This is a genomic window from Promicromonospora panici (assembly GCF_900608595.1).
GTDB lineage: Bacteria > Actinomycetota > Actinomycetes > Actinomycetales > Cellulomonadaceae > Promicromonospora > Promicromonospora panici.
Genome location: NZ_UWYY01000007.1, coordinates 113,450 through 224,986, shown reverse-complemented (window position 1 = coordinate 224,986; position 111,537 = coordinate 113,450). Strand labels below are relative to the sequence as shown.

The following is a 111,537-nucleotide window of genomic DNA, read 5'->3' as shown; positions in this document are numbered from 1 at the left end:
GCGCCAGCGGTGCAGCTTCTCGACCAGCGCGCTGTCGGGCGCCCTGCTGAGCACACCCGAGGCGAGCGCGGCATCGACGGCGGACAGCGCCAGGCGCGGGCTGACCGACAGGGCGCGTTCGCCCCCGGTCCGCAGCCCGGCGAGGCGCCGCTCGACGATCGCCCGGTTCTGCTGCAGCTCGAAGACCACGGAGGCGACGACCTCCGAGCGGCGCTCCGTCTCGGCGTTCTGCCGCTCCACCACGAGCCCGGTGACACCCGCGAGCAGCGTCAGAGAGTTGACCCACGGCTCCCACTCCGGGCCGATGTCGAGGATCCACAGCACGCCGAGCACGAACGCGATGCCGAGCAGCGCATAGGTGACGACGGCGACGGTCACGCGCCGTCGGCGGGCCCAGCGGCGGCTGGACCACGCCGCAGCGACCCGCCGCCGCAGCAGGCGCAGCCGCGCCCGCATCACTTCCACACGTCGAACGTCGGCAGCTTGGCGGGAGCGCTCTCATCGTGCGCCAGGAGGCGCAGCTCCAGCCCGAACGGGTTGTGCCGCTGCGTGTGCCGGAAGCGTTCCCGCTGCATGTGGGTGGTGCGCAGCCCGGAGCTGGCGACCAGGTGGTCGATGCGCTCGGTCGTGTACTTGCGGGTCGTGTACAGCCGGATCGTGTCCTCCGGCTTGAGATGGATCGGGCGACTGCCCGGGATGAGCATCCGGATGACGTCGTTCCCGACGTTCTGCCAGAACACCTTCAGGAGGATGCTGTCCGCCTCGACGGACCCGGTGAACCGGACCTGCTCGAGGTCGATCTTGAGGTCGGTGTTGTAGCGGACGGCGCTCGCGACGAACTCCACGAACCCGCGGGTCTGGCGGTACTCGGACTCGGCGTCGTGCACGGCCTCGTCGGACAGGTTCTCCGTGGTGGCGAACTCGACGAGCATCCGGTCCTGGGGCCGGAGCACTCGCGCGACGCCGTTCAGGAACGCCTCGTCGTCGTCGAAGTTGGCGACCGTGTTGCCGACCAGCGAGAAGAGGATCGGCTCCTCGCCGACGAGGCGGTCGAGGAACAGCTTGAGCTCCTCGAGGTTGCCGTCCAGCGAGAGATCGATCTGCAGCCCGAGGGAGCGGTCCAGGGGGAAGTGCGCGTCCCGGACCGCGGTCCGGGATCCCGTCCGGAGCATCTCGGCGCTCATGTCCACGGGGATGTAGAGCATCGACGGGTTGGCCCGCCGCATGGTCTCCAGGAACATCCCGTCCTTGGCGCCGGTGCCCACACCGAGGCTGACCAGGTGTACGCACTCGTCCGTGACGAGCGGGGAGATGGTGCGCCACTGCCTACGGAACATCTCGGTGCCGACCTTGATGACCATGTAGGTCGGGTCGTTCGAGGCGTTGGACCACGCGATGGTGGGACCGATGCCCCAGTAGGCGTACCCCGACGGGACGCTCTTGCCGTCGCCGCTGGTCGAGTGACCGTCGTCGAGGTACTGGGCGAGGGTGGCCAGCTTGTCCGACTGGTCCTCGCCGACCAGAGTCACGGACCACCCGAAATCGTCACCGGCCAAGGTGCTGTCGATCCTTGATATCGCTGAGTCGCCCACGCGGTCCCCTCACGCTCCAGTGCAAAGAAACCCCAGGCTAGCGGCATGCGGCGCGGTGCGAAATGGAACACACGACGGGGACGGCGGCCCCCTCACGGCATACCCTCATAGGGTGTTCCCTCAAGCCCGACCCACCACCTGGCAGCCGGAGGCCGTCGAGGTCGCCCGCACCACCGTGGACGACGCCGTCGAGGTGCTCACCGGTCTCCGCTTCACCGCACTCACGGGTGCCGGGATCTCGACCGACTCCGGCATCCCCGACTATCGCGGCCCCGACTCCCCGCCGCGCAACCCGATGACCTACCAGCAGTTCGTGGGCGACGAGGAGTTCCGCCGACACTACTGGGCCCGCAATCACGTGGGCTGGAAGCACGTGAACCGGTCGGTCCCGAACGCGGGGCACCGGGCGCTCGTCCGGCTCGAGGAGCGCGACATCCTCGCCGGGATCATCACGCAGAACGTGGACCTGCTGCACGAGGACGCGGGCTCCCGCAATGTCATCGACCTGCACGGACGCTATGACCGCGTGATCTGCCTGACCTGTGGCCGGGTCATCTCGCGCACGCACCTCGCCGAGCGGCTGGACGCGCTCAACCCGGGCTTCCTGGAGTCGGTCGGGGACGTCGCGGACATCGAGATCGCGCCCGACGCCGACGCCGTCATCGAGTCCACCGCGCACTTCAAGCCGGCGCCCTGCGAGTTCTGCGGGGGAGTGCTCAAGCCGGAGATCGTCTACTTCGGGGAGAACGTGCCGCGCGAGCGCGTGGAGCGGGCGTTCGCGCTGGTGGACTCCGCCGATGCGCTGCTCGTCGCCGGCTCCTCGCTGACCGTGATGAGCGGGCTGCGGTTCGTCCGGCACGCGGCCGAGGGCGGCAAGCCGGTGGTGATCGTGAACCGCGGGATCACCCGCGGCGACAAGTACGCGACGGTGAAGATCGAGGCGAGCGTGAGCGACGTCCTGAACAAGCTGGCCGAAACCCTCTGACCCGGTTCTTTGTTGTGGGCGGCGGCGAGGTCCGTGATGCCGACGTGGCCGGTGGGGGAGAGCGTCAGCACGCGTTCGCCGGGATGCAGCCGGACGTCCTCACGGTAGAGCTCGGCGAGCTGGTCAGCTGCCTCCTCGTCCCCGGCGTCGGCAGCCACCAGTAGGTACGCGAGCTCGTCGGCTATCGAGTCGAGCTCGGCTTCGGACACGTCGGCGCCCGGCAGGCCGGCCTCCTGGATCCGCGCCGCCACCGAGCCACCCGCGGCCTCGCCGACGACGGGGCTCTTGAGCCGCGGCCCCCACAGGTCCCAGAGGAGCAGCTCGTCGCGGTGCCGGTGCGCCACCTCGAGCAGCACGTAGTCCCGTACGAAGTTTCGTCCGCTCAGCCCCGGCAGGTCCGGATCCACGCCGAACTTCGTGGGGTCGGCCGTCCCGGCGCGGACCGCGAGCCACGCCTCGGCCGCCGTGACGAACGGCGCCCCAGCGCCGGTGGGCATGTCGTTGACGTCGAAGTCGAAGTCCTTCTGGTCGAGCTCCGGGTCGAACCGCACCCAGCGGTCGCCGTCCCAGCGCTCGCCCACCACGTGGTCGCTGCGCCAGTCGGGTACGAAGTAGCTGGCGAACCCGATCCGGGACCGCGCGGAGATGCCGTGCGTGCGCAGCACGCCGAGCGCCAGGAGCGTGTGGTCGCGGCAGCAGCCGGCCACCTGCTGCGCCTGCGTGCGGGGTCCGTCGAGCGGAGCGCGCATCTCCGCGGCGTCCAGGATCGAGGTCAGCCAGCGCCGGTCCGGGTCGAACTTCTGGGTCTCGGTGAGCTGCGGGCCACCGGCCCGGTAGTGCACGACGGCGGTGCAGACGAACCGGTGCAGCTCCTCCGGATCGGTGCTCAGCTCGGAGAAATATCCTGTGTGATTTCCGGGGTTCGAGTACGGACTGTGGTCCGAGTAGTCGAAGAGCGTGGGCGCGGGCATCGGTGTCCTCCCTCAGCGGTGACGGAACAGTACCTCGCGATGGGCAGCCTTTAACAGCCCTGCTGTCGGCCCCGGTGCGGAGGGCCGGCCTGGCCTCGCGCAACCCGGATCGGCCATGCCCTTGACGTGCGAATTCACCCGGCCCACACTGTTCTACAACCTTGTAGAAGCCGGAGCGACGACGGTCCGGCTCGATATGTGAGCGCTCACAATTCGGGCCCGTCGCGCCGCCGGCACGTACCGGACGGAGGCAAGGATGCACCAGTTCCGAGCACGATCCACGAGCAGTGCCCGACGCCGACAGGCAGCCGTGGCGCTGCTCGTCGTGGCAGGGCTCGCCATCAGCCCGGGGGCTACTGCGGCTCCCGACGCCGTAGCCGCCTACCCGAACCCAGGCGTGGTGACCGGAAGTACCGGTGTGCACGACCCTGAGGTCGCCAAGACGCCCAGCGGGACCTATCTGCTCGCCCACACGGGCGCCGGGATCCAGCTGAAGACCTCGCCGGACCGCACCCAGTGGAACAACGCGGGGGCGGCGTTCCCGAACGGCGTCCCGTGGGCGCACACGTACACGAACAACAGCAACGACGTATGGGCGCCGGACATCACCTACGTCAACGGCCGCTACTACATGTACTACTCGGCCTCGACGTTCGGCTCGAACCGCTCCGGCATCTTCCTCGCCACGAGCACCACGGGCGCGCAGGGGTCGTGGACGAACCAGGGCCTCGTCATCGAGTCGCGGACGTCGGACAACTGGAACGCGATCGACCCGAACCTCGTCATCGACCAGTCCGGCCGCTGGTACCTGAGCTTCGGCTCGTTCTGGTCGGGCCTCAAGATGATCCGGCTCGACTCCTCGACGGGCAAGCGGTCCGGGACCGAGTTCCACAGCATCGCCGGCCGGGGCGGCGGCGCCATCGAGGCGCCGACCATCCACTACCGGAACGGCTATTACTACCTGTTCGTCTCGTTCGACCGCTGCTGCCAGGGCGCGAACAGCACCTATCGCGTGATGGTGGGACGTTCGACGTCGGTCACCGGGCCGTACGTCGACCGGGCCGGGACCGCCATGACGTCGGGCGGGGGCACGGAGATCCTGGCCGGTCACGGGAGCATCCACGGCCCGGGCCACCAGGCCGTGCTCGCCGACAACGACGCCGACGCGCTCTTCTACCACTACTACACGGACAGCGGCGCGTCCCGCCTGGGCATCAACCTGCTCGCCTACGACGGCGCAGGCTGGCCCTACGTCTACTGACCCCGCCGAGAACCCTGGCGAGGTAGAACCCTGGCGAAGTAGAACCCTGGCGAAGTAGAAGCGCAGCTCGGCTGCAGTTCTACTTCGCCAGGGTTCTACCTCGCCAGGCCGAACCGCCGGGGCAAATTGTTGAACAACCTAGATACTTATGTCGGACGCCGCTAGCCTGGTTGTGCAGCGAGATCTGCCCGCCCGCGCCGGAGGAACCGACATGGCCGAACCGACAGTGCAGCAGCAGCCCGTGGGGCGCCGGCTCGGCGTGCTGGTCCGAGCGGTACCCAGGCTCCGGCGGAGGACGCGCAAGGCCGAAGGCGCGCACGAGCCCATCCCGGATCGGGTATCGGTCCGGCAGGGCGTCCTCTCCCTGCACCTGGACCTCGTGGTCCGGGACGCCGACGGCGCCGCGGCGACCCTCGAGCGCGTCCTCGGCGTCCTGCAGCCGGGTGACCGGGTCTATCTCGTGGGTCCGCCGGGAGGCGCCGAATCGCAGGTGGACGACCGGCCGTTCACCATCTGGGCCTGACCGTGCCCGGCCTGGGCTGGGTGGTGGAGCGGCACGTCACCGTCGCGCGGGCCACCGTCGCCACGGTCACCTACGCACTGCTGGCCACGGCGTTCGTGCTCGGCGTGCTGTGGTTCGTGCTTCCCGGGGAGCCGCGCTGGGAGCCGGCAGTCAACTCGCTCACGCTGGTGGCGGGCATGACCGGGCTGATCGTCGAGCGGCTCAGCAGCGAGGCCGAGCGGCACGCTCAGGTGCTCGCCGCGATCCGGCGCGAGCTGGAGCGGAACCAAGCGGTCCTGGCGGACAACGAGTTCGCGCGAGGCGCCGAGGACCGCCCCCGGGCCGTCTTCGCCCGCCTCGCGGTCTCCGCCGTCGACGCGGCGCTCGTCTCGGGCGCGCTCGACCGGCGTCGGGACACCACCCTCGTGACCGCGCTGCATCGCTGGCGGGACACGGTCCAGGGGTTCAACCGGCGGCTCGACCTCACGGAGAACATGAGCGTGCTGGAGCGGCAGTCATCGGGGGAGCGGGAGGTCTGGGACGCTGCGATGCGCCTGCGGGGCGGGTACGTCGCCATGACTCGTGCGCAGCTGGAGGATCTCCTGACCGTGCTACCGGTGCGGTGAGCGCTGCGGTCAGCGTCGTCCGACGTCGGACCCGGCTCGGTGCGTCAGGCAGGCTCGCCCGGCGTGCGCCGGGAGTACGCGGCCGCGACCGTCCGCTCCGACTGGACGAGGTACTCGTCGAGCTCCGCGGCGGCGGCCGCGCTGTCCCCGGCGAGGGTCATCTCCAGGATGCGCGCGTTGCGCGCCACGTAGGGCGCGTGCAGGTACTCCGGGTTGGCGAGCAGGCCGAACGCGAGGCGGAGCTCCGCCGATACGGTGGCGTAGAGCCGGTCGAGGTGCTCGCTGTCGCAGAGCGCGACGATCCCGCGGTGGAACTCCATGTTGGCAGTTCCCGCCGAGCGCCAGTCCTTCTCGTCGCGTGCCCGTTCCGCGGTCTCGACGGCCTGGCGCATGATGTCGGTCGCAGGGTGGCCGGGCAGCGCGCCCCGCAGGGCCTGTCCCTCGATCATGCGGCGCACGCGGTAGATGTCGAGGATCGACGCGAGCGTCGGGACGGCGACCATGACGCCGGCATGCGGACGCCGGACGAGCAGGTTCTCGTGCGTCAGCACCCGGAATGCCTCGCGGAGCGTGTTGCGGGAGACTGCGAGCGTCTCGGCCACGGCCTTCTCCGAGAGCCGCTCGCCGGGTCGCGCTTTGCCCGTGATGATCCACGAGCGGATCGACGCTGCAGTGCGCTCGACAAGGTCGCCGACCTTGGCCTCCGTAGGGTCGGCCGCAGTCTCGGAAACGGGTTCTGCGTCAGCGGTCGTCGCCATGTGCCCACTCTACGGTCGCGGGCAGGACGCCGGATGATGTGGTGCGGCCGGAGGATCTGGCGGGTTCGATCGTCGGACAAGGGAGACCTGCGTCACGGTGCGGCGGGTGCGCGTCAACCGATTCGTGGAACCGGGCTTCGACCGGGTATCCTGCTACGGCCCGCTGGTGTTGTGGCGGGCAGAGGTAGCGTGTCCGAGCGGCCTAAGGAGCACGCCTCGAAAGCGTGTGTGGGTGAAAGTCCACCGTGGGTTCAAATCCCACCGCTACCGCACACTGAAGGCCCCCAACCGCAGAAACATGCGGATCTGGGGGCCTTCGTCTTGCCCGGCACTCCGTTTTTCGTTGTACTCATCGGCGACTCCGAATCGGACAGCAGGCTCTCGGAGCCGGGCTGACCTGCGTTCAGCAGGCTTGAGCAGAGCCATAACCCACCTGATAACGGCCGCCTGGTGCCTGCTGAATCAGGGTCAGCCCGGACAACCAACCGGTCTCCGGTCTCAAGGTGAATGCCGGTAAATGACAGCCCCGCCCCCGCAGACCGGGTACCGTCCCGCGCATGCCGCGAACCCCTCAGCCCCGGTCTGATGTGGCACGTCTCCGCAGCCTCGAACCGGGCGACGCGATCGCGCTCGTCTCGCCGGCCAGCTGGAGCGACGACTCCTGGCTCACGGAGAGCATCGCGACCGTCGAATCCTGGGGGTTCAAAGCGCGCGTAGGACACCACGCCACCGACCGGCTGGGCTACATGGCCGGTGGCGATCGTGAGCGCACAGCGGATCTCAACGCCGCGATCCGAGACCCGGAGGTCAGGGCCATCCTCTGCCTGCGAGGCGGCTGCGGGAGCCTCCGGCTGCTCGCCGACGTCGACACCGATGCACTCCGGGCGGACCCGAAACCGATCATCGGGTTCAGCGACATCACCGCCCTGCACCAGGTGTGGCACCAGGCCGGCGTTCCGTCCATCCATGGCGCCGTCGCCGGTACCCGTGCGAGCACCGTTCGACAGCTCCTGGTCGGCGAGCGCGGCGAACCTGTGCGGAGCGACCGCGCCCGGTTCGGCGCGGATCTCACTACCACCGGCACCGCTTCCGGCCCGTTGTTCGGCGGCAACATCGAGATGCTGGCCCGCAGCGTCGGCGTCGTCGACAACGACCTCGAAGGCCACGTCCTACTGCTGGAGACTCACCGGGAGGTCGGCCTCGGGATGGTCGACCGCGCGCTCACCCAGCTGCTGCTGTCCGGGGCGCTCGCGGGTGTTCCGGGCATTGCGCTGGGCGCGCTGGAGGGGTTCGAGGACTACCAGGACCGCGAGTGGACGGTCCTGGACGTACTGCATGACCGACTGGACTCGCTCGGAGTACCCATCCTGGCCGGGCTGCCACTCGGGCACCTCGAGAACCCGGTATCCGTCCCGCTCGGGGTCGAATGCGTGCTCGACGCCGACGCAGGGACGTTGACCGTGGACCCGTTGACCGCCTGACCTGTGGTCGCGGCTGGGCGCCCAAGGCGCTTCACCGCAGAGGCAGCCCCCGATCGCTACCGAGGACATGAGCCCGGATGACGGCGGCCGTGTGGTCCTGCCAGTCGCGGGTCAGGTACCAGCCGCACGCGCACCGGTACAGGCCGGTGGCGGCGTCGTAGCTGTACTGGCTGTGTGCCGCGATGACCTCGGACAGCTCATCCGGGTCGAGGGCCGCCTGCAGGGCACGCCGTGCGGTGTAGGTCCAGTCCCTCTGCTGAGCCGGCGTGCGCCGCTCGAACGGGACAGCGCGATGCGGACGGGCGTACGCGGCCTCGGCAGCGCGTCGTAGCGGAGCACTCACGCCTCTCAGGCCTGCAGAGCGTGCGGGCTTGCCGGGCCGGACGGCGTCGGTCCGGGCATGGCGCGGCACGTTCCTCATCGCTCGGCCTTCCTTCCTGTCCTGCGGGGAGTTCCGATCAGTCTGATCCCGCGTGGCGGCGGAGGAAGGGAGCGCCGCGCGAGTGTTGTGACGCCGTCGCAACGGGCCGCGGCCATTCCTGTCGTAACCGGACCTCGTATGGTGTGGCCGTGCCGGAGGCCACCGAAGAACCGCCAGCCATTGCAGCAGCCGTCATCGTCCAGGACGGTCGCGTCCTGCTCGTCCAGCGCCGCATCGCAGAAGGCAGCCTGTCCTGGCAGTTCCCCGCAGGCGCCGTCGAACAAGGCGAGAACTACGCGCAAGCAGCGGTGCGTGAGACGGCCGAAGAGACAGCACTCGTCGTCGAGCCGATCGCGGTGCTCGGGGAGCGCGTCCACCCGAACACCGGGCGGCTCATGGGCTATGTCGCCTGCGAGGTCAAGGCCGGCACGGCCCACGTCGCCGACTCCGACGAGCTCGTGGACCTCGCATGGGTCAGCGCCGCGGAGCTCGGCGACTACGTGCCGCACGGCTTCGCGCCCGTGGTGCGACCTCCGTCGCAGGCGACCGCTCCCACGACCCCGGCTGGTATGCCGGAGCCGAACCGGAAGCCGCCGCCCAAGGGATCACGACCATCCAGGAACGGTCAGGCGTCGCCGCGCTCGTGCTCGCCAGCGACGGCGTCGACCCCGAACGGCATCCCGAGGCCACGACGTGGCGAGGCCTCTACGACGAGGCGAGAAGGATCGGCGCGGCGCGCGTGCTCCTGGACATCCATGACGCGGAGGCCACGGATCCGGACGGACGTCGTTGGCCTCGGTCCAAGCGTCACGACGACAAGACCCTTGTCGCCGTCACCCTCATGCGCTGATGCAACCTTGGGTCCGACGCCCCTCCGGCACGGATCTCACTCGGCCCGCCGTAGACGGGCCTGGACGTCCGCCAGCAGCAGGTCGCACCTGACCACCGTGGCCGGGCTGTCGCCGAGCGCGTTCCGGTCCAAGACTTCCCGAGCTGTCACGACCGATCCGGGCGGGAACTGCTGCCAGGTGAGATCGATCGCGATCGCGGCGTCCTCCACGATGAGTTCGTTCCAGAAGTGGACCTCATGTCGGATGCCGGTCCACACGCTTCCCTTGACGATCTCGCTCTCGGGCAGGAAGTGCTGCACGACGCGCGCCGTGGGGTAGCACTGGCCGAGCGCGGGATTGCCCTCCTTGCACACGCCGCCGTACGACGTCCTCGCGCTCCACGAAGCCTCGAGCGCTTCGCGCAGTGCGATGAGATCCACCGGACGCGTCGACGGCACATCAGGATCGGTCACGCCAGCAGGTTAGCGGTCGCGGGAGGTCGCACGTAGGTGGCCACGCGGCACGCGTAGGGTGCAGTCTGCGGAAATCGCCGGTGACCTGCATGTATATGGATGAAAGGATTGCGCTGTCACCCGGTCATCGGTTGAACTTGGTCCACGCCACTGGCGTACACGCCTGTGGCGACCGATCGAGCAGCACACCACCCTGTCGGCAGCTCAGAAGGAGAAGGCGATGACCGAGAACGACGCGTTGCGCGCGGAACGATTCGCATCCGGCAAGGAGATTCTCGATGCCGTTCACGACGATCCGGGCCACAACGTCATCGACTCCCTGGCCGACATCGCCCCCGAGCTCGGACACCAGATCGTGGCATGGGGATACGGAGACATCTACGCCCGGCCCGAGCTGGAACCCCGGCAGCGTCAGCTCGTGACTCTCGGGATCCTCACCGCTCTGGGCGGTAGCGAGGCGCAGCTCGAGGTGCACGTCGGCGCGTCGCTGAACGTCGGGCTGACCCCGCAGCAGATCATCGAGGTCTTCCTGCACAGCTCCGTCTACTGCGGGTTCCCGCGGGCGCTGAACGCCGTCGGCGTCGCGAAGAAGGTGTTCGCCGAGCGCGGCCTGCTGCCGCTGAACTGACCCGCCCCCACGAGACCACCGCCCTACAGGTACTCCACCCCCGTCGCTTCCTGCGCAACCTCCCACAGCCGTCGTCCGACGGCGGGATCAGCCGCCTCGGTGGAGGCGCGCACCTCGGTGACGCGCCCCCACCGTTCGCGGAACCCGTCGGGGCCGAAGAACTGCCCGCCGCGTACGTCCGGAGCTGTGGCCGCGAAGAGCGGCGGCAGCGCGCCCCGTTCGACGGGCTGGGCGCTCAGAAGGAACAGCCGCGTCGCCAGCTGTCCGATCGGGCCCGGGTACCCCCAGGCCCGCGGGGTGAGGTTGGTGCGGGAGACACCCGGGTGTGCGAGCGCGCTGCGGACGGGTGAGGCGGCGGCGCGCAGCCGCCGGTCGAGCTCGATCGCGAAGGCCGTCGTGGCGAGTTTTGACGCCCCGTAGGACGTGGGTGCCCAGTACCTGCGCTCGGACATGAGGTCCGCGAAGTCGAGGTGGGCGGTCTTGTGGGTGATCGAGCTGAGCGACACGACCCGCGGTTGGTCACCCCGGGCGACCAGCGGGAGCAGCAGGCCGGTGAGCGCGAACGGGCCGAGCATGTTCGTGCCCAGGTGGAGCTCGAAGCCGTCCGCGGTGGTCTGCCGGCCGCCCAGCACCACGAGCCCGGCGTTGTTGACCAGGAGGTCGATTTTCGGGTGCTCCTGGGCCAGCCCTTCCGCGAAGGCGTGCACGGACGCCAGCGACGCCAGGTCTAGCTCCCGGACCTGCAGCTTGGCGCCGGGCGCGGCGGCGGCGATGGTCCGGGCGGCGTCCTCACCGGCCGCCAGGTTCCGGACGGCGAGGACGACGTCGGCGCCGTGCCGGGCGAGCTCGGTCGCCATCACGCGTCCTACGCCGGAGTTCGCCCCGGTCACGACGGCGAGCCGGCCGGTCTGGTCAGGGATGTCTGCTGCGTTCCAGGAGGTCATGGCGGCGACGGTAGGCCGGTCCGGCCCGGGCGTGAGCGTTCTCGCCTCCCTCGGTCTGGCAGGACCACCCTGGCGGTCTCGTGAGGGCGCACACTGGTGGGCGTGGCGACGGACCAGTCCTACGCACGCGAGCTCGGCGACTTCCTCCGGTCGCGCCGGCAGCGCACGACGCCGGAGGATCTCGGGCTCGAGCCCGGCCCGAGGCGCAAGGTGGTCGCGCGCGCGGCCCGGCAGCCCGACGTGCGGGTCCAGCGGCGTCCGGACCGGGTACCGGCCAGCACCCAGCGACTGCTGCCGCTGATGGGCGTCCCCGCCGTCGTGCTGGGGCGGCATCTCGACGTCCTCGCGTGGAACGCCCTCGCCGCCGAGCTGCTCGGCGACCCGGCGAGCCTTCCGCCGGAGCGGCGCAACTTCCTCACCGCCCTGTTCGACGACGAGAGCGGCCGGCTGCACTGCGCGGACTGGGAGTCCACGGCCCTCGACTACATCGGCATGCTCCGCGCCGCCGTCGCGGCCGACCCGGGCCACCCGCGAGCCGTGGCCGTCGTCGGCGAGCTCAGCATCCGCAGCCCCGAGTTCCGCGGGCTGTGGGCGCGGCACGACGTGCGCGAGAGCGTGCACGGCGCCAAGGTGATCCACCACCCGCGCGTCGGCGACATCGCCATGGAGTGGGATGCCTACCCGCTGCCCGGCAGCCCGGGCCCGGTCATGGTCGTCTTCACCCCGCAGCCTGGCCCGGCCGACGACAAGCTGCGGCTGCTCGGTACCCTTGCCGAGACCTGGCCCGCCGACGCCGAAGCAAACCCCGCCGTCCGGCAGAGCTGCTGACGCCGCACCAGGTCACGGACGCGGCAGGACCGCGGCGTCGCGGTGCTCGACCAGGTCCGACCGCTCCCGCCGGATCCGGTCCACACCCCAGGCCCCCAGCGGCGCGAGCGCGGCGTTGAGCGTCCGGCCGTGCGCCGTGAGGGAGTACTCCACCCGCGGCGGCACCTCGGCGTGCACCTCGCGGCGCACGAGCCCGTCGGCCTCCATCTCGCGCAGGTGCTGGGTCAGCATCTTCTCGCTGACGCCGGGCAGCCCACGCCGCAGCTCGGCGAACCGGCGCACGCCGTGCTCGTCGAGCTCCCAGAGGATCAGGCCCTTCCACTTGCCGCTGACGACGTCGAGCGCCGCGTCGATGCCGCAGATGTACGGGCCGGTGCGGGGTGCCTTCGTCATCGTTCCGCTCCTCAACACTTACGAATTGGTAAGTACCCCAGTAATTAGTGGGTACTTCCATGATCGTACGTCGCGCGCCGAGCATGAGCAGGTACCCACCTACCGAGGAGATCCTTGATGACCGACCCCCGAGGCACCGGCGTCACGCTGCTGGGCCTGGGCGCGATGGGCAGCGCCCTCGCCGCCACCCTGCTCGGCACCGGCCACGCCGTGACCGTCTGGAACCGCACCCCCGCCCGCGCCGCCGAACTGAGCGCGCAGGGCGCCGAGGCGGCGTCGACGACCGGTGCCGCCGTGGCAGCTCACCCCCTGATCGTCACCTGCCTGCTCGACCACGCGTCCGTGCACGAGACCCTCGACCCGGTTGTCGCCGGGATGCGGGGGAGCACGCTGGTGAACCTCACGACCACCACGCCGAACGAGGCGCGCGAGCTCGCCACGTGGGCCGACGGCCACGGCGTCCGCTACCTCGACGGCGCGATCATGGCGACCCCGCCCATGATCGGCACCCCCGGGGCCTCGATCCTGTACAGCGGGTCCCGGGGGGTCTTCGACGACGTCCGGCCGGTCCTCGACCGCTGGGCGACCAGCACCTACGACGGCGCCGACAGCGGCCTGGCCTCGCTCTTCGACCTCGCGATGCTCTCGGGCATGTACACGATGTTCGCGGGGTTCCTGCACGGCGCCGCGATGGTCGGCTCCGTCGGCGTGACCGCCACCGAGTTCGCCGCGCGCGCCACGCCGTTCATCAGCGCGATGACGGCTGGCTTCGCCCACGACGCCAGTGTGATCGACGGCGGCGACTACACGGTGCCCGGCCAGCAGAGCCTGGACTTCTCCGATCTCAGCCACATCGTGCGCGCGAGCGAGGAGCAGGGCGTCGACCCGGCACCCGTCGCCGTCGTCCAGGAACTGATCAGCCGGCAGATCGCCGCCGGGCACGGGGCGGAAGGCTTCGCCCGCCTTTACGAGAGCCTGCGCGCCGTCCGCGGCGACAACACCGGCCGATCCGACCATACCGACCGAGCGGAGACCCTCCGATGAGCACACCCGTCACCCTGATCGGCCTCGGCCCGATGGGCCAGGCCATGGTCCGCTCCCTGCTGCGCGAGGGCCACCCGGTCACCGTCTGGAACCGGACGCCGAGCCGCGCCGCCGACGTCGTAGCCGCCGGCGCGAAGCTCGCCGACTCACCCGTCGACGCCGTAGCGGCGAGCGAGCTCGTCATCCTCAGCCTCACCGACTACCAGGCGATGTACGACATCCTCGGCACCGCGACGGAGGCGCTCGCGGGCCGCACCGTCGTCAACCTGAGCTCGGACACGCCTGACGTCACGCGCGAGGGCGCTGCGTGGGCGGCGGAGCACGGCGCGCGCTTCCTGACCGGCGGCGTCATGACGCCGGCCCCGATGGTGGGCACCGAGGCGGCGTACGTCTACTACAGCGGCCCGGCCGACGTGATGGAGGCCCACCGCGAGACGCTGGCCACGATCGGGGCGCCGCGCTACCTCGGGGAGGACCCGGGGATGGCGCAGCTCATGTATCTGGCCAACCTCGACGTGTTCCTGACGTCGCTTGCCTCGCTCCTGCACGCGACCGCTCTGCTCGAGTCCGGCGGGGTCAAGGCCAGTGTCGCGATGCCCGAGCTGATGCTGACCCTGGTCGGCGCCGGGGAGATGATGGAGGTGGGCGAGAACCCCGCCGCGCAGATCGAGGCCGGCGAACATCCCGGTCACCTGAGCACGGCGACGATGATGGGCGCGACGGCCGACCACATCGTCGCGGCGAGCGACGCCGCCGGCGTCGACCGCGGCCTGCCCGCCGCGGTCCAGGCGTACTACACGTGGGTCCGCGAGCACGGCCACGGGGGCGACAACTGGACCCGGATCATCGACGCCATGCGGCCTCGGGCCGGGGGCACCGCCCCAGCGTCATGAGCCTGAGCCAGCCGCCCGGGTCAGCCCCTGCGGATGCGACGGCGGGGGTCCAGGCCCGAGTCGGCGAGGCTCGTCATCATGCTGCCGGGCGCGAACGTCCGCTCGGCGCGCAGATCGTGCACGACGGCGCGGAGCAGGCCCGGCAGGAAGTCCCGGCCGCGGCGCACGCACCAGGGCAGCCCGGCCTTGACGAGCCAGGCCAGGCGTTGCCACACCGACGGCGGGTCGGGCGCCGCGGGCAGCCGTGCGGCGACCCCGTTCTCGTCCGCCGGAGCAGTGATCGGGGGCGGGGAGTAGACCGGGTCCAGGTCCGTCAGGGCCGTTGCCACCGCCAGCGCGAGCCGGCGGTGGCCCGCCGGGGACGGGTGCACCCGGTCGACGTGCCAGGCCTTCTCCCCTGCGGGCGCGATCGCCTGCACGGCATCCACGACGACCACCCGCCCACCCGGTCCCGGCGCCGAACCGTCGAGTGCGGTCCCCGCCACCTCCTCGACCGCCGCGTTGATGGACGCGACACGGCGCCGCATGACGCGCCGCACGAGGCGCGGGCTGAGCTCGAAGAGGCCGATGACCGGCAGCTTCACGAGCACCACGTCGGTCCCCGCCCGGCACAGCTCGCTGACGCACCGGTGCAGGTCCAGGAGGGTGAGCCGCGCGTCGAAGTCGCTGCGCAGCACGTCGTTGCCGCCCACGAGCACCGTCGCGAGCCGGGGCCGCAGCGCCAGGGCGGTATCGAGCTGCGTCTGCGCGACGTCGCTGGAGCGGGCGCCGTTGGTGGCGAGGTTCGCGAACGCCTCTGCGCCGAGCACGGCTGCGAGGTGCGCGGCCCAGCCGGGGCCGTGAACGGCGTCGGGGCCGACGGTGTCGCCCACTCCCACGGTGATCGAGTCACCCAGGGCGACGAGTCGGAAGCAGTCCTCGCGTCCCGCCGGCGACGTCATCTCACCGTCGTCCCAGGCTGCCCACATGAATGGGGCCGGACGGGTCGGTGACTTCCGGCCCCGGGTTCCCCGGCCCCGGCCCCACAGCGGGGCCGGCGACCGGGAGATCCGGCGTCAGGTCGAAGGCCTTGCGGGCGTGCAGCGCGAGCATCGCGTCGCCGGTCGCGCTCCACGGGAAGAGCTCGGCGCGCACCCGGGCGGCCTTGCGCCGCTCGTCCACGTCGCGGTCCAGCACGTCGTGCAGGGCGAGGGCGAGCGCCGCGGCGTCCGGCGGGGCGGCCGCGCCGGCGGTGCCGACCACCTCGGGCAGGGCGCTCGACGAACTGCACACCACCGGCGTCCCGGAGGCCAGCGCCTCGAGCGCCGCGAGCCCGAACGTCTCGATCGGCCCGGGCGCGATGACGGCGTCGGCGCAGGTGAGGAGGGTTGCGAGCCGGTCACGGTCCGGGATGAACGAGAGGAACCGGTGCGGCAGGCCGGCGGCCTCGGCCCGGAGCCGCATCTTCGGCAGGAGCGGGCCCGAGCCCGCGACGACGAGCCGCACGGGCCGCCCGTCCCGCACGAGCTGCGCCGCGGCGTCGATCGCGAGGTCCGGCCGCTTCTCCGCGGACTGGCGGCTCGCCAGCACGATGAGTGCGGTGTCGCGCGGCGCGTACTGGGCGCGCGCCTCGGCGGAGTACCGGTCGGGCCGGAACCGCTCCAGGTCCACACCGAGCGGCACCCGGTACAGCGGCGGGAGGGCGGCCCGGGTGCGCGCGGCGAGGCGCTCGACCTCACCGGCGGCGAACTGGGTGGTGGCGACCAGACGGTCGAACCGGGTGAGCGTGGCCAGGTTGTACCGGTCGGCGAGGGCCGGAGCCGCCGCCGCACCGAACGACGCCGCGTAGCCGCCCTCCGCCGCGCCGGGGATCCAGGACCGCAGCACGCCGTCGACCCGTTCGTGCAGCATCATCAGCGACGGGATGCCTGCTTCTCCGGCCCAGTCACCCAGGCCGGCCAGCGTGGTGCGGTCGCTCACCTCGAGCCGGTCGGGCGCGAGCGTCTCGAGCAGGCCCCGCATCTTGCCGGGCTGCACCACCGCGCGGTAACCGCCGGAGAACGGCACGCGCGGCGCAGCGAGACTGACGACCCGGACGCCGTCCACGTGCGCCACCCCGTCCCGCTTGCCCGGCACGACGAGCACGGGTTCGTGCCCCCGGGACAGGTACTGCCCGGCCATCGCGTGCATAGCGGTACGGATGCCCCCGGACCGGGGGCTGTAGAAGTTGGCGACGTGGACTATTCGCAAGTCATACCTCCGCTGAGCCGGCTCTCGCGTGCACCCGGACCGCGTCGTCGTAGTGGTCCATGAGCTCGGAGCAGATGTCGTGCCACGTGCGGCCCTCGGCCCGTTCGCGTGCCGCGGTCCCGAAGGCGCGCCGCTTGCGTTCGTCGCCCACCAGGTCGACGACGCGGGCGCGCAGCGCCTCGTGGTCACCCGGAGAGTACAGCCAGCCGTCGTGGGAGTGCCTGACGATGTCCAGCGGGCCGCCCGCGGCGGGCGCCACGACCGGGACCCCGCTGGCGTGCGCCTCCTGCAGCGTCTGGCCGAAGGTCTCGAGCTCGCCCGGGTGTACGAACACGTCGAGGCTCGCCATCGCCCGCGACAGCTCGGCCCCGCGCAGCAGCCCGGTGAAGTGGGCGGACGGCAGGATCTGCCGCAGGTCTTCCCGCTCGGGCCCGTCGCCGACGATGACGAGGCGCACGCCCGGCAGGTCCTGGACCACGCGCAGCGCCTCGACCTGCTTCTCGGCGGCCAGCCGGCCCACGTAGCCCACGAGGATCTCCCGGCCCGCGCCGACCTTGCGGCGCCACCCCTCGTCCCGGAACTGCGGGTGGAACGCCTGCGTGTCGACGCCCCTGCCCCATAGCCGCAGGTTGGGGATGCCGTGGTTCTCGAGCTGCCGGATGGTCGCGGTCGACGGCGCGAGCGTCATCGTCGCGCGCTCGTGGATGTCCTTGACCCGCTTCCACAGCAGCGGCTCGAAACCGCCCAGGCCGTAGCGCGCCGCGTAACCGGGCACCTCGGTCTGGTAGACGGCGACGCTCGGCAGGCCCAGCCGCTCGGCGGCCAGGATGCCGCGCCAGCCGAGGATGAACGGCGACGCGAGGTGGACGACGTCCGGGGCGAACGTCGCCAGCGTGCGCTCAGTGCGCCACTTCTTGCCGACGACGAGCCGCACGTCCGGATATCCGGGGAAGCCGATCGAGCCGAGCTCGACCACCGGGGCGCCGCTGACGAAGGGCGGGACATGTCCGATGGAGGCATCGGCGTCGGGCGCGAGGACCATGGCCTGGTCCCCCCGCTCCTGCAGATGCTCAAGGACCCGCAGGACGGAATTGGTGACCCCGTTGACCTGCGGGAGGAAACTCTCCGCAACGATGGCTACTCGCACGTTACGAACCTGCCGGTCGTCGATGTCCGGACGAAGTCTTTCGTGCGGCGAGCCGGGGAACGGGTGGCGTCGAGACGGTAACCGCTACACACGATGTCACAAACCTGACCGTAGCGGAGCCACCATCCACCTGGCATGGGGAACACCCCTGAAAGGACCCTTAGCCTGCCCTGGAGATCGCCTGACGGCTGCGGGCGACCTGGACGAGCCGGACCACCGCGCCGACCAGCAGCGCCACGAGCAGCGCGTTGCGCAGGGCGCCGACGCTCGTGGCGAACGGCCAGCCGCCCAGGAACTCGCCGTACCGGATCGGGTAGATCTCCATGGTCAGGCGGGCGACGAGCAGCGTGCCGAGCGCCGGCAGGAACCAGGTGCGGCGGGTGCCCTGACTGCGGCTGCCGAGCGCTATGGCCGCGGCCAGGGGCGGTCCGATCCACGCGATGAACTGCGGCGAGCCCACCTTGTTGAAGACGATCAGCGCCAGCAGCTCGGCGGCCGCGCAGAGCAGCAGGACGTCCCCGACGAGGTCGGGCCGGCGTCGGGCGGCCCACCAGGCGAGCAGCGCGATCAGGACCGCGGCCACGGGCAGCGCGATGTCGAGCGCCTCCGCGACGGCGTCCGGCCCGGCCCCGAGCACCTCGTAGGTGTAGATGACGTCGTCGTACTCGACCTGGATCGAGGAGTCCCACAGCCGGGCCACGGTGAACGGCGTGGCGGCGACGGACTCCACCTGCAGCTGGCGGTCGCCCTGCTCGCCGAAGACGTCGAGCACGTTGTCCTGCCCGCCGCCCGCGAAGGCGACGCCGACCACCACGGCGCACACGGCCGCGCCCGGCAGCACCACGTTCCGGAAGAAACCCTTGGCGCCCGACGCCGTCGCGGCCAGCGCGAGGGCCACCGCGCCCGGGGCGATCTTGATCCACGCGCCCACCGTGGCCAGCGTCATGGCCAGGGCCGGACGGCGGACGGCGACGAGGAGCGCGATGAGGATGATCGGCGCGAGCAGCCCGTCCAGCCGCCCGATCCAGATGGGACCGAGCGCCACGAGGAAGGCCAGCCAGAACCAGACGGCGGCCCGGCCGTGCGGTCGCGCCCGGCCGAGCAGCAGGACGGCGACGGCGTTGACGGCCGTCACGAGGCCCATCCATACCCAGTAGTAGCCGTTCGTCGAGTCGGCGAGCAGGGCCGGGACGGCCATGGGCGCGAGCGCACCGATCGGGTACACCCAGTCGTAGTTGAAGACGGGCCACCACCCGGCGTCCATGCCGTTGCGGACCCACCACTCGTACAGGTTCACGTCGCCGAGGATCTGCCCGCCGAACACCCAGGCCTGCAGGATGATCCAGGCATGAGCCAGGGCGAACCCGACCCACAGGGCCGGCCAGGAGGACAGGACATGGGTGGCGGACCGCAGGACGTCCTTGCCCACGGCCTTGGGCGTTGTCGAAATGTCTGACGCGCTCGGCACGGGCCACATCCTTGCACTGATCCGGGGCGGCGTCGGCTTCCGGGTGATTCCGGCCCGAGTCCGGACTCCTACAGGGGGGCGTCACTCGTCGAGGTAGGCGACGTCGCCGTTCGAGCTGCGCATCTCCACGGTGCGCTCGGCGTCCGGGTCGGTCGGGCCCTGGATCGTCTCGCTGCCGTTCGAGGTCTCCAGCGTCAGGGCCACGGGTTCGCCGTTGCCGATCACGGTGATCTCGCCGTTGCTTGTCTCGCTGTAGACGTTCCCGTCCACCGCCGAGACCTCCACCGACCCGTTGCTGGTCTTCGCCGAGGCGTCGCCGGTCACCGCGTCGATGGTGATCCGGCCGTTGCTCGTCTCGGCGGTCACGGTGCCGTCGACGCCCGTCACGGAGACCTCGCCGTTCGAGGTGGAGGTCTCGACGTCGGCCTGGGCGTCGGCCACGTCGATGTCGCCGTTGCTGGAGTCCACGAAGAGCGGGCCGCTGATGCCGTCGGCCTCGACCCGGCCGTTGCTCGTGTTCAGGGACACCTCGCCGGCCAGGCCCGTCGCGACGACGTCGCCGTTCTCCGTGCGGACGACCACCTCTGTGCCGGCGGGCAGGGTCACGTCGAGCTCGCCCGAGCAGCGGGGCAGGAGGAAGGACCACCCGCACCGGTGCGTGACCTCGAGCCTGCTGCCCGACACGTCCTCCGAGTAGGTCGGCTCCCGCATGCCGCTGTGCGCGATGGCGTCCACCTCGATGTCACCCTCGGCGGCGCTCACGGTCACGTCGCCGTCGGCCACGAGCTCGACCGTGCCCACGGCGTCGTAGGAACGGCTGGTCGTGGTGGTCTCGGACATCGACAGGTCGACGAGGAACAGCCCGCCGAACCCGACCACCGCGAGGGCGAGGAGCGCGCCGACCGTGCCGAGCACCCGGCCGGTGACGCCGCGCCGCGGCGGCCCGGGCGGGTAGGCGCCGTCCGGGGCATAGGGCCCGGGCTGGGCGTACGGCCCCGGCTGGGCATAGGGCGCGGGCTCGGCATACGGCCCGGGCTGCCCGACGGCGTCGGCGGGGACCGGGGGATTCTCAGGACTGGGCTGGTTCATCAGCGGGATCCGTTCTGGTCGAGCCAGCGCAGCACGGCGAGCACCCGGCGGTGGTCGTCGGCGGCCGGCGGGAGGCCGAGCTTGGTCAGGATGTTGGTGACGTGCTTCTCCACGGCGGCCAGCCCCACGACGAGGCGGTCCGCGATGGCGGCGTTGGAGCGGCCCTCGGCCATGAGCGCGAGCACGTCGCGCTCGCGGCGCGTCAGGACGTCGAGGTCGGAGCCGGGGTGCCGGGCGATGATCTGGGTGACCACCTCGGGGTCTACCACGGTCCCGCCCCCGGACACGCGGGCCACCGCGTCGAGGAACTCGTCGACGTCGGCCACGCGGTCCTTGAGCACGTAGCCCAGCCCGCGCGCGCCGCGTGCGAACAGCTCGCTCGCGTAGCTCTGCTCCACGTACTGCGACAGCACGAGGACCGGGAGGTCCGGGTGCACGCTGCGCAGGTGCACGGCGGCGCGCAGCCCCTCGTCGGTGTGCGACGGCGGCATCCGGACGTCCGTGACGAGCAGGTCGGGCAGCTCGGCGTCGGGCTTCGAGAGCGCCCGGACCAGGTCGTCCGCCGTGGTGTGCCCCGTCACGGTGTGGCCCTCGGCGGCGAGCAGGCGGGTGAGCCCGTCCAGGAGGAGGACGGAGTCCTCAGCGATCACGATGCGCACGGGACCTCCACGGTCAGGCGAGTGCCCTTACCGGGCGGGCTGTCGAGCTCGAACGTTCCGTCCAGCGCGGCGACTCGACCGCGCAGACCTTCCAGGCCGCTGCCGGGGGACGGCTCGGCGCCGCCCCGGCCGTCGTCGGACACCATGACGCGCAGGCGCCGCGGCTGCTCGTCGGGCACGAGGCGCGCCTGCACCCGGACCGAGTCGGCCCCGGCGTGCTTGGCGACGTTGGTCAGGGCCTCGGCGACGACGAAGTACGCGGCCGCCTGCGCGGCGGAGCCCGCAGGCGTCAGGTCGCCCGTGACCTCCACCCGGACCGGGACCGGGCTGCGCCCGGCGAGCGCGGAGAGGGCGGCGTCCAGCCCGCGGTCGGCGAGGACGGCGGGGTGGATGCCGCGCACCAGGTCGCGCAGCTCGGCGAGGGTCTCCTTGATCTCGCGGTGGGCGAGCTCCAGGGCGGCGACGGCGTGCTCGGGGTCCTTGTCGGCCAGCCGCCGGGCCACGCCCAGCTCCACGCCGAGGGCGACCAGGCGCTGCTGCGCGCCGTCGTGCAGGTCGCGTTCGATGCGGCGACGCTCGGTGTCGGCGGCGGAAACGGCCGCCGTCCGCGACTCGGTGAGGACGACGGCGCGCTCGCGGGCCGTGTGCGCCGCGGCCTCGGCGAGGCGCGTCTCGTGCTCGGCGACGGCGGCGCGGGCGCGGGCGACGTCGGCCGACGAAGGGCCCAGGAGGATGGTCGCGAGCCGCACCATGAGGTACGACCCGTACTGCGCGAGGGCGGCGGCCGCCCAGACGAGCACGACGGCGCCGGCCAGCGCGCCGACCACCGTGGCCGGCCAGGACAGGCCGGTCCACTCGGCGAGCGCGCTGCCCCGGCCGAGCGCCACGAACGCCGCCGCGGCGGCCGCTCCGGCGGCCAGGCCGGTGGTGACCGCGAAGAACACCGAGGTCAGGAGCATCGCGAGGAACGCGTAGAGCGTGGCGGCCCAGGCGCGGCCGTCGCGGATCGGCGCCCACAGCCTCGACCAGAAGCCACGCGGTGTGCGGCCGAGGGTCAGGGGAGCGGGGATGGCGACCCCTGTCTGGGCGGCGATGCGGGCGCGCTCGGCCGCGCCGAACCAGCGCGCCGCGACCAGGGAGGCTGCGAGGAGCGGGACCCCGATGCCGAGCGCCGGGACGATCCCGGCCGAGACCACCACCAGTATCCACAGGGTCAGGCCGCCTGTGAGGTGCCAGATCCAGCCGACCCCGAGGGCGGCGAAGGCGCGTCCGGTAGCGGCGTCGTACGGGGCCCGGAAGAAGGCCGGGCCGGAGACGAGCGCGGGTGCGACGACGTCCTCGAGGCTGACGGGCCGGTGCGCCGGTGCGGGGCCGTCATCGCTGGTCATGGATATGACATTAGGCCGACGCCCGCCCCCGCAACATGCTGCAACCCCACGGCGTGCGGGTGGGGTTACCCCCACCCTGGATCCGCCGAGGTAGGACCAGGGCGAGGTAGGACCAGGACGAGGTAGAACCGCAGCGCAGCCACAGTCCTACCTCGCCACAGTCCTACCTCGCCAAGGTTCTACCTCGGCGGGGTGGGTCAGGCGAAGGCGCTCGCGCCCGTGATCTCGCGGCCGATGATCAGGGCCTGCATGCTCTCGGTGCCCTCGTAGGTGTGCAGGGCCTCGATGTCGGCGAAGTGCCGCGCCACGCGGTTCTCCAGCAGGATCCCGTTGCCGCCCAGCAGGTCGCGGGCGATCGCCGCGATCTCGCGCGCACCCCGCGTGCACGTGTACTTGGCGAGCGACGCCTGCGGGCCGGTGAGCTGCTCGGCCTCGTCGAGCCGCGTCAGCTGCTTCACGAGGAGCTGCATCTGGGTGAGGATCGACAGCATCTTCGTCAGGCGCTCCTGCACCATCTGGCTCGCCGCGAGCGGCCGCCCGAACTGCGTGCGCTGCTTGGCGTAGGCCACCGCGGCCTCGTAGCACGCGACGGCCTGCCCGACGGCTTCCCAGGCCACGCCGAGCCGGGTCGCGAACAGCACACGACCGGTGTCCTTGAAGGTGCGGGCCTCCGGCAGCAGGTTCTCGGCCGGGACGAACACGTCGGTCAGCACGATGTGCGCCTGGTGGATGGCGCGCAGCGAGATCTTGCCCTCGATGGTCTTGGCGACGTACCCAGGGGTGTCCTGCGGCACGATGTAGCCGTGGACGTGGCCGTCCTCGCCGCGCGCCCACACCACGGAGATGTCGCCGATCGAGCCGAAGCCGATCCACTTCTTCTCGCCGTTGATGACATAGCCCTCGACGCCGTCCCGGGTCTCCTTGACCGCGGTGGTCTCCAGACCCACGGAGTCCGAGCCGTGCGTGGGCTCGGTCAGCGCGAACGCGCCGAGGACCTCGCCGCGCGCCATCGGCGCGGCGTACTTCGCGATCTGCTCGTCAGAGCCGAGCATCACGATCGAGCGCAGCGCCAGGCCGCCTTGCACGCCGCAGATGGTGGCCACGGAGCCGTCGCCGCGCGACATCTCCATCGCGGCCAGGCCCTCGGCCATCTTGGAGACCTTCGGGAAGCCGGGAACGTCCACGCCGTCGCGCAGGAAGTCCAGCTCGGCCATGCGCTTGACCAGGTCCATCGGGACCTCGTAGCGCTCCCAGTAGCCGTCGATGACGGGCAGGACCTCGTCCTGCACGAACCGGCGGACGGCGAGCTGGTGCGCCCGCTCCTCCTCCGTGACGTCAGCGAAAGTGCCGGCGAAGTCGATGTCGAGCGGTTGCGAGACGTCGTAGTCGGGCGCCGTCACGCCGGGAGTCTGAGTCATGCGTTCCATGGTGCGGGGAACCGGGTATCAGGTCAAGCGATACTAGGTCTCATCGGAGCGTCCGTGCGCGTGGCGCGTCCCAGGGCGCGGCCGACGGCGTTGCGCACCGCGAGCCCGCCGCGGGTGCGCGGAATCAGCAGCGTGGCGGCCAGGGGGGGTGCGCCGGTGTCGCGGGTCCACCGAGCGCCGCTGCTGCGCCTCGTAGACCTGGAACGCGCGGGCGTGGTCGCCGGGATGGTCCGCGAGGGCCTCCGGTCGCCAAGCAGACCCGGACCCACCACTTCCGGACGCTTGTCGACTCGGGGCTGCTCTGCGAGATCAACTACGGCAACGGGAAGGGCGTCAGGCTGCGCCGGGCACAGGTCGAACGCCGGTTCCCTGGCCTGCTCGACCTGCTCGCGGCGGAGTTCAACAGCTCGGCGGCGGCGTCCACCGGGCGTTAGCCGCGGCGGCGCCGGGCTAGGCGCGCTCCGCGCCGTGGCGGCAGGCGGGCCCGCCCGCCCATGCCTGCGGCCGGGTCCGCACCCGTTCGCCCGACGCCGCGGCGCGCCGCACCTCGAGCTGGAGGTACTGGTCCTGCGCCGCCTCGGCCACGGAGTACGGGGCGGGCGCGCCGTGCAGCACGTGGTCGGCCATGTCGGCGACGACGCGGGCTATCGACAGCTCGTCGTCGGGCAGGCGAGCCGGGCGGAAGGTGTTGCGGTACAGCCACTCGGCGTCGAGCGTGTAGCCGCGCAGGAACAGGCCCTCGTGGCTGCCGGCCCCGCCCGCCGCGATCCGCTCCAGCCTGGAACGCCGGGGGAGCCCGTCGGCACCGACGTGCCGCACGACGTCGTCCCGCAGCTCGCCGCGCTCCCCGCGGACCAGCAGCGCGGGAGAGCGCACCCAGGAGCGGTACTGGACGTCGTCGAACTCGTAGGTGCCGAGCCGGTCGCCGAAGTCGAGCCACGCGGTCGCGTGCACCGTGTCGACCGGGGCGAGGTCGTCGGGGTCGCCGGCCCGGCTGGGGCTGGGCAGCACCCGGCGGGTGTCGCGCCGCGCGGTGATCTCGGCGTCCTCGAACGTGATCCCCAGGGCGCGGCGCAGCACGCTGAGGCCGTGGTAGTCGTGCGCGATCGAGACGTGCGCGTCCGTGACCCGGCCGAGCAGGCCCGACGCCGCGACGGCGAGCTGCGCCCCGACCAGCGGCTCCAGGTGGTACTGCTCGGCGACGTGCACGCAGGCGCCGTCGTCCACGAGCCGTTGCAGTGCCGCCAGCTCCTCGACCGTGCCGGCCGCGGGCGTCTCCGTGAGCACGGGGACGCCCGCGGCGGCGAGGTCACGGATCACCGGCTGGGCGGGGCCCGCCGGCAGCGTCAGCAGGACGAGGTCGGGCCGGCCGCCGTCGAGCAGCTCGCGGACCGACGCATAGGCGGACGCCGGGAGCCCGGGCAGGCCCGCCGCGGGCAGGCCGCGGGTGGCGAGCTGATCCCGGTCGGCCGCGTTGCGCGTGGCCACGCCCGCGACCTCGAACCGGTCCGGCAGCGCGTGCAGGACCCGCAGCATGGTCCGGGCCCGGAAGCCCGAGCCGACGATCCCGATCCTGGCCGTGCGCTCCTGTGCCGTCACGGGCGCCGACGGTATCCGATCAGGCGGCCGCAGCCACCACCTCGTCCGGCTCGGCGCTCTCGCGCCGGCTGATGCGCCACCACGCGAAGAACCCGAACAGCGTGAACAGGCCGTAGACCAGGTACATCAGGGCGGTCGCCCAGTACCCCGCCGAGAACAGCAGCGGCACGCCGACGAGGTCGACGGCGACCCAGATCAGCCAGAACTCGACCCAGCCCTTGGCCATGCCGTAGGTGGCGAGCACGGAGCCCATGAAGATCCACGCGTCGGCCCAGACCGGCTCGTACGAGCCCAGGGTCCGGAAGAGCGGAGTGAGGAGCAGCGTGCCGGCGAACATCCCGGTGATCAGGCCGACGCGCGCCCGCCAGGAGGCCCAGCGCGGGTGCACCGCCACCGTGCCGACGCCGCCCAGCCGCCGGGTCTGGCGCCAGCGGTACCAGCCGTAGACCGAGACGGCGATGAACATGATCTGGCGGCCGGCCTGGCCCAGCATGTCGGCCCGCGTCGTCTCGCCGAACCACGAGCCCATGAAGACGGTGAAGAGCAGGATGTTCCCGACGATGCCCACCGGCCACGCCCACACCTTGCGCCGCAGCCCGCCCAGCGCGGACGCCAGCCCGAACAGGTTGCCGATCACCTCTCGCCAGTAGATCTGCTGGTCGCCGACCAGGAACATCGCGTCGTAGGCGGCGCGGAACCAGTCCATGTCTCTTCCCTCTCCGAAGTCCGCACAGGGACTCCGGGGTGAGGGCCGGCGCGCCACGAGGGCGCCGACGACGGCGTGTCGCCGTGGCCCCGAGGGGTCGACGGCGCGCGCCGCACGTGCTTCCTCCCATCCGGACTTTGACCGTCGGTCCTGGAGTCTCACCAGGTCAACCGGGTCCTTCCCGAAGGAACGACCCGGGTCGCGGACTATAACCGCCGGCTCGGAATTTCACCGACCCCGGAGCACGTGTGCATTCGATGCACGATGTCTAGCGGAACACAGGATGCCACGTGCCCATTCCCGCCGGGAATGTCTGGTCTGCCACATGTCAGACGAGGGCGTCCCGGACGGCCCGGGCCACCTCGTCGGGCCCGGCCCCACCCTCCACCACGGTGACGATCACGCGGCGGACGGGCGGGGCGCCGTCGTCGGCCGGCGGGTGGCCTGTCGTGCCGATGACGGCGGCGCGCCGCAGGTCGGCGAACGCCTCCTCCAGCTCGGGCCGCAGGTCGAGCGTCGGCGTCCGCAGCCAGCGCCGCAGGATCGCGTTGTGCACCGCGACGACGGAGGCCGCGAACGCGATGGACGTCGTGGACGCCGACCGCTCCGGCGGCAGTGTGTCCCGCAGGTAGTGCGTGAACGCCCGCTCGTAGCGGTGCGTGGTGATCAGCTCCCGGTCGCGCAGAGCGGGGACCTGCTGCAGCAGCGCGTACCGGGCCAGCGAGGTCTCGCGCTGGCCCACGTGGTGGTCGAACACCATGCGTGCGGCGCGGCACACCTCGAGGTACGGGTCGATGTCGGGGTCCCAGGCGCGCCCGAGGTCGTGCCCTGCTTCCTCGCTGGCGCGAGCGTCGGGACGGGTGGCGGCCAGCATGACCACGACCTCCTCGAGGAGCAGCTCGTGGTCGGCGAAGACCACGTCCTCCTTCGAGCGAAACCGGCGGAAGAACGTGGCGCGGCTGACCTTTGCGGCGTCGGCGATCTCTTCGACGGTGGTTCCCTCGTACCCCTGCCGGGTGAACAGATCCACCGCAACGTCGACTGCCTGTGCGTGCGTGTGCGTACGGACGGCGGTCATGCCTGGCAGGCTACCGCGTGGCCCCCGGCCGGCGTGAAGAGTCCTTGAACGAAACGTGACGTCCACGGTGCTAATTTTCCCGCGCCGAGATCTTGCCCGACCGCAGTCTGCGCAGGTAGCGCACCTCGCGAACCGCCATCAGGAGGCCGATCGCGCCCGGCACGGCCGACCACAGATGCCCGAGCACAACGCCCACCAGACACACCAGAAAGATCACCCCGCCGCCGACGACGGTGGCGAGACTTCCCCAACGGATCCCGGTCACGCAGTGAGCGTAGCCGCTGACCCCCTTGGCTGTGGGCGCGATCGTTGCGCCCGAATCGGGCACGAAGTCGCAACGATCACGCTCACAGCCAACGCTGGGCGTCGTGGCATCGTTGTGGCCATGACTCTCGACCTGCGTATCTTCACCGAGCCCCAGCAGGGTGCGACGTACGACGACCAGCTTGCTGTCGCCCAGGCGACCGAGCGGCTGGGGTTCAGCGCGTACTTCCGCTCGGACCACTACCTCGCCATGGGCGGCGACGGCCTGCCCGGCCCGACCGACTCCTGGGTCACGCTCGCCGGTCTCGCGCGCGAGACCTCGACGGTGCGGCTCGGCACGCTGGTGTCCTCGGCGACGTTCCGGCACCCCGGCGTCCTCGCGATCCAAGTGGCCCAGGTGGACCAGATGTCCGGCGGCCGCGTCGAGTTCGGCCTCGGCACGGGCTGGTTCGCGGCGGAGCACAGCGCGTACGGCATCCCGTTCCCGGACAAGCGGTTCGGCCTCCTCGAGGAGCAGCTCGCGATCATCACGGGCCTGTGGGAGACCCCGGTCGGGGAGACGTTCTCCTTCTCCGGCGAGCACTACCAGCTCGTCGACTCGCCCGCCCTGCCGAAGCCCACGCAGCCGAAGATCCCCGTGCTCGTCGGGGGCGGCGGCCCGCGCCGGACACCCGCGCTGGCGGCGAAGTACGGCGACGAGTACAACCAGTCGTTCCCGGAGCTCGACACGGTCGGCGAGCGGATCAAGGTAGTCGAGAAGGCGCTGTCCGACGCCGGGCGCGCGCCCGGGTCGCTGGTCCAGTCGGTGGCGCTGGTCACCGCCGTCGGGCAGGACGAGGCCGAGTTCGCCCGGCGCGCGGCGGCGATCGGCCGCGAGCCGGCCGAGCTGCGCGAGCACGGCATCGCGGGCACCGTCACCGAGGTGGTGGACCGCCTCAAGGCCCTCGAGGCGGAGGGGATCCAGCGCGTCTACCTCCAGATCCTCGACCTGGCGGACCTGGACCACCTGGACCTGATCGCGCGCGAGGTCCGCCCGCAACTGGGCTGACACCGGGGCTGGCGGCATGGAATGACAGCTAGCGCAGGCCGAGTGGAGAGATTCTTCTTATGGTCGTGTCGGCCGCTTCTCGCGACACACCACAGGAGAACTCCATGCAGAGCTTTTCTCGTGTCTTCCGTGCCGCCCTGGCGGCGACCGCCCTCACCGTAGGAACGTTCGGCGCGGTCCCCGCCGCGGTCGCCGACGACGGCTACCAGCGTGGCCCCGACCCGACCGAGGAGAGCATCGAGGCGCCCCGCGGCACCTTCGAGATCGGGATGGCGGTCGTCACCCGCGCCTCCGCCGACGGGTTCGGCGGCGGCACCGTCTACTACCCGACCGACACGTCCGAGGGGACGTTCGGCGCGGTCGCCGTCTCCCCGGGCTACAGCTCCTCGCAGGCGGCCATCGCCTGGCTCGGCCCGCGGCTGGCCTCCCAGGGCTTCGTGGTGTTCACCATCGACACCCTCAGCACCTCCGACTCGCCCACCCGGCGCGGCGACCAGGTGCTCGCCGCGCTGAGCTTCCTGGGACGCACCGAGCTGGCGGACCGGATCGACCCCGACCGGCTCGCCGTGATGGGTCACTCGATGGGCGGTGGCGGCAGCCTGGAGGCGGCCAAGGACTATCCGGCGCTGCAGGCGATCGTCCCGATGACGCCGTGGAGCGTGGACAAGACCTTCCCAGAGGTCACCGCACCGACCCTGGTCATCGGCGCCGAGGACGACGTCGTGGCGCGGCCGCGGTCGCATGCCGAGCCGATCTACGAGTCGCTGCCGGCGGACGGCGACAAGGCGTACCTGGAGCTCCGCGACGCCTCACACTCCGCACCCAGCGCGCCGAACACCTTGATCGCCCGGTACAGCCTCTCCTGGCTGAAGCGGTATGTGGACGACGACGAGCGCTACCAGCAGTTCCTGTGCCCGCCGCCGGCCGTGGACGACGAGATCAGCGAGTACCGCAGCACCTGCGCATAGGATCCGCGCGACACTCCCGTCGCGAGATCAAGGACAGGCGCATGCGACTCGGCTGGAAACTGCACGGTGATGGTGCCCGCATCACACCCGGGGAGGTGGTCGCCCCCGACGAGCGGCTGAGCTGGCCGCGCACGATCGGGATCGGCCTGCAGCACATCGTCGCGATGTTCGGCGCCACCTTCCTGGTGCCGGCCCTCACCGAGTTCGACCCGGCGACCACCCTGTTCTTCTCTGCGCTCGGCACCATCGCGTTCCTGCTGATCACCGGCAACAAGCTGCCGAGCTACCTGGGGTCGAGCTTCGCGTTCATCGCGCCGGTCACGGCGGCGACGGCGTCGGGCGGGCAGTCGGTGGCGCTCGGCGGCATCCTCGCCACCGGGCTGCTGCTGGCGATCGTCGGCGTGGTGGTGCACTTCGCAGGGCCGCGCTGGATCCAGGTCGCCATGCCGCCCGTCGTGACGGGCGTGATCGTGGCGCTGATCGGCCTCAACCTGGCGCCGGTGGCGTGGACCAACTTCCAGGTCGCTCCGCTGACCGCGGTGGTGACCCTCGCGTCGATCATCCTGATCCAGGTCCTGTTCAGGGGCCTCCTGGGCCGCCTGGCGATCCTGCTCGGCGTCGTCATCGGGTACGTGTTCGCCGCGGTGCGCGGCGAGGTCGACTTCTCGCAGGTCGAGCAGGCCGGCTGGCTCGGTCTGCCGCAGTTCGTCGCGCCGTCGTTCGACCCGGGAGTGCTCGGGCTGTTCCTCCCGGTGGTGCTGGTCCTCATCGCGGAGAACGTCGGGCACGTGAAGTCGGTCGCCGCGATGACCGGCCGCAACTACGACCCGCTCACCGGCCGTGCCCTCCTGGCCGACGGCGTCGCCACGACCCTGGCCGGCCTCGGCGGCGGCTCCGGCACCACGACGTACGCGGAGAACATCGGCGTCATGGCGGCGTCCCGCGTCTACTCGACGGCGGCGTACTGGGTGGCCGCGTTCGGTGCGCTGGCGCTCAGCCTCTCGCCGAAGGTCGGCGCCATGATCGCCAGCGTCCCCGCAGGCGTGCTCGGCGGCGCCACGACGATGCTCTACGGGATGATCGGCATCCTGGGCGCCCGCATCTTGGTGCAGGGGAGGGTGAACTTCTCCGATCCGGTGAACCTGACGACGGCCGCCGTGCCGCTCGTCATCGGCATCGCCGACTTCACCTGGACGGCCGGCGACCTGCAGTTCGGGGGCATCGCGCTGGGCACCGCCGCCGCCCTGGTGATCTACCACGTCATGGGCGCCATCGGCCGCTGGCGCGGCACCGCACGGCCCTGACCCTTGCAGCTGTCAGACGTACAGGTCACCCGCATGACCTATACGTCCGACACGGTCTGGACAGCGGGCTGAACGCGCGATTAGCATATTGAACGTGCGTTCAGCCGGTGGTGCAGAGGGGCGAGCGGGGACCACCCCGCCGTCGGGCGGTGGCGTGCGCGCCGACGCCGACCTCACCGCGCGCGCCCGGATCCGGGACGCGGCGGTGAACCGGTTCGCGGTGGAGGGTTTCGGTGCGCCACTGCGCTCGATCGCCAAGGACGCCGGGGTGAGCGCCGGTCTCGTGATGCACCACTTCGGCTCGAAGGACAAGCTCCGCGCCGAGTGCGACGAGCACCTGCTGGCCACCATCCGCCGGCTCAAGCGCGAGAACGTCGCCGAGGCCGCGGCCGGCCAGAGCTTCTTCCACAAGTTCGCGGCCGTCGAGGAGAACGCGCCCATCGTCGGGTACGTCCTGCGGTCCATGCAGGACGGCAGTCCGCTGGCCCGGGAGTTCATCGACCACATGGTCGACGACGCGGTGGGCTACACGCGGGACGGCGTGGCGGCGGGCGTGATCGTGCCCAGCCGGGACGAGGCCGCGCGCGCCCGCTACCTCACGCTCTCCTCGCTCGGCTCGCTGCTGCTCGAGGTGACGCTCAACCCGCCGTCGGACCCGCACGACCTCGGGGCGATCGTTCGCAGCTTCCTCAACAACAGCTACCTGCCCATGCTGGAGCTGTTCACCGAAGGCTTCCTCACGTCCCGTCGCATGCTCGACGAATACCTCATGTACGTGCCCGACCCGCCGTCGCAGGACGAGGCAGCGCCCGCGCCTACCCCAGGCTGACCGGTACCCGCCGGTCCGAAGTGCGCTGCCCAGCTACGTCCCCCACCGACGTCTGAGAGCGAGCGAGCCATGACCGTGACACCAGCAATCGAGATCCACGACCTGTCCAAGTCCTTCGGCAGGGTGCAGGCCCTCGACGGCCTGAACCTGGCCGTCCAGCCCGGCGAGATCCGCGGCTTCCTGGGCCCTAACGGGGCCGGCAAGTCCACCACCATCCGTGTCCTGCTCGGCCTGCTGCGGGCCGACGCGGGCTCCGCACGGCTGTTCGGCGGCGACGTGTGGCGCGACGCCGTCGAGCTGCACAAGCGCATCACCTACGTGCCCGGCGACGTGAGCCTGTGGCCCAACCTGACCGGCGGCGAGTGCATCGACTACCTGGCCCGCCTCAGCGGCCACGCCGAGAAGTCCCGGCTCAGGGCGCGCAAGGTCGAGCTGCTGGAGCGCTTCGAGCTGGACCCGCGCAAGAAGGCGCGCACCTACTCCAAGGGCAACCGGCAGAAGGTCGCCCTGGTCGCGGCCTTCCTGACCGACGCCGAGCTGTACGTGCTCGACGAGCCGACCTCCGGCCTGGACCCGCTCATGGAGGCCGTGTTCACCGAGTACATCCGTGAGGCCCGGTCCGCGGGCCGGTCCGTGCTGCTCAGCAGCCACATCCTGTCCGAGGTCGAGAAGGTGTGCGACACCGTCACGATCATCCGTAACGGGACCGACGTCGAGTCCGGCACGCTGGACGACCTGCGGCACCTCACGCGCACCAGCGTGACCGCGGTGGTCGGCGGCAACCCGGCGGCCGTCGCGCAGCTGCCCGGCGTGCACGACCTGGTCACCACCGCCTCGGACGGCGGCACCCGCGTCACGTTCGACACCGACAACGCGCAGATCGGCACCGTGCTCACCGCCATGAGCGCACTCGAGGTGCGCAGCTTCACCGCGACCCCGCCGTCGCTCGAGGACCTGTTCATGCGCCACTACGGCGACGTCATCGACGCCGACGAGGCAGCCGCCGAGGCGGCCGCGAACGGTGCCGCCGCCGGCCGGAAGGCTGGTGCGCGATGAGCGCCGCCGTCGTGTCGCCGCCGGTTCCCGCCGTCGGCCGTCCGGCGTTCGGGGCGACCCTGACCGGGACCGGACGGATGGTGCGGTTCATGCTGCGCCGCGACCGGGTACGCCTGAGCGTGTGGACGGCGTCCGTCGTGTTCTTCTACGCGTACTTCGTGGTGGCGCTCGGCGCCATGGGCGACGAGGCGCTCGCCGGGCGCGCCCTGATCATGGAGACGCCGAGCGGGATCGCCATGGGCGGGCCCGGCTACGGCATCGACGACTACACGGTGGGCGTGGCGATCGCCAACGAGGGCATCACCTGGATGGTCATGGCGCTCGCGATCATGAGCATCCTGCACGTGGTGCGGCATACGCGCGGTGAGGAGGAGGGCGGCCGGTCGGAGCTGGTGCGCGCCGGGGCCGTGGGGCGGCACGCACCCGCCGTCGCGGCGACCATCACCCTGCTCATCGTCAACGCGGTGATCGCCATCGTGTCGGCGCTCGCCCTGTACGGCGTCGGTGAAAGCGACCTGGGACTCGGCGACTCGTTCGCGCTGACCGTCGGGAGCGGGCTGAGCGCCATGGTGTTCGGCGCGATCGCCCTCGTGGCCGCGCAGGTGACCGAGCACGGGCGCGGCGCGGTGGGCATCAGCCTGGCGGCCTTCGGTATCGCCTTCATGGTCCGGGCTGCGGGCGACATCCAGGAGCGGCACGGCAGCGCGCTGTCCTGGTTCTCACCGATCGCCTGGGCGCAGCAGATGCGGCCCTTCGTCGACGTGCGGTGGTGGCCCGCCGCGCTGAGCGTCGTCGCGATCGTCCTCTTCCTCCTCCTCGGCGCGTTCCTGGGATCGCGTCGCGACTTCGGCTCGGGCATGGTCGCGGTCCGCGCGGGCCGGGCCGACGCCCGGGCAACCCTGCGCGGCCCAGTCACGCTCGCCTGGATCCAGCAGCGCATCGTGCTCATGTGGTGCGTGCTCGGGCTCGGCCTCATGTGGTACGCGTCGGGCACGCTCCTGCCCGACATCACCTCGATGATCGCGGAGATCCCGGAGAACAACCCGGTCTTCGCCGCGGTGTTCGGAGCGGACACGAGCCAGTTCACCACGGCGTTCCTGGGCGTGATGGTCCTGTTCGCCATGCTGTGCTGCGCCGCGTACGCCGTCGTCATGGGGCAGCGGCCCAAGGCCGAGGAGGGCGTGGGCCGCGCCGAGATCGCGCTGGCCAAGCCCGTCTCCCGGCAGCGCTGGTTCGGTTCGCAGCTGCTGGTCGCCGGGCTGGGTACCGCCGTGCTCGCCGCGGTGAGCATCTGGGGCCTGTGGGTGGGCGCGGTGTCCGTCGGCTACGAGGAGCAGTCCTTCGGCGACTACACCGAGGTGCTGTGGCCGTACCTCCTGGCGCTCGCTGTCTACCTGGGGTTCACCGCGGCCCTGTACGCGTGGTTCCCGCGCGTGGCGGGTATCGGCTGGGCGCTGCTGATCTACACCTTCGTGATCGGCATGTTCGGCGGGCTGCTGGAGGACCTGCCGGACTGGGTGCATCGGGTCTCGCCGTTCTACTGGCTGCCGGCGGCGTTCACCGAGGAGCCGGAGGCGTCGCACATGCTGGGGCTGACGGGAGTCGCCGTCGTGCTGTTCCTGCTGGCCTTCGCGGGGTTCCGGCGACGGGACGTGCCGAGCGTGTGACCGCCGCCGAACGCCCGTCCCGCACCCCTCCGGCTGTTCCCGGCACGCACGTTCCGGTAGGGTGCGGGACGCCGTCCGGTGTCAGCAGGCAGGTTTCCTCACCGCCGCTCCCGGACCGTGCCCCGCCGAGTCCAGTGAGGATGGACCGATGATCTTCAAGGCCGTAGGAGACGGCCGCCCGTACCCTGAGCACGGGCGTTCGCGGACGCGCGACTGGGTCGACGTGCCCCCACGCCAGGTGCGCCTCGACGAGCTCGTGACCACGAAGCGCACGCTCGACCTCGACACGCTCCTGGCCGAGGACTCCACCTTCTACGGCGACCTGTTCGCGCACGTCGTCGAGTACGAGGGCACCCTCTACCTCGAGGACGGGCTGCATCGCGCGGTGCGTGCCGCCCTGCAACAACGTCCTGTGCTGCACGCTCGCGTGCTGATCATCCGCTGACTCAGGTAGGTTCGACGAGTGACATCCCCCGGGTACGACCAGGCGCGCGTGGAGCGCCGCCGCCGCGAGCACGAGCGTCAGGCCGTGGTCTTCGGCGTGCTCATCGCGTTCCTGGCGGTCTGCGGCATCTTCGCGCTCGCCGTGTACTCGGGCGCGATCAGCTCCCCGTTCAACCGGCCGTTCACCACGGTGGGCGTGGCGGAGCAGGAGTCGTATCCGGTGCCCTGCCTGCCCGCGGTGAAGGGCCAGCCGGACGGCGCCCTGCCGGTCGCGTACTCGAAGATCGAGGTGCGGGTGCTGAATGCGACGGCCGTGTCCACGGTGGTGGGCGAGGCGGGCGCCGCGGCCGCTTTCGAGAACGAGCTGGACCGGCGTGGGTTCGAGGTGATCGCCCTTGGCGACTACGAGGGCGAGCAGAAGGTGTACTCGGAGCTGCGGTTCGGAAAGAACGGCGTCGTGGCCGCGTACACGCTCGCCGAGCACCTCCCGGACGTGCGGCTCGTGCTGGACGATCGCAAGGGCAGGTCGGTCGACCTGCTCGTGGGCGAGCAGTACGAGGCGCCCTACCCGCTGGACGACGTCGCCGTCAGCAGCGACCAGCCGCTCCAGAACCGTGAGGGGTGTGTCGCCATCGCGGAGATCACGCCCCAGCCGCTGACGAAGGCGACCGAGACGCCGGCGACAGAGGCGTCCGAGTAGGGCCGTTGCCCGGGTTTGCTCGGCGAGGGCGTCGGCGGGGCTAAGGTCTGTGCTGTGCTGAACCCGTCCTCAGGAGCTGTCGGCTTCGGCCGCGCGCTTCTCTGGGCGGTGGTCGTGCTCGCGCTCGCCCTGACCGCGCACTTCGAAGCCGGCGGCCACCTGCCGCCCGTCGAGGTGATCGCCCTGCTGGGCGCGCTGCTGCTCATGGTGACCACGCTGGCCGTGCGGCGGCAGGTGCGGTGGCCGGGCGGCCTCGCCCTCGCGGGCCTCGGGCAGTACGCCCTGCACCAGGTCTTCTCGTTCCTGGGCGGCGCGTGCGCCCCGGTCCTGCTGCCCGACGGCGCACACCCCCACCTGGCCGGACCGGTCGCCGACTCGCTCGCGCACGGGGCGTGCGTGGGCGTGGAGCCCGCGGCGATGGGCCCCGGAATGCTCGCCTGGCACGCCGTCGCGACGGTGGTGACCGTCGGGCTGCTCGTGGGGGTCGAGCGCGGCGTCTGGCTGCTCGCGTCGTGGCTGGTGCGGCCGCTCGTGGTGGAGCCCTTGTGGCTGCCCGTCGTACGGCGCGCCCCGGTGCCGGGCGCGCCCGAGGCGCCGTCGGGCTCCGTGGACCTGCATGTCGCGCCCGAGCGCGGGCCGCCGTCGTCGGTCCTGGTGATGCACCTCGCGGCCTGACGGAGTCGGGGCGGGGAGGTGCGTCGTCGTACGCCCTTGCTCATCCCCACCCGCCACCCCTTTCAGACCGAAGGACCGAGTACATGACTCGCTTCAGCATGCCCGCCCGCCGCGCCCTCGCGGCCGTACCCGCGACCGCCGTCCTGGTGCTGCTGCCCACCGTGGCCTACGCACACGTCACGGTGGACCCCGACACGACCGCCGCCGAGAGCTACGCGAGCCTCACGTTCCGCGTGCCCACGGAGTCGGAGACCGAGTCGACGGAGAAGCTCGTCGTCGACCTGCCGACCGACACCCCGTTCCTCAGCGTCACGCCGCGCACCCTGCCGGGCTGGGACGTAGAGGTCGACGTCGAGAAGCTCGACGAGCCGTTCGAGGTCGAGGGCGCGACTGTCGACGAGGCGCCCGTGCGCGTGACCTGGACCGCCGAGAAGGGCAACGAGGTCCCGCCGCACGAGTACCAGGAGTTCGCCGTCCGCGTCGGGGCGCTGCCCGAGGAGGGCACCGAGATCGTGCTCCCCGCCCACCAGACGTACACCGACGGCAACGTCGTCGACTGGGACGACCTCGTCACCGAGGACGGCAAGGAGCCCGAGGCTCCCGCACCCGTGTTCACGACGACCGCCGCCGAGGCGGAGAGCGGCCACCACGGCGCGGCGACGTCGGACGACGCTGCGTCGGACGACGCCTCTGGCGGGGACGCCTCCGGCGAGACCGCCGTCGCGGACGCAGCCCCGGCCGTTGACCCCGTGGGCCGCTGGCTCGGCGTGGCCGGCATCGTGGTCGGCGCCGCGGGCATCGGCGCGGCGCTGTTCACCCGCCGTCGTGCCTGAGTCGCGCTGACCGCTGAGTGCAGACCCGGTCGGGGCGTGACCGGGTCTGCACTCGTTGGCTGGCCGGCGGTCAGATCTTCAGCAGCGCCTGGACCGGGGTGTGGTCGCTCGGATAGCGGCCGTCGCGGGTCCACGTGTTGATCGCCGCGGCGCGGACCTCGACGCCGGGCGACGCCAGGATCCAGTCGATCCGGGTGCCGTCCGGGTTCGGCGTCCCGTAGTTGGGGAACGTGCCCGCGTAGGGGGTGAGCCGGCGGTCGGCGGCGAGCCAGGTGTCCTGGAGCCCGCCCTCGGTGACCAGGACGTCGTAGGCGGCCGAGGCCTCGGCGGCCGCGTTGCAGTCGGCCGTGAAGACGACGGGGAGCTGGGTCGCCGCCACCTGGTCACGGACCACCTGCGCGCTGCGCACCCGCGCGTTCTCCGCCTGGTGGTCGAAGTGCGAGTTGATGTGCAGGAAGTCGCGGCCGGTCACCTTGTCGTGCAGCTCGGCCCAGGTGACGATCCTGGTCACGGTGTTGCCCCAGGTCGCGGAGCCGATGAGGTCCGGGGTGTCGGACAGCCAGAACTGGTCCCACCACTTCACGGTCAGGCGGCGAGCGTCGTAGAAGATCGCCGAGTACTCGCCGCCCGCACCGCCGTCGCGCCCGAAGCCCACCATCTCGTAGCCGCGCCCGAGCCCCGCCTCGACGGCGGAGAGCTGGTTGAACTCCACCTCCTGGACCCCCAGGATGGTCGGCTGCTCCAGCGCCAGGAACGCCGAGGTGAGCGGCGCGCGCTCCGGCCAGTAGTCGGGCTCGCCGGGCTGGGTCTGGCCCTCGCGGTCGTAGCGCACGTTGAAGCTCATCGCGTGCAACAGCTCGCCGCGCGCTGGGCCGATCACGGGCCTGCCCGACGTCGTCCGTGCTGCGGCAGGGCTCGCGAGGGACGCCGAGGCGCCGAGTGCGCCCACGGCGCCTGCCGCGGCGAGCACGGCGCGGCGCGAGATTCCGGGGGTGGTGGACATGGGCTCTCCTCCAGGTCAGGGATCTGATGCCCGTTCACCCGACCAGACGGAGGTGAGCACGTCCATAACGTCATGTGACGCATGGGCGAATTGCCCGGCTCAGGCTGCGGGCGGCGCCGCGGACGTTGATGACGCATCATGCGGAGGTGCCTCACGAAAGACCGGGAACGACCATGAGCGGGAGCCGACGCGCCGGTGAGGTCGGCCTGCACTACCTGACGACGTCCGCGCGGCTGCGCCGGCTCGTGGACGAGCACATGGCCCGGAGCGGGGTGTCGCTGGCCCGGACCAAGATCCTGCAGGTGCTGGCCGGGTGCGGCCCGATCAAGCAGGCGCGGCTGGCCGCCGAGCTCGGCCTCGCCGCGCGGTCGACCACGCAGGCCGTCGAGGCCATGGAGCGGGACGGCCTGGTGCGGCGGGAGCTCGACGACACGGATCGCCGCGCCAAGGTGGTGACGCTGACCGAGGCGGGGGGCCGCGCCCTCGCCGACGGCGACGCGGCCGCGGAAGCGTCCTGAGACGACGATGAGCCGGGACATCCATGAACGATGTCCCGACTCATCACACTGCGGAGGATGGGGGATTCGAACCCCCGAGGGCGTTAACCCAACACGCTTTCCAAGCGTGCGCCATAGGCCACTAGGCGAATCCTCCTCGCGCTTCGCCGAGGCGGGCGCGCGGCCACTGGACCGAAGTCTGGCGCGGCCTGACGAGGATACCGGACGCCGTGCTCGGACAACGAATCGGAATCCGGGGCCGGGTTGTGAGGTGGCGTACAGCGGGGTTCGGCGTGTTGGGCCGGGGTGCCCGGATCGGTTAGGCTTTCGGTAGACCCCTCGTGCGGCACCACCTCGCCGAACTCCCCCAGGGCCGGAAGGCAGCAAGGGTAAGTGAGCTCTGGTGGGTGTGCGGGGGGTCCCTTATTGCCCGCGTTTTCCGCGGCTCTCCACGATGTGGACAGCATTTTGTCCGCATCGTGGGATTTACCCCGAGGGGATTCGCTCCGACGTCGTTCAGTGCCGCACGATGTCCGTATGACCCGCACCTGGACCGCCGCCACGACGTCGCGCACCTGCCGCGACGTGATGTGTGGCGGCCGCGTGCGCGGCGGGCGAATGTGCGAGCGCTGACAGCGCCCCACCTTCCCTCAGCCCGCTGAGGGCCGCCCGAACTCTCGCGAGCTCGCCACGTTGCTGATGGCCGTGGCCCGCCGCTGCTCCACCCCGGCCAGCGCCACGCGCCGGCCCCCGCATCCTGAGCACAGGCATACCCGCGCCCGTGCGCCCTGAGAGGACCACCCATGTCTCGCTTCACCCCTGTTCTGGCCACCGGCCTCGCCGCCGTCACCGCCCTCGCACTGAGCGCCTGCGGTGTCGGGGGCGACGCCGCGGCTGCCGCTGGCACAGCCGAGGACCCGGTCCGCATCGGCGTCGTCAACTCCGGTGACGACTACTGGACCACCTTCAGCGACCTGGCCGAGGAGGAGGGCATCACCGTCGAGCTCGTGAACTTCAGCGACTACCAGCTGCCCAACCAGGGCCTGACCGACGGCGACCTCGACCTCAACCAGTTCCAGCACCTGCAGTTCCTCGCCACCTACAACACCGCCTCCGGGCAGGACCTGACGCCGATCGCGGCCACCGCCGTCTACCCGCTGGGGCTCTACTCCCAGCAGCACGACAGCGTCGAGGACATTCCCGACGGCGGAGAGGTCGCGATCCCGAACGACGACAGCAACCAGGCCCGCGCGCTGCTCGTGCTGCAGGAGGCCGGGCTGGTCGCTCTGCGCGACGGCGGCAGCGCGTTCTCCACGCCCGCCGACGTGCTCGAGGACGAGTCGCGCGTGACCGTGACACCGGTCGACGCCGCGCAGACGGCGCTCGCCCTGCAGGACGTCGACGCCTCGATCATCAACAACGACTTCGTGGGCGACGCCGGCCTGACCTCCGAGGACGCGATCTTCTCGGACGACCCGGACTCCGACGCCGCCGCGCCGTACATCAACGTATGGGTGGCCCGCGCGGACGACGCGGACAACGAGGTGTTCCAGCAGCTCGTCGAGATCTACCACTCCCCGGAGGTCGAGAAGGGCGTGCTGGAAGCGTCCGGCGGCACCGGCGTCATCAAGGACAACTCGGCCAGCGAGCTGCAGGAGATCCTGGCCGGTATCGAGGCGGACGCCTCCTGATGTCTGCCGCGACCGGAGCTGCCGCCGGCAGCATCGTGCGGTTCGAGGGCGCCTCCAAGGTGTTCCCGGGCCGCGGGCGGGGTGCGGAGGTGCGCGCCGTCGACGAGGTCACCCTCGACATCCGCGAGGGCGAGATCTTCGGCGTCATCGGTCAGTCGGGTGCCGGCAAGTCCACGCTGGTCCGGCTGATCAACGCGCTGGAACGCACGACGGGCGGTGACGTCGTCGTCGACGGCGTCGCGCTCGGCGCCCTGAACGAGGCGCGCCTGCGCCCGGTGCGGGCGGGGATCGGCATGGTGTTCCAGCAGTTCAACCTGCTCGCCTCCCGGACCGTCGCGGGGAATGTCGCCTACCCGCTCGAGGTGGCCGGCTGGCCGCGGGCCCGGCGCGAGGCGCGGGTGGCCGAGCTGCTCGACTTCGTCGGCCTGGTGGAGAAGGCGGGGGTGCACCCGTCGGCGCTGTCGGGCGGGCAGAAGCAGCGCGTCGGCATCGCCCGGGCGCTCGCCACCAACCCGCGCATCCTGCTCGCGGACGAGGCGACGTCGGCACTCGACCCCGAGACGACGCGCGACGTGCTGGACCTGCTCCAGCGCGTCAACCGCGAGCTCGGCGTCACGGTCGTCGTGATCACGCACGAGATGGACGTGGTGCGCTCGATCTGCCACCGGGTTGCGGTGATGGACCGGGGGCGCGTCGTCGAGGTGGGGGAGGCGTACCAGGTGTTCAGCGCGCCCGCGCACGACATCACCCGGCGGTTCGTCGCCACCGCGCTGCGCGACCGGCCGTCGCCCGAGGTGCTGGAGCGCCTACGCGCCCGGCATACCGGGCACATCGTGACGGTGGGTGTCGACGAGGTCGCGGGGTCGTCGGCCGTGCTCACGCGCACGCTGCGCGAGCACGGTGTCGACGGGACGGTCGTCTTCGGCGGCATCACCGAGGTCGCGGAGCGGCCGTACGGGTCGCTGACCGTAGAGCTCGTCGGCGATCCTGCCGCGGTGGAGTCCGCCGTTGCCGCGCTGAGGGACGTGACATGGGTGGACGACCATGGGAGGGCAGCCGTATGAGCTGGGACCAGTTGACGCCGCTGCTCTGGGAGGCGGCCGGCCAGACCGCGTACATGGTGCTGATCACCTTGCTCGTGGGTGGCTTTCTCGGGCTCGCCCTCGGACTCGGCCTGTACCTGACGCGGCCCGGGAACCTGCTCGGCAACCGGTTCGTGTTCGCAGTGCTGAACATCGCCGTGAACGTGGTGCGGCCGGTGCCATTCATCATCTTCCTGGTGGCGCTCGGCCCGCTGACCCGCGCGGTCATCGGCTCGACGATCGGCATCGAGGCGTTCACGTTCGCCATGTGCTTCATGGCGACGTTCGTGTTCGCGCGGCTCGTGGAGCAGAACCTCGTCTCCATCGACCCCGGTGTGGTCGAGGCCGCCCGGGCCATGGGCGCCTCGCCTTTCCGGATCGTGCGGACCGTGCTGGTCCCGGAGGCGCTCGCACCCCTGATCCTGGGCTACACGTTCCTGTTCGTCGGTGTGCTCGACATGTCGGCGATCGGCGGGTACCTGGGTGCCGGCGGGCTGGGCGACTTCGCGATCGTCCAGGGCTACCGGCAGTACGACTGGGCGGTCACCGCCGTCGTGGTGGTGGTCATCGTGCTGATCGTCCAGGCCGTCCAGTGGCTGGGGAACGGGCTCGCGCGGCGCGCGCTGCGGCGGTGAAGCGACGCCTCACACGTTCGTGAGGCGTCGCCAGGCCTGCACGACGGCGGCGACCGCGACCGGGGCGACCGCCGCCGCGAGCAGCAGGTGGGGGAGACCGACCGCGGCCGCCGCGGCCGCTCCGCCCATGCCCGCCCACAGCGACGGGGCGGCGTAGGGGAACCACGAGCCGCCGCCGAGCAGCACGACGATCTGCGTGAGCGAGACGACGCCGACCAGTGCTCCGACCGTGCCGAGCTGGCTGCGCGTCGCCGTCGCCACCCAGGCGAACGGCAGGGCCAGCCCGCTGCCGAGGACCCCGGCGACGACGGAGTTCCGCGCCCCGGCCCAGGCTTCCGGGCCGAAGGCCTCGCCGGAGACAGCGGTGACCACCGCCGAAGCCGCGACGGTCACGGCGACCGTCAGCACCACGCACGCCACGATCCAGGCCAGGGCAACCAGGCACTTGGCCAGGGCGACCGTGCCGCGCGACACGGCGAGGCCGAACAGTGCGCCGGCGGTGCCGCTCTCCAGCTCCCGGCCGAACGACCACGCGACGAAGAATCCGCCCGCGGCCAGCGCGGCGACCGAGAGCACCTGGGCGCACACCAGCAGGTGTGTCGTGGCGAGGTCGCCGGTCGCGTAGTCGGCGAGCTTGGCCGCCGTCGGGCCGACAGGCTGCGGCGACCGGGCGAGCGCCACCATCCCGACGCTCCCGAGCGGGACGAGCAGCACGAGCAGAGCGGTCGCGATGCGGGCGACGGTCGAGCGGCGCAGCTTGAGCGCCTCGACGGCAAGGGCGGCGCGGAGGTTCATGCCAGGCTCCCGGTGTCGGCGGTGCGGGCATTGGCGGTGCGGATATCGGCGTTTCGGGTGTCGGCCTCCAGCACCATGGCGAAGAACCGCTGCTCCAGGTCGGTGCCGCCGGGTTCGAGCCGTCCGACGTCACGCCCGCCGTGCAGCACGACTATCTCGTCCGCGACCCGGGCGACCTCGTCGAGGTGATGGCTCGAGACGAGTACCGCCGCGCCCTCGTCGGCCAGCTCGCGGACGAGTTCGCGGACCAGGACCACACCCTGCGGATCGAGGGCGCTGGTCGGCTCGTCGAGGATCAACGCGGTCGGCCGATGCAGGGTGGCGCAGGCGATCCCGAGGCGCTGACGGTTGCCCATCGAGAGGGTTCGGGCCCGTGCGTGGCGCCACGGCGCGAGTCCCATGCGGCCGACGGCGGCGCTCGCCGCGGGTGCGGCCGCTTGCCGGGGCCGGCCGTGCAGCCGGGCAGAGCAGCGAAGACTCTCGGTCACGGTCAGCTCGGGGTAGATCAGTGGGGTGTCGACCACGTGGCCGAACCGCGTGGCGACGTCGATGGGCAGGTCAGCGGGGTTGTGGCCGAGGATCCTCGCCTCGCCGTGCGTCGGGCGCAGGCGGCCGGCCAGCGCGCGGAGCGCCGTCGTCTTGCCGGCGCCGTTGAGGCCGATCAGGGCCGTGACCCGGCCCGGCTCCACGTCGAGGGTGAGGTGGTCGAGGGCGACCCGATCTCCGAAGCTGTGCGAGACGTCGTCGAGCAGGAGCGCGGTCATGGCTTCTCCAGGGCGAGTTGCGCCAGGGCGCGGTGGACGAGATCGGCGAGCGTGACGTCGCTCGGCGCGGTGCCCCAGGCCAGGAGGGCTGCGGTCGTGGCGGCGAGGCAGGCCGAGGCGGCGATTGCGGCGTCCAGGGGATCGACGCCGTCGGCCACGAGCTGCTCGACTATCGCCTCCTGGGTGGCCTCGGTGCCGATGGCTACGGCGGCTCGGAGCGAGGGGGACTGTGTGACGAGGGCGACGCGACGCCTCGCCGTGGCGTCCTCGGTGGGCGTGATGTCGCCGAGCGCGGCGAGCATGCCGAGGCGCGTGCGCTCCAGGGGAGGAAGGTCGGCCGGCTGGGCGCCGACGGCTTGTGCGATGAGGGGGTCGTACGGGTCGGTGACCAGCACGGCGTCCTTGGTGGGGAAGTGCCGGAAGAACGTCATGGGGGTGATGCCCGCGGCGTCGGCGATCTGGTTCACCGTGGTGGCGTCGTAGCCCTGGCGCTCGAAGAGGTCGAGTGCGGCATCGAGGATGCGGGCTCGGGTGCGGAGGGTGCGGGGTGTGGCCACCTAGAAATGTTAGTCGCTAACATTTCAAGATGGCAAGGGTGAGACCGGCGAGATCAGGCTGCCTGCCGCACCGGCCGCAAGATCGTGGGGCTCCTGCCCGTGCTGCGTGGCGCTGTCTGGTCGGCCGCTCGCGGGGGTGGCGGCGCGACCGATCGGTACGTGTGACCGGTTGGTGTGGTGGTGGTGACGACGTGTCGGCCGGTGGCAGGGTCGGTCCCGGGCGCTGATCGCCAGCCGGGTGCTTCCTTGGCCTGGTTGCACCCAGCACAGAGCCCTTGCCCGTTGACCAGGCTGGTGCTTCCGCCGTCGGCCGCGGGTTGGATGTGGTCGAGATGGCGCATCGGGGCGTCGCACCAGGGCGTGCGGCAGACGCCCTGGTCCCTGATCCGCAGCAGGTCCGCGAGCCCGTCGGCGAAGAACCGGCGTCTGCCGGTCGTGCCGATCAGGTCGCCGCTCGTGGTGGCGTAGATGGTCCGCAGCCAGGCTGCGCCGAGGTCGACGGCGCCAGCGGTGAGGTTGCGGGTGATGGCCGCCGGGATGGTGCCGTGCCCGGCGCCGGTCGCGTCCAGGATGACGGCGGGCTCGTGGCCGCCGCCGAGCAGGGCGGCGTCGGACACGACGAGGTTCACCGTGACGGGCACCGCCGCCGCACGTTCCTGGCCGGTGGTTCGTTCGACGAGCGTGTCGGCCATGATCTGGCCGGTGGAGCGCTCGTCGCCGCCCGTGTACCGGGCGGACTCCGCGGCGAGCTTCAGCGCCGCGTAGACCTGTACCCCTTGCGCGACGGGCAGCAGTGCGGTCACGTACGTCATGGTGTCCGGGGCGGGCCGGATCGTGACGCAGCGCTCACTGGTGGCCTTCGCGGCCCGCTTGACCAGTGCTGCCGGGTCGATCTGGTTGGCGCGCTCGTTGATCATGGCGACCAGCCGCCGGGTGCCGACCCCGTGCAGGGTGGCCGGGTCGGCGCACAGGTCCGTGTCGACACGGCTGCGGTCCTCTAGCGTGAGGCACGCCGTCTCCTTGACCAGCAGCAGCGCTCGTCCCTCGGACAGCCTGCCCTCCCGCAGTACCGCCAGCGTGTGCGGCATCTCCTCGTGCCAGAGGCGGGCCGCGCCCAGCAGGGTCCGGGTCCGGTGAGGTGAGAGGCGCAGCGCGGGCGGCCTGCTGGACGGTGCTCGCGGTCGCGTCACGTTCGGCGGACCGCACCGTGACCGGGATCTGCCGACCGGTCGAGTCGTGGTGTCCGGCCGGGTCCGCGGCGTGCTCACGCGCGGCCACGAGCGCGTCGTCGTGCAGCTCGACCAGTACCTGAGCCTGCACCGCAGCGCAGGCTGCCTTGATGTCTTCCAGGGCGCGCAGGGTGTCGATGCGGGCCGGGTTGTCGCCAGGCTTGGCCGCCGCTAGGAGCCAGGCGTGCAGGGCTGCGATCTGCTCCAGGCCGACGTCGCCAAGGGCCGACGTCACGTCGGCGTGGGTGGTGTCGGTGACGGATGGCAGGCTCGGCACCGAGCGCAAAGCGGTGCTGTTGATCCGCATGGCTGGCCACCCTCCGGTCGGGTCCGAATATGCGACCATCATATGGAACACACGTTCGATTCGCATGGCGAATCCGAACCTGTGGACGGCCGTCCTCCGAGTGTCGGTGAGGCCGTCTATCGTTGCGGGGGTGAGCACCGCCCTATACCGCCGCTACAGGCCCGAGACGTTCGCCGAGGTGATCGGCCAGGACCACGTCACGGGCCCCCTCATGCAGGCCTTGCGCAGCGGGCGGGTGAACCATGCCTATCTCTTCAGCGGTCCCCGGGGCTGTGGCAAGACGACGTCGGCCCGCATCTTGGCGCGGACGCTGAACTGTGCGAAGAACACCCCCGAGTCGCCGATCGACACCCCGTGCGGCGAGTGCGCCTCCTGCGTCGAGCTGGCGCGCGGTGGTAGCGGGTCGCTCGACGTGGTCGAGATCGACGCGGCGTCGCACAACGGTGTGGACGACGCGCGTGACCTGCGCGAACGTGCCACCTTCGCGCCCGCCCGCGACCGGTACAAGATCTTCATCCTCGACGAGGCGCACATGGTGACGCCGCAGGGCTTCAACGCGCTGCTGAAGATCGTCGAGGAGCCGCCGCCGCACATCAAGTTCATCTTCGCGACGACCGAGCCGGACAAGGTGATCGGCACGATCCGGTCGCGCACGCACCACTACCCGTTCCGGCTCGTGCCGCCGGACGTGCTGTCCCCGTACCTCGAACAGCTCTGCGCGGCCGAGGGGGTCGAGGTGGGCGGCGGAGTGCTCCCGCTGGTCACGCGTGCCGGCGGCGGCTCGGTGCGCGACTCCCTGTCCGTGATGGACCAGCTCATCGCCGGCGCCACGGGCGGGGTCGTGGACTATGACCTGGCGGTGGGCCTGCTCGGGTTCACGCACGCGAACCTCCTGGACGACGTCGTGGACGCGCTCGCCGCACGCGACGGCGGCTCCATCTTCCGGGTCGTCGACCAGATCATCGCGACGGGACACGAGCCGCGCCGGTTCGTCGAGGATGTCCTGGAGCGCCTGCGCGACCTCATAGTCATCGGCGTCTCGGGTGATGCCGCCAGCGCCGTGCTTCGGGGTATACCCACCGACCAGCTGGACCGCATGCGCACCCAGGCCGGGCGGCTCGGGGTGGCGGAGCTGTCCCGGGCGGCGGACCTCGTGAACGCCGCGCTCACCGAGATGACCGGCGCCACGTCGCCGCGTCTGCACCTGGAGCTGCTGTGCGCACGGCTGCTCCTCCCGGGAGCCGACGACGGCGCCGCAGGGCTCGCCGCGCGTATCGACCGCCTCGAACGGGGCGGCATCGGCGCGTCCTCTGCACCGGTACCCCTCAGCCAGGGTGGCGCTGCCGCCGCGCCGGGCCACGGACCGGCCGACGAGTCGGCGACGGGCGGCCTCGCCGGGGCCGCCGCCGCGCGTGCGGTGCTCGACGCGCGCAAGAAGCGGGGGGAGTCCGGTCAGCCGACGGCCACCCCGCAGCCCGCTCAGGCGGCTGCGCCCGTCGCGCCTGAACCAGGGCCGACGGCGGACGCCGCGGCCGTGCCCGTGACGCCTGCCGCGCACCCGACACCTGCCGAGCCGGCGCCTGCGGCTCCGGAAGCCGAACCGGTCCAGGCCGCACCTGCGCAGTCGGCGGCCGCGGCTCCCTTTACAGCTGCGCCGGAGCCAGTCGCGCCCCAGCCTGTTACACCAGAGCCGGAAGCCGCGCCCGCGGCTCCTCCGGCCGCGGCCGACGGTGCCGAGCCCGGCGTGACGACGGAAACCGTCCGGCGCCGCTGGCCAGAGGTTCTCGGCGCGCTCGCGGCCGCACGCGTGACCTGGTCGCTCGTCGGTCCGAATGCGCAGGTCGCCGCCCTCGAGGGCGGCACGCTGAAGCTCGGCTTCGCGGCTCCGGGTTTGGCCCGGACGTTCTCGAACGCACGGCACACAAGCGCCGTGGAGGAAGCGGTCTATCAGACGCTCGGCATCCGCGTCCGCGTCGAGGCGACCCTCGACGAGGGCCCGGCGGGCGGCGGCGGAGCGTCCGGCGGTGGTGCCTCCGGGGGAGGTCCTGCGGGCGGCGGTCCTGGGGGTGGCGGTGCGTCGGGCGGTGGTGCCGGTTCGGCGGCGCCTTCGGACGATCCCCGACGCGAGGCCCTGGCTCCGGCCGCCGTCCCGACGCCGGACTGGCCGGACGTGCCCGCGCCAGGCGGTGGCACCGCCGCGGCATCGCCGGCGCCCGCGGACTCCGCCTCCGTGGCTGGCGCCCCGACGAGTACGGCGACGGTCAGAGGCCCCGGCGCGCAGTCGGGACTGGCTCCCGCGTCGGCCAAGGGTGCCGTCGCGGTTGCCGAGCGTCCTGAGCCGTCGCGTCCCGAGCCGTCCGGCCCTGAGCCTGGACGCCCTGAGCCTGGACGTCCGGAGCCAACTCGGCGTGCCGCCCGCCCGCCGGCCGCGACGAGTGCAGCCGACGAGGCCTGGCTCTCAGGTGCCAGCACGACCGAGCCCCCGGCGGACTACGACATGCCCGAGCCCGAGCCGGTCTACGAGGAGCAGGCCCCCGCTCCCGCGCGGGCTCCGATGTCGGGAGCGGGTAGCGCACGCGAGGCGCTGCGACAGGCGAACGAGCGGCGAGCGAGAGCGGCGACCGGAAGCCCGGCCGAGACGCGGACGAGCACCCCGGCGGGCGGGCCTGCTGCGGCGCTCTCGGGCGACGGTCCCGACTTCTATGACGAGCCGTCCGCCGACGACCCGGACATCACGTCGGCCGGGCTGGTCGGCGTGCCACTCGTGGTCCAGGTGCTGGGTGGCACGGTGATCGACGAGATCGTGGAGCAGTCATGACCGAGGACGGTGCCATCGGCCCGATCACGACGCTACGGATCGTCGCGGCCGTCGTGGAGCGCTCCGACGGGCGGCATCTGCTCGTCCGCAAGCGGGGCACGCAGGCGTTCATGCAGGTGGGTGGCAAGATCGAGCCCGGCGAAGAGCCCTTGGCGGCGCTGCTGCGGGAATTCGAGGAGGAGGTCGGGCTGCGGCTCGACCCGGCCGACGTCGAAACTCTCGGCCGGTTCGGGGCGCCCGCCGCGAACGAGCCCGACCACATCGTCGACGCACATGCCTACCTGGTGCGGCTGCGTCCCGGCACGGAGATCGCGGTGCGGGCCGAGCTCGAGGAACTGGTGTGGATCGACCCCGCGGACCCGGTCGCGAACTACCCTCTCGCGCCGCTGTCCCGCGACCTGCTGGTCGCAGCCGGGCACTGAGCGCGGCCATTGACCGCCCTCTGTCGCGCGCCCGGGCGGTGTCTGTGACGCGCCCGGACGATACTTCAGTGCTCGGCGTGTTCCGCCCGATACTGGGCCACGCGCTCGGCGCGCTCGCGCTCCATCCGACGTCGGGGATCTCTGTCGTCCGACTGCTCGGCAGGTCCGGCCACGTGCAGGAGCAACCAGTTGAGCCGCCACTTGAAGCGGTAGCCCAGGGTCAGGCCGTCGCGGTTGCGCATTCCCCGCCTCCATTCGATTGGTGTACTAATAGTTTGCACACTAACTAGTATCCTGGTCAACGTCCGAGAGGAGCCACATGACCGTCACGCCCCGGGCCGCCGCCGCGTCGTCGTCCGCGCCGTCGCCGTCCGCCCCGACCGAATTGCTCGCCGACCGCGGTGCACTCGACCCCGAGGGCCTCCTGGCCCTGGACCGTCAGGTGTGCTTCGCCCTTGCGGTCGCTTCGCGCAGCGTCATCGCGCTGTACCGGCCGCTGCTCGAACCGATGGGGATCACGCACCCGCAGTACCTGGTCATGCTCGCCCTGTGGGAGGAGTCCCCGCTCTCGGTCAAGCAGCTCAGCGGGCTGCTTCGGCTCGATCCCGGAACGCTGTCACCGCTGCTCAAGCGGCTCGAGGCGATCGGCTATCTGACGCGGCGCCGCGACCCACGCGACGAACGGGCGCTCGCCGTGGAGCTCACGGACGAAGGCCGTGCTCTCCGTGCGCAGGCGCTGCTCGTGCCGCCCGCGATCATGGCGCGCCTGGGCCTGTCGATCGAGGAACTGACAGTGCTCCATCGCAGCCTCACCCAGGTCATCGCGGCGGCCACCCCATGACCCGCGGCCGCCTGCACCACGTCGAGCTCTGGGTCCCGTCCCTCGAACGTGCCGAGCGATCGTGGGGCTGGCTCCTCACCACGCTGGGCTACTCCGAGCACCAGCGGTGGGGCGCCGGTGTGAGCTGGATCCTCGAGGGCACCTACGTGGTCGTCGAGCAGAGCCCCGCGCTCGCCGCCGACGTCCACGACCGGCTCGCGCCCGGACTCAACCACCTCGCGTTCCACGGCGGCGCGCGCGACGAGGTGGACCGGCTCGTCGAGGCAGCGCCTGCTCACGGCTGGGCGCTCCTGTTCCCTGACAGTCATCCGCACGCGGGCGGTCCCGACCACTACGCGGCCTATCTGGAGAACGGCGACGGCTACGAGGTCGAGGTCGTGGCGGGCTGACCTGCCGCGTTGCTCGCTCGACGTCGAGTGTCAGTGTCCCGTGGGACAGTCATACCCATGGCCAACCTCCAGCTCGCGGAGCTCACCCCGGACAATCTCTTCGGGGCGCTCCAGCTGCCCCCTCAGCCACCCGACAAGGAGCCGGTCGCACCGGTCGCCTGGTCGGTTGCCGAGGCTTACGTCAATCCCACCGCGTGGCCCCGTGTGGTTCTCGACGGTGAGGACGTGGTCGGCTTCGTGATGGCGAACTGGAACCCGGACGAGGAGATCCCGGAGTTCCGGGCCGGCATCTGGCGACTCAACGTGGCACGCGAGGCGCGTAAGCGCGGAGTGGGCCGGTTCGCCGTGGAGCAGGTGGCCGAGGAGGCCCGGCGGCGCGGGTTCGACCGCATCACCGTCCTGTGGGTCCCCGGACCCGACGGGCCTGAGGAGTTCTACCTGCGCTGCGGCTTCCGCAAGACGGGGAACCTCCTGTTCGACGAGGTCGTGGGAGAGTTGCTGCTCTAACCGGATAACCAGGCCTGGACCCCGTCGAGCAACTGCCGTTTCAGGGCGGCCGGCGCGTGTGACGCCCGGAGCGAAGTCGCCGCGATCCTGGCGAGCGCATCGTCGGAGCAGACCTGCCGCGCCATCTCGTACTGCCCGACCATCCCTACGCCGAACAGCAGCGGGTCGTCGGTCGCGAGGGCAACGGGTACGCCGTCGGCCAGCAACGCCGGCACCGCGTTCAGGGCGGACGCGACGCCGAACGGCGGGTACGACGTCGGGCAGACCTCCAGCGCGACCTGGCGCTCCGCCAGGAGGGCCACCACCGCCGGGTCCTCGAGCGAGGTCAGCCCGTGCCCGATCCGCGTGGCGCCCAGCAGCTCGACACACTCCCGGACGTGCCACGCGCCCTCGTAGAACCCGGCGTGCGGTACGCGCCCCAGCCCGGCGTCGGTCACGAGCCGGAACGCCGGGACGAAGTCACGGACGCGTCCCCGTCGCTCGTCGTTGGAGAGCCCGAAGCCCAGCACACCGTCCGGCGCGTACTTCACCGCGAGCCCGGCGATCCGCTCCGCGTGCGCGGGTTCCGCGCCCCAGCTCGCCGCCAGGACCACACCCGCGGGCAGGCCGCGCACGGCGTCGAGCAAGGCCTCGACCACGGCCTCCAGCGAGCCGAGCCAGCCCGCGTACGACGTCGGATCGACCTGGAGCTCGGTCCAGCCGACGCCGTCGGCGGCGTCCTGCTCCACGGCCTCGCGGACGACGCGCGCGATGTCGTCGGCGGAGCGCACCGCCGCGCGGGCCGTGTCGTACCGCGCCTGGAACGCGTCCCAGCCGTGCACCACGCCGGGCTCGATCGGCACCGCGGGAAGCGGCGGCAGACCGTAGTAGCCGGCGAGCTCGGCGGCGGTCGACGGCCGCATCGACCCCGTCAGATGCAGGTGCAGGTTGGCCTTGGGCAGCGCGCGCAGGTCGCGGGGCATGCCAGGGAGTCTGGCACGCCCCGCGTCACCGGCAGCCGGCAGCCGGCAGCCGGCAGCAGTCAGGCGTCGGCCTTCTCCAGCGGTTCGGCAGCGTCCGGCCCCGGCTCGCCGACGGCGACCGGATCGCCGCCCACGTCGGCACCGTCACCACCGGCACCCGCCGAGAGCCCTCCCGACATCGCGTACTCCTCCTCGGGCGACAGCACAAGGCGCTTGCGCCCCACCAGCGCGAACAGCGCCAGCCCCACCACGAAGACGACTACGAACGTCACCACCGCGACCTGGAACGCGCTGTTCAGCAGGATCCCGAGGAACGCAGCTACCGAGATCACGCCCGCGACCACCGCGCCCCAGACGCCCGTCGGGCTCTTGTAGGGGCGCACGGCGTCAGGGAACTTACGGCGCAGGAGCACGAACGACACCATCTGCATCACGTACGCGATCACCGCGCCGAACACCGCGATGAACAGGATCACGCCCGACGCCGCCCCCGCCGCATCCGGGCTGACCGCCGGGACCACGAGGAGCACCAGAGCGAGGATCGCGAGACCGATCACCGCGGTCGCGACCAGCGCCACCCACGGCGTCTTGTGCTTGGCGCCGGTGAGCGAGAGGAACGTCGGGTAGTAGCCCGCCCGGGAGAGCGAGTACATGTTGCGCCCGGCGGCGAACAGGATTCCCTGGAGCGACGCGAACAGCGCCACGAGCGCGAGCAGGGCCAGCCCGCCGGCCGCATCCTCCGGGAGGAACGCGCGGAAGCCGGCCAGCAGCGGCTCGTCACCGTCGCCGGGCGACACGGTGATGGCGGCGGTACCCGTCACGGCGGGGTTGAGGAAGAGCACAGTCAGCCCGAAGATCGCGAGGGTGACGACGCCCCACACCGAGGCCCGGGGGATGTCGCGGGTCGGCTCGTGCGCCTCCTCGGCGGCGAGCGGCAGCTCCTCGATCCCGAGGAAGAACCAGATGGCGAACGGCAGGGCGTAGAGGATGCCGATCGTGCCGAACGGCATCAGCTCGGTACCGCCGTCGGCGGGCACTACGTCGTTCAGGCGGGAGAAGTCGACCGCCCCGGACGCGACGGCGGCCACCGCGAAGAACGCCAGCACCACGAGCGAGATGATGGCGACCACCAGAGCCAGCCGGAAGCCCACGCTCGCCCCGAGGGCATTGATCGCCACGAAGGCCACGTACAGCACGATCCACCACACCCACGGTGGAAGCGACTGCCCGGTGAAGGCGTTCAGCGCGGAGTCCGCGTAGACGCCGGAGAACCAGACGACGACGGCGGTGGTCACGACGTACTCGATGGTCTCGGCGAACCCGGTGACGAAGCCGCCCCACGGTCCCATCGCGGCCCGCGCGAACGAGTAAGCGCCGCCGGTGTGCGGCATGGCCGCGGACATCTCGCCGATCGAGAAGATCATCGTGAAGTACATGATCGTCACGAACACCATGGCGATGAGCATCGGGACCCAGCCCGTGGTGCCGAGGCCCACGTTCCAGCCGGAGAACTGCCCCGAGATCACCGCCGCGATCCCGATGCCCCACAGGCCCCAGAAGCCGGCGCTGCGCCGCAGCTGCCGCTTCTCGAAGTACTGGCCGTCGGCCTGTGTGTAGGTGACGCCCGCGGTCCCGGACGTCGTTCCGGTGGTTGCCATACGGTCCTCCAGTGAGTTCAGTGGCCGAGCGCCGAGAGCGCGTCGGTGAAGCCGTCGATCAGGCGGTCGAGGTCCTGGTCGTCGAACACGAGGGGCGGCCGCAGCTTGAGCACGTTGCCCGGCCCGCAGACGGAGGTGAGGATCCGGCGTTCGCGCAGCGCCTCGACGACGTCGAGGGCGGCGGGCACGTCCGGGGACCTGGTTTCGGGATCGGTCACCAGGTCGACGCCGACATAGAGCCCCGCGCCGCGCACGTCGCCCACCCGCGGGTGGTCTGCGGCGGCCGCGCGCAGGGCGGTGAGCATCCGGCCGCCGACATCGGCGGAGTGCTCCTGGAGCTTGTCCTCCTGGAGCACGTCGAGCACGGCCTGCGCGGCCGCCATCGACACGGGGTTGCCGCCGAAGGTGTTGAAGTACGGGATGCGGTCGCCGAACGAGGCCAGCACATCCGCCCGCGCGGCCAGCGCGCTGACGGGGATGCCCGCGGCCATCGGCTTGCCCAGGGTGACCAGCTCCGGCACGACGCCGTGGCGGGCGAAGCCCCACATCGCGTCGCCAGTACGGCCGAAGCCGGGCTGCACCTCGTCGGCGATGAACACGCCGCCGGCCCGCCGCACCACCTCGATCGCGGGCGCGAGGAACCCGGCGGCGCCCGCCGGGTCGGAGAACACACCGTCGGACGAGAAGATCGAGTCCGCGAGGAACGCCGCCATCCGCACGCCGCGGCGCTCCAGGTCGGCGACCTGACGGGCGACGTGGTCGGCGAACCACTGGCCCAGGTCCTCCGCCGCGACGGAAGCCCGGTACGGGTCGGGCGCCGGGACCGTCCGGACATCGAGACCCAGGTCCTGCGCCGAGCCGAGCGCGGGCGACATCGACGACACCAGCTCGGTGTTGCCGTGGTAGGCCTCGGCGCTGACGATGACGCCCGTGCCGCCGGTGTACGCGCGGGCGACGCGGACCGCCAGGTCGTTGGCCTCCGAACCGGTGCACAGGTACATGACCCGGTCGATCTCGTCCGGCATCGTGGCCAGCAGCGCCTCGGAGTAGTCCACGATCCGCTCGTGGACGTACCTCGTGTGCGTGTTGAGGGCGGCCGCCTGCTCCGCGATCGCGGCCACCACACGGGGGTGCGCGTGCCCCACCGAGGCCACGTTGTTGTAGACGTCGAGGTAGTCGTTGCCGTCGGCGTCGAAGACGTGGGCGCCGCTGCCCCGCACCAGATGCACGGGCTCGCGGTAGAACAGCCGGTAGGCCGACCCCAGCACGCCCGACCGGCGTTCCACCAGGCGAGCGGTGCTGGGCGGCAGGCCGCCGGTGGGATCACCGGGCCGGAAGGCGTTGGTGTCCATGATCGTCGACCTGGTAACCACGGGCAGGCTCCTCGCGCTCATGTCCCACCTCGGTCCCGGGTGGGATCCACGGCCGCCCGGCCGTCCGCGGGACGGTCCCAGCCTGAAGGCGGCGTGTATCCGCCGGCACAGCCTGGGGATGACGGTCGGGTAACCGTTCGGCCCTCTGCCGCCCCGAGTTATTTCGCGCCGGTGACTTGCGTGAATTTCCCGTTGCGCCCCTTGTGTGCCCGCGGACGGCGGCGCACCATGGCAGCGGCCGCCCGCCTCCGCTCCGCGCACTGACCTGCACCGAGGAGCGTCAACATGCCCAGCACCGCCGCGGCACGGTCCACGTCCGGTCCGCAGCCGCCCGCCCCGCCGTCGGCGTCGCTCGCCGCGTTCGACGCCCTGGTCCCCGGGGACCCGGCGCCCGGCTGGCTCCGCGACGGCGTCGCCGCCTCCTGGCGGTTCGGGCCGGCCTCCGGCGGCAACGTCACGATGCGCCTCATCACGGTCTCGGAGAACGCGACATTCCTCGTGAGCGTCGACGAAGCCCCCGCCGCCGTCGTACGGGTCGCCCGGCCCGGCTACCTGGCCGGGGCCGACGCGTTCGAGTCCGAGGTCGCCTGGGTGGCCGCGCTCGCCGCCGACGGCGTCTGCCAGGTGCCCGCCGCTCTCCGGACCGGGAACGGCACGTTCTGTGCGGCGCTCGCCGACGAGGCGGGCACGGACTGGTGGTGTGTCGCCTACGGCTACGTCGCGGGGCAGATCCTCGAGGACCTCTTCGGCGACGCCGACGCCGGTCCCGACGCCGCCGAGCCGACCTCGTACTACCGCGAGATCGGCGCGATCAATGCCCGGCTGCACGAGCACGCGCTCCGGTGGACCCCGCCGGCGGGGTTCGCCCGGCACTCATGGGACGTCCCAGACATGCTCGGGCCGACGGCGCGCTGGGGACGCTGGGAGGACGCGGTCGAGGGCGGCGCCGAGCGCGAGCTCCTGGTGCGGGCCCAGGCCGCGGCGCTCGCGGTCGTCAGGCAGGCACCGCGCGACCCGGCGGCCTGGGGTCTGGTGCACGCGGACCTGCGGCCGTCGAACATCATGATCAGCGGAGACCGCCTCACCGTCATCGACTTCGACGACTGCGGCCACACGTGGTTCCAGTACGACTTCGCGGCCGCGCTGAGCTTCCTGGAGCACACACCGGAGGCGCCCACGATGGCCCTGGAGTGGCTGGCGGGCTACACCTCGGTGCGGCCGCCGGCGCGGGAAGCCGTCGAGCTGGGGTGCGCCCTGTCGATGGTGCGCCGCCTGCAGATGCTCGGCTGGACGACAACCCACCGCGAGGACGCCCTGCCGCCCGACCTCTGGTCCGCGCAGGTACCGGGGACGCTCGCCGTGGCGGAGTCCTACCTCCGCAACCCGACCTGGCTGCTCGACTGATATGTAGGTGCCTGTCGTCAAGGGGGCAGTGTGCGGCTCCCGCTCGGCTGGTTGTCGGGCGGGAGCCTCGTCTTGACGGGCGGGCCAACTCAAGGACGGTTGTTCAGCAGGTGCTGCACCCGCCTGACGAGCAGCAGCCCCCGGTGGCACTTCCGATGATCGGCAGCGAGCGCAGAGGCCTCTCGACCTGGCTCGCGAGCCAGCCGCCGATGGCCCGCAGCGCCTCCGAGGCAGGGGTCGGCCCGGCATCCTCGAGCACCACCGGGACACCCTGGTCGCCTCCCGTGCCGATGCCCGGCTCGATGGGCACCTGGCCGACGAGTGGAACGACGTAGCCGAGCTCTCGTGTCAGGGTCGCCGCCACGGCGGCGCCTCCGCCTTCGCCGAAGGGGGTCCACCGCCGACCGTCGGGGAGCTCGGCCCAGGCCATGTTCTCGACGACCCCGAGGACGCGCTGCTTGGTCTCCTTCGCGACGGTGCCGGCCCGCTCCGCCACCTCGGCCGCGGCCAGGTGTGGCGTGGTGATGACGAGGTACTCGGCGCGAGGCAGGAGCTGTGCCAGCGAGATGGTGATGTCACCGGTCCCGGGCGGCATGTCGATGAGCAGGACGTCCAGGTCGCCCCAGTAGACATCGACGAAGAACTGCTGCAGGGCACGGTGGAGCATCGGCCCGCGCCACATGACGGGCGCGTTTCCTTCGGTGAACATCCCCATCGAGATGACCTTCACACCGTGGCCCATCGGCGGCATCAGCATGCGGTCGACCTGGGTCGGGGCCGCCGTCGTCCCCAGCGCGCGCGGAATGCTGTGGCCGTAGATGTCGGCGTCGACCACCCCGACGCGGAGTCCGCGCCGGGCGAGCTCGGCGGCGATGTTGGCTGTGACACTGGATTTGCCCACGCCACCCTTGGCCGAGGCGATGCAGTAGACCTTGGTGGTCGAGTCGGCGGCGGCGAAGGGGACGATCGGCTCCGCTGCTTCCCCGCGGAGGAGCTGGCGGAGGTCACCGCGCTGCTGCTCCGACATCACACCGAGCTCGACGTGCACCGCTTCGACCCCTTGAAGTACCTGGACGGCAGCAGTCACCTCGCGCGTGATGCGGTCCTTCATCGGACAGCCGGCGACCGTGAGGACGACCGTGACGGTGACGTCACCGCCGACGATCGTCACGTCGTGAACCATCCCGAGCTCGGTGATGGGCCGGCCTATTTCCGGATCGAGCACGGTTGCCAGGGCTGCCTGAACGTCGCCGGCGATCGGGATCACTTCGGTCATGGTCATGCGCGGGCTCCTCTGGGGCTAGGGACGCTCCACACGTCTCCGTCGAAGATGAGGTCCTCCAGGTCTGGAGGGCTGGCCTTGCTCGCGTTCTCGCCCTGGCGACGGACGTCGTCGTCGTAGGCGGGGCGCGACACCGCCCGGAAGACGCCCGTGACGACATGCGACAGATCCTGGGCGGAGAGCCGTGAGAGGGCGAAGGCCGTGGTCGGGTCAGGGTCCCCCGGGTCGTGGATCAGCACCTGGCCGGGATCTGCCTCGCTCCGGGTGGCGACGCGTAGGCGGCCACCCTCCCGCACGACCAGGTGGGAATGCCGCCCCTGGTCGTCCAGCTCGCCGAGACCGACGGGCTCCCCCGGCGTGAGCTTGACGAGGTGGCGTTCGCTCCCGGGCGCCTTCAGGATGTCGAAGGCGCCGTTGTTGAAGATGGGGCAGTTCTGGTAGATCTCGACCAGGGCAGCCCCGCGATGCTCGGCTGCTTGGACGAGGACCTCGGCGAGACCCTTTCGATCGGAGTCGAGAGCACGGGCGACGAAGGATGCCTCGGCCCCCAGTGCCAGCGAGACCGGGTTGAAGGGCGCATCCGGCGCCCCGAGGGGACTCGACTTGGTCACCATGCCCTGGTTGCTGGTCGGCGAGTACTGGCCCTTGGTGAGGCCGTACACACGGTTGTTGAAGAGCAGGATGGTGATGTTGACGTTCCGACGTAGCGCGTGGATCAGGTGGTTGCCGCCGATCGACAGCGCGTCCCCGTCGCCGGTGATGACCCAGACGGAGAGATCAGGGCGGGCGACAGCCAGCCCGGTCGCGATCGCGGGCGCGCGGCCGTGGATGGAGTGCATCCCGTAGGTGTCGAGGTAGTAGGGGAACCGGGAGGAGCACCCGATGCCCGAGACGAAGACCAGGTTCTCCTTCTGCAGGCCGAGAGCCGGAAGCATCGACTGCACCGTGCTGAGGATGATGTAGTCGCCGCAACCCGGGCACCAGCGCACCTCCTGGTCGGACCGGTAGTCCGCGGGCTTCTGTTCCTGCGGTCCGCGGGGCACCAACGCGAGTCCCGAGACCGGCCCCTGCTCCCCCTCGACCTGGGCTGGTACGTCGAGCGCGGTCATGCCGCGGCTCCTTCCATGTGTGCGAGGAACGCCACTTCGAGGTCGCCCGCCTTGAATGGCTGGCCGGTGACCTGGGTGTGACTGATGAGGTTGGTGGCACCACGTCCGCGGAGCAGGAGCGCCATCTGGCCGAGGTTCATCTCGGGGACGATGACGCGCTCGTACCGGGCGATGACCTCGTCGAGGTTGGCCGGCATCGGGTTGAGGTGCCGCAGGTGGGCATGGGCAACGGGGACTCCCCGCGCTGCGAGCCGACGGCACGCCTCCTGGATGGGGCCATAGGTGGAGCCCCAACCGAGGATCAGCGTCTGAGTGGTCGCCGGGGAGGGATCGTGGACGTCGAGGTCCGCGACGCTGATGCCGGCGATCTTCTGCTGGCGCAGCCGCACCATGTGCTCGTGGTTGGCCGGGTCGTAGGAGATGGCCCCGGTGTCGGCAGCCTTCTCCAGACCACCGATGCGGTGCTGCAGTCCTGGGGTGCCCGGGACCGCCCAGGCACGGGCCAGCGTCTCGTCGTCCCGGACGTAGGGCCAGTGGGTCCCGCTCCCGTCCGGCGCGTTTGGTTCCGTGGAGAAGTCAGGACGGATGTCCGGCAGCTCGTTGAGCACCGGAAGTCGCCACGGCTCTGCGCCGTTGGCCAGGGCTCCGTCCGACAGGAGGATCACGGGGGTCCGATAGGTGACAGCGATCCGGGCTGCCTCGAGGGCGGCGTCGAAGCAGTCTGCAGGCGTGCTGGGTGCGACGACCGCGACCGGTGACTCGCCGTGCCGCCCGAACATCGCCTGGAGCAGGTCGGCCTGCTCCGTCTTCGTGGGCAGGCCGGTCGAGGGCCCACCGCGCTGCACGTCGACGACGAGCAGCGGGAGCTCGGCCATCACCGCCAGGCCGATGGTCTCCGACTTGAGGGCGAGGCCCGGACCGGAGGTCGTGGTGACGCCGAGCGCTCCGCCGAAGGAAGCCCCGAGGGCAGCTCCGACCGCGGAGATCTCGTCCTCGGCCTGGATGGTGAGCACCGGGAAGTTCTTGTGCTTTGCCAGTTCGTGCAGGATGTCGGAGGCCGGAGTGATCGGGTAGGTACCCAGTACCACCTTCATTCCCGACACCCATCCCGCAGCGACGATGCCCAGTGCGAGTGCCGCGTTGCCGCTCACGTGGCGGTAGGTCCCCTCGGCAAGGGCCGCGGCCGGCACTTCGTACCTGACGGCGAACATCTCCGTCGTCTCGCCGAAGTTCCAGCCGGCACGGAAGGCGAGGATGTTCGCCTCCGCCACCAACGGCTTCTTCGCGAACTTCTCTCGGAGGTAGTCCTCCACCACCTCGGTCGGCCGCCCATACATCCAGGACAGGATCCCCAGTGCGAAGAGGTTCCGGCACCGCAGTGCTTCCTTGCGCCCAAGGCCGAGCTCGCTGACAGTTCCGAGGGTCAGGGCGCCCATCGTGACCTGGTGGACGGTGAGGTGGGCCAGGGACCCGTCGCTGAGGGGATCCGACGCGTATCCGGCCTTGGCAAGGTTGCGCTTGGTGAACTCGTCGGGATCGACGATCACGACACCGCCGACCGAGACGTCGGAGGCATTGGCCCGGAGCGCCGCGGGGTTCATCGCGACGAGCACGTCGGGAGCGTCACCGGGGGTGAGGATGTCGCTGCTGGCGAAGTGGACCTGGAACGAAGAGACGCCGTGCACGGTGCCCTGCGGCGCCCTGATCTCCGCTGGATAGCTGGGGAAGGTCGCCAGGTCGTTGCCGAACGCGGCCGCCTGCCCGGTGAAGCGATCCCCGACCAGCTGCATGCCATCGCCGGAGTCGCCAGCGAACCGGACGACGATTCGGTCGATCTGCTCGGTGTTCATCGAGTAGGTGTCCCAGCCACGAAGGGGGTGTCCACCCCGACGTCACCGTGGTCCGCGGCCCCACCGGGGTTGCCCACCGGCGACGAGCGCCCGGGCAGGACGTCGGTGAAGAAGCGGGCGTTGTCGTCGACGAATGCGTGATCCTCCTCCAGCGCGTCATCCGCGTGGAATATCGCCTCGGCCGGGCACACGGGTTCGCAGGCACTGCAGTCGATGCACTCGTCGGGGTTGATGTACGCGCTGCGCTCCCCGACGTAGATGCAGTCCACGGGGCACTCGTCAACACAGGCGCGGTCCATGACGTCGATGCACGGGGCTCCGATGACGTAGGTCATGTCTCAGTCCTTCCGGTCTTCGGTGGGAGGGAGCTGCCCATGGCCGAGCAGCGCGAGGATCTCCTTGCCCTGCAGTCCGAACTCGGGTTGCAGCTGGGCGTCGGGATCTCGGGGGTGGGCTACGGCGACGATCCGCGCGATCCGCGCCGGGCGCGGTGTCAGCACGACGACGCGATCCGCGAGGAGCAGGGCTTCGTCGACGTCGTGCGTCACGAAGAGGATGGTGGTGCGTCGCTGCCGCCAGACAGAGATCAGGAGCTCTTGCATGTCGAGCCGCGTCTGGGCATCAAGGGCGCCGAACGGTTCGTCCATGAGCAGCACTCGCGGCTCTGCGGCAAGAGTTCGCGCGAGCTGTACTCGCTGGCGCATGCCGCCGGAGAGCTGCTTGGGCAGGTGATCCGCGAATGGCGTCAGACCCACCTGGTCCAGCAGCTCCAGCACGAGCTGCTTGCGCTCGCGGCGCGGAACCCCGCGCAGGGCCAGCGCGAACTCGACGTTCCGCCGGGCCGTGCGCCACGGCAGCAGTGCATCCTCTTGGAACACCATCGCGCAGTGGGCTTCCGGACCGAGACGGACCAGGCCGTCGATCCTCGCGGCGCCTGCTGCGATCGGCTGCAAGCCCGCGAGAGCCCGCAGGATCGTGGACTTGCCGCAACCCGAAGGGCCGAGGAGCATGACTATCTCACCGGGTGAGACCTTCAGATCGAGGTGGGCGGCGGGCCCGTCCGCGTAGTCGATCCGCATCTTGTCGAGCTCGACGGGCGCGCCGGCGTCGGTCGAAGCGACAACTGCCGAGCTCATCGTGCCTCCCCGGGCAGCCAGCGGTTGACTCGGCGACCGAGGCGCTCGATCAGCCAGGATGTGGTGAATCCCAGCGCTCCGATGGTCAGCATCCCGGCGACGACGCCCGCGTAGTCGAGCAGCGAGTAGGACATCCAGGTCCAGTAGCCGACGCCGAACTGGCCGGAGATCATCTCGGCACTGACGACGCAGATCCAGGCCACCCCCATGCTCACCGACAGACCGGAGAAGATTGCCGGCATCGCTCCCGGGAGCACGATGTGAAAGAGGACCTGCCGCCTGTTGGCGCCGAGGGTCGAGGCCGCGTCCATCCAGACCAGGGGCAGCGTCTTCATCGCGTGCATGGTGGCCACCGTGACCGGAAAGACGGCCGCGAAGAATGTGATGAAGATGATGCCCTGCTCGCTGGTGGGGAACAGCAGGATCGCGAGGGGTACGAGCGCGATCGCGGGGATCGGGCGGGCGATCTCGATCAAGGGGCGTAGCAAGGCCGCGACGACCTTGGACCGGCCGATCCCGATCCCCACGACGACCCCCACCAGGCTGGCGAGCGCGAAACCGGACAGGATCCTGCCCAGGCTCGAGACGACATGCTGGCGGAACTCGGCCGTCTCGAACTGCACGCGCAGGGAGTGGAAGACATCCAGTGGTCCGGGGACCTTGTCGAACCGAAGCCATGCGATCACGTCGTACGTGGTCAGCAGGTGCCAGGCCAGCACTGCACCGACGATCGGGACGATCGGCAGCGACCTGGCTGCCGCCGCGGCCAGGCGGCCGCCGCGCCCGGGTGATGAAAGTGCTCGCTCGACCGGCGGTGCTTCGGCACCCGGGACGGCCTGGAGCACCCGCTCCTCTGTGGTGGTCATCGCGCTCACACGCCCTCGAGGGCTTCGTCGTACCCCAGCACCTCGGCGCCTGGGTGCTGCGCCGCATAGGCCTCGGCGTCTCCGACCGTGGCGAACGGAAGCAGCTCCTCGGTCGTGCCGAGGGCCGGATCCATCACCCACGTTGCGAACTGCCCGAAGATCCGCGTTCCCGACGCCGCGTCCGGGACGTACAGCGAGCGGTACTCCCCACCTTGGGCGACCAGCATGAGCAGGCACGTGGGCGTAGCTGCGACCTTGGTGGTCGCGCTGTCCGCCGGCCAGGCCTCCGACGCGGTCGCCGCGTCATCGACCGCACGGTCGCAGGCCTCGTCGTGGCCGGTGATCGCCGAGGCGTTCACCGTCTCGGCCTGCACCTTCGCGTAGTCGGCGCCGTAGAGCTCCTTGAGCGGGCCCTCGTCGACGAACGCGTCGACGTCGAGCTCCTCCAGCGAGCCGAGGTTCTTCAGGAACGGCAGGCCCTGCTCGACGGCGTCGACCAGCTGCGGCTTGATGGTCAGGTCGAAGGTGACCGCACCATTGGGACCGTTGTAGAGGTAGACGAGCTCGGGAGGCAGCCCCGTCGCGGCGGCGACCTTCTCCGCGGCCTCGACGGGATGCTCCTGCAGGTACTCGGTCGCCTCCTTTTGTGCTGCGAGGAAGGCCGTCATGACCTCCGGGTTCTCCTCGATGTACTTCTCGTTCGCCACCACCCCGTGGAACGTGGGGACTCCCGTCGTGCCGTTGTGCAGCAGCCTGGCGGTGCCGTCGAAGACCGCCTTCTGCGGGAACGGGACGAACTGCGCCAGCGCGGCAATCTGCTTCGACTCCAGCGAGGTCATGCCCACGGGCGGGTCCTGCCCGAGGATGTCGATGTCCTCGGGAGACATGCCTGCGCCGTCGAGAGCCCGGACGAGGTTGCCGTGCGCAGTCGAACCGAGGCTCGTCGAGACGACCTGGCCCTCCAGATCCTCCAGGGTGGTTGCCTCGGAGTCCTTCGGGACCACGGTCTGGTTGAGCGCGCCGTCCAGGTTGTAGCCGGTGACGCTGACCCACCGGGTCTTGGCAGCTCCGAGCGTCGCCGACTTGGCCCCGTTGACCGACAGCGGGTAGTCGCCCATGGAGCCGATGTCGACCTTTTCGGCGATCATCTCGGCCGTGAGCGGAGGGCCCGAGGCGAAGTCGTGCCAGCTGATCTCGTAGGTCTTTCCCGTCATCTGTGATGCCTCGTCCAGATGCTTCTCGAGCAGCTCCAGCTCGCGCATCAGGGTGCCGGCCGTGACGGTGTTGATGGTCTTGGACTGGTATCCGACGGCCACCATGACGGTGTCATCTGCGGCAGCGACCCCACAGGCAGCGAGTGCTCCGCCTGTGAGGGCGAGCACGGCCGTACGGGCCGCCACTCTGGTGATGTTCATGGACTTCTCCTCAGCGCAGGAGGTAGGGGATGTTCACGGTCACGGCGTCGACGGGGCAGCGGGCGGCGCAGGGGCCGCAGTACCAGCACTCGTCCACGTGCATGTAGGCCTTGCCCGAGTCGGGGTTGATCGCCAGCGAGTCCAGCGGGCACATGTCGACGCAGAGGGTGCACCCATCGATGCACTTCACCTCGTCGATCACGACCGGTACGTCCGAGCGGGATGTTGCTTGAGCCATGGGTGGGTCCTCTCAGGTAGGGAAACCGGTCTCGGCTTCCAGGGCGATGCGGGCGAAGGCGCGGACATCGGCGTCCGCATCTCCCTGGGCGCGAAGCAGTGCCTCGCGCACATCTGGGTTCTCGGCCAGACGCGGAGTCAGGGCCTTGACGGCGGCCTTGCGAACGTCCAGGTTCTGATCAGCGGCAGCGGCGATGAGCGGTTCGACAGCGCCTTCAGCCATCGACTCGATCAGGGCCGTCGCTGCCGCCTGTCGCACCTCCCAGGCGGCGTCCGACAGACCGGCGACAGCGAGCCCGACCGTGTCGTCGGTGCAGCCGGTCTCGCTCAGTGCGTTCAGGGCGGCGGCACGAACCAGGTGGTCACTGTCGTCGTGCATTCGGACAAGCGTGGCGATGCCCCGAGGATCACCGACCGCTCCGACACCGCGGGCCGCGGCGATCCGGATCCGGGGTTCGGGATCCCCCGCCGCGGCAGCGAGACCGTCGAGATCGTCCAGGGAGACGAAACCCAGGACGACCTCCCGGCGGACGCGTGGGTCCGGGTCGGACAGGGAGCGTAGGAGATCGGCGGGCGACGTCAGCCGGTGGCGCCACAGTGCACCGATCGCGGCGCACCGCATTCCTGCGTCAGCGCTGCTCGCCGCGACCTGGAGGTGCGCGATGAACTCCGGACCCGGCCGGAGCACCTCGCGCAGCTCGCGCAGCAGGTCGGCTGCGCGCCGGCGTACCGCGTCGTCCGGGTCGGTCAGTGCCGCCGCGAAGTACGGCGCGGCCTCCGCCCAGTCGTCACCAGCCTCGCTGAGAACCGTGAGCGCGGTCCTGCGGACCTCGGGATCGTCGCTCTTGAGATAGGGCTCCAGCTCCTGCGCGGACGGCGCCTCGTCGACGAGCTCGAGCAGGGCGAGGATGCGCGCGTTCGGGGCGCTCATCGCCATGCCTCCGCGAGCTCGACTCCCTGCGGGGCGAGCTCGTCCGGAACACCGTCGGGTCGCTCGAACCCCGGCACGGGAACGATGTAGGGGGCCACGGGTCGCCTGGCGAACTTCATTCCCCCGCTTCCGGCGTCCTTGCTGAGGTTGAGGTGGCAGAACCAGCTCGCGTCGTCCTGCGCAGGGATGTCGTCGCGCGCGTGGTAGAGCCCCCACCGGCTCTCGGTGCGCTCGAGCGAGGACCGGGCCGCCATCTCCGCGCAGTCCCGGATGAAGCTGACCTCGGCGCAACGCATCAGCTCATGTGGCGTGCGGGCGCCCATCTGAGCGATGTCGGTTCGCATGCGCTCGAATGCCTCGACGCCCAAGGAGAGGTAGCGCTCGGTCTTGGGAGGTTGCAGGTAGTCGTTGACGAAGCGGCGCAGCTTGTACTCGACCTGCGGCTGCGGCGGACCGTCCGGGTTGGCTGCCGGCCGGTAGATCAGGTCGTGCGCGGCCTCGATCTGATCCTCCGGCAGCTCCGGACGGGAGGCCGACTTGGCGAAGATCGCCGCGTCCTCCCCGGCGATGTCTCCGTACACGAAGGCGCCGATCATGTAGTTGTGCGGGACCAGGGCCATGTCGCCCGCGGCGTACAGCCCCGGAACCGTGGTCCTGGCGTGCTCGTCCACCCAGACACCCGAGGCGGAGTGGCCGCTGCACAGCCCGATCTCCGAGATGTGCATCTCGATGTCACGATCCCGGTAGTTCGTCCCGCGACCCTCGTGGAACGTCCCGCGGGTGGGTCGCTCGGTGGTGTGGAGGATGCCCTCGATCTCACTGATCGTCGCGTCCGGAAGGTGACTGAGCTTCAGGTAGATCGGTCCGCGCGAGCTCTCCAGCTCCCGCTTGACCTCCGCCATCATCTGCCCGGACCAGTAGTCGCAGTCGACGAAGCGGTTGCCTTCGCCGTTGACCGTGTAGCCGCCGAACGGATTGGCCACGTAGGCGCAGGCCGGGCCGTTGTAGTCCTTGATCAACGGGTTGATCTGGAAGCACTCGATGCCTGACAGCTCCGCGCCGGCGTGGTAGGCCATCGCGTAGCCGTCACCGGCGTTCGTGGGGTTCTCGTACGTCCCGTAGAGGTATCCGCTGGCCGGCAGGCCCAGCCGTCCGGCCGCACCGGCTGCGAGGATCACCGCCCCGGCCGACACGGTCACGAACTCGCCGGTCCGGGTGTCGAAGCCGACGGCACCGACCGCCCGCCCGTCCACGGTGAGAACCCGAACCGGCATGAGCCGGTTGGTCATGGTGACGTTGGAACGCACGTTGCGCGACCGCAGCTCGCGGTAGAGGACCTTCTTGACCTCCTTGCCCTCAGGCATGGGGAGGACGTAGCTGCCGGAGCGGTGCACCTTGCGGACTGCGTACTCGTCGTGCTCGTCCTTCTCGAACTTGACGCCGTAGGACTCCAGGCGCTGCACCATCTCGAAGCCTCGGGTGGCGGTCTGGTAGATGGTGCGCTGGTTGACGATGCCGTCGTTTGCGACGGTGATGTCGGCGACGTAGTCCTCGGGGGTCGCCTTTCCTGGGACGACGGCGTTGTTGACGCCGTCCATGCCCATGGCCAAGGCGCCCGAGTGGCGGACGTGTGCCTTCTCCATGATCAGGACGGAGGCGCCGTTGCTGGCCGCCGTCAGCGCGGCCATCGTGCCCGCCGTGCCGCCACCTACGACGAGGACGTCGCACTCGATGCGGCGCCGCTCGGATACTTCGGGAATCTGCATGGCCTAGTCGCTTTCTGTCTGGTGCTCGGGCGTGAAGGGGTTGGCGAGAGGGGTGCGCTCGAGCCAGCTGGCCAGAGTCATCCGGTCGCCCCGGTAGCGCAGGAACTCGAGGTCGACAGGCCGGCCACCGTCGGTGTGCGTCAGTCGCTCGACGAAAAGCAGCGGCGCCCCAGGGCGGATGCGGAGCATCCCCGCCACCACACGGTCGGCGATCATGGCCTCGATCCGCAGGCGTGCGGCGCCGAGCGGCAGGCCGAGCTCGGACTCGATGAGCTCGAAGACGTCACGGTTCTCGAGGTCGAGATCGAGCAGCGGTTCACCGATGTCGGCGGGGAAGTAGCTGGCATCGAGGGACACCGGCTCGCCGTCGAAGAAGCGGACGCGTTCCAGGGAGAGGACGGGCGAACCCGCTTCGATCTGGAGCCGCTCCGCGACCAGGGGCACGGCCGGCACCATCTCGGCCAGGACCACGTCGTTGGTGACGCGGGGCAGCCGGGTCTCGAAGGCCTCCGCCAGGCCCCGAAGCCGGTCGAGGCCATGGACGAGCCTTCCGGCGACGACGAAGGTGCCAGATCCCTGGATGCGGGTGATCAGGCCTTCTTCGCGCAGAAGCGAGAGCACCTCGCGGATGATGTTGCGGCTGGCACAGAACTCCAGGGCGAGGCCGGGCTCCGGCGGGAGGGGCTCTCGACCGTAGACACCTTCGAGGATGCGCGTTCGGAGTACGTCCCGGATCCGGCGCACCGGCCCGGAACGTCGCCCGGTGGGCACCGAGTCATCCCTTGTCGGCTTCATGCGAGGACTCTTGGGGGCGCGCATTACGTGCCCGCGCACCTCCGGTTACCCGACAGTTACGCCAGTCTCACGCGCTCAGAATGGTCGCTGACCTAGGGAAACACGGCGATGGGCGATGATCCGCCGGAAACTGGCGCGCATCCGCCGGGGCGGACTGTGGCCGCACGCACGTCAAGAGCATGCCACCGCGACCACAAGGCCGAGCACGGTGATCAGCGCTGTCGCCCCAGCAGCGACTGCGATACCGGCTCGCCCCCCGGTCAGCAGGGACCGCACTCGCACCGACAGGCCCATGCCGAACATCGCGGCCGCGAGGGTGGCCTGCTGAGCGAAGGCGACACCGGAATGCCACTGCGTCGGGACCCATCCGGTGCTGCGCAGGGCCATGAACGCAATGAAGGCGATCACGAACATCGGAAGCAGCGGAGGCAGCGTTGCCCGGTCGCTGGGCCCCCGTCGGAGCCGCTGATAGACGGAGATCGCAACCACCGCAGGAGCGAGCATCAGGACGCGCGTGAGCTTGACGGTGACCGCGAGGGCCAGCGCCGTGGCGCCCGCACCACTCGCGGCGCCAACCACCTGACCTACCTCGTGGACACTGGCGCCGGCCCACACGCCGAAGGCCGCGTCACCCATGCCGAGGGCGTGCTGCAGGAGCGGGAGCGACACCATGACGATGGTGCCGAAGAGGGTCACCATGCCGATTGCGACTGCCACTTCATCCTCGGAGGCGTCAGCATGCTCCTCGACAGCCGCGATGGCGGAGGCGCCGCAGATCGAGAACCCGGTGCCGAGCAGGAGGCTCATGGATGGCGAGAGGCCCAGACGAAGCCCGAGCCACGTCGTACCGATCAGCGTGACCGCCACCGTGGCGGCGACCAGCAGCACCAGGGAGGTTCCGAGCTGCGACAGGGTCCCCAGCGACAGCGAGAACCCCAGCAGGGCGACGCCCGTCCGCAGCAGCCGCTTCGTCAGTCGTGGTACGTGACCATGCGTGTCGCCCAGCGGCCGCACGTTGCCAAGGACGATGCCGAGGCCGACCGCGGCGGTCAGGACGCCGATCACCGGCGCGCTCCAGTGAATGATCCAGGCAAGAACGGCTCCCCCCGCCAACAAGGTCAGCGCTGCTGCTCGGGCTTGCCATTGCCGACGATCGGTATGTGCCATGCCTGAAGAGTCAGGCGCATGAAGGGAACCCGGTAGAGGGCAGATCCGCATCGTTGCCATACGGTGGGCGCATGGCAGAACTGCCCAACCTCGAGGACCTCCAGCTGCTGCTCGACGTCGTGGAGAAGGGAAGCATCGGCGCCGCGGCCACGGCGCGGGGTCTCTCGCAGCCACAGGCGAGTCGCCGGCTGGCAGACTTCGAGCGCCGCCTCGGCGTCCTTCTGCTCGTGCGAACGAATCGCGGCAGCGACCTCACGGCCGCCGGAAAAGTTGTCGCCGACTGGGCGACGCTGACGGTCACGGCCGCGCAGAACTTCACCCGGTCGGTCGCCGTCCTCCGCGAGACGCGCCGACGTGACGTACGAGCCGGGGTGAGCCTGACGATCGCCGAGCATCTCGCTCCCCAATGGCTCGCCGTACTGCAGCGGGAGAGGCCGGATCTTGCACCTTCCCTGACGGTCAACAACTCGGCGGGCGTGGCTGACCTGGTCCGCAGCGGTACGTGTGATGTGGGCTTCGTCGAGACGTCGACCCGCTACGCCGGGCTCAGCCGTTGCCGGCTGGGCGGCGATCGCCTCGTCGTCGCGGTGGCACCGAACCACCCGTGGGCCTCCGCGCGGTCGATCACGGCAGCCCAGCTGGGAGCGGCGGGCCTGCTCGTGCGTGAACCCGGGTCCGGCACCCGCGACACCCTGGAAGCGGCGCTTGACCAGCGGGGGGTGCCGCTGCTGCCCGGCCCGACCCTGGCTTCGAACTACGCGCTCAAGGCGTCCGCGGCGGCGGGCTTGGGTCCCGTGGTCCTGTCAGAGCTCAGCCTGAGGCAGGAGCTGCAGACCGGCGTCCTGCACCAGGTCCAGGTGAGCGACATCGACCTGAGCCGCGAGTTCTGGATCGTCTGGCGCGAGCGGGAGGCGCTGACCCCTGCTGCCAGCGCCCTCGTCAGCGTCGCCGGCCAGACATTCGGCGGCTAGTCATTATGTTGTTATACTAACCTGGTGTCGAGACAACCGCTCTACGCTCAGATCGAAGATGCGCTCCTGGCCAGGATCGCCACCGGCCTGGCCCCTGGAGACCGGCTGCCGACCGAGGACCAGCTGATCGGGGAGTTCGGCGCGAGTCGCATCACCGTCCGGCGTGCCGTTCAGAACCTTGTGGCCCGAGGTGTCGTCGTGACGCAGCAGGGACGGGGCACCTTCGTTGCCGAGCGGCAGCTCGAGCAGCCCCTCACCGCGCTCACCGGTTTCGTCGAGGACATGGCGGCCTTGGGCCTCGGAGCCTCCGCGGAACTGGTCACGGCCGAGACGGTGCCGGCCTCCCCCGCGGTCGCGGCCCAGCTCGACCTGCTGACGGGATCCCCGGTCGACTTCATCGAACGGGTGCGGCTGGCAGAAGGACGACCGGTCTCCTTCGACCAGACCTGGCTCCCCAGTGGGATCGCCGAGGGCGTGGTCCGCGAAGACCTCGAGAACGAGCCGATCTTCACCCTGCTGGAAGAGAAGCACGGCATCCCGCTGCGCGAGGCGACCTACCGCCTGCGCGCGACCAGCGCCACGGAGCACGTCGGAGAACACCTGCAGATCGCACCTGGAGAACCCATCCTGCTGGTCGAGCGCACCACGTTCACCATCGGTCAGAAGCCCATCGACTACGAGCTCCTGCACTACCGGGGCGACGCCATCACCTTCGTGACGAGCCTGAGTCGCCCCGCGGCCGGGGCAGACAGATGACGGAGGCTGTTGGCCTGGCGGCTGTGTGCCTCGCCGTGGCGATCGGGGCTACCGCCCAGCGGATCACCGGCATCGGGATCGCCCTGGTGAGCGCACCCGGGCTGGTGCTGATGTTCGGGCCGTTGACCGCGGTGCCCCTGTGCAACCTGATGGCCCTGCTTCTCAACGTAGGGATTCTGCTGACCTCCCCGGGCAAGATCGAGTGGCGACGGGCAGCCACCATGGCGGCCGGGTCGGCGGTCGTCATCCTGGCGCTCTCCCCCCTCGTGCAGCGCGCAGACCAGGCGCTCCTGCAGGCCACGATCGGGGTGGCGGTTCTCGTCGCCATCGCGCTGACCTTCTGGCTGAGAACCCGGGGCAGGCCGTCCGGTGACTCGATGCTGGCGCGGTTGTTCGCCGGTGCCAGCGCGGGAGGCCTCGGGGCGGCCGCGGGCCTGAGCGGTCCACCGCTGGCGATCTACGCGGTGCGCACCGGCTGGGCCGGGCCGACCTTCGTCCCGACGCTCCAAGGCGTCTCGGCCGTCATCAATGTCATTGCCGTGGCAGCGGCTCCGCGGATCTCGATCCCGCCCCTGTCGTGGGTCGTGCTCATCGGGGCGCTGGGAGCGGGCGCAGTTGCGGGCGCCCTGCTCGCGCCTCGAGCCGACCCCCGCATGATCCAGACGGCGGCGCTCATGCTCGCTGCCGTCGGGGCGATCGTCACTCTCGTCGTTGCGCTGACATGACCGCCCTTGCCGAAGAACGACGAGCCGGCCGGTCGCGAGCCCTGACCGCATGGCGGGCTCCTGTTTCAGCGGCGCGCCGAGTGGGAAAGAATGTCGCGTCGCCGAGTGAAAGGACGTGCTCCAGCATGTCGCGGATCCTGCCCCGGTCCACCCCCTTGGCCGAGGGGGTCGATCCCGCAGCGGTGCGGCGCCTCGTCGACCACCTGGACCGCCTCGAGGACGTGCACAGCGTCATGGTGGTGCGGCACGGCCGGGTGATCGCCGAGAGCTGGTGGCACCCGCACACCGCCGGCCGCCCGCACACGATGTTCTCGGTGAGCAAGAGCTTCACGTCGACCGCCGTCGGGATCGCGGTCCAGGAGGGGCTGCTCACCCTGGACGACCGGGTGATCGACCTCCTGCCGGACGACGCCCCCGCCGACCCGAGCGAGCAGCTGCGCGCCATGCGCGTGCGCGACCTGCTGACCATGACGACCGGCCACAGCGCCTCGACCATGGAGGGCATCGACCGCACCATCTCGCTGCCGGGCTCGGGCTGGGCCCGCGCCATCCTGGCGCAGCCCGTGGAGCACGAGCCGGGCACCCATTTCGTCTACAACACCGGCGCGACCTACCTGCTGTCGGCGATCCTGCACCGGCTCACCGGGGAGCGGCTGCTCGACTACCTCACGCCGCGGCTGCTGGCGCCGCTCGGTATCACGCACGCGGCATGGGAGCAGGACCCGGACGGCATCGACACCGGCGGCTTCGGGTTGTCGATCACGACCGAGGAGATGGCGGCGTTCGGCCAGCTGTACCTGCAGGGCGGCGTCTGGGCGGGCGAGCAGCTCGTGCCCGCCCAGTGGGTGGTGGAGGCGTCGGCGAAGCAGGTGGCGAACGGCTCGGACGGCTGGTCCGACTGGACCCAGGGCTACGGCTACCAGTTCTGGCAGTGCCGCCACGGGGCCTACCGGGCCGACGGCGCCTTCGGGCAGTACATCGTGGTCTGGCCGGAGAAGGACCTGGTGATCGCCATCACGTCGGGCCTCTCGGACCTGCAGTCCGTGCTCGACGTGGTGTGGGACACGCTGCTGCCCGACGACGCCTGGCCCGACGGCGCCTCGGCCGACCGCGCGGATACCGCCGTCCCGTTCCAGCCCGCGCTGCGCACGCCGGCGGGGGCGGGCTCGACACCGCTCGAGGAGTCGCTGCGGGGCGTGACCTACGAGCTTCAGCCGAGCCAGTGCGACGTCAGCGCGCTGACGCTGGGCCGCGACGCGCACGGCCGCACCGAAGTGGCCTTCACGATCGGCGGGCTGGACCACTTCGTGCGGTTCGGGCACGGCGAGTGGAGCCCGGGGACCTGCTCGCTCCTGGGCGCGCCGGCCGACGTCGCGACCGCCGCGGCCTGGACCGACGAGTCGACGCTGCGCGGCCGGATGGTGTTCCTGGGCACCCCGTTCGAGTGGCGCCTGGAGCTGCGGTTCTCAAGCGACGAGGTGGCCGTGACGATCGACCGGAACGTCTCCTTCGGCGAGCGCGGCCTGTTCAACACGACGGGCAAGGCGCGGCGGGGCTGAGCCGGGCATCCTGACCTGCACTGTCAGACCCAGGTCGGACACAGGTTCATCCCCTGGACCGACGGCTCCGGGCAGTCGGCCACGCTAGGGTCCCGGCATGACACCAGACGGTGGTATCCGCGCGCAGGGCGTGCGGCGTTCGTTCGGGCCGGTGCACGCCGTGGCCGACGTCGACCTGGTCGCCGCACCAGGCCGGGTCACCGCGCTCATCGGTCCCAACGGCTCGGGCAAGACGACCCTTCTGCTCATGCTCGCCGGGCTGCTGACGCCGGACGCCGGCAGCATCCGCGTCGCGGGGGCGGACCCGGTGACCCAGAACTACGTGGCGCGCTCACGGACCGGCTGGATGCCGGACGTCTTCGGCACATGGGACTCCCTCACGGCCCGGGAGGTGCTGACCACCGTCGCCGCCGCGTACCGGATCGACGCGGCCGCCGGCCGGGCCCGCGCGAGCGAGCTCCTCGAGCTCGTGCACCTGTCCGAGCTCGCCGACCAGCCCGCGCACGTCCTGTCTCGCGGGCAGAAGCAGCGGCTCGGCCTGGCCCGCGCCCTCGTGCACGACCCCGACGTCCTGCTCCTGGACGAGCCGGCCTCGGGTCTGGACCCGCGCTCCCGCGTGGACCTGCGGGTGCTGATCCGCCGGCTCGCGGCCGAGGGCAAGACGATCCTGGTCTCCTCGCACGTGCTCACCGAGCTCGACGAGATGGCCGACGACGCGGTGTTCATCTCGCGCGGGCGCACCGTCGCCACGCAGTCCGTGGCCGACGCCGACCGGCCGCGCGAGTGGCGCCTGACCGGGCTGGACACCGACGCGCTCGTGACCTGGCTGGACGACAACGGCACGGCCTACCGCAGGGAGGCCGACGGCCCCGGCCTGCTCGTCGAGCTGACCGGCGACGCCGCGGCCGCGGCGCTGCTGCGGTCCGCGATCGAGGCCGGCATCGACGTGTCGAGCCTCGCCCCCGCGGGCGGCGTGCTGGAGCAGGTCTACCTGGCCCTCGAGGAGGAGCGACGATGAGCGTCGACGTGGAAGTCGTCCCGGCCAAGCCGTCCGACGGCGGGGTGCCCGCCGGGCGCGGCACGTGGTCCCTGTCCTGGCACGGCCTGCGCACCGTCGCGGTGCTCGAGCTGCGTCAGCGCGTGCGGTCCACCCGGTGGAAGGCCGCGCTGATCGTCTGGTTCCTGGTGGTCGGCCTGATCACCCTGCTGACCACCGGTGCGTTCAGCATTCTCGCGGGCAACCAGTACGGTGCCGACGACTCGTACGGCGGCACGGTCTACAGCATCGTCGTCGGCTTCGTGCTGTTCCTCGGGCTGCTCGTGGCGCCAACGCTCTCGTCGGGCGCGATCAACGGCGACCGGAACGCCGGCACGCTCGCGACGCTGCAGGTCACGCTGCTGTCGCCGGCCGAGATCGTGCTCGGCAAGCTCGCAGCGGCCTGGATCGCGGCGCTCGCATTCCTCGTCGCGAGCATCCCGTTCCTCGTCTGGGCGCTGGTCGGCGGCGGCGTGTACTGGGTGGCGCTGCTCACCACCGTGCTCATGCTTGCGGTGGTGCTCGGCGTCGTGTGCGCCATCGGCCTCGGCTTCTCGGCGCTGGTCGGCAAGACGTCGGGCTCGGCGGTGCTGACCTACCTGACCATCGGCGCGATCACCGCGGTCCTGCCGATCCTGTTCGGCCTGCTCGTGCCCGCGACCACCACCACGGAGAGCGTCCGCGTGTGGGACGTCGAACGCGGGTACACCTGGGAGGAGACCACGGCGCCCGAGTGCGAGTGGCAGACCCAGGAGATCGACGTGTGGCACAGCGAGCGCACCTGGTGGCTGCTGGCCCCGAACCCGTTCGTGGTGGTCGCCGACGCGCAGCCCCTCAACGGCGACCCGGAGACGCTCGCCGAGGACGGAAACATGCTCGCCATGCTGCAGTACGGGGTGCGGTACGCCCGGACCGGCAACGACGGGCCGCAGGACTGGTGCAGCGGGTACGTGATGGACAGCGACACCGCCCAGCCCGAGTCCCCGGTGGAGCCGGTGCAGGTGACCGACCAGCTCGTGTGGCCGTGGGGCCTCGGCTTCGATCTGCTGCTCGGCGCGGCCGGTGTGTTCGTCGCGGTGAACCGCCTGCGGGTCCCGACGGGGGAGCTGCCCCAGGGCACCCGGGTCGCCTGACCCGCCGCGGTTCAGGAGTGGAGGGCGTCGTACTCCGCCTCGGCGGCGACGTCGTCCTCCACGTCCAGGCGCACGTGGGCCAGCAGCACCTGCAGTACCCGCAGGGCGGATGCGGCGCGCTCGCCCCACAGCGAGAAGTAGGAGAACTGCCACCACCACAGGGCCTCGATCTCGTGGCCGCTGTCGAAGTGCTGCAGGCCCTTGGCCACGGCCTCGGCGACACAGGCGAGGTCGCCCGACAGCGACGCCGCCCCGACCTCCTCACCCAGCACCGGGTCCACGACCTCGGTGTAGTCGTCGAACCCGTCGAACATCTTGGACAGGGCCTCGCGCAGCGGGTCGAGGTCCGTGTCGGGGCCGGCGTCGGGCTCCCAGCGTTCCTTGGGCACCACGTCCACGATCGCGGCGAGCCGCGCCCCTGCCGCCAGCAGGTCGGACGTCGCCAGGACGAGCAGCGAGAGCTCCGCCCCCGGCATCCCACCGGACGCCACCTGCGTCACTGTCGACAGGAACGTCCGTGACTGCGCGGACACCTGGTCTGCGACCTCGCGGAGGTCCGACCCAGGGGTTATCTCACTCATCGTGGTCCCACCTACTTGTCGTTGCCGATGACGCGGCGGCCTTCGAACGCGCGACCGAGCGTCACTTCGTCCGCGTACTCCAAGTCTCCACCCACGGGGAGACCCGAGGCCAGCCGCGAGACAGTGATACCCATGTGAGCCATCAGTCGGGAAAGATAGGTCGCCGTGGCCTCTCCCTCGACGTTGGGGTCGGTGGCGAGGATGACCTCCTGCACCGTCCCGTCCGCCAGCCGGGCCAGGAGCTCGCTGATGCGCAGGTCGTCCGGGCCGACGTTCTCGATGGGATTGATGGCGCCGCCGAGCACGTGGTAGCGGCCCCGGAACTCCCGGGTGCGCTCGATGGCGACCACGTCCTTGGGTTCCTCCACGACGCAGATCACCTCGTCGCTGCGCCGCGGGTCGAGGCAGATGCGGCAGCGCTCCGACTCCGCCACGTTGCCGCAGAGCTCGCAGAACTGAACGCGCAGCTTCACCTCGGTGAGCGCGTCGACCAGCCGCTTGACCTCCTGGTTGTCGGTCGCGAGCAGGTGGAACGCGATGCGTTGCGCGCTCTTGGGCCCGACGCCGGGTAGCCGGCCGAGCTCGTCGATCAGGTCTTGGACCGCGCCTTCGTACACAAGAGGTCAGCCTACGGGTCGGCACTGACATGCGGACCGCGGGCTGGTACGTTCCCCGGCGTGACAGCAGTGGCGGGACCCGAGGCCAGGACCGGGAAGTTCCTCTCGGCGCAGTGGCGTCGGCTGGTGATGCTCAACTACGAGGCCGAACCCGCCGTCCTGCGGCCGCTCGTACCGCGCGGCGTCGAGCTCGACACGTGGGGCGGCCGGTACTTCGTCAGCGTGGTCGGTTTCCAGTTCCTCGACACCCGCCTGCTCGGCGTCCCGGTCCCGTTCCACCGGGACTTCGACGAGATCAACCTGCGGTTCTACGTGCGTCGCCGGGCCGACGACGGCTGGCGGCGCGGCGTCGTCTTCGTCAAGGAGATCGTGCCGCGCTGGGCCCTGGCCACCGTCGCCCGTGCCGCCTACGGCGAGAAGTACGTGGCCCGGCCGATGCGGCACCGGATCGACCTTGCCGCCGACCGCGACACGCCGGACGGCGTCGTCGAGTACTCGTGGCGCGACGCCGGTGCCTGGCATCATGTCCGGGCCACCACGCAGGGCAGCGCGCAGGCGCTCGTCGACGGCTCCCAGGAGCAGTTCATCACCGAGCACTACTGGGGCTACGCCGCGCAGCGGGGCGGCGGTTCGGTCGAGTACCGGGTCGAGCACCCGAGCTGGCACGTCTGGCAGGCCACCGACCCGGGCCTCGAGTGCGACGTCGAGCAGGTCTACGGCCGGGCGTTCGTCGAGAGCCTCGCCGCCGAACCGGTCTCGGCCTTCATCGCCGACGGCTCGCCGGTCACCGTCCGCCGCGGCACCCGGATGTGAGCGCGCCGTCCTCCTGATCGAGACGCCGCCGGAAAAACGGATCGATTCGCGGACAATGCACCCGTGCCCGAACTCGATCTCCTCACCATCGTCCTGCTCCTGCTCGCCGGCCTCGCCGCCGGGTGGGTCGACGCCGTCGTCGGCGGGGGCGGCCTGATCCAGCTGCCCGCGCTGCTGCTCGTCCCCGGGATCAGCCCCGTGCAGGCCCTGGCGACCAACAAGCTCGGCAGCATCATGGGCACGTCCACCAGCGCCATCACCTACTACCGGCGTGTCCAGCCGGACCTGTGGACCGCAGGCCCGATGGCGCTCGCGGCCCTGGCGGGCGCGTTCGGCGGTGCGATCGGCGCGTCCTACATCCCGGCCCCGCTCTTCAAGCCGATCATCCTCGTGGTGCTCGTCGGCGTGCTGGTCTGGACGCTGCTCAAGCCGAACGTCGGCCAGCACGACAACCTGCGGTGGGTCGGCAACGGGCACAAGCGGATCGCCGCCGTGATCGGCCTGCTGATCGGCGCGTACGACGGGCTGCTCGGCCCCGGGACGGGCACCTTCCTGGTCATCAGCCTCGTGAGCGCCCTCGGGTACTCGTTCCTCCCGGCGTCGGCGATCGCGAAGATCGTCAACTTCGCGACCAACGCGGGTGCCCTGATCTTCTTCGTGCCGAGCGGAGCCGTCATCTGGAGCCTGGGTCTCGGGCTCGGAGTGGCCAACCTGATCGGCGCCTACATCGGCGCCCGGATGGCCGTCGCCAAGGGCTCGAAGTTCGTCCGCGTGGTGTTCGTGGTCGTGGTGGGCGCCCTGATCGCCCGCCTGGCCTGGGACGTCTTCGCCGGATAGGCCGCACCGTCCCGCACGGTGAACATCACAGCCGCCCGGGATGCCCGCCGTCGTACCATCAATGCGCAAACCCAACCACCCGGCGGGCCGTTGAAAGAGACGGAGGCCGGCAACGGAAGGCAGGCGCATGGCACTTGTCGTGCAGAAGTACGGTGGATCCTCAGTCGGGGACGCGCGCAGCGTGAAGCGCGTCGCGAAGCGGATCGCCGAGGCGAAGCGAGCGGGCAACGACGTAGTGGTCGTGGTGAGCGCCATGGGCGACACCACCGACGAGCTCCTCGACCTCGCACAGCAGATCACCCCGCTCCCGCCCAAGCGGGAGCTCGACATCCTCCTCACCGCCGGCGAACGCATCTCGATGTCGCTCCTGGCGATGGCGATCACCAACCTGGGCGTGAAGGCCAAGTCCTACACGGGCCAGCAGGCAGGCGTCATCACCGACGCCGTGCACGGGCGGGCGCGGATCGTCGACGTCGTGCCCCACCGCATCCGCGAGACGCTGGACAGGGGGCAGGTCGCCATCGTGGCCGGTTTCCAGGGCGTCACCGAGTCCACGAACGACGTCACCACCCTCGGCCGCGGCGGCTCCGACACGACCGCCGTGGCGCTCGCGGCCGGCCTGGATGCCGACGTCTGCGAGATCTACACCGACGTCGACGGCGTGTTCACCGCCGACCCGCGCATCGTGCCCGCCGCGCGGAAGATCGATCAGGTCTCCTACGAGGAGATGCTGGAGCTCGCGGCCTGCGGCGCCAAGGTGCTCGCGCTGCGCAGCGTGGAGTACGCCCGCCGGTACGGCGTGCCGGTGCACGTCCGCAGCTCGTTCAGCGCCCACGACGGCACGCTCGTGGTCGCGGCAGACAAGAAGTCGAAGGAGAACGCCATGGAAGCCCCGATCATCTCCGGTGTCGCGCACGACCGTTCTGAGTCCAAGATCACCGTGATCGGCGTGCCGGACGTCCCCGGCATGGCCGCCCGTATCTTCGAGGTGGTGGCCGGCGCGGGCGCGAACATCGACATGATCGTGCAGAACGTGTCGGCGGCGGCCACGGGCCTCACCGACATCTCGTTCACGTTGCCCGATGGCGACGGCCCCGCCACCATGGCCGCCCTCACCGCGGTGCAGAGCGAGCTGGCCTTCGACTCGCTGCAGTTCGACGACCAGATCGGCAAGCTGTCGCTCGTGGGCGCCGGCATGAAGTCCCACCCGGGCGTCTCGGCGCGGCTCTTCGGCGCCCTGCGGGACGCCGGCATCAACATCGAGATGATCTCCACCTCGGAGATCCGCATCTCGGTGGTCACCCGCGCGGACTCCCTGGACGACGCCGTGCGCGCCGTGCACACCGCGTTCGAGCTCGACGGCGTCGACGGCGAAGCAGTCGTCTACGCGGGAACGGGGCGCTGACATGGTCACCATCTCCGAGTACGGCGTGAACGTCGCCGTCGTCGGCGCCACCGGTCAGGTGGGCGGCGTGATGCGCCGCCTGCTGCAGGAGCGGGAGTTCCCCGTCGCGTCGATCCGGTTCTTCGCGTCCGCCCGCTCGGCGGGCACCACCCTGCCGTTCGCCGGGGTGGACGTGCCGGTCGAGGACGTCGCGGCGACCGCCACCGGCGACCTCGCCGACATCGACATCGCCGTCTTCTCCGCGGGCGGCGGTACCTCCCGCGAGCACGCGCCGCGGTTCGCCGAGGCGGGCGCCGTCGTCGTCGACAACTCGTCGGCGTGGCGGCGCGACCCCGAGGTCCCGCTCGTGGTGTCCGAGGTGAACCCGGAGGCGATCACGGACGCCGGCAAGGGCATCATCGCCAACCCGAACTGCACCACGATGGCCGCGATGCCGGTGCTCTCGCCGCTGGCGCAGGCGGCGGGGCTGGAGCGGCTGCGCGTGGCGACCTACCAGGCGGTGTCCGGCTCGGGCCTGACCGGGGTGGCCGAGCTGGCCGGCCAGGTGCGGGCCGCCGTGGGGCAGGAGATCGAGGGCCTGGTGCACGACGGCGGAGCGGTGGACCTGCCCGACCCCAAGGCCTACGTGGCGCCCATCGCGTTCAACGTGCTGCCGTTCGCCGGCAACCTGGTCGACGACGGCTCGGGCGAGACCGACGAGGAGCAGAAGCTCCGCAACGAGTCCCGCAAGATCTTGGGCCTGCCCGACCTGGCCGTGGCGGGCACCTGCGTGCGGGTGCCCGTGTTCACGGGGCACTCGCTGTCGATCCACGCGGAGTTCGCGCGGCCCATCACCCCGGACGAGGCCCGCAAGCTCTTGGCCGACGCCCCGGGCGTCCAGCTGGCCGATGTCCCGACGCCGCTCGCGGCGGCCGGCATCGACCCGTCCCTGGTGGGCCGTATCAGGCAGGACCAGTCCGTCCCGGACGGCCGGGGCCTGGTCCTCTTCGTCAGCAGCGACAACCTCCGCAAGGGCGCAGCCCTGAACACCATCCAGATCGCCGAGCTCATCGCGGCGGACCTGGCCGAGCTGCAGACGCTCGACATCGCGGAGGCGGCGGACACATAGGGCGTAGCCCGGCAGTCGCCCTACGACGCCGAGGTGGAACGTGTGCCGGACACACGCTCTACCTCGGCGTCTGTCGTTCCCCGAAGTAGAGCGTGGGACCGAGGCCTGTTGCGCGTCGCGAACTTCTATGGTTCATTAGTGCAGTAACGAACCACTGAACGTCAGGACCGAGACATGTTCGACGGACCCGAGCCCATATATGTGCAGATCGCAGCATGGATCCGCGCCCAGGTGCTCTCCGGCGAGCTTGGCGAGGAGGAGCAGGTCATGTCCACCACGCAGTTCGCGACCACCTTCCGGATCAACCCCGCGACGGCCGCCAAGGCGTTCTCCGGGCTGGTCGAGGAGGGCCTGCTCTACAAGCGGCGCGGCCTGGGCATGTTCGTCGCGCCGGGTGCCCGCGAGAAGCTGCTCGCCGACCACCGGCAGCGCTACTTCGCCGAGGTCCTCGACCCCGCGCTGGCGCAGGCGGACATCCTCGACATCCCTGTCGGCGACATCATCGACTACGTGCTCGGCCGCGCCCCCCGCTCCGGTGCGGGCGTCGCCAAGAAGGAGAAGTGATGAGCCTCGATCCGTTCGGCGCGCGGCTGGACGACGTCGCCGTGCGTTACAGCACCTCGTGGCGCGTGACGCAGCAGGGCACGTTCTCGAAGGCGACGGGCGGCATCGCGCTCGACGGCGCGACGAGCCTGTTCCCCGCCGGCGCCATCACGGGCCTGCTCGGCCGGAACGGCGCGGGCAAGACCACCCTGCTGAGCCTGCTGGCGGGGTTCCGCCGGCCCACGGCCGGCACCGTCCGTGTGGGCCCCGAGGGCAGCGAGCAAGACCCGTTCGAGAACCCGGCGATCGTGTCAGGCGTCCAGCTGGTCCGGGAGGCCGGCGACGTCCTGACCGACGAGAAGGTCAGCGCGACGCTCAAGCACTACGCGGCGGCGCGTCCCCGGTGGGACAGTGACTACGCGGACCGGCTGCTCGACTTGTTCGAGCTGGACGTCCGCAAGACCCCCAGCGCTCTGTCGCGCGGCAAGCGCTCGGCGCTCGGTGCCACGATCGGTCTGGCTGCGCGCGCTCCGCTGACGATCTTCGACGAGGTGTACCTCGGTATGGACGCGCCGACGCGGTACGCGTTCTACGACGAGCTGCTCAAGGACTACGCGGAGCACCCCCGCACGATCATCCTGTCCAGCCACCTCGTCGAGGAGTCGGAGCGGCTCTTCGAGCACGTCGTGGTCGTCGACCGCGGGCGGATTCTCCTGGCCGAGCCGGCCGACGACATGCGGGGCCGGGGCACGAGCCTCACGGGGAACGCCGACGCCGTCGCCCGCCTCGCCGCCGGGCACCGACTGCTGCACCGGCAGGAGCTGGGGCCCACCGCCATGGTCACGGTCGAGGGCCCGCTCACCGACGAGGAGGCGGCGGAGGCCGCCGACTCGGGGGTCGCGATCGGCTCGGTCCCGCTGCAGGACCTGTTCGTCCACCTCACCAGCACCACGGCACGGAAGGAGAGCGAGCGATGAGCGCCACCATCGACCTCGATGAGAGCGGACGCCTTGCCCACCGGCGCACGATGCTGGCGATGGAGAAGAGGTTCGGCGGCGGCCTGCTGCTCACCGGCGTCTGGTACTGGACCTCGATCATCTTCGCCAGCATCGTGATCGCCGTCCTGCAGAGCCGGTTCAGCGTGCTCGAGGGCGGCACCCTGCAGTACGTCCTCGGCTCCACACGCTGGTTCCTGTTCACGATGGGGATGATCCTCGTCGCGGTGACACTTCCCCTCCATCTCGCCTCCGGAGGCACCCGCAGCTCGTTCGTGGCCGGGCTGTTCCGGAGCGCCCTGTACGTCGGCCTCGCGAACGGAATCATGGCCGCGGCGCTGGTGACTGCCGAAGGGCTGACCTGGAACGCACTCGGCTGGGACTGGCAGTTCCGGCAAGGGCTGGTCCCCGGAGGCAGCTTCATCGTCGACGCCGCGAGCGAGACCCTCGTGCTCGCCACCTACATCCTGATCGGCACGCTCCTCCCGGCAGGCTTCCAGCGACTCGGAGCCTGGGGTGGCAGCTTCTGGATCCTCGCCCTGTTGGCCATCGCGCTCTTCGTCGACTGGTCGGTCCACAGCGGGTACATCTTCGGCTGGGACCCGCTCGTGGGCGCGGGCACCGCACGAACCCTGCTCGGTCTCGGTGGCGGCGTCCTGGCCGTGGCCGTCACCGCGTTCGCCGTCGACCGCTTCTACCGCGACATGCCCCTGCGCCCGGCTCTCGGCTGAGGACCAACCACAAAGGAGAACCCCTGTGACATCTCCCCAGCTCGACGCCAGCGCTCCCGTCGTCGAGGTAGGACACCTCCGCAAGACCTACCCCGCCGCGCGGCGCGGCGGGACCCCCAAGACAGCGGTCGCCGACGTGTCCTTCCAGGTCACGCGCGGTGAGATCTTCGGCATCCTCGGCCCCAACGGGGCCGGCAAGACCACCACCGTGGAGTGCGTCGCCGGGCTCCGGCACGCCGACGGCGGCTCGGTCCGCGTCCTGGGGCAGAACCCCCAGGCGGACCCGGCGCTGATCCGCGAGCACGTCGGCATCCAGCTCCAGGAGGCCGCCCTGCACGACAAGATCACCGTCCGCGAGGCGCTCGACGTCTTCGGCTCCTTCTACTCCGCCCGCGCGGACTCCGCCGAGCTCCTGGACCTCCTCGACCTGACCGCGCACCGCGACCAGCAGTTCGCCAAGCTTTCCGGCGGGCAGAAGCAGCGGCTGTCCATCGCCCTGGCGCTGGTCGGCAAACCGCAGGTGGCCATCCTCGACGAGCTCACCACCGGCCTCGACCCGGCGGCGCGACGCGCGACCTGGAACCTCGTGGAGCGGGTCCGGGACTCCGGCGTCACCGTGCTGTTGGTCACCCACTTCATGGACGAGGCCGAGCGGCTCTGCGACCGGCTCGTCGTGATCGACGGCGGCCGCGTCGTCGCCGAAGGCACGCCGTCGGCCCTGATCGAAGGGCTCGAGGGAGACCGGGGCGTCCTGCTCCGGTTCTCCGACGACGGCGCCCGCGGGCGCGCCGTCAATGTGCTCACCGCCCTCGCCGACCACGACGACGACGTCACCGGCGCGATCGCCGTCGGCGACGAGATCGAGGTGACGGGTACCCGCAAGGTGCTGTTCGCCGTCGTGCAGGCGCTCGCCGCCGCCGACGTCGTACCCGACGACGTACGCACCGTGGAACGCACGCTCGAGGATGTGTTCGTCCAGGTCACCGGGCGCGAGTACCGGGCAGAGGAGAACGAGGAGGTGGCGGCATGACCGCCGTCGAACAGACCGTGCCCGCAGTGGCGGGCCGAAGCCGCGGACGCACCCGCGGCTTCGGGAAGCTGCTCGCGACCGAGCTCAAGGTGTGGCTGCGGGACCCGACCGCCGTGTTCTTCGCGCTGGTCTTCCCGACCATGCTGCTGCTCGGCCTCGGGCTCGCCATCCCCGCCTTCCAGGAGCCGATGGTCGACGCCGAGCCGCCCTGGAACGAGGCGCCCGGCATCACCAGCTACCTGCCCACCATCGTGGCGCTGGCCGTCGGGACCATCTCGCTGACCACCATGCCGGTGCAGTTCGCGACGTTCCGGGAGAAGGGCATCCTGAAGCGGCTCTCGACCACCCCGATGCCGCCGCAGAACCTGATCGGCGTGCACATGGTGATCAACGTGCTCGCGCTGATCGTGTCGGCCGGCGTCGCGGTGGTCAGCGCCATCGTGGTGCTGGGCGTCCCGTTCGCGGCCGACATGCTGGTCGTGCTCCTCGTCCTGGTGCTCTCGACGACGGCCATGTTCTCGCTCGGGCTGCTCGTCGCCGCGCGGGCCGAGAAGGGAACGTCGGCGTCCGGCCTGGGGATGCTGATCTACTTCCCGTCCCTGATGTTCTCCGGGGTGTGGGTGCCGCTGTCGATCATGCCCGACTGGATGAAGGACATCGGCCTCTACCTGCCGCTCGGCGCGTCAGCACAAGGGCTGACCGCCGGCTGGTTCGGCAACGAGGGCTTCCCCCTGGCACAGGTGCTCGTGCTGACCGGATGGACGCTCGTGCTCTTCCCGCTCGGCGTGAAGCTGTTCCGCTGGGAATGACCACCTGACGGACCCGGCCCGGAATTCACCCGGGCCGGGTCTACGGTGGCCCGGCCGATACCGACGTCGGAACCGGGAGAGGAAAGACCTTGGGAACCTTGCGGAAGATCGCAGAGCTGGCCGGGCGCTGGTTCGCCGTACTGGTGCTGCTGGGCGGAGTGGCCGGCCTGATCGCTCCGGCCCAGCTCGCGCCGCTCGCCGCGCACATCCCGCTCTTCCTCGGGATCATCATGTTCGGCATGGGGCTGACCCTGCGGGGCAGTGACTTCGCCCTCGTGGCCAAGCGGCCGTGGGCGGTGCTCATCGGCGTCGTGGCGCAGTTCGTCATCATGCCGCTGCTCGCCTGGGCCGTCGGCGGGTTGTACGGGCTCACCGGGATGGCGATGCTCGGCATGATCCTGGTCGGGTCCTCGCCCGGTGGCACGGCCTCCAACGTGATCGTGTACCTCGGCAAGGGCGACACCGCCCTGTCGGTGACGATGACCGCGATCTCCACGCTGCTCGCCCCGTTCCTCACGCCCGCACTCATCCTCTGGCTCGCCGACGAGCAGCTCGACGTCGGATTCATGGACCTGTTCGGCTCGATCGTCCAGGTGGTGCTCGTCCCCGTGCTCGCCGGCCTCGTGGTGCGCGCCGTCGCCGGCGGGCTCGTCGCGAAGGTTTTGCCGTACCTGCCGCTGGTCTCCGTCAGCGGCATCGTCCTCGTGGTGATCGGCGTCGTGGCCGCCAACGCCCAGACCGTGCTCTCGACCGGGCTGCTCCTGGCGCTCGCGGTCATCACGCACAACGTGCTGGGCCTGCTGCTGGGCTACGCCACCGCGAAAGTTGCCCGGCTCGACCGGGCGGCCCGGCGGGCGGTCAGCATCGAGGTGGGCATGCAGAACTCGGGGCTGGCGGCCAGCCTGGCGGCTACGCACTTCTCACCGGCCGCGGCGCTGCCCGCCGCTTTGTTCTCGGTATGGCACAACCTGTCCGGCGCCGGTCTGGCGACGTGGTGGGCTCGCCGTACCGAGACGCGGTGATCTCCCCTACGCTCTTGTCATGAAGCCGTTTCTGCTGCTGGCGACGCGCGGAGAGGACATCGCCGCGGACGGCGAGTACGCGGCGTTCTGCGAGTACGGCGGCCTCGCACCGGAGCAGCTGCACCGGGTGCGCCTCGAGCGCGACCCCCTGCCGCCGGTGGACCTCGACGACTACTCGGGTGTCATCGTGGGCGGCGGGCCGTTCAACTCCTCGACCCCCGCGGAGCTGAAGGGCCCCGTGCAACACCGCGTCGAGGCGGAGCTCGCGGGCCTGCTCGACGAGATCGTCGCGCGCGACTTCCCGTTCCTCGGCGCGTGCTACGGCGTCGGCACCCTGGGGGCGCACGAGGGTGCGGTGATCGACGGGACTTTTGCGGAGCCGCCCGGTGCGGTCACCGTGGAGCTCACTCCGGACGCGGCGGCGGACCCTCTGCTGGCCGGGGTGCTGCCGGCCTTCCCTGCGTACGTGGGCCACAAGGAGGCAGTGCGCAAGCTGCCGGACCATGCGGTGCTGCTCGCGTCGTCGGCCGCCTGCCCGGTGCAGATGTTCCGGATCAAGCAGAACCTGTACGCCACGCAGTTCCACCCGGAGCTGGACGTCATGGGGATGCAGCAGCGGATCGTCGTCTACCGGGACTACGGCTACTTTCCGAGCGAGGAGGCGGAGCTGCTGCGCGAGCGGGTCGCCACCGTGACCGTCGCTGAGCCGATGCGCATCCTGCGCGCGTTCGTGGAGCGCTACGTCAGGTAGTGGGCGGCCAGGGGGTGGCCCGACTGTGACCGACCGCATCCTGGCACCCGGTGGACAGCCGCCGGGGCGGGGGCTACGGTTTGGGCCGTGGACATCCGTTGGTATTGGCGCTTTACGTCGGCTCCTGGTGGAGCTCGGCGGGCGCACGCCTGACCAACTTTCCACCCGGAGCCAGGGCCTGGGACGCCGATCGCGTCCAGGCCCTTCGTCTTTACCGAGACGGGCCGCTCCGGACCAGGAGTCGGTGGCGGGCCGTCCGGTTCCTTCGAACCAGACCCGCCTACCAGGAGCCCCGATCCCGATGAGCATCACCCCTGCGGAACCCAGCACCGAGGCAACCGACCTCGGTACCCGCACCTCCGACCTGCGCATCCGCGCTCTCGACCCGCTGCCCGCCCCGAACAGCCTGCTGGCGTCGATGCCGCTCGGCACCGCTCGCAGTGACCTCGTCACGACGTCCCGCCGCGAGGTCCGTGACGTCCTGACGGGCGAGGACGACCGCCTGCTCACGATCGTGGGCCCGTGCTCGGTGCACGACCCGGTCGCCGCCCTCGACTACGCGGCCCGGCTCGCGATGCTCCGGCGCGAGCTGTCCGACGACCTGGTCGTCGTCATGCGGGTGTACTTCGAGAAGCCGCGCACCACGGTGGGCTGGAAGGGCCTCATCAACGACCCGCACCTGGACGGCACGCACGACGTGCGGCACGGCCTGAGCCTCGCCCGCGAGGTGCTGCTCGGCGTGCTCGACGCCGGGGTGCCCGCGGGGGCCGAGTTCCTCGAGCCGACCAGCCCGCAGTACATCGCCGACGCCGTGACGTGGGGTGCGATCGGCGCCCGCAACGTGGAGTCGCAGGTGCACCGGCAGCTCGCCTCCGGCCTGTCGATGCCCGTCGGGTTCAAGAACGCGACCGACGGCGACGTCCAGATCGCCGTGGACGGCTGCATCACCGCCGCGAGCGAGCACACCTTCTTCGGGGCCGACGGCGAGGGGCGTGCCGCCGCCGTCGAGACCACGGGTAACCCGGACTGCCACGTCATCCTGCGCGGCGGGCGCTCGGGCCCGAACTACTCGGCCGAGGACGTCGCCGAGGCCCTGCGCGTCGCGCGCACCTCCGGGCTGGGCGGCGCCGTCGAGAACGGCGTGATCGTGGACGCGAGCCACGGCAACTCGGGCAAGGACCACGTGCGTCAGGCCGGGGTCGTGCACGAGATCGCCAACCGCATCGCCGACGGCGAGCGGGGCATCACGGGCCTCATGATGGAGAGCTTCATCGAGGCCGGCGCGCAGAAGCCCGGCCCGCTGTCGGAGCTCACCTACGGCCAGTCGGTCACCGACAAGTGCATGGACTGGGACACGACGGAGGACCTGCTCCGCGAGCTGGCGAAGGCAGTGCGCGAGCGGCGCGGCTGATCTCTCGCTGACTCCGGTTCAGCATGCACCTGCTGCCAAGATCGGCAGCAACCTGGCAGCAGGTGCATGGTGAGCAACGGGCGAGCCGGCAGCTTCGAAGTGGTCGGTGCGCAGGGGCAGCATGGTGGTCGCGGCGCTGGTGGCGGGGGCTGTCGCCTGGCAGATCGCGGCCCGTACGACCGAGGTGGAGCCAGGTTCGTTCAGCAACCGCGGGGCCGGCGCGACCCTCCCTGACTGTGTTCCCTCCGATGACATCTGGTCGATGTTCGGCAACGACGAGGACGTCGTGGTGCTGCAGACGGTGCGCAACTCTTCCCCGTGGCCCGTCACGGTGATCAGCACCGACCCGGGGGCGTACCGCTTCGAGCCGATGGCCGACGACGTCCGGGAGGACCACGACTTCGTCAAGGAGCCCGTCGACGGTGCGCCGGACGCGACCGAGACCTCTGACCGTGTGGTGATCCCGCCGGACCGTGAGGCGGCCATGTGGATCGTCAATCCGCAGGGCGACAACTCCTATACCGACGGATGGGGCCTCTTCGGCGGCGCGCCAGTGAAGCTCCGTGCGCTCGGCGTCGAGCGCGAGTTCTACCTGCCGTTCCACGGAACGGTCAGCGTCGGCGGGAGCGAGGCAACCGCCGCTCGACTCGACCGCGCCCTCCAGGCGGCCTGCGAGAACTGAGCGAAGTGCGTAGAAGCGCACTTCCGATTCGGTCACGCCACCGCCGGCTCCATCTCCTGCTCCGGCTCCGGTTCGATCGGTGCGGAGGCCGGCCGAGCCAGCGCCACCACCACGTACGCCGTGATCGAGACGATCGCCCCGTAGATCGTGGGCCAGCCGTCGAACGTCGCGGGGATCAGGTCGTTCGGGATGTACGCGATGTCGTTGGGCACCCCGTAGATCGTGGGCGTGAGCACGAACAGGCCGAACCGCACGACGAGCCCGGTAGCCATCGCGGCGATCGCGGCCGCATTGCCGCCGCGCGTCCAGAACACCCCGAGCAGGAACGGCACCGCGAGGCAGGCCAGCATCAGGTCGAACGCGAGCGTGAGCAGGATCCCGGTCTGCGCAACGGTCAGGGCGATCACGGTCCCGGCCACGACGATCGGTAGCATCGCGAGCCGCGTCCAGCGCAGGAGCGGGTCGTACGTCCCGTCGGACGGGGCGACGCGGCGGACGCCCATGATGTTGCGCACGGCTACCGCGGACGTGGCCAGGATCGCGCCTGAAGCGGTGGAGAACGACGCCGCGACGATGCCCGAGAGCACCAGGACGGCGAGCCACACGGGCGCGTGGTCCGAGAGCAGCGTGAAGAGCATGGGCCCGTCGGCGGCGTCGATGCCGATCGCCGCCGAGCCCAGTGCCACCATCGCGAACGCGACGCCGATCGCGGCGGTGCCGGCGGCGGCGGTGAAGCAGGCGCGGCGCGCGATCTGCGGCGTCCGGGCCGAGAAGACGCGCTGCATGAAGTCGATGGCGACGATGTCGCCGATGCCGAGCGAGATCAGCGTGGCCCAGTTGATCGGCGCGCCGACGTCGGTGGAGGTGAGCTGCTCCGTGTCGAACGGCCCCATCCCCTCCGGGACCTGGAACCCGATGGTCATGCCGAACCAGATCACGAGCGCTGCCGTGGCGACCAGCGTGATGACGATCTGGACGGCGGCCGTGTAGGCGTCGGAGAACATGCCGCCGCCCACGGTGTAGATCAGCACGAGGGTCACGGCGAGCACCACGCCCGCCCAGTACGGCAGCCCGGCGAAGTGCTCCAGGAGGAACCCGCACGCCACGAGGTTGCCGGCCATGAGGATCGCGAACGCGAAGATCATCAGCACCGACGCCGCGACCTCGACGCCGCGTCCGTAGCGGTTCCGGTAGTAGTCGGCGAGCGTGTACAGGCCCATGCCGTTGAGCCGCCGGGCCAGGAAGAGCCCGGTCAGCAGCAGGCAGATCGCCAGGCCCAGGGCCAGCGACGCTCCCGACCAGAAGCCGAACAGCGAGGTCAGGTCCGTGTTGCCGACGGTGGCGTTGGAGTCGACGGCGGCCGCCATGAGCGACGCCCCGACGAGCGGTACGCCCAGGCGGCGTCCGGCGACGAGATAGTTGGCGGAGTCGCCGTCGACCTTGCGGGCGACGAGCAGTCCGATGACGACGACGGCGAGCACCGTCGCGCCGATACCTGCGATGATCATGGGTGGCTCCTCGAAGGAGGACCGCGTGGCGCGCGGCGGATGGATGGGGTCCGGTAGCAGGACCCATTCACCTCGCCGCGCGTCACACCCGTGTCGCGCATGTGGAACGACTGCGTTAATTCTGTCGGGCGACAGGTTTCTCGCGATGGACCGTGTCGGCCAGGATCGAGCCCGCCTCGCGGGCCCGGGCGACGGCGTCGTCGTCGAGCCCCAGCAGCCGGAGCGCCAGGTCCGCGTAGCGCTGCCCGGCCCGCGCGGCGTCGAGCGCCGGCTCGTCGCGGCGCCGCAGGATCACGCTCTCCACGAAGGTCAGGACCATGGCGCCGTCGTCGGGCGTGGCATCGGTCCCGAGCGTTCCCGAGACCAGGTCGCCGTAGGCGGCCCGCAGCTGCTCGCGATGGTCGCGGAAGGTCTCGAACCCGTCTCCGGCCACCTCGGGCAAGAGGTAGAGCGCGCCGATGTTGAGGTCGCCCGAGCAGAGGAGCTCGACGTCGAGCCGTGCGAGCGTCCAGAGCCGCACCGCGGGTTCCTCCGGCCGGGCGAGCAGCAGCCGTGCGGACTCGAGCGAGGGCTCGACCGAGTCGAGCAGCAGCCGCTGGAGGATCGCCGACTTGGTGCCGAACCAGTGGTACATAGAGGCCTGGCGCACGCCCGCGGCGTCGGCGATCGCGCGGGTCGACGTCGCCGTGTAGCCCACCGTGCAGAAGAGGCGCGCGGCCGCGGACAGGAGGTCCGACTCGGTGCCGCGGCCGGTGGGCGACGCGCCGTCCGCGCGGGGGCGGCCAGGGCGCCGCGGCGCGGGCGTGGCGTCCGGGCCGACGATCGAGGAGGTCACCCGCCTGACGCTACCTCGTGTAACTCAGGATTTACCTCGCCGTACGCCCGGGGGAAACACTCGAGCGAAAACCTATTCCTGTCACTCGACAGAAACCCTTGGAGGCGTCATGACCACCGCGACCACCGCGGGCGCGAAGGCCCACGCGCGTGAGCAGGAAGGGGCCGCGGCCCCCGAGCTGCCCCGGGTGCTCCACCCCGCGTCCGCCTATGCGGGCGACCTTCCCCCGGACGTCGCCGCAAGCGACCTCGTCTGGGCCGAGACCGTGCCGTCCGGCGGCTACACGAGCCTGGTGGTCGCCGCCGGTACTCGCGTCCGCGTGCGGGACACGACCGGCGACGCGTGCGCCCACCTGCTCGCTTTCCACGCCGACCAGCCGACGGAGCGCCTCAACGTCGCGGACACGGTCAAGGTCCAGTGGCAGGCCTTCCTCACCGCGGGCCACCTGCTCCTGTCCGATCAGGGCCGCGCGCTCGCGACGATCGTGGAGGACACGGCGGGCAACCGCGCCGACGCGCCGCGTCACGACGCCCTGTTCGGCACGTCCACGCTGGCCCGCAACGCGGAGCGCTACGGCAGCGGGGACGTGTTCGGCCCCAGTCCCGCCGGACGCGAGCTCTTCGCGCTCGCCGCCGCCAAGCACGGGCTGTCGCGGCGCGATCTCCCCCCAAGCGTCACCTTCTTCGAGGGCGTGTCCGTGTCCGACGACGGGCGGCCCGCCTTCGTGGGCTCGTCCGGTCCCGAGAGCATCACGCTCGTGGCCGAGCTGCCGCTGATCATGCTGCTCGCGAGCACCGCCCACCCGCTGGACCCCCGGCCCGAGTTCATCGCCGGCCCGCTCGACGTCGTGGCCTGGCCCGGGGCGCCCACCGTGCCCGGCGACCCCGCGTGGGACGCCACGCCCGAGGGCCGTCGCGCGTACGAGAACTCGACAGCCCACCGCCGCACGCGAGGAGCCGACCGATGACCATCGCCCCAGCCACCGCAGCCCCGCTCATGGTCGTCCCGCCAGAGGTCGCGGCGGACGCCGTCGTGATCCACGACGAGACAGTGGCCGCCCGCAACCCCTGGACCGGGGTGATCGCCGCCGGCGACACGCTGACGATGGTGGACGTCGGCGGCAACCAGGCCGTCGACTTCCTGGTCTACGACGCGCACGACACCGAGCTCCGGTACAGCTCCCCCGACACCCTCCAGGGCCAGGACACGGTCTACCTCACGACCGGCAGCGTGCTCCGCGACGCCGAGCACGGCCCGCTCATGACCGTCGTCGCCGACACCTGCGGCCGCCACGACACCCTGGGCGGCGCCTGCTCCAAGGAGTCCAACACCCTGCGCTACGGGCACCACACGCGGGCCCAGCACGCCTGCGTCGAGAACTTCCTGCTGGGCGGAGCCCGGCACGGGCTGGGCAAGCGCGACCTGGTCTCCAACATCAACTGGTTCATGAACGTGCCGGTGGACCCGGACGGCGCGCTCGGCATCGTGGACGGCATCTCCGCCCCCGGCCTTGCCGTCTCCGTGCGGGCGGAGCGCGACGTGCTCGTGCTGATCTCCAACTGCCCGCAGATCAACAACCCGTGCAACGGGTTCGACCCGACGCCCGTCCGGGTGATCGTGACGCGCGCATGACGGGGCTGTCCTACGACAGGCTGCTCGTCGCCAACCGTGGCGAGATCGCCGTTCGGATCATCCGGACGGCGCGCGCCCTCGGCCTGGGCACGGTGGCGGTCCACTCGGCGGCCGACGCCGGGGCCCTGCACGTGCACCTGGCCGACGAGGCCGTTCCCCTGGGGCCCGCCCCCGCAGCGCAGAGCTACCTGCGCGGCGACCTGGTGGTGGAGGCCGCGCTGCGTACCGGCGCGGGCGCGATCCATCCCGGGTACGGCTTCCTGTCGGAGAACGCGGGCTTTGCCCGCCAGGTCGAGGCGGCCGGGCTCGCGTTCGCCGGCCCGACTCCGGAGCACCTGGAGCTGTTCGGCGCCAAGCACACCGCGCGGGCCGCCGCGCTCGCCGCCGAGGTCCCGCTGCTCGCCGGGACCGGCCTGCTCGCCGACGTCGACCATGCCGTGGCGGAGGCCGAGCGGATCGGCTTCCCGGTGATGCTGAAGGCCACCGCCGGCGGCGGTGGGATCGGGATGCGTGCCTGCCGGGACGCCGACGAGCTGGTCGCCGCCTGGGACGCGGTGCGCCGGACGGCGGCGGCGGGGTTCGGCACGGCCGACGTCTTCCTGGAACGGCTCGTCGAACGCGCTCGCCACATCGAGGTGCAGGTGTTCGGCGACGGCACGGGCAGCGTCGTCACGCTGGGCGACCGGGACTGTTCCCTGCAGCGCCGGAACCAGAAGGTCGTCGAGGAGGCGCCCGCGCCGCACCTCCCGGACGCCGTTCGCACCCGGATCGCCGACGCCGCGCGTGACCTCGCCGCTTCCGTGGGCTACCGCTCGGCGGGCACGGTCGAGTACGTCTACGACGCCGAGCGCGAGGAGGCCTCGTTCCTGGAGGTCAACACGCGCCTCCAGGTGGAGCACCCCGTCACCGAGGCCGTGTACGACGTCGACCTCGTCGCCTGGATGTTGCGGCTCGCCGGCGGCGACACCGGCATGGTGCGCGAGTGGCTCGCCGCCCCGCGTGCCCCCCGCGGCGCCGCGGTCGAGGCCCGCGTCTACGCGGAGAACCCCGACCGGGACAACGCCCCCAGCGCAGGGACGGTCACGCACGCCGCGTTCCCGGCAGACGTCCGCGTAGACACCTGGGTCGAGGCCGGCACCACCGTCTCGGCCCACTACGACCCGCTGCTCGCCAAGGTGATCGCCCGGGGCAAGGACCGCGAGCAGGCGTGGGCCGCGCTCGCCCGTGGCCTCGACGGCTCCCGGATCGACGGCGTGGCCACCAACCTGGGCCTGCTCGCCGCGTTGCCGGACCACCCCGACGTCGTCGCCGCGCGCCACGACACGGGGACGCTGGCGCACGTCGAGGATGCCTCGCCGCGGTTCGAGATGATGCGCCCCGGCATGCTGACCACCATCCAGGACTGGCCGGGCCGCACGGGGCTGTGGCACGTGGGCATCCCGCCGTCGGGGCCGATGGACGACCTGTCGTTCCGCCTCGGCAACCGGGCCCTGGGCAACCCCGAGGGTGCGCCCGGCCTGGAGTGCACGCTCCACGGCCCGGCGCTGCGGTTCCGCACCGGCGCGACGGTCATGGTCACGGGCGCGCCCGCGCCGGTGACCGTTGACGGCGTCGCAGCGCCCCAGTGGGAGCCGCTCTTCCTGGGGCCGGGCGCCGTGCTCGACGTCGGCGCCCCTGCCCGCGGCATGCGCACCTACGTGCTGGTGGCGGGCGGGCTCGACGCCCCACAGATCCTGGGCTCGGCGGCGACGTTCGACCTGGGCGAGATCGGCGGCACCACCGGGGCGCCGCTGCGCACTGGTGACGTGGTGCGCCTGGGCGGCCCGTCCGGCGTCGGGCAGACGATGGCTGTGCCGCCGGAGGAACGGCCGGAGTTTCCCGACCGGTGGGAGGTCGCGGCCCTGGAGGGGCCGCACGCGGCGCCGGAGTTCTTCACGGTCGACGACATGGCTGAGTTCTACGCCACGGACTGGGAGGTGCACTTCAACTCGGCGCGCACCGGAGTGCGGCTCGTGGGTCCGAGGCCCACGTGGGCGCGGTCCGACGGGGGTGAGGCCGGTCTGCACCCGTCGAACATCCACGACACGCCGTACGCCGTCGGGGCCGTGGACTACACGGGGGACCTCCCGATCCTCCTCGGCCCCGACGGGCCCAGCCTGGGCGGGTTCACCTGCCCGGCGACCGTCGCGGTGGGGCACCTGTGGAAGCTCGGCCAGCTCCGGCCGGGCGACACGGTCCGGTTCATCCCCGTGAGCGAGACGCAGGCGGACGACCTGCGCGCCGCACCGCTGCGGCAGGCTGCCGCGGATCGTGACGCCGTGTCCGACGGCGGCGTGCTCGACCGGGTCCCGGCCGTCACCGAGGGCGGCACGCAGGTGTCGCCCGAGGCCACGTACCGGCGCAGCGGCGACGACAACCTGCTCGTCGAGTACGGGCCCATGCAGCTCGACGTCGCCTCCCGCATCCGGGTGCATGCCCTGGCCGAGGGCCTGTACGAACGGCTCGGCGTGCCGCGTGACGCCGCGAGCACGTACGACCGGGCGGTGAGCCGTGCGCTGCGGGCCGCGGGCGTTCTCGACCTGACGCCCGGCATCCGGTCGCTGCAGGTGCACCTCGACCCGGCGGTGCTCACCCTGCGGCAGGCGCTCGACCTGGTCCAAGAGGTCGACGACGCGCTGCCACCCACCGCCGAGCTCGTCGTGCCGTCGCGCACCGTGTGGCTGCCGCTGTCGTGGGACGACCCGGCCACGCGCGAGGCCATCCGCCGGTACATGGCCGGCGTGCGCGACGACGCCCCGTGGTGCCCGTGGAACATCGAGTTCATCCGCCGGATCAACGGGCTGGACACGGTCGAGGACGTCTACCAGACCGTCTTCGACGCCGAGTACCTGGTGCTGGGCCTGGGCGACGTGTACCTCGGCGCGCCGGTGGCGACCCCGCTCGACCCGCGGCACCGGCTCGTGACCACCAAGTACAACCCGGCGCGCACCTGGACGCCCCAGAACGCCGTGGGCATCGGCGGCGCCTACCTGTGCATCTACGGGATGGAAGGGCCGGGTGGGTACCAGTTCGTGGGCCGCACCACGCAGGTCTGGTCCACGCACGCGCAGCGCGGCTCGTTCCGGCAGGGAACCCCGTGGCTGCTGCGGTTCTTCGACCGGATCCGCTGGTACCCGGTGTCGTCCGAGGGACTCTCGGGCCTGCGCGACCAGGCCGCCGCGGGCCGCCTCGAGCTGCGGGTGGAGGAGGGCGAGTTCGCTCTCGCCGAGTACCAGCGGTTCCTCGAGGAGAATGCCGGCCCGATCGCCGGGTTCCGCGAGCGGCAGGCCGCCGCGTTCCAGGCCGAGCGTGATGCCTGGGCCGCGGCGGGGGAGTTCGAGCCGCGGCCGGAGCCGGTGGCCGCGCCAGCCGCCGTCGGCGTGCCGGTCCCACCGGGCGCGCACGGCGTCGAGGCGCCTTTCGTCGGCACGGTGTTCCGCGTCGACGTCGAGCCGGGCGACGCGGTAGCGCCCGGCGACACCCTCATCACCCTGGAGGCCATGAAGATGGAAGCACCGGTCACCGCGACGGCGCACGGCGTCGTCAGCTCCGTGCACGTCGAGACCGGCGAGCAGGTGGGGCCGGGACGGGTGCTCGTGGTCGTGGCAGGGGAGATGGCGGCGTGAGCGCGCTCGTCGAGCGGGTCGAGGCCGCGTATGCCCGGGTCGCCGAGGTGGACCGGCCAGAGGTGTGGATCGACCTGCGCCCGCGCGCCGACGTCCTCGCCGAGGCCGCGGAGATCACGCGGAGGATCGAGGCGGGGGAGGAGCTGCCGCTGGCCGGGCTGCTCGCGGCGGTGAAGGGCAACATCGCCGTCGCCGGGCTGCCGACGACGGCGGGGTGCCCGGCGTTCGCCTACGCGCCCGACCGGGACGCGACCGCGGTCGCCCGCCTGCGCGCGGCGGGTGCGCTGGTGCTCGGCACCACCAACCTCGACCAGTTCGCGACGGGCCTCGTGGGTACGCGCAGCCCGTACGGCGCGGTGCGGCATGCGACGGCGCCGGACCGGATCTCGGGCGGGTCGTCGAGCGGCTCCGCCGTCGCGGTGGCGCTGGGCATCGTCGATGTCGCGCTCGGCACGGACACTGCCGGGTCGGGCCGGGTGCCGGCGGCGCTGCACGGGCTCGTCGGGATCAAGGCGACGCGCGGCGCGGTGCCCGCGACCGGCGTTGTGCCCGCGTGCCGCTCGCTCGACTGCGTGACGGTGCTGGCCAGGGATCTGGCAAATGCGCGCTTGGCCCTGTTGAGCCTGGCCGGGCCGGACGGCGTCGACCCCCTCGCTCGGGACCTGCCTTCGAGCTGGGATGCGGTGCGTCGCGGTAGCGGTGACGGTGGCCCGCCCGTCGTCGCGGTCCCGGCACCGGAAGCGCTGGGCCCGCTCGCCCCTGGCTGGTCGGAGGCCTTCGAAGCTGCCGTCGACCGGCTGATCCGTGCGGGCGCGCGGGTGCGTCGCGTCGACATCGCGCCCCTGCTGGCCGCCGCGCGACTGCTCTACGAGGGGGCCTTCGTCGCCGAGCGGTATGCCGCAGTCGGCGAGTTCGTCGCAAGCCACCCCGACGACGTCGACCCCGTGGTCGGCGCGATCATCGGCAAGGCGGCAGCGCCCCTGGCGCACGAGCTCTTCGCGGACATGGCCCGGCTCGACGAGCTCGGCCTGGCCGCGCGTACGGCGCTCGCGGGCACTGACGTGCTGCTGCTCCCGACGACGACACGGCACCCCACCCTCGCCGAGGTCGCGGCCGACCCGGTGGGCGTGAACTCCGACCTGGGCCGGTTCACCAACTTCGCGAACCTCCTGGACATGGCCGCGCTGGCAGTTCCGGCGGGGGAGGCGGACGGCCTGCCGTTCGGGGTGCAGCTCGTCGGGCCGGCGTTCAGCGACGGCTTGCTCGCGGGTGTTGCTGAGCTTCTCGCGGAGAGTTCCGAGCTGCAGCGGCCGGGGTCAGCGCGGCCTGGGTCGGTGCGGCTCGCGTCGGTCCCGCTCGCCGTGGTCGGGGCGCACCTGAGCGGGCAGCCACTCAACCATCAGCTCGTCGACCGCGGCGGCCGGCTGGTCGCTTCCACTACCACCGCGCCTGGGTACCGGCTCTTCGCCCTGGAAACCACCCCGGCCAAGCCGGGCCTGGTCCGCGTGGCCGACGGCGGCGCCCCGATCGAGGCCGAGGTATGGGAGCTGCCGACAGCTGGGTTCGGCGAGTTCGTCGCATCGGTTCCGGCGCCGATGACCATCGGCAAGGTGCTGCTGGCCGACGGCTCAGAAGTTTCCGGCTTCCTGTGCGAACCGGCGGCTCTCGACGGGGCACGCGACATCACGGCGTCCGGCGGCTGGCTGGCGCACCTCGCGGCGGACGCCGAATTGCCTGCGCCCGGGCGTTAGCGCCGCCTCAGGTTGCCTCGGGTGCGAAGCGACCGATCAGCAGATCCAACCGATGACCGCGCAGGTCGGCGGGCAGCCGGCCGCTGCGCTCGAGCATGGCCAGTCCGTGCAGGCTCGCCCAGAAGGTCTCGGTGAGGATGCCGGGGTCGTCGTCCGCGGCGAGCGGCTCGACAGCCTGCAGGATCTCGTCGAACCCGTTGCGCAGATGGGCGGGGGTATTGGGGCTGGCGAACGACAGGTCGACCGCATGGGTGAACATGGCGTCGTAGAGCGCCGGGCGCTTCCGGGCGAAGTCCGTGTAGGCGGTCGCGACAGCGGCGAGGGCATCGCGGGTTCCGCGGGCAGCCGTTCGTGCGGCGCGCACTTCGTCGGCCAGCTCTTCGAAGCCCTGGACCGCGACCGCCGTCATGATGGCGCTCTTGCCCTTGAAGTGGCTGTACAGGACTGGCTGGCTGTACTCGATCTCGGCGGCGAGGCGCCGGGTCGTGACTGCCTCCCAGCCCTCTGTCTCCGCCAGTTCCCGGGCCGCCGCAACGATCTGCTGCTCGCGCTGCGCACGCTCGCGCTCCCGGCGCGTCTGAGTCGTCATGACGAGAATTCTAGCATTGCTAGGCAATCTGCCTCCGCTATGCTAGCGTCGCTATATCACCTATCAGCGCTAGCAAGGAGATGTGGCATGACTGTCGTCGCGTACGCCCTGGCCGTGGTCCTCAACCTCTTCATCGTGTACATCGGGGTGAACTTCATGTTCAGGCCCTACTCCGCCGCGGCGGGCTACGGCGTGCCCGCCACGCAGGACCGCGCCTACCTCGAGATCAAGGGCGTCCGGGACGCCACCTTCGGCGTCGCGGGCCTGGCGGTCCTCGTCTTCGCGGGCGCCCACGCCGAGGCCTGGTACATGCTCGCGGTGACGCTGGCGCCGCTCGGCGACACCCTGATCGTGCTGCGCCACGGCGGCACCAAGGCGGTCGCCTTCGGGATCCACTTCGCGACCGCGATGGTCATGCTGGTCAGCGCGGGTCTGCTGTTCGCCGTCTGAACGGAGTCAGCGGCGTCGGCGGGGTCAGACCACGAAGCCTTCCAGCTCCGCCGTCGACGACTTCCGCCGGGACCTGATCAGCTCTTCCACGCGCTCCATCTGGTCCCACACGTTCACGGCCATGCCCGCCACGACCTGGCCGTCAACGCGCCAGAACGCTACGAACTCCCGCTTGCCGGTGTCGCCAGAGACCACCACGTCGTCGTATCCGGCATGGACGTCCACCCAGCCGGTGTACTCCATGCCGACGTCGTACTGGTCGCTGTAGAAATACGGCAGCTTGTCGTACGGGTCGGGCACACCGAGCATGGCGCGGCCGGCGTGGGTGCCGCTCTCCCGCGCGATGGCCCAGTGCTCCACCCTCAGCGGGCGTCCGTAGTGGGGGGACGGGATGCTCGCTATGTCGCCTGCGGCGAACACGTCGGGATGCGACGTCGCCAGCGTGCCGTCCACGACGACGCCGCCGCCCTGGGCGGCGGGCCTCAGGTCGAGCCCCGCGGCCTCGGCGAGTCCGACGTTCGGCGCGGCGCCCACCCCGATCACCACGACGTCGGCCCCGACGTAGGTGCCGTCCGACAGGTCGACGCCGGTGATGCGGCCGTCGGCGCCCTGCAGCCGCGCGACGGACGCGTTGCGCACCAGGCGCACCTCGTGCTCTGCGTGGACGCCCGCGTAAAAGTCGCTCATCTCGGGCCCGAGTGCGTGACCGAGCGGGTGAGCGCCGCGGCCCACCACCGTGACGTCCAGGCCGAGGGTGCGCGCCGAGGCGGCCACCTCCATCCCGATCCACCCGTCGCCGACGACCACGAGCCGGCCCACACCCTCCAGGGACGCCTCGAGCAGCGTGCTGGAGATCCGGTCGGAGTCGTCGATAGTGCGCAGATAGTGCACTCCGGCGAGGTCGGTGCCGGGCACGTCGAGCGCGCGCGGCGTGGACCCCGGAGCGAGGAGCGCCTTCGCGAAGGTGAGCATGGCGCCGTCGGACAGCGTCAGCGTGTGGCCGGCCGGGTCCAGCCCGACCACCGTCTCGCTGGCGCGGACCACTACGTCGTGCTCGGCGTACCAGGCTTCGTTCAGCGGGAAGACGACGTCGCGCTCCGACTCACCGCGCAGGTAGTCCTTGCTCAGGGGTGGGCGCTCGTACGGGTGGTGAGGTTCGGTCGTGACGACCACGAGGTCGCCGTCGTAACCGCCGACTCGCAGGGCTTCTGCGGCGCGGGCTGTGGTCAGCCCGCCGCCGATCAGGACGAACGGGTCCATCGACGCCTCCCTGATTGAGGGTAGGCGCCCAGTCTTGCATCTGGGTGCGGGGACGGTCATCCGGTCCCGAGGGCATGCCGGTGGCCGCCGCGAGGGTCAGCTCGCGGCGGTGCCTGGTTCAGCGGGTATGCGCCCCGGGTGGGTGTGCCCAGGCGAGGTCGGGTCGGGACCGTGGCCGGCGCCCAGGACCGACCTGCTCACGCCGCCCCGGTGGGCGGTACGCGATCGCCCCAGGGGGCCGCGGGACGCTGCACCCGATGCTGTACCGGCTACGCGGGACACGCCCCGGCGCGGGACCCTTCACGCCGACCGCGGGGGTCCACGGCGGTGTCGATTGCCCGGCACCGTCCTGGGTCTCTGCTCGCACAGGGTCGGGCAGCCGGGCAGCCGACGTGTGCTCCTGCCCTGCGTACTCCTGGCCCGCGTGCTCGTGCCCCTTGGCCGCGTCGGTGACTGGCCGTGGTGGTGCGGGCGCGACAAACACAGACGTGTGCCCCGTCGGCATGACCGTCTCCACTGCGTGTCGGCCGTCGATCTCGGTCACCTGCTGTGACCACCCTGGTGATTGCTTCGCGTGATTACACCGGGCACACAGGCCTTGCCCGTTGTCCAGGCTCGTCGCACCACCCTCAGCATGCGGGGTGATGTGGTCGATGTGCCGCACCGGTGCGTCACACCACGACGACGCACACACCCCCTGCTCCCTGGCACGCAGCAACCGCGCCAGGCCCTGCGGGTGGAACCGCGACGTCGACGTCGTCGCCAGGAGTCGGCCGTGGGGGTCGACGTACACCGCACGCAGCCACGCCGCCTCCGCGTCGATCCCCTGTGCGACGAGGTTGCGGGCCACCGGCGCGGGCACGGTACCCACACCCGCGGCCGTGCCCTCGACCACCATCGCGGGCTCGTCACCACCCGCCAGCAGCGTCTGGTCCGAGACCAGCAGGTTGATCGTCACCGGCACGTCATCCGCGTGGCCGGGCTCGCGTCCGGTGATCCGCTCGATCAGGGTGTCCGCCATGATCTGACCTGCACCCCGCTCGTCACCGGTCGCCTTGGCGGCATCGGCCAGGTTCTTGAGCTGGGCGTAGGCCTGCACCCCCTGCCGCATCGGGACCAACGCGGTCAGGTACACCATCAGATCCGGCGCCGGACGCACCGAGACACACCGCTCCGACTCCGCCTTCGCGTTCCGCTTCACACACGCGCGCACGTCCAACTGACCGGCCAGCTCCTTGACCTTCGCGATCAGCCGCTTGGTCCCCATCCGAGCCAGCCCTGCAAGACCGGCGGGCCCGCAGATCTCCTCATCGATCCGCGCCCGGTCCTCCACCGACAGGTGCGACGTCTCGCGGACCAGCAGCGTCGCCCGCCACGCCGAGAGCACACCGGTGCGCAACGCGTCGAACGTGAACGGCATCTGCGTCACCCACACCCGGGCCGTGCCCAGGAACGATGCGCCCGTGTGCGGGCTGGCCTGTAGCGCCGCACCGACCTGGTTCGGCACCCCACGACCCCGCCGCCCGGCCCGGATCCCCTGCCGCGCCTCGTCGGCCTTGGTCGCCTCCTCCAACGCGACCGCCAGCCGCGCCTGGGTGGCCGTCACGGTGTTCTTCATCGCCTCCAGCTCACCCAGCAGGTCCACCCACTGCGCCTGCACCCGCTTCGACACGGACGATGCCGTGTCGGTACCGCCTGGCAGGATCATGCCCGCCAACAACTCACGCAAGACACGGACCTGCGCCGCGCCGGTGGTCACACCGCCGTCCGCGGGCAGCACGGACCCGGGAGGCTGCTCGCCCGCTCCAGATGCACCGTCCGCTGATCTCATGCCACCAACATATGGCACACCCGTTCGATCCGCTCGCCGAGCAAGGCTGATCTGCCGAGAGCAGAACATGGACGGTCGGGGGCTTGTGCGCGTGGTGGACCTGGCGGCGCCGGTCGAAGCCGCCGGGCGTCGCGGGCTGGCTCTTACGTTTCGAGCGGATCAGGCCTCCACCGCCAGAGACCCGGACACAAGGGCAGCAAAAGGCCCTCCAACCAAGCATTTCTGCTGGTCAGAGGGCCTTTTCACATGGTCGGGGTGACAGGATTTGAACCTGCGACCTCTTCGTCCCGAACGAAGCGCGCTACCAAGCTGCGCCACACCCCGATGGATTCCACCGCACGACAGGCACGAAGCCCTTCCGCGGAAGCCTGCTCAGAATAGCCGACGCATGGCCCGGAACGGAAACCGAATCCATAGTGGGTCCGATCACTCCCGTTCCGGGCCGCTGCGGAGCCGTTACGCCAGCTCGACGACGAGCTCCACCTCGACCGGCGAGTCGAGCGGGAGAACCGCCACACCGACCGCCGAGCGGGCGTGCAGGCCGGCGTCGCCGAAGACCTCGCCGAGCACCGAGGAGGCGCCGTTGATCACGCCGGGCTGGCCGGTGAAGGCGGGATCGCTGGCGACGAAGCCGACGACCTTCACGATCCGGGAGATCGCATCGAGGGAACCGGTGACCGACCGGACGGCGGCCAGCGCGTTGAGCGCGCAGATGCGGGCATAGCGTGCGGCGTCCTCGGGGGAGACCAGACCCTCGCCCTCGCCGACCTTGCCGGTGGCCGGAAGTGCGCCCTCGGTGAAGGGCAGCTGGCCCGAGGTGTAGACGTAGCGGCCGGTCTGCACGGCCGGCACGTACGCCGCGACCGGGGCCGCCACCTCGGGGAGCGTGATGCCCAGTTCGGCGAGGCGCTTCTCGTGGCTCATGCGTCGCCGCCATTGGGTCGCTTCAGGTAGGCGACGAGCCCGGTGCCGTCGGGTCCGGGGACCACCTGCACGAGCTCCCAGCCGTCCGAGCCCCACTGATCGAGGATCGCCTTGGTGTTGTGAATGAGGAGGGGGATCGTCGCGTACTCCCACTTCGTTGCCATGGCAGTGATGCTAGCCCGCGATCGACGACGGCGATCGCGGATGGTGATTCCCCACGAGACCTGCACACGGGCGGATCGAGTTTGGGCGCGCTCTGTCAGGGACACCCCGTAACCTGGGCGCATGGCCATGGCGAACCCTCGCGAGCCGCGCCGGATCACTCGGACCATTCCCGCGGCACAGCTCATCGGACTCCTTCTCGCATTCGTGCTCACCGCAGGCGCTGGTGGCGTGATCGCGGCCGGACTGGTGATTCCGCTGGCCTCGGGCGTGGACACCGCCGTCGACACAGGCGTCGAGGTCTTCGACGAGCTGCCTGAGGAGCTGGTTCCGGGGCCGCTGTCGGAGCAGTCGACGATCTACGCGAGCGACAACAAGACGAAGCTGGCCACGTTCTACGCCCAGAACCGCATCGTCGTGCCGCTCGACAAGGTGTCGGACAACATGAAGAACGCCGTCATCGCCATCGAGGACGAGCGCTTCTACGATCACGGCGGCGTGGACCCTGAGGGCATCTCGCGCGCCGCAGTGAAGAACTTCGGCGGCGGCGACATGCAGGGGGCCTCGACCCTCACGCAGCAGTACGTGAAGAACGTGCTCATCGAGGAGTCCGACCGGACCGGCGACACGTTCGGCGTGATGGAGGCCCGCGAGGACTCGCTCAGCCGGAAGCTCCGCGAGGCGAAGCTGTCCATCGCGCTCGAGAAGCGGATGTCCAAGGACGAGATCCTGGAGGGCTACCTCAACATCGCTCAGTTCGGCTGGAGCGTGTACGGCGTCGAGACGGCATCGCAGCACTACTTCAACAAGTCCGCGAAGGACCTCTCGGTGGTCGAGGCCGCGACGATCGCCGGGATCACCAAGGCGCCGAGCAAGTTCGACCCGGTACAGAACCCCAAGGACGCAAAGGTGCGTCGCGACCTCGTGATCGGCAAGATGTGGCAGCTCAACTACATCACGACCGAGCAGCGGGACGAGGCGATGGCGACGAAGGTGTCGGACACCCTTGACGTCCAGCCGCTGGACGTCGGATGCGACTCCGCGGGCGGCTCGGCCTTCTTCTGTGATTACGTCATCAAGGAGATCATGTCGAGCCCAGAGTTCGGCAAGACCCGGGACGACCGCTACAACCTCCTGTACCGCGGGGGGCTGAGGATCGTCACGACGATGGACGTGAAGATGCAGAAGGCCGCCGAGAAGACCGTTGTTGAAGGAGTGCCGGGGGATAACGCCTACGGTCTGGAGGCGGCGGTGACGTCGGTCGAGCCGGGCACCGGGCAGATCAGGTCGATGGCGCAGAACCTCCCGTACGACGTGAGTGCCGAGCCTGATCCGGGCACGACCGCGCAGAACTACTCGGCCGACTACAACCACGGCAACTCGCGCGGGTTCCCGGTGGGGTCGAACTTCAAGCCGTACGTCCTGGCCGAGTGGCTGCGTAGCGGGCACCAGCTCAACGACATGGTGAGCGCGGGCCCTTACGCTCCGTACCAGAGCGAGTTCACAGCCACCGGTTGCCAGGGGAACTTGCCGCACGTGCAGTGGCCCGTGGGCAACGTAGAAGGGTCCACGGGCGGGAACGTGTCCGTCCTTCAGGGTACGTTCCAGTCCCTGAACACGGTCTACGCCCGCATGTCGCAGCAGCTCGACCTCTGCAACCTGCAGAAGACGGCGTGGGACGTCGGCTTCCGGCCGATGACGTCAGGGCTAACCTACGAGGGCGAAAGTAAGTTCCGGACGATCGATAACCCGCAGCAAAGGGACATCGACGTGTTCGCGTCGATGACGCTCGGCACGCAGGCCTCGACGCCCCTCAACCAGGCTGCGGCGTTCGCCACCTTCGCATCGAGCGGCACGTACTGCGAGCCGATCGCGATCCTTGAGGTAAAGGACCACGACGGCAAGAAGATGAAGGTGCCGTCGGCCAACTGCAAGCAGACCCTGGAGCCCAACGTCGCCAACACCATGGCGTACGCCCTGACGAAGGTGTTCAGCACCAGTCCCTGGGGCACGGCCTGGACGATCGCGCCCGGTCTCGCCGACGGTCGCCCGGTGGCGGGCAAGACCGGTACGACGAACGGCGCCACGCAAAGTTGGTTCACCGGGTTCACGCCCAACCTCTCCACATCGGTCTGGGTCGGCGAGGCCAGCGGCGAGGTCGAGCACCCGAACGTCATCCTGCCAGCGACCACCTGGTACGACCCCTCAGCAAAGGTCGATTGGCTGTACGGTTCCGCCGCGGCTGTCCCCACCTGGCGCCGGTACATGGACCAGGCCGTCGTGGACCTGCCGAAGACGGCGTTCCCCGCGCCTGACCCGAATCTTGTCGGCAAGGCTCCGGCCCCGCCGAGGCTGAACAACAATGACGATGACTCCGACTCCGACAGCGGTGACTCGGATTCGGGCGACTCCGGTGACTCGGGCGACGGCGGGGGCGACTCCGGCGGCAACGAGGGCGGGAACGGCAATGGCGGCGGCAACAACGGGAACGACTGATCTGTATGGGGACGCTGGGTAACGTCGGCAAGGCTCTCGGGATCGCCGGGGGCATTGCCGTCGCCGGGCTGGCGTACGCGCATGTGGAGACCAAGCTGTTCCACGTGCGCCGGGTGACCCTGCCGGTGCTGCCCCCGGGGCAGCGGCCGATCCGGGTGCTCCACGTCTCCGACCTGCATCTCACGCCGAGCCAGCGCACCAAGCAGGCCTGGGTGCGGTCGCTGGCAGGGTTCGAGCCCGACCTCGTGATCAACACGGGTGACAACTTCGGGCACGAGCGGTCGCTGGCCCCGCTCCTCGACGTCCTTGGCCAGCTCATGGACGTTCCCGGCGCGTTCGTCATGGGGTCGAACGACTACTTCGCGCCGACGTTCAAGAACCCGGCCCGGTACCTCCTGGCAGACGCCCGCGTGGAGCGTGAGGACAAGGTCGCGCTGCCTACCGAGTCGCTCGCCAAGGCGTTCACCGACGCCGGCTGGGTGGACCTCAACAACAGCCGGGGCCTCGTCGAGCTCCGGGACGGGCGCACGGTCGGGCTGGTCGGCATGGACGACCCGCACCTCGACCGTGATCTCATGCCGGAGCCGGGCCGCGTGCCCGGTGAGGAGGACGCCGTCCTGCGCCTCGGCGTCGTGCACGCGCCGTACAAGCGGGCGCTGAACCAGCTGAAGGACGACGGCGTCGACGCGATCATCGCCGGCCACACACACGGCGGGCAGCTCTGCCTGCCGTTCTACGGGGCGCTCGTGACGAACTGCGACCTGGACCGCGGCCGGGCGTCCGGCCTGCACGGCTGGCCCGGCCCTCGGCCCGACCGCGAGGGCGGCGAGGGCTCGACGTGGCTGCACGTCTCCGCGGGCGCCGGGACGTCGCGCTACGCGCAGGTCCGCTTCGCGTGCCGCCCGGAGGCGACGCTGATGACGCTGACGGCTCGGGTCGCCTGACGGGAGCAGATCAGTGACCGTACGGGTCACTGATGACGAGATCGTTTCGGGTTCAGCGTCGCGACACGAGAATCGGAGATACGCGGATCGTCGGAACTGAAAGATGACGCCACCGCCGCGCCAGCCGGTCGCGACGGCGTTATTTGTCATTGGCGCCGGAATCGTCGTGGCGGTTCCACTCGGGCTGACGATTGTCGCTGGATTCGCGTCAGCCGGAGGCTGCCTCATGGAATGCACTGAGCCGGACTACCGGAGCGCGTCCAGTTATTTCCTGGTGTCAGCCGTGCTACTTGCGGTCCCGGTGCTGGTGGGAGTTGCTTCGTCGCGAAGATTCCGGTCGATATGGCTGTGGGCGGCCGCAGCCCTGATCTTCGGGCTCGTCTTCCCCTTCACCGGACTGCCCTGACCCGAGCCCATTCACGCAGCCGCGCATCATCGGCAGAAAGTCAGGTGTCCGGCAGTCCGAGCTGCCGATCACCTGACTTTCTGCCGACTTCAATCCTCGGTCTCGACCGCGCGACTCAGCGCGCCCGTCGCTCCAGCCGATCAAGATCCAGCAGCACCACAGCCCGCCCCTCGCGCCGTACCCATCCTCGGGTCGCGAAGTCGGCAAGCGCCTTGTTCACGGTCTCGCGCGAGGCGCCGACGAGCTGCGCCAGCTCCTCCTGCGTGAGGTCGTGGGCCACACGGATGCCGTCGTCGTTGGGCTCGCCGAAGCGGGTCGACAGGTCCAGCAGGGCCTTGGCCACCCGCCCCGGGACGTCGGAGAACACGAGGTCCGCGAGCGTCTCGTTCGTGCGGCGCAGCCGGCGCGCCAGCGCGCCGAGCAGCTGGGTGGCGACACCCGGGTGGTCGGCGATCCAGCGCACGAGCGACTCGTGACGCAGCTCGTAGACCACGGAGTCCGACACGGACGAGGCGGACGCGGTGCGGGGACCCGGGTCGAACAGGGAGAGCTCCCCGAACATCTCGCCCGGGCCCAGGATCGAGAGCAGGTTCTCGCGGCCATCACTCGACCGGCGACCCAGCTTGATCTTGCCCTGCGCGATGACATACAGCCGGTCACCCGGTTCGCCCTCGCGGAAGAGCACGTCACCCCGGACCAGCTCCACGGGCACCATGGACTCGAAGAGCGCGCGTGTCTCCTCGCCTTCCATGTCCGCGAAGAGGGGGGCAGAGAGTACGACTTCGTCGTCCACCAGTGGTGTCCTCACGTGTCGGGGACTTTCGTCCATAATCTTTTCCACCTCTCAGTCTGCCTCAATGTCACGAGATTGCCGGGTCATCGGTCTCTCTCGTGGCGTCCGCGTGGCGTGCAGCCCGACCAGATGGTCCGCATCGTGCGAGAAATCAGCTTTGCCCGGTGCGTAGTCGGACGCCCGTCCATAAATCCTAGGGGTGTCACCTGGGAGTTCGGAACGGGCGTCCGGATTTGCCGTCAGGGGACCTCGCGCTGCTCCGGTCCCGTGTACTCGCACACCGGCCGGATCAGCGAGTTGTCCGCCCGCTGCTCCATGATGTGCGCCGTCCAGCCCGTGATGCGGGAGGCCACGAACAGCGGCGTGAAGATGTTCGTGTCGAAGCCCATCAGGTGGTACGCCGGGCCGGCCGGGTAGTCCAGGTTCGGCTTGATGTTCTTGCGGCTTCCCATGGCGTTCTCGAGGGTGTCGTACAGGTCGAGCACCTCGGTCTGCCCGAAGTGTTCGGCCAGGTCACCGAGCACGGACCGCATGGTCGGCACGCGCGAGTCGCCGTGCTTGTAGACCCGGTGGCCGAACCCCATGATCTTCTTCTTGTTCGCCAGCGCGTCCTCGAGCCACGCCTCGGCCTTGTCGGCCGAGCCGATCTCCTCGAACGTGGCCTGCACCGCCTCGTTGGCCCCGCCGTGCAGCGGGCCCTTGAGCGCGCCGATGGCGCCCGTGACCGCCGAGTGCAGGTCGGCGAGCGTCGAGGTGATGACGCGCGCCGTGAACGTGGACGCGTTGAACGAGTGCTCCGCGTACAGCACCATCGAGGCCTCGAAAGCCTGCACGACGGCGGGCTCCGCCTCCTTGCCGAAGGTCATCCACAGGAAGTTCGCGGAGTAGCCGAGGTCCTCGCGCGGGTGCACGAGCTCCTGGCCGTGCCGACGGCGCTGGTCCAGCGCGACGACGGCGGGCAGGACCGCCCACAGCCGCAGCGACTTGGCGAGCTCCGCCTCGACGGAGGAGTCCTCGGCCTGCGGGTCGTGAGCCCCCAGGATCGAGACCGCGGTGCGGCACACGTCCATGGGGTGGCAGTCGGTGGGCAGCTCGAGGATGGCGTCGCGGACGTTGTCCGGCAGCTCGCGGTGCACGCGCTCGGTCGCGGTCTGCTCGGTGAGCTGCGCGGGCGTCGGCAGCTCGCCGTGCCACAGCAGGTAGGCGACCTCCTCGAAGCTCTTCTTCGCCGCCAGCTCCTGCACCGGATAGCCCCGGTACAGGAGCGAGTTGGTCTCGGGGTTGACCTTCGAGATCGCCGACGTGTCGGCGACGACGCCGGCCAGACCCTTGCGGATCTCCGTGGTCTCGGGCATTGGCACTCCTTCGTGTCCTGGCATGACGGGGTCAGGGCTTGTAGGTGAAGACGTTCGAGTCGAAGTGGTTGTAGGCCGCGTAGTCGGTGAGCTCGTAGAGCCGCGCCCGCGTCTGCATCTCCGGAACCAGCGCGTCCTGAGTGCCCGACGCCGAGATCTGGTCCAGCGCCCGCTCGGCGGCACCCATCGCGATGCGCAGCAGGGTGACGGGGTAGATCACGAGCTGCGCCCCGGCGTCGTGCAGCTGCTTGGCGGTGAACAGCTCGGACTTGCCGAACTCGGTCATGTTGGCCAGCACGGGGACGTCGAGGGCTGAGGCGACCGCCTCGAACTCCGAAAGGTCCTTCATCGCCTCGGGGAAGATCGCGTCCGCCCCGGCATCGGCCAGGGCCTTGGCGCGGTCGATCGCGAGCCGCAGGCCGCGCTCGCCAGACTCCGTGCCGCGCACGTCGGTGCGCGCCATGATGAGGAAGTCGGGGTCGCGGCGGCCGTCGACGGCGGCCCGGATGCGGCGGACCGCGTCGTCGAGCCCGACGACCTCCTTGCCGTCCAGGTGACCGCACCGCTTGGGGTTGACCTGGTCCTCGATGTGGATGCCGGCCACGCCGGCGTCCTCCATGGTCTGGACCGTGCGGGCGACGTTCATGGGCTCGCCGAACCCGGTGTCGGCGTCGGCGAGCACGGGCAGGTCGGTGACGCGGGCGATCTGCCCGGCCCGGCCGGCCACCTCGGTCAGGGTGGTCAGGCCGATGTCGGGGAGGCCGAGGTCGGCAGAGAGCACGGCGCCGGAGACGTAGACGCCGTCGAAGCCCTTGTCCTGGATCAGCTTCGCGCTGAGCGGGTTGAACGCGCCCGGCAGCCGCAGGATCTCCGGCCCGGCGAGGGCCTCGCGGAACGCGCGGCGCTTGGCCGCGGGGGTGAGCTTCGAGTAGAGCATCAGCGCGTCCCCAGCTCGAACAGGCCCGACGGCGCCGCCACGGCGTCCAGCACACCCGGCGCCGCGACGATGGTGAGCTCGCGGACCTCGGCGGGTGTGAGCTCGGGCAGCCGCTCGGCCAGGCCGAGGAAGCGCTCGATCTCGGCGTCCTCCAGGACACCGGCGGCCAGGGTGCGGAACTTGGCGACGTAGTTCGCGCGGGCGAACGGGCGGGCGCCCAGCGGATGGGCGTCGGCGACGGCGATCTCGCGGGTCACCTTCTCTCCGCTGGTCAGCGTGATCTCGACGCGGCCGCCGAACGCCTTCTCGGCCGGGTCGGTCGAGTGGTAGCGGCGCGTCCACTCCGGGTCCTCGGCCGTGGTGACCTTGTGCCACAGCTCGACCGTGTCCTGGCGCTGCGCGCGCTCGGGCGCGTAGGAGTCGACGTGGTGCCAGCCGCCGTCCTGCAGCGCAACCGTGAAGATGTAGGGCACCGAGTGGTCGAGGGTCTCGCGTGACGCCGTCGGGTCGTACTTCTGCGGGTCGTTCGCGCCCGAGCCGATCACGTAGTGCGTGTGGTGGCTCGTGTGCAGCACGATGCGCTCGATGTTCGCCGGGTCGCGCAGCTCGGGGCGCTCGTTGCCGAGCGCGCGGGCCATGTCGATGATGGCCTGCGCCTGGTACTCCGCGGAGTGCTCCTTGGTGTACGTGTCGAGGATGCCGGTCCGCGGCTCGCCGTTTGCCGGCAGTGTCACGGAGTAGGCGGCGTCAGGCCCGTCGAGGAGCCAGGCGACGACGCCGTCCTCACCCTCGTAGATGGGCTCGGGGGAGGTCTGGCCGCGCATGGCGCGGTCCACCGCCTCGATCGCGAGCTTGCCGGCGAAGGCCGGCGCGTGCGCCTTCCACGTGGAGATCTGGCCCTTGCGGCTCTGCCGCGTGGCCGTGGTGGTGTGCAGGGCCTGGCCGATCGCCTGGAACACCGTCTCGGTGTCCAGCCCGAGCAGCGTGCCGATGCCCGCAGCGGCCGACGGGCCGAGGTGCGCCACATGGTCGATCTTGTGCTTGTGCAGGCTGATCGTGCGGACCAGGTCCACCTGGATCTCGTAGCCGGTCACGATGCCGCGGACCAGGTCCCGGCCGGTGCGGCCCGCGTGCTGCGCCACCGCGAGGATCGGCGGGATGTTGTCGCCCGGGTGGGAGTACTCGGCGGCGAGGAAGGTGTCGTGGAAATCGAGCTCACGCACGGCGACGCCGTTGGCCCACGCGGCCCACTCGGGGCTGCTCGTCGTCTCGGGGGCGAGGCCGAACACGGTGGATCCGGGCCGGTACGGGTGCGCCTGCGCCTGCGAGCGGGCGGCGACGGCGGGCCCGCGGGTCAGGCTGGCAGCGGCGACGGAGGCGTTGTCGATCACGCGGTTGATCACCATGTCGGTGACCTCGGCGGTGGGTTCGACGGTGTCCGTCGCGAGCTCCGCGAGCTTCCAGGCGAGCTGGTCGGTGCGCTTCAGCGGCTCGGCGGACGGGTAGACGCGCAGATGGTGCGTGTACGGCATGGTGACTCTTCCTCGATTCACGTGGACCGTCGTGGGGTCCAAGGGCCTCGACCTTCTCATACTCGGCGTACTAGGTACACGGCGCGAAATGTGACGGCGGATTCCCACCGGCGGGATGTCAGTGGGGATCGTTAGTGTGGCGACGTGACCTCAGTCAGTGAGCGCGAACCCGAGAAGGCTGCCAAGAATGCGCCGGAGAGCAACCTGGCGCTCGTGCGCCGGGCACGGCGGATCAACCGCGAGCTCGCGGAGACCT

Annotated in this window: 111 protein-coding genes, 3 tRNA genes, 1 other RNA gene, 2 pseudogenes and 1 riboswitch (2 of these 118 only partly in view); of the genes and pseudogenes, 61 read left to right on the top strand and 56 right to left on the bottom strand. The window is 71.0% G+C overall.

Translation table 11 applies throughout. The features are described from left to right. Both EW117_RS10280 and EW117_RS10275 read right to left on the bottom strand, forming a co-directional pair. Positions 1–465, bottom strand: partial view of a hypothetical protein gene (locus tag EW117_RS10280; protein ID WP_129786299.1) — the 5' portion only. 180 nt of this gene lie to the left of the window's left edge; only the first 465 of its 645 coding nucleotides appear in the window; it begins with the start codon at positions 463–465; the stop codon falls past the left edge of the window. Beyond that, positions 456–1,556, bottom strand: coding sequence for an L-histidine N(alpha)-methyltransferase (locus EW117_RS10275; protein ID WP_129786297.1), 1,101 nt, complete (start codon positions 1,554–1,556; stop codon positions 456–458). Before EW117_RS10275 ends, EW117_RS10280 begins: the two co-directional genes overlap by 10 nt. Before the next feature lie 211 nt (positions 1,557–1,767). Between EW117_RS10275 and EW117_RS10270 the strand changes: the two genes are divergently transcribed. Further along, entirely contained in the window at positions 1,768–2,577 is an 810-nt protein-coding gene (locus EW117_RS10270; RefSeq protein WP_129786444.1) for a Sir2 family NAD-dependent protein deacetylase, read from the top strand. A gap of 548 nt (positions 2,578–3,125) precedes the next feature. On the opposite strand, the pseudogene EW117_RS30140 reads toward EW117_RS10270, so the two are convergent. Further along, a pseudogene (locus tag EW117_RS30140) lies at positions 3,126–3,326 on the bottom strand (transglutaminase domain-containing protein); the annotation flags it as partial. A 478-nt stretch (positions 3,327–3,804) separates the two neighbouring features. Here EW117_RS30140 and EW117_RS10260 point away from each other — a divergent pair. The 3 genes from EW117_RS10260 (at position 3,805) to EW117_RS10250 (ending at position 5,937) form a co-directional block, all read left to right on the top strand. Beyond that, on the top strand, positions 3,805–4,809 hold the full coding sequence (locus EW117_RS10260) for an arabinan endo-1,5-alpha-L-arabinosidase (protein WP_129786293.1): 1,005 nt from the start codon (positions 3,805–3,807) through the stop codon (positions 4,807–4,809). Positions 4,810–5,020: 211 nt separating this feature from the next. Further along, a complete protein-coding gene (locus EW117_RS10255) occupies positions 5,021–5,332 on the top strand; it encodes a hypothetical protein (protein WP_129786291.1) in 312 nt (103 codons plus the stop codon). 2 nt (positions 5,333–5,334) lie between these two features. After that, positions 5,335–5,937 (top strand): hypothetical protein, encoded by a 603-nt coding sequence (locus tag EW117_RS10250; protein WP_129786289.1) that lies wholly within the window; start codon positions 5,335–5,337, stop codon positions 5,935–5,937. Between the two features lie 44 nt (positions 5,938–5,981). Here EW117_RS10250 and EW117_RS10245 read toward each other — a convergent pair whose 3' ends face one another. Then, a complete protein-coding gene (locus tag EW117_RS10245) occupies positions 5,982–6,695 on the bottom strand; it encodes a GntR family transcriptional regulator (RefSeq protein WP_129786287.1) in 714 nt (237 codons plus the stop codon). 183 nt (positions 6,696–6,878) lie between these two features. Between EW117_RS10245 and EW117_RS10240 the strand changes: the two genes are divergently transcribed. Both EW117_RS10240 and EW117_RS10235 read left to right on the top strand, forming a co-directional pair. Then, positions 6,879–6,965, top strand: a tRNA-Ser gene (locus tag EW117_RS10240). A 287-nt stretch (positions 6,966–7,252) separates the two neighbouring features. Further along, positions 7,253–8,176, top strand: a complete 924-nt coding sequence (locus EW117_RS10235) for a S66 peptidase family protein (protein ID WP_129786285.1) — start codon at positions 7,253–7,255, stop codon at positions 8,174–8,176. A gap of 31 nt (positions 8,177–8,207) precedes the next feature. On the opposite strand, the gene EW117_RS30135 is transcribed toward EW117_RS10235, so the two are convergent. Then, a complete protein-coding gene (locus tag EW117_RS30135) occupies positions 8,208–8,597 on the bottom strand; it encodes a hypothetical protein (RefSeq protein ID WP_129786283.1) in 390 nt (129 codons plus the stop codon). Between EW117_RS30135 and EW117_RS30780 the strand changes: the two are divergent. Then, positions 8,540–9,040: pseudogene (locus EW117_RS30780) on the top strand (NUDIX hydrolase); the annotation flags it as partial. The gene EW117_RS30135 and the pseudogene EW117_RS30780 sit on opposite strands and share 58 nt — an antisense overlap. A gap of 26 nt (positions 9,041–9,066) precedes the next feature. After that, positions 9,067–9,447 (top strand): hypothetical protein, encoded by a 381-nt coding sequence (locus tag EW117_RS10220; RefSeq protein ID WP_129786281.1) that lies wholly within the window; start codon positions 9,067–9,069, stop codon positions 9,445–9,447. A gap of 36 nt (positions 9,448–9,483) precedes the next feature. Here EW117_RS10220 and EW117_RS10215 read toward each other — a convergent pair whose 3' ends face one another. Then, positions 9,484–9,900 carry a YunG family protein gene (locus tag EW117_RS10215; protein WP_129786279.1) on the bottom strand — a complete coding sequence of 139 codons (417 nt, stop codon included), beginning with the start codon at positions 9,898–9,900 and terminating at the stop codon, positions 9,484–9,486. Between the two features lie 220 nt (positions 9,901–10,120). Here EW117_RS10215 and EW117_RS10210 point away from each other — a divergent pair, with 220 nt between their 5' ends. Further along, on the top strand, positions 10,121–10,528 hold the full coding sequence (locus EW117_RS10210; protein ID WP_129786277.1) for a carboxymuconolactone decarboxylase family protein: 408 nt from the start codon (positions 10,121–10,123) through the stop codon (positions 10,526–10,528). Between the two features lie 23 nt (positions 10,529–10,551). Here the strand turns inward: EW117_RS10210 and EW117_RS10205 are convergent, their stop codons facing one another. Next, the gene (locus EW117_RS10205) at positions 10,552–11,472 is read right to left on the bottom strand and encodes an oxidoreductase (protein ID WP_129786275.1); all 921 of its coding nucleotides are present in this window, start codon (positions 11,470–11,472) and stop codon (positions 10,552–10,554) included. 102 nt (positions 11,473–11,574) lie between these two features. On the opposite strand from EW117_RS10205, the gene EW117_RS10200 reads away from it, so the two are divergent. Continuing rightward, positions 11,575–12,300, top strand: a complete 726-nt coding sequence (locus EW117_RS10200; RefSeq protein ID WP_129786273.1) for an MmyB family transcriptional regulator — start codon at positions 11,575–11,577, stop codon at positions 12,298–12,300. A gap of 12 nt (positions 12,301–12,312) precedes the next feature. Here the strand turns inward: EW117_RS10200 and EW117_RS10195 are convergent, their stop codons facing one another. Further along, positions 12,313–12,693, bottom strand: coding sequence for a winged helix-turn-helix transcriptional regulator (locus EW117_RS10195; RefSeq protein WP_129786271.1), 381 nt, complete (start codon positions 12,691–12,693; stop codon positions 12,313–12,315). Between the two features lie 117 nt (positions 12,694–12,810). Between EW117_RS10195 and EW117_RS10190 the strand changes: the two genes are divergently transcribed. Beyond that, positions 12,811–13,737: an NAD(P)-dependent oxidoreductase gene (locus EW117_RS10190; RefSeq protein WP_129786269.1), complete on the top strand. Its 927-nt coding sequence runs from the start codon at positions 12,811–12,813 to the stop codon at positions 13,735–13,737. After that, entirely contained in the window at positions 13,734–14,630 is an 897-nt protein-coding gene (locus EW117_RS10185) for an NAD(P)-dependent oxidoreductase (protein ID WP_129786267.1), read from the top strand. Before EW117_RS10190 ends, EW117_RS10185 begins: the two co-directional genes overlap by 4 nt. A gap of 20 nt (positions 14,631–14,650) precedes the next feature. Here the strand turns inward: EW117_RS10185 and EW117_RS10180 are convergent, their stop codons facing one another. From EW117_RS10180 to EW117_RS10115, 12 genes are all read right to left on the bottom strand, one after another. Continuing rightward, complete coding sequence (locus EW117_RS10180) at positions 14,651–15,571, bottom strand: SGNH/GDSL hydrolase family protein (protein ID WP_165362628.1); 921 nt, start codon at positions 15,569–15,571, stop codon at positions 14,651–14,653. Between the two features lies 1 nt (position 15,572). Next, positions 15,573–16,859 (bottom strand): glycosyltransferase, encoded by a 1,287-nt coding sequence (locus EW117_RS10175; RefSeq protein WP_242504206.1) that lies wholly within the window; start codon positions 16,857–16,859, stop codon positions 15,573–15,575. Between the two features lies 1 nt (position 16,860). Beyond that, a complete protein-coding gene (locus EW117_RS10170) occupies positions 16,861–18,006 on the bottom strand; it encodes a glycosyltransferase family 4 protein (protein ID WP_129786264.1) in 1,146 nt (381 codons plus the stop codon). Positions 18,007–18,166: 160 nt separating this feature from the next. After that, a complete protein-coding gene (locus EW117_RS10165) occupies positions 18,167–19,483 on the bottom strand; it encodes a glycosyltransferase 87 family protein (protein ID WP_129786262.1) in 1,317 nt (438 codons plus the stop codon). A 72-nt stretch (positions 19,484–19,555) separates the two neighbouring features. Then, complete coding sequence (locus EW117_RS10160; protein ID WP_165362627.1) at positions 19,556–20,563, bottom strand: DUF4097 family beta strand repeat-containing protein; 1,008 nt, start codon at positions 20,561–20,563, stop codon at positions 19,556–19,558. Then, positions 20,563–21,222, bottom strand: a complete 660-nt coding sequence (locus tag EW117_RS10155) for a response regulator transcription factor (RefSeq protein ID WP_129786260.1) — start codon at positions 21,220–21,222, stop codon at positions 20,563–20,565. Before EW117_RS10155 ends, EW117_RS10160 begins: the two co-directional genes overlap by 1 nt. Beyond that, entirely contained in the window at positions 21,210–22,610 is a 1,401-nt protein-coding gene (locus EW117_RS10150; protein WP_129786258.1) for a sensor histidine kinase, read from the bottom strand. Before EW117_RS10150 ends, EW117_RS10155 begins: the two co-directional genes overlap by 13 nt. A 197-nt stretch (positions 22,611–22,807) precedes the next feature. Continuing rightward, positions 22,808–24,028, bottom strand: coding sequence for an acyl-CoA dehydrogenase family protein (locus tag EW117_RS10145; protein ID WP_129786256.1), 1,221 nt, complete (start codon positions 24,026–24,028; stop codon positions 22,808–22,810). A gap of 459 nt (positions 24,029–24,487) precedes the next feature. Beyond that, positions 24,488–25,636 carry a Gfo/Idh/MocA family protein gene (locus tag EW117_RS10130; RefSeq protein ID WP_129786254.1) on the bottom strand — a complete coding sequence of 383 codons (1,149 nt, stop codon included), beginning with the start codon at positions 25,634–25,636 and terminating at the stop codon, positions 24,488–24,490. Positions 25,637–25,655: 19 nt separating this feature from the next. Beyond that, positions 25,656–26,342: a nicotinamide riboside transporter PnuC gene (gene pnuC, locus EW117_RS10125; protein WP_129786252.1), complete on the bottom strand. Its 687-nt coding sequence runs from the start codon at positions 26,340–26,342 to the stop codon at positions 25,656–25,658. 112 nt (positions 26,343–26,454) lie between these two features. Continuing rightward, a riboswitch (FMN riboswitch) is annotated at positions 26,455–26,592 on the bottom strand. Positions 26,593–26,670: 78 nt separating this feature from the next. Beyond that, entirely contained in the window at positions 26,671–27,420 is a 750-nt protein-coding gene (locus EW117_RS10120) for a TetR/AcrR family transcriptional regulator (RefSeq protein ID WP_129786250.1), read from the bottom strand. Between the two features lie 70 nt (positions 27,421–27,490). Beyond that, positions 27,491–27,685 (bottom strand): hypothetical protein, encoded by a 195-nt coding sequence (locus EW117_RS10115; protein WP_129786248.1) that lies wholly within the window; start codon positions 27,683–27,685, stop codon positions 27,491–27,493. A gap of 120 nt (positions 27,686–27,805) precedes the next feature. On the opposite strand from EW117_RS10115, the gene EW117_RS10110 reads away from it, so the two are divergent. From EW117_RS10110 to EW117_RS10065, 10 genes are all read left to right on the top strand, one after another. Beyond that, the gene (locus tag EW117_RS10110) at positions 27,806–28,732 is read left to right on the top strand and encodes an LLM class F420-dependent oxidoreductase (protein ID WP_129786246.1); all 927 of its coding nucleotides are present in this window, start codon (positions 27,806–27,808) and stop codon (positions 28,730–28,732) included. 104 nt (positions 28,733–28,836) lie between these two features. Beyond that, a complete protein-coding gene (locus EW117_RS10105) occupies positions 28,837–29,700 on the top strand; it encodes a poly(ethylene terephthalate) hydrolase family protein (RefSeq protein ID WP_129786244.1) in 864 nt (287 codons plus the stop codon). A gap of 41 nt (positions 29,701–29,741) precedes the next feature. Beyond that, positions 29,742–31,004, top strand: a complete 1,263-nt coding sequence (locus tag EW117_RS10100; RefSeq protein WP_129786242.1) for a uracil-xanthine permease family protein — start codon at positions 29,742–29,744, stop codon at positions 31,002–31,004. Positions 31,005–31,098: 94 nt separating this feature from the next. Continuing rightward, positions 31,099–31,833: a TetR/AcrR family transcriptional regulator gene (locus tag EW117_RS10095; RefSeq protein ID WP_242504205.1), complete on the top strand. Its 735-nt coding sequence runs from the start codon at positions 31,099–31,101 to the stop codon at positions 31,831–31,833. A gap of 69 nt (positions 31,834–31,902) precedes the next feature. Beyond that, positions 31,903–32,889 (top strand): ABC transporter ATP-binding protein, encoded by a 987-nt coding sequence (locus EW117_RS10090; RefSeq protein ID WP_129786240.1) that lies wholly within the window; start codon positions 31,903–31,905, stop codon positions 32,887–32,889. Continuing rightward, entirely contained in the window at positions 32,886–34,556 is a 1,671-nt protein-coding gene (locus EW117_RS10085; RefSeq protein ID WP_129786238.1) for an ABC transporter permease, read from the top strand. The genes EW117_RS10090 and EW117_RS10085 overlap by 4 nt, the downstream gene beginning before the upstream one ends. A 148-nt stretch (positions 34,557–34,704) precedes the next feature. Further along, positions 34,705–35,001, top strand: a complete 297-nt coding sequence (locus EW117_RS10080; protein WP_129786236.1) for a type II toxin-antitoxin system VapB family antitoxin — start codon at positions 34,705–34,707, stop codon at positions 34,999–35,001. Positions 35,002–35,019: 18 nt separating this feature from the next. Further along, positions 35,020–35,700: a LytR C-terminal domain-containing protein gene (locus EW117_RS10075; RefSeq protein WP_165362626.1), complete on the top strand. Its 681-nt coding sequence runs from the start codon at positions 35,020–35,022 to the stop codon at positions 35,698–35,700. A gap of 54 nt (positions 35,701–35,754) precedes the next feature. Beyond that, positions 35,755–36,375 carry a hypothetical protein gene (locus tag EW117_RS10070; protein WP_129786233.1) on the top strand — a complete coding sequence of 207 codons (621 nt, stop codon included), beginning with the start codon at positions 35,755–35,757 and terminating at the stop codon, positions 36,373–36,375. 83 nt (positions 36,376–36,458) lie between these two features. Further along, positions 36,459–37,208, top strand: a complete 750-nt coding sequence (locus EW117_RS10065; protein ID WP_129786231.1) for a YcnI family copper-binding membrane protein — start codon at positions 36,459–36,461, stop codon at positions 37,206–37,208. Positions 37,209–37,278: 70 nt separating this feature from the next. On the opposite strand, the gene EW117_RS10060 is transcribed toward EW117_RS10065, so the two are convergent. Next, a complete protein-coding gene (locus EW117_RS10060) occupies positions 37,279–38,211 on the bottom strand; it encodes an endonuclease/exonuclease/phosphatase family protein (protein ID WP_165362625.1) in 933 nt (310 codons plus the stop codon). Between the two features lie 173 nt (positions 38,212–38,384). On the opposite strand from EW117_RS10060, the gene EW117_RS10055 reads away from it, so the two are divergent. Further along, on the top strand, positions 38,385–38,729 hold the full coding sequence (locus tag EW117_RS10055; RefSeq protein ID WP_165362624.1) for a MarR family winged helix-turn-helix transcriptional regulator: 345 nt from the start codon (positions 38,385–38,387) through the stop codon (positions 38,727–38,729). A gap of 51 nt (positions 38,730–38,780) precedes the next feature. Here EW117_RS10055 and EW117_RS10050 read toward each other — a convergent pair. Continuing rightward, positions 38,781–38,865, bottom strand: a tRNA-Ser gene (locus EW117_RS10050). 173 nt (positions 38,866–39,038) lie between these two features. On the opposite strand from EW117_RS10050, the gene ffs reads away from it, so the two are divergent. The 4 genes from ffs to EW117_RS10030 all read left to right on the top strand — a co-directional run bounded on the left by ffs (position 39,039) and on the right by EW117_RS10030 (position 42,116). After that, positions 39,039–39,135: signal recognition particle sRNA small type (gene ffs, locus EW117_RS10045), an RNA gene on the top strand. A gap of 376 nt (positions 39,136–39,511) precedes the next feature. After that, positions 39,512–40,399: a MetQ/NlpA family ABC transporter substrate-binding protein gene (locus EW117_RS10040; protein WP_129786227.1), complete on the top strand. Its 888-nt coding sequence runs from the start codon at positions 39,512–39,514 to the stop codon at positions 40,397–40,399. Beyond that, on the top strand, positions 40,399–41,463 hold the full coding sequence (locus EW117_RS10035; RefSeq protein WP_129786225.1) for a methionine ABC transporter ATP-binding protein: 1,065 nt from the start codon (positions 40,399–40,401) through the stop codon (positions 41,461–41,463). Before EW117_RS10040 ends, EW117_RS10035 begins: the two co-directional genes overlap by 1 nt. After that, positions 41,460–42,116 (top strand): methionine ABC transporter permease, encoded by a 657-nt coding sequence (locus EW117_RS10030; protein WP_129786223.1) that lies wholly within the window; start codon positions 41,460–41,462, stop codon positions 42,114–42,116. Before EW117_RS10035 ends, EW117_RS10030 begins: the two co-directional genes overlap by 4 nt. Before the next feature lie 9 nt (positions 42,117–42,125). Here the strand turns inward: EW117_RS10030 and EW117_RS10025 are convergent, their stop codons facing one another. Genes EW117_RS10025 through EW117_RS10010 form a run of 4 tightly spaced genes read right to left on the bottom strand, consistent with a single transcriptional unit; the run spans position 42,126 to position 45,422 of the window. Further along, the gene (locus tag EW117_RS10025) at positions 42,126–42,911 is read right to left on the bottom strand and encodes an ABC transporter permease (protein WP_129786221.1); all 786 of its coding nucleotides are present in this window, start codon (positions 42,909–42,911) and stop codon (positions 42,126–42,128) included. After that, positions 42,908–43,675: an ABC transporter ATP-binding protein gene (locus EW117_RS10020; RefSeq protein ID WP_129786219.1), complete on the bottom strand. Its 768-nt coding sequence runs from the start codon at positions 43,673–43,675 to the stop codon at positions 42,908–42,910. Before EW117_RS10020 ends, EW117_RS10025 begins: the two co-directional genes overlap by 4 nt. Next, complete coding sequence (locus tag EW117_RS10015) at positions 43,672–44,232, bottom strand: TetR/AcrR family transcriptional regulator (protein WP_129786217.1); 561 nt, start codon at positions 44,230–44,232, stop codon at positions 43,672–43,674. Before EW117_RS10015 ends, EW117_RS10020 begins: the two co-directional genes overlap by 4 nt. Positions 44,233–44,285: 53 nt before the next feature. Next, entirely contained in the window at positions 44,286–45,422 is a 1,137-nt protein-coding gene (locus EW117_RS10010) for an HNH endonuclease (protein ID WP_165362623.1), read from the bottom strand. Positions 45,423–45,471: 49 nt separating this feature from the next. On the opposite strand from EW117_RS10010, the gene EW117_RS29380 reads away from it, so the two are divergent. The 3 genes from EW117_RS29380 (at position 45,472) to EW117_RS10000 (ending at position 49,008) form a co-directional block, all read left to right on the top strand. Continuing rightward, positions 45,472–45,636, top strand: a complete 165-nt coding sequence (locus tag EW117_RS29380; RefSeq protein ID WP_165362622.1) for a hypothetical protein — start codon at positions 45,472–45,474, stop codon at positions 45,634–45,636. Positions 45,637–45,898: 262 nt separating this feature from the next. Continuing rightward, positions 45,899–48,586, top strand: coding sequence for a DNA polymerase III subunit gamma and tau (locus EW117_RS10005; RefSeq protein ID WP_129786213.1), 2,688 nt, complete (start codon positions 45,899–45,901; stop codon positions 48,584–48,586). Then, positions 48,583–49,008: an NUDIX hydrolase gene (locus tag EW117_RS10000; protein ID WP_129786211.1), complete on the top strand. Its 426-nt coding sequence runs from the start codon at positions 48,583–48,585 to the stop codon at positions 49,006–49,008. The genes EW117_RS10005 and EW117_RS10000 overlap by 4 nt, the downstream gene beginning before the upstream one ends. 65 nt (positions 49,009–49,073) lie before the next feature. On the opposite strand, the gene EW117_RS29375 is transcribed toward EW117_RS10000, so the two are convergent. Then, entirely contained in the window at positions 49,074–49,250 is a 177-nt protein-coding gene (locus EW117_RS29375) for a hypothetical protein (protein ID WP_165362621.1), read from the bottom strand. Between the two features lie 77 nt (positions 49,251–49,327). On the opposite strand from EW117_RS29375, the gene EW117_RS09995 reads away from it, so the two are divergent. From EW117_RS09995 to EW117_RS09985, 3 genes are read left to right on the top strand one after another with little or no spacing between them, the layout of a single operon-like run. Further along, the gene (locus tag EW117_RS09995; protein WP_242504203.1) at positions 49,328–49,849 is read left to right on the top strand and encodes a MarR family winged helix-turn-helix transcriptional regulator; all 522 of its coding nucleotides are present in this window, start codon (positions 49,328–49,330) and stop codon (positions 49,847–49,849) included. Further along, positions 49,846–50,238, top strand: a complete 393-nt coding sequence (locus EW117_RS09990) for a VOC family protein (protein ID WP_129786209.1) — start codon at positions 49,846–49,848, stop codon at positions 50,236–50,238. The genes EW117_RS09995 and EW117_RS09990 overlap by 4 nt, the downstream gene beginning before the upstream one ends. A 57-nt stretch (positions 50,239–50,295) precedes the next feature. Beyond that, positions 50,296–50,745, top strand: coding sequence for a GNAT family N-acetyltransferase (locus EW117_RS09985; RefSeq protein WP_129786207.1), 450 nt, complete (start codon positions 50,296–50,298; stop codon positions 50,743–50,745). On the opposite strand, the gene add is transcribed toward EW117_RS09985, so the two are convergent. The 3 genes from add to EW117_RS09970 are packed head-to-tail and all read right to left on the bottom strand — an operon-like array spanning position 50,742 to position 54,759. Then, positions 50,742–51,707 (bottom strand): adenosine deaminase, encoded by a 966-nt coding sequence (gene add / locus EW117_RS09980; RefSeq protein WP_129786205.1) that lies wholly within the window; start codon positions 51,705–51,707, stop codon positions 50,742–50,744. The genes EW117_RS09985 and add overlap by 4 nt on opposite strands. Positions 51,708–51,766: 59 nt before the next feature. Further along, positions 51,767–53,365: an amino acid permease gene (locus EW117_RS09975; protein WP_129786203.1), complete on the bottom strand. Its 1,599-nt coding sequence runs from the start codon at positions 53,363–53,365 to the stop codon at positions 51,767–51,769. A gap of 17 nt (positions 53,366–53,382) precedes the next feature. Further along, the gene (locus EW117_RS09970) at positions 53,383–54,759 is read right to left on the bottom strand and encodes an aspartate aminotransferase family protein (RefSeq protein ID WP_242504202.1); all 1,377 of its coding nucleotides are present in this window, start codon (positions 54,757–54,759) and stop codon (positions 53,383–53,385) included. Between the two features lie 264 nt (positions 54,760–55,023). Between EW117_RS09970 and EW117_RS09965 the strand changes: the two genes are divergently transcribed. Continuing rightward, positions 55,024–56,142: a phosphotransferase enzyme family protein gene (locus EW117_RS09965; RefSeq protein ID WP_129786201.1), complete on the top strand. Its 1,119-nt coding sequence runs from the start codon at positions 55,024–55,026 to the stop codon at positions 56,140–56,142. A gap of 103 nt (positions 56,143–56,245) precedes the next feature. On the opposite strand, the gene EW117_RS09960 is transcribed toward EW117_RS09965, so the two are convergent. From EW117_RS09960 to EW117_RS09910, 12 genes are all read right to left on the bottom strand, one after another. Beyond that, entirely contained in the window at positions 56,246–57,424 is a 1,179-nt protein-coding gene (locus tag EW117_RS09960) for an Mrp/NBP35 family ATP-binding protein (protein ID WP_129786199.1), read from the bottom strand. Beyond that, positions 57,421–58,533 (bottom strand): 2-oxoacid:ferredoxin oxidoreductase subunit beta, encoded by a 1,113-nt coding sequence (locus EW117_RS09955; protein ID WP_129786197.1) that lies wholly within the window; start codon positions 58,531–58,533, stop codon positions 57,421–57,423. The genes EW117_RS09960 and EW117_RS09955 overlap by 4 nt, the downstream gene beginning before the upstream one ends. Then, positions 58,530–60,383 (bottom strand): 2-oxoacid:acceptor oxidoreductase subunit alpha, encoded by a 1,854-nt coding sequence (locus EW117_RS09950; RefSeq protein WP_129786195.1) that lies wholly within the window; start codon positions 60,381–60,383, stop codon positions 58,530–58,532. Before EW117_RS09950 ends, EW117_RS09955 begins: the two co-directional genes overlap by 4 nt. Further along, a complete protein-coding gene (gene fdxA / locus EW117_RS09945) occupies positions 60,380–60,718 on the bottom strand; it encodes a ferredoxin (RefSeq protein ID WP_129786193.1) in 339 nt (112 codons plus the stop codon). Before fdxA ends, EW117_RS09950 begins: the two co-directional genes overlap by 4 nt. 3 nt (positions 60,719–60,721) lie before the next feature. Further along, positions 60,722–61,519, bottom strand: a complete 798-nt coding sequence (locus EW117_RS09940) for an ABC transporter ATP-binding protein (protein WP_129786191.1) — start codon at positions 61,517–61,519, stop codon at positions 60,722–60,724. Beyond that, on the bottom strand, positions 61,516–62,385 hold the full coding sequence (locus EW117_RS09935) for an ABC transporter permease (RefSeq protein WP_129786189.1): 870 nt from the start codon (positions 62,383–62,385) through the stop codon (positions 61,516–61,518). Before EW117_RS09935 ends, EW117_RS09940 begins: the two co-directional genes overlap by 4 nt. A 5-nt stretch (positions 62,386–62,390) precedes the next feature. Continuing rightward, the gene (locus EW117_RS09930) at positions 62,391–63,800 is read right to left on the bottom strand and encodes an ABC transporter substrate-binding protein (RefSeq protein ID WP_129786187.1); all 1,410 of its coding nucleotides are present in this window, start codon (positions 63,798–63,800) and stop codon (positions 62,391–62,393) included. A 10-nt stretch (positions 63,801–63,810) separates the two neighbouring features. Beyond that, the gene (locus EW117_RS09925) at positions 63,811–64,038 is read right to left on the bottom strand and encodes a 4Fe-4S dicluster domain-containing protein (protein WP_129786185.1); all 228 of its coding nucleotides are present in this window, start codon (positions 64,036–64,038) and stop codon (positions 63,811–63,813) included. A 12-nt stretch (positions 64,039–64,050) separates the two neighbouring features. Further along, entirely contained in the window at positions 64,051–64,968 is a 918-nt protein-coding gene (locus EW117_RS29725) for a HEAT repeat domain-containing protein (RefSeq protein WP_207211830.1), read from the bottom strand. Continuing rightward, on the bottom strand, positions 64,965–66,734 hold the full coding sequence (locus EW117_RS09920) for a fumarate reductase/succinate dehydrogenase flavoprotein subunit (RefSeq protein WP_207211829.1): 1,770 nt from the start codon (positions 66,732–66,734) through the stop codon (positions 64,965–64,967). Before EW117_RS09920 ends, EW117_RS29725 begins: the two co-directional genes overlap by 4 nt. 3 nt (positions 66,735–66,737) lie before the next feature. Then, entirely contained in the window at positions 66,738–67,529 is a 792-nt protein-coding gene (locus EW117_RS09915) for a GntR family transcriptional regulator (protein ID WP_165362620.1), read from the bottom strand. A 171-nt stretch (positions 67,530–67,700) separates the two neighbouring features. Next, complete coding sequence (locus EW117_RS09910) at positions 67,701–68,756, bottom strand: YeiH family protein (protein WP_129786181.1); 1,056 nt, start codon at positions 68,754–68,756, stop codon at positions 67,701–67,703. A gap of 11 nt (positions 68,757–68,767) precedes the next feature. On the opposite strand from EW117_RS09910, the gene EW117_RS09905 reads away from it, so the two are divergent. From EW117_RS09905 to EW117_RS09880, 6 genes are all read left to right on the top strand, one after another. Further along, the gene (locus EW117_RS09905; protein ID WP_129786179.1) at positions 68,768–69,667 is read left to right on the top strand and encodes a LysR family transcriptional regulator; all 900 of its coding nucleotides are present in this window, start codon (positions 68,768–68,770) and stop codon (positions 69,665–69,667) included. A gap of 24 nt (positions 69,668–69,691) precedes the next feature. Beyond that, positions 69,692–70,423 (top strand): GntR family transcriptional regulator, encoded by a 732-nt coding sequence (locus tag EW117_RS09900; RefSeq protein ID WP_207211828.1) that lies wholly within the window; start codon positions 69,692–69,694, stop codon positions 70,421–70,423. Next, positions 70,420–71,148 carry a TSUP family transporter gene (locus tag EW117_RS09895; protein WP_129786175.1) on the top strand — a complete coding sequence of 243 codons (729 nt, stop codon included), beginning with the start codon at positions 70,420–70,422 and terminating at the stop codon, positions 71,146–71,148. The genes EW117_RS09900 and EW117_RS09895 overlap by 4 nt, the downstream gene beginning before the upstream one ends. A gap of 125 nt (positions 71,149–71,273) precedes the next feature. After that, positions 71,274–72,707 carry a serine hydrolase domain-containing protein gene (locus tag EW117_RS09890; RefSeq protein ID WP_129786173.1) on the top strand — a complete coding sequence of 478 codons (1,434 nt, stop codon included), beginning with the start codon at positions 71,274–71,276 and terminating at the stop codon, positions 72,705–72,707. A gap of 97 nt (positions 72,708–72,804) precedes the next feature. Continuing rightward, positions 72,805–73,725, top strand: a complete 921-nt coding sequence (locus EW117_RS09885) for an ABC transporter ATP-binding protein (RefSeq protein ID WP_165362619.1) — start codon at positions 72,805–72,807, stop codon at positions 73,723–73,725. After that, positions 73,722–74,876: an ABC transporter permease gene (locus tag EW117_RS09880; protein WP_129786171.1), complete on the top strand. Its 1,155-nt coding sequence runs from the start codon at positions 73,722–73,724 to the stop codon at positions 74,874–74,876. Before EW117_RS09885 ends, EW117_RS09880 begins: the two co-directional genes overlap by 4 nt. An 11-nt stretch (positions 74,877–74,887) precedes the next feature. On the opposite strand, the gene EW117_RS09875 is transcribed toward EW117_RS09880, so the two are convergent. Both EW117_RS09875 and recR read right to left on the bottom strand, forming a co-directional pair. After that, complete coding sequence (locus EW117_RS09875; protein ID WP_129786169.1) at positions 74,888–75,457, bottom strand: DUF5063 domain-containing protein; 570 nt, start codon at positions 75,455–75,457, stop codon at positions 74,888–74,890. Between the two features lie 11 nt (positions 75,458–75,468). Next, positions 75,469–76,074: a recombination mediator RecR gene (recR, locus tag EW117_RS09870; protein WP_129786167.1), complete on the bottom strand. Its 606-nt coding sequence runs from the start codon at positions 76,072–76,074 to the stop codon at positions 75,469–75,471. Between the two features lie 60 nt (positions 76,075–76,134). On the opposite strand from recR, the gene EW117_RS09865 reads away from it, so the two are divergent. From EW117_RS09865 to EW117_RS09805, 13 genes are all read left to right on the top strand, one after another. Next, positions 76,135–76,887 carry a YqjF family protein gene (locus EW117_RS09865; protein ID WP_242504201.1) on the top strand — a complete coding sequence of 251 codons (753 nt, stop codon included), beginning with the start codon at positions 76,135–76,137 and terminating at the stop codon, positions 76,885–76,887. Between the two features lie 63 nt (positions 76,888–76,950). After that, a complete protein-coding gene (locus EW117_RS09860) occupies positions 76,951–77,724 on the top strand; it encodes a TSUP family transporter (protein ID WP_129786165.1) in 774 nt (257 codons plus the stop codon). Between the two features lie 127 nt (positions 77,725–77,851). Beyond that, positions 77,852–79,129: an aspartate kinase gene (locus EW117_RS09855; protein ID WP_129786163.1), complete on the top strand. Its 1,278-nt coding sequence runs from the start codon at positions 77,852–77,854 to the stop codon at positions 79,127–79,129. A 1-nt stretch (position 79,130) separates the two neighbouring features. Further along, positions 79,131–80,237 carry an aspartate-semialdehyde dehydrogenase gene (locus tag EW117_RS09850; RefSeq protein ID WP_129786161.1) on the top strand — a complete coding sequence of 369 codons (1,107 nt, stop codon included), beginning with the start codon at positions 79,131–79,133 and terminating at the stop codon, positions 80,235–80,237. 174 nt (positions 80,238–80,411) lie between these two features. Beyond that, positions 80,412–80,801 (top strand): GntR family transcriptional regulator, encoded by a 390-nt coding sequence (locus EW117_RS09845; protein WP_129786159.1) that lies wholly within the window; start codon positions 80,412–80,414, stop codon positions 80,799–80,801. Beyond that, positions 80,801–81,757: an ATP-binding cassette domain-containing protein gene (locus EW117_RS09840; protein ID WP_129786157.1), complete on the top strand. Its 957-nt coding sequence runs from the start codon at positions 80,801–80,803 to the stop codon at positions 81,755–81,757. The genes EW117_RS09845 and EW117_RS09840 overlap by 1 nt, the downstream gene beginning before the upstream one ends. After that, the gene (locus EW117_RS09835; protein WP_129786155.1) at positions 81,754–82,506 is read left to right on the top strand and encodes a hypothetical protein; all 753 of its coding nucleotides are present in this window, start codon (positions 81,754–81,756) and stop codon (positions 82,504–82,506) included. Before EW117_RS09840 ends, EW117_RS09835 begins: the two co-directional genes overlap by 4 nt. Before the next feature lie 25 nt (positions 82,507–82,531). Further along, positions 82,532–83,536 carry an ABC transporter ATP-binding protein gene (locus EW117_RS09830; RefSeq protein ID WP_129786153.1) on the top strand — a complete coding sequence of 335 codons (1,005 nt, stop codon included), beginning with the start codon at positions 82,532–82,534 and terminating at the stop codon, positions 83,534–83,536. Next, a complete protein-coding gene (locus EW117_RS09825; RefSeq protein ID WP_129786151.1) occupies positions 83,533–84,345 on the top strand; it encodes an ABC transporter permease in 813 nt (270 codons plus the stop codon). The genes EW117_RS09830 and EW117_RS09825 overlap by 4 nt, the downstream gene beginning before the upstream one ends. Positions 84,346–84,443: 98 nt before the next feature. Beyond that, positions 84,444–85,367: a bile acid:sodium symporter family protein gene (locus tag EW117_RS09820; RefSeq protein WP_129786149.1), complete on the top strand. Its 924-nt coding sequence runs from the start codon at positions 84,444–84,446 to the stop codon at positions 85,365–85,367. A 19-nt stretch (positions 85,368–85,386) separates the two neighbouring features. Beyond that, positions 85,387–86,118, top strand: a complete 732-nt coding sequence (locus tag EW117_RS09815) for a glutamine amidotransferase (RefSeq protein ID WP_129786147.1) — start codon at positions 85,387–85,389, stop codon at positions 86,116–86,118. Between the two features lie 301 nt (positions 86,119–86,419). Then, a complete protein-coding gene (locus EW117_RS09810; RefSeq protein WP_129786145.1) occupies positions 86,420–87,529 on the top strand; it encodes a 3-deoxy-7-phosphoheptulonate synthase in 1,110 nt (369 codons plus the stop codon). A 106-nt stretch (positions 87,530–87,635) separates the two neighbouring features. Then, entirely contained in the window at positions 87,636–88,211 is a 576-nt protein-coding gene (locus EW117_RS09805) for a hypothetical protein (RefSeq protein ID WP_129786143.1), read from the top strand. A gap of 32 nt (positions 88,212–88,243) precedes the next feature. Here the strand turns inward: EW117_RS09805 and EW117_RS09800 are convergent, their stop codons facing one another. Together EW117_RS09800 and EW117_RS09795 are read right to left on the bottom strand one after the other, a co-directional pair. Then, positions 88,244–89,719 carry a high affinity choline transporter 1 gene (locus EW117_RS09800; protein WP_129786141.1) on the bottom strand — a complete coding sequence of 492 codons (1,476 nt, stop codon included), beginning with the start codon at positions 89,717–89,719 and terminating at the stop codon, positions 88,244–88,246. 115 nt (positions 89,720–89,834) lie between these two features. Beyond that, positions 89,835–90,554 carry a TetR/AcrR family transcriptional regulator gene (locus tag EW117_RS09795; protein ID WP_207211827.1) on the bottom strand — a complete coding sequence of 240 codons (720 nt, stop codon included), beginning with the start codon at positions 90,552–90,554 and terminating at the stop codon, positions 89,835–89,837. 109 nt (positions 90,555–90,663) lie between these two features. Here EW117_RS09795 and EW117_RS09790 point away from each other — a divergent pair, with 109 nt between their 5' ends. From EW117_RS09790 to atzF, 4 genes are read left to right on the top strand one after another with little or no spacing between them, the layout of a single operon-like run. Continuing rightward, the gene (locus tag EW117_RS09790; RefSeq protein WP_129786138.1) at positions 90,664–91,521 is read left to right on the top strand and encodes an urea amidolyase associated protein UAAP1; all 858 of its coding nucleotides are present in this window, start codon (positions 90,664–90,666) and stop codon (positions 91,519–91,521) included. Positions 91,522–91,550: 29 nt separating this feature from the next. Then, entirely contained in the window at positions 91,551–92,186 is a 636-nt protein-coding gene (locus EW117_RS09785) for an urea amidolyase associated protein UAAP2 (RefSeq protein WP_207211833.1), read from the top strand. Beyond that, positions 92,183–95,851: an urea carboxylase gene (gene uca, locus EW117_RS09780; protein WP_129786134.1), complete on the top strand. Its 3,669-nt coding sequence runs from the start codon at positions 92,183–92,185 to the stop codon at positions 95,849–95,851. The genes EW117_RS09785 and uca overlap by 4 nt, the downstream gene beginning before the upstream one ends. Further along, complete coding sequence (atzF, locus tag EW117_RS09775; protein ID WP_129786132.1) at positions 95,848–97,602, top strand: allophanate hydrolase; 1,755 nt, start codon at positions 95,848–95,850, stop codon at positions 97,600–97,602. Before uca ends, atzF begins: the two co-directional genes overlap by 4 nt. A gap of 7 nt (positions 97,603–97,609) precedes the next feature. Here atzF and EW117_RS09770 read toward each other — a convergent pair whose 3' ends face one another. Continuing rightward, on the bottom strand, positions 97,610–98,191 hold the full coding sequence (locus tag EW117_RS09770; RefSeq protein WP_129786130.1) for a TetR/AcrR family transcriptional regulator: 582 nt from the start codon (positions 98,189–98,191) through the stop codon (positions 97,610–97,612). An 87-nt stretch (positions 98,192–98,278) separates the two neighbouring features. Between EW117_RS09770 and EW117_RS09765 the strand changes: the two genes are divergently transcribed. Further along, on the top strand, positions 98,279–98,641 hold the full coding sequence (locus EW117_RS09765) for a DUF4267 domain-containing protein (protein ID WP_129786128.1): 363 nt from the start codon (positions 98,279–98,281) through the stop codon (positions 98,639–98,641). A gap of 24 nt (positions 98,642–98,665) precedes the next feature. On the opposite strand, the gene EW117_RS09760 is transcribed toward EW117_RS09765, so the two are convergent. From EW117_RS09760 to sp36, 5 genes are all read right to left on the bottom strand, one after another. Next, complete coding sequence (locus EW117_RS09760) at positions 98,666–99,901, bottom strand: NAD(P)/FAD-dependent oxidoreductase (protein ID WP_129786126.1); 1,236 nt, start codon at positions 99,899–99,901, stop codon at positions 98,666–98,668. Between the two features lie 118 nt (positions 99,902–100,019). After that, the gene (locus tag EW117_RS09755) at positions 100,020–101,609 is read right to left on the bottom strand and encodes an HNH endonuclease (RefSeq protein ID WP_129786425.1); all 1,590 of its coding nucleotides are present in this window, start codon (positions 101,607–101,609) and stop codon (positions 100,020–100,022) included. A 370-nt stretch (positions 101,610–101,979) separates the two neighbouring features. Continuing rightward, positions 101,980–102,056 (bottom strand) — tRNA-Pro (locus EW117_RS09750). Positions 102,057–102,188: 132 nt separating this feature from the next. Beyond that, a complete protein-coding gene (locus EW117_RS09745) occupies positions 102,189–102,656 on the bottom strand; it encodes a RidA family protein (protein ID WP_129786124.1) in 468 nt (155 codons plus the stop codon). Further along, complete coding sequence (sp36, locus tag EW117_RS09740) at positions 102,653–102,820, bottom strand: Sp36 family protein (protein ID WP_129786122.1); 168 nt, start codon at positions 102,818–102,820, stop codon at positions 102,653–102,655. The genes EW117_RS09745 and sp36 overlap by 4 nt, the downstream gene beginning before the upstream one ends. Positions 102,821–102,941: 121 nt before the next feature. Between sp36 and EW117_RS09735 the strand changes: the two genes are divergently transcribed. Both EW117_RS09735 and EW117_RS09730 read left to right on the top strand, forming a co-directional pair. Beyond that, positions 102,942–105,314, top strand: a complete 2,373-nt coding sequence (locus EW117_RS09735; protein WP_242504200.1) for a transglycosylase domain-containing protein — start codon at positions 102,942–102,944, stop codon at positions 105,312–105,314. A gap of 5 nt (positions 105,315–105,319) precedes the next feature. Beyond that, positions 105,320–106,258: a metallophosphoesterase gene (locus EW117_RS09730; protein WP_129786120.1), complete on the top strand. Its 939-nt coding sequence runs from the start codon at positions 105,320–105,322 to the stop codon at positions 106,256–106,258. Positions 106,259–106,779: 521 nt separating this feature from the next. Here the strand turns inward: EW117_RS09730 and EW117_RS09725 are convergent. From EW117_RS09725 to EW117_RS09710, 4 genes are all read right to left on the bottom strand, one after another. Next, positions 106,780–107,457, bottom strand: a complete 678-nt coding sequence (locus tag EW117_RS09725) for a Crp/Fnr family transcriptional regulator (RefSeq protein WP_116677089.1) — start codon at positions 107,455–107,457, stop codon at positions 106,780–106,782. 239 nt (positions 107,458–107,696) lie between these two features. Beyond that, the gene (locus EW117_RS09720) at positions 107,697–108,812 is read right to left on the bottom strand and encodes a bifunctional 2-methylcitrate synthase/citrate synthase (protein ID WP_129786118.1); all 1,116 of its coding nucleotides are present in this window, start codon (positions 108,810–108,812) and stop codon (positions 107,697–107,699) included. Positions 108,813–108,843: 31 nt separating this feature from the next. Then, on the bottom strand, positions 108,844–109,749 hold the full coding sequence (gene prpB / locus EW117_RS09715) for a methylisocitrate lyase (RefSeq protein ID WP_129786116.1): 906 nt from the start codon (positions 109,747–109,749) through the stop codon (positions 108,844–108,846). After that, complete coding sequence (locus EW117_RS09710) at positions 109,749–111,281, bottom strand: MmgE/PrpD family protein (protein ID WP_129786114.1); 1,533 nt, start codon at positions 111,279–111,281, stop codon at positions 109,749–109,751. The genes prpB and EW117_RS09710 overlap by 1 nt, the downstream gene beginning before the upstream one ends. A 144-nt stretch (positions 111,282–111,425) precedes the next feature. Here EW117_RS09710 and nth point away from each other — a divergent pair, with 144 nt between their 5' ends. Next, positions 111,426–111,537 carry the start of an endonuclease III gene (gene nth / locus EW117_RS09705; RefSeq protein WP_129786112.1) on the top strand. Its footprint extends 662 nt past the window's final position, so only the first 112 of its 774 coding nucleotides appear in the window; its start codon is at positions 111,426–111,428; its stop codon lies off the right edge, out of view.

Coding starts and splice junctions, on each gene's coding strand:
- EW117_RS10260 (WP_129786293.1), top strand. CDS start 3,805: ATGCACCAGTTCCGAGCACGATCCACGAGCAGTGCCCGACGCCGACAG.
- EW117_RS10255 (WP_129786291.1), top strand. CDS start 5,021: ATGGCCGAACCGACAGTGCAGCAGCAGCCCGTGGGGCGCCGGCTCGGC.
- EW117_RS10245 (WP_129786287.1), bottom strand. CDS start 6,695: ATGGCGACGACCGCTGACGCAGAACCCGTTTCCGAGACTGCGGCCGAC.
- EW117_RS10235 (WP_129786285.1), top strand. CDS start 7,253: ATGCCGCGAACCCCTCAGCCCCGGTCTGATGTGGCACGTCTCCGCAGC.
- EW117_RS30135 (WP_129786283.1), bottom strand. CDS start 8,597: ATGAGGAACGTGCCGCGCCATGCCCGGACCGACGCCGTCCGGCCCGGC.
- EW117_RS10220 (WP_129786281.1), top strand. CDS start 9,067: ATGGGTCAGCGCCGCGGAGCTCGGCGACTACGTGCCGCACGGCTTCGC.
- EW117_RS10210 (WP_129786277.1), top strand. CDS start 10,121: ATGACCGAGAACGACGCGTTGCGCGCGGAACGATTCGCATCCGGCAAG.
- EW117_RS10205 (WP_129786275.1), bottom strand. CDS start 11,472: ATGACCTCCTGGAACGCAGCAGACATCCCTGACCAGACCGGCCGGCTC.
- EW117_RS10195 (WP_129786271.1), bottom strand. CDS start 12,693: ATGACGAAGGCACCCCGCACCGGCCCGTACATCTGCGGCATCGACGCG.
- EW117_RS10190 (WP_129786269.1), top strand. CDS start 12,811: ATGACCGACCCCCGAGGCACCGGCGTCACGCTGCTGGGCCTGGGCGCG.
- EW117_RS10185 (WP_129786267.1), top strand. CDS start 13,734: ATGAGCACACCCGTCACCCTGATCGGCCTCGGCCCGATGGGCCAGGCC.
- EW117_RS10180 (WP_165362628.1), bottom strand. CDS start 15,571: ATGACGTCGCCGGCGGGACGCGAGGACTGCTTCCGACTCGTCGCCCTG.
- EW117_RS10165 (WP_129786262.1), bottom strand. CDS start 19,483: ATGTGGCCCGTGCCGAGCGCGTCAGACATTTCGACAACGCCCAAGGCC.
- EW117_RS10160 (WP_165362627.1), bottom strand. CDS start 20,563: ATGAACCAGCCCAGTCCTGAGAATCCCCCGGTCCCCGCCGACGCCGTC.
- EW117_RS10150 (WP_129786258.1), bottom strand. CDS start 22,610: ATGACCAGCGATGACGGCCCCGCACCGGCGCACCGGCCCGTCAGCCTC.
- EW117_RS10145 (WP_129786256.1), bottom strand. CDS start 24,028: ATGACTCAGACTCCCGGCGTGACGGCGCCCGACTACGACGTCTCGCAA.
- pnuC (WP_129786252.1), bottom strand. CDS start 26,342: ATGGACTGGTTCCGCGCCGCCTACGACGCGATGTTCCTGGTCGGCGAC.
- EW117_RS10120 (WP_129786250.1), bottom strand. CDS start 27,420: ATGACCGCCGTCCGTACGCACACGCACGCACAGGCAGTCGACGTTGCG.
- EW117_RS10110 (WP_129786246.1), top strand. CDS start 27,806: ATGACTCTCGACCTGCGTATCTTCACCGAGCCCCAGCAGGGTGCGACG.
- EW117_RS10105 (WP_129786244.1), top strand. CDS start 28,837: ATGCAGAGCTTTTCTCGTGTCTTCCGTGCCGCCCTGGCGGCGACCGCC.
- EW117_RS10100 (WP_129786242.1), top strand. CDS start 29,742: ATGCGACTCGGCTGGAAACTGCACGGTGATGGTGCCCGCATCACACCC.
- EW117_RS10090 (WP_129786240.1), top strand. CDS start 31,903: ATGACCGTGACACCAGCAATCGAGATCCACGACCTGTCCAAGTCCTTC.
- EW117_RS10085 (WP_129786238.1), top strand. CDS start 32,886: ATGAGCGCCGCCGTCGTGTCGCCGCCGGTTCCCGCCGTCGGCCGTCCG.
- EW117_RS10080 (WP_129786236.1), top strand. CDS start 34,705: ATGATCTTCAAGGCCGTAGGAGACGGCCGCCCGTACCCTGAGCACGGG.
- EW117_RS10065 (WP_129786231.1), top strand. CDS start 36,459: ATGACTCGCTTCAGCATGCCCGCCCGCCGCGCCCTCGCGGCCGTACCC.
- EW117_RS10060 (WP_165362625.1), bottom strand. CDS start 38,211: ATGTCCACCACCCCCGGAATCTCGCGCCGCGCCGTGCTCGCCGCGGCA.
- EW117_RS10055 (WP_165362624.1), top strand. CDS start 38,385: ATGAGCGGGAGCCGACGCGCCGGTGAGGTCGGCCTGCACTACCTGACG.
- EW117_RS10040 (WP_129786227.1), top strand. CDS start 39,512: ATGTCTCGCTTCACCCCTGTTCTGGCCACCGGCCTCGCCGCCGTCACC.
- EW117_RS10035 (WP_129786225.1), top strand. CDS start 40,399: ATGTCTGCCGCGACCGGAGCTGCCGCCGGCAGCATCGTGCGGTTCGAG.
- EW117_RS10030 (WP_129786223.1), top strand. CDS start 41,460: ATGAGCTGGGACCAGTTGACGCCGCTGCTCTGGGAGGCGGCCGGCCAG.
- EW117_RS10025 (WP_129786221.1), bottom strand. CDS start 42,911: ATGAACCTCCGCGCCGCCCTTGCCGTCGAGGCGCTCAAGCTGCGCCGC.
- EW117_RS10020 (WP_129786219.1), bottom strand. CDS start 43,675: ATGACCGCGCTCCTGCTCGACGACGTCTCGCACAGCTTCGGAGATCGG.
- EW117_RS10000 (WP_129786211.1), top strand. CDS start 48,583: ATGACCGAGGACGGTGCCATCGGCCCGATCACGACGCTACGGATCGTC.
- EW117_RS29375 (WP_165362621.1), bottom strand. CDS start 49,250: ATGCGCAACCGCGACGGCCTGACCCTGGGCTACCGCTTCAAGTGGCGG.
- EW117_RS09995 (WP_242504203.1), top strand. CDS start 49,328: ATGACCGTCACGCCCCGGGCCGCCGCCGCGTCGTCGTCCGCGCCGTCG.
- EW117_RS09990 (WP_129786209.1), top strand. CDS start 49,846: ATGACCCGCGGCCGCCTGCACCACGTCGAGCTCTGGGTCCCGTCCCTC.
- EW117_RS09985 (WP_129786207.1), top strand. CDS start 50,296: ATGGCCAACCTCCAGCTCGCGGAGCTCACCCCGGACAATCTCTTCGGG.
- add (WP_129786205.1), bottom strand. CDS start 51,707: ATGCCCCGCGACCTGCGCGCGCTGCCCAAGGCCAACCTGCACCTGCAT.
- EW117_RS09975 (WP_129786203.1), bottom strand. CDS start 53,365: ATGGCAACCACCGGAACGACGTCCGGGACCGCGGGCGTCACCTACACA.
- EW117_RS09970 (WP_242504202.1), bottom strand. CDS start 54,759: ATGAGCGCGAGGAGCCTGCCCGTGGTTACCAGGTCGACGATCATGGAC.
- EW117_RS09965 (WP_129786201.1), top strand. CDS start 55,024: ATGCCCAGCACCGCCGCGGCACGGTCCACGTCCGGTCCGCAGCCGCCC.
- EW117_RS09960 (WP_129786199.1), bottom strand. CDS start 57,424: ATGACCATGACCGAAGTGATCCCGATCGCCGGCGACGTTCAGGCAGCC.
- EW117_RS09955 (WP_129786197.1), bottom strand. CDS start 58,533: ATGACCGCGCTCGACGTACCAGCCCAGGTCGAGGGGGAGCAGGGGCCG.
- EW117_RS09950 (WP_129786195.1), bottom strand. CDS start 60,383: ATGAACACCGAGCAGATCGACCGAATCGTCGTCCGGTTCGCTGGCGAC.
- fdxA (WP_129786193.1), bottom strand. CDS start 60,718: ATGACCTACGTCATCGGAGCCCCGTGCATCGACGTCATGGACCGCGCC.
- EW117_RS09940 (WP_129786191.1), bottom strand. CDS start 61,519: ATGAGCTCGGCAGTTGTCGCTTCGACCGACGCCGGCGCGCCCGTCGAG.
- EW117_RS09935 (WP_129786189.1), bottom strand. CDS start 62,385: ATGACCACCACAGAGGAGCGGGTGCTCCAGGCCGTCCCGGGTGCCGAA.
- EW117_RS09930 (WP_129786187.1), bottom strand. CDS start 63,800: ATGAACATCACCAGAGTGGCGGCCCGTACGGCCGTGCTCGCCCTCACA.
- EW117_RS09925 (WP_129786185.1), bottom strand. CDS start 64,038: ATGGCTCAAGCAACATCCCGCTCGGACGTACCGGTCGTGATCGACGAG.
- EW117_RS29725 (WP_207211830.1), bottom strand. CDS start 64,968: ATGAGCGCCCCGAACGCGCGCATCCTCGCCCTGCTCGAGCTCGTCGAC.
- EW117_RS09920 (WP_207211829.1), bottom strand. CDS start 66,734: ATGCAGATTCCCGAAGTATCCGAGCGGCGCCGCATCGAGTGCGACGTC.
- EW117_RS09915 (WP_165362620.1), bottom strand. CDS start 67,529: ATGAAGCCGACAAGGGATGACTCGGTGCCCACCGGGCGACGTTCCGGG.
- EW117_RS09910 (WP_129786181.1), bottom strand. CDS start 68,756: ATGGCAACGATGCGGATCTGCCCTCTACCGGGTTCCCTTCATGCGCCT.
- EW117_RS09905 (WP_129786179.1), top strand. CDS start 68,768: ATGGCAGAACTGCCCAACCTCGAGGACCTCCAGCTGCTGCTCGACGTC.
- EW117_RS09895 (WP_129786175.1), top strand. CDS start 70,420: ATGACGGAGGCTGTTGGCCTGGCGGCTGTGTGCCTCGCCGTGGCGATC.
- EW117_RS09890 (WP_129786173.1), top strand. CDS start 71,274: ATGTCGCGGATCCTGCCCCGGTCCACCCCCTTGGCCGAGGGGGTCGAT.
- EW117_RS09885 (WP_165362619.1), top strand. CDS start 72,805: ATGACACCAGACGGTGGTATCCGCGCGCAGGGCGTGCGGCGTTCGTTC.
- EW117_RS09880 (WP_129786171.1), top strand. CDS start 73,722: ATGAGCGTCGACGTGGAAGTCGTCCCGGCCAAGCCGTCCGACGGCGGG.
- EW117_RS09875 (WP_129786169.1), bottom strand. CDS start 75,457: ATGAGTGAGATAACCCCTGGGTCGGACCTCCGCGAGGTCGCAGACCAG.
- EW117_RS09855 (WP_129786163.1), top strand. CDS start 77,852: ATGGCACTTGTCGTGCAGAAGTACGGTGGATCCTCAGTCGGGGACGCG.
- EW117_RS09850 (WP_129786161.1), top strand. CDS start 79,131: ATGGTCACCATCTCCGAGTACGGCGTGAACGTCGCCGTCGTCGGCGCC.
- EW117_RS09845 (WP_129786159.1), top strand. CDS start 80,412: ATGTTCGACGGACCCGAGCCCATATATGTGCAGATCGCAGCATGGATC.
- EW117_RS09840 (WP_129786157.1), top strand. CDS start 80,801: ATGAGCCTCGATCCGTTCGGCGCGCGGCTGGACGACGTCGCCGTGCGT.
- EW117_RS09835 (WP_129786155.1), top strand. CDS start 81,754: ATGAGCGCCACCATCGACCTCGATGAGAGCGGACGCCTTGCCCACCGG.
- EW117_RS09825 (WP_129786151.1), top strand. CDS start 83,533: ATGACCGCCGTCGAACAGACCGTGCCCGCAGTGGCGGGCCGAAGCCGC.
- EW117_RS09815 (WP_129786147.1), top strand. CDS start 85,387: ATGAAGCCGTTTCTGCTGCTGGCGACGCGCGGAGAGGACATCGCCGCG.
- EW117_RS09810 (WP_129786145.1), top strand. CDS start 86,420: ATGAGCATCACCCCTGCGGAACCCAGCACCGAGGCAACCGACCTCGGT.
- EW117_RS09800 (WP_129786141.1), bottom strand. CDS start 89,719: ATGATCATCGCAGGTATCGGCGCGACGGTGCTCGCCGTCGTCGTCATC.
- EW117_RS09790 (WP_129786138.1), top strand. CDS start 90,664: ATGACCACCGCGACCACCGCGGGCGCGAAGGCCCACGCGCGTGAGCAG.
- EW117_RS09785 (WP_207211833.1), top strand. CDS start 91,551: ATGGTCGTCCCGCCAGAGGTCGCGGCGGACGCCGTCGTGATCCACGAC.
- uca (WP_129786134.1), top strand. CDS start 92,183: ATGACGGGGCTGTCCTACGACAGGCTGCTCGTCGCCAACCGTGGCGAG.
- EW117_RS09770 (WP_129786130.1), bottom strand. CDS start 98,191: ATGACGACTCAGACGCGCCGGGAGCGCGAGCGTGCGCAGCGCGAGCAG.
- EW117_RS09765 (WP_129786128.1), top strand. CDS start 98,279: ATGACTGTCGTCGCGTACGCCCTGGCCGTGGTCCTCAACCTCTTCATC.
- EW117_RS09760 (WP_129786126.1), bottom strand. CDS start 99,901: ATGGACCCGTTCGTCCTGATCGGCGGCGGGCTGACCACAGCCCGCGCC.
- EW117_RS09755 (WP_129786425.1), bottom strand. CDS start 101,609: ATGATCCTGCCAGGCGGTACCGACACGGCATCGTCCGTGTCGAAGCGG.
- EW117_RS09745 (WP_129786124.1), bottom strand. CDS start 102,656: ATGAGCCACGAGAAGCGCCTCGCCGAACTGGGCATCACGCTCCCCGAG.
- sp36 (WP_129786122.1), bottom strand. CDS start 102,820: ATGGCAACGAAGTGGGAGTACGCGACGATCCCCCTCCTCATTCACAAC.
- EW117_RS09735 (WP_242504200.1), top strand. CDS start 102,942: ATGGCCATGGCGAACCCTCGCGAGCCGCGCCGGATCACTCGGACCATT.
- EW117_RS09730 (WP_129786120.1), top strand. CDS start 105,320: ATGGGGACGCTGGGTAACGTCGGCAAGGCTCTCGGGATCGCCGGGGGC.
- EW117_RS09720 (WP_129786118.1), bottom strand. CDS start 108,812: ATGCCCGAGACCACGGAGATCCGCAAGGGTCTGGCCGGCGTCGTCGCC.
- prpB (WP_129786116.1), bottom strand. CDS start 109,749: ATGCTCTACTCGAAGCTCACCCCCGCGGCCAAGCGCCGCGCGTTCCGC.
- EW117_RS09710 (WP_129786114.1), bottom strand. CDS start 111,281: ATGCCGTACACGCACCATCTGCGCGTCTACCCGTCCGCCGAGCCGCTG.